At 62.3% G+C, this 115343-nt stretch carries 100 protein-coding genes, 1 tRNA gene and 1 pseudogene (2 of these 102 only partly in view); 49 read left to right on the top strand and 53 right to left on the bottom strand.

The annotated features are described in order from the left end of the window. The 23 genes and pseudogenes from pckA to MAIT1_RS17535 all read right to left on the bottom strand — a co-directional run. Positions 1–1369, bottom strand: the 5' portion of a protein-coding gene (gene pckA, locus MAIT1_RS17645; protein WP_198947926.1) for a phosphoenolpyruvate carboxykinase (ATP). It extends 236 nt beyond the left edge of the window; 1369 of the gene's 1605 nt are visible here — the first part of the coding sequence; the start codon lies at positions 1367–1369; the stop codon falls past the left edge of the window. A gap of 290 nt (positions 1370–1659) precedes the next feature. Continuing rightward, on the bottom strand, positions 1660–1953 hold the full coding sequence (locus tag MAIT1_RS17640) for a transcriptional regulator (protein WP_085444859.1): 294 nt from the start codon (positions 1951–1953) through the stop codon (positions 1660–1662). 8 nt (positions 1954–1961) lie between these two features. Next, positions 1962–3014, bottom strand: coding sequence for a hypothetical protein (locus tag MAIT1_RS17635; protein WP_085444858.1), 1053 nt, complete (start codon positions 3012–3014; stop codon positions 1962–1964). A 39-nt stretch (positions 3015–3053) separates the two neighbouring features. Then, positions 3054–3464 carry a hypothetical protein gene (locus MAIT1_RS17630; protein ID WP_085444857.1) on the bottom strand — a complete coding sequence of 137 codons (411 nt, stop codon included), beginning with the start codon at positions 3462–3464 and terminating at the stop codon, positions 3054–3056. A 760-nt stretch (positions 3465–4224) separates the two neighbouring features. After that, positions 4225–5005 (bottom strand): annotated as a pseudogene (locus MAIT1_RS17625) (IS110 family RNA-guided transposase). A 294-nt stretch (positions 5006–5299) separates the two neighbouring features. After that, entirely contained in the window at positions 5300–6172 is an 873-nt protein-coding gene (locus tag MAIT1_RS17620) for a delta-class carbonic anhydrase (protein ID WP_085444856.1), read from the bottom strand. A 135-nt stretch (positions 6173–6307) separates the two neighbouring features. Then, positions 6308–7498 carry a cofactor-independent phosphoglycerate mutase gene (locus tag MAIT1_RS17615; protein ID WP_085444855.1) on the bottom strand — a complete coding sequence of 397 codons (1191 nt, stop codon included), beginning with the start codon at positions 7496–7498 and terminating at the stop codon, positions 6308–6310. 60 nt (positions 7499–7558) lie between these two features. Then, positions 7559–8542 (bottom strand): malate dehydrogenase, encoded by a 984-nt coding sequence (locus MAIT1_RS17610; RefSeq protein WP_085444854.1) that lies wholly within the window; start codon positions 8540–8542, stop codon positions 7559–7561. 260 nt (positions 8543–8802) lie between these two features. Then, the gene (locus MAIT1_RS17605) at positions 8803–11154 is read right to left on the bottom strand and encodes a FecR family protein (protein ID WP_143814914.1); all 2352 of its coding nucleotides are present in this window, start codon (positions 11152–11154) and stop codon (positions 8803–8805) included. Between the two features lie 154 nt (positions 11155–11308). Next, positions 11309–12826 (bottom strand): O-antigen ligase family protein, encoded by a 1518-nt coding sequence (locus MAIT1_RS17600; protein WP_143814913.1) that lies wholly within the window; start codon positions 12824–12826, stop codon positions 11309–11311. A gap of 12 nt (positions 12827–12838) precedes the next feature. Beyond that, the gene (locus MAIT1_RS17595; RefSeq protein WP_143814912.1) at positions 12839–13525 is read right to left on the bottom strand and encodes a hypothetical protein; all 687 of its coding nucleotides are present in this window, start codon (positions 13523–13525) and stop codon (positions 12839–12841) included. 197 nt (positions 13526–13722) lie between these two features. Further along, a complete protein-coding gene (locus tag MAIT1_RS17590) occupies positions 13723–16320 on the bottom strand; it encodes a polysaccharide biosynthesis tyrosine autokinase (RefSeq protein ID WP_158089597.1) in 2598 nt (865 codons plus the stop codon). A gap of 78 nt (positions 16321–16398) precedes the next feature. After that, positions 16399–16932: a polysaccharide biosynthesis/export family protein gene (locus MAIT1_RS17585; protein WP_158089596.1), complete on the bottom strand. Its 534-nt coding sequence runs from the start codon at positions 16930–16932 to the stop codon at positions 16399–16401. 76 nt (positions 16933–17008) lie between these two features. After that, positions 17009–18166, bottom strand: a complete 1158-nt coding sequence (locus MAIT1_RS17580) for an outer membrane beta-barrel protein (RefSeq protein WP_158089595.1) — start codon at positions 18164–18166, stop codon at positions 17009–17011. Positions 18167–18519: 353 nt separating this feature from the next. Continuing rightward, complete coding sequence (locus MAIT1_RS17575) at positions 18520–20700, bottom strand: SPOR domain-containing protein (protein ID WP_158089594.1); 2181 nt, start codon at positions 20698–20700, stop codon at positions 18520–18522. Positions 20701–20945: 245 nt separating this feature from the next. Continuing rightward, a complete protein-coding gene (locus MAIT1_RS17570) occupies positions 20946–21983 on the bottom strand; it encodes an MraY family glycosyltransferase (protein WP_085444846.1) in 1038 nt (345 codons plus the stop codon). Next, on the bottom strand, positions 21983–22765 hold the full coding sequence (locus MAIT1_RS17565) for a YdcF family protein (RefSeq protein ID WP_085444845.1): 783 nt from the start codon (positions 22763–22765) through the stop codon (positions 21983–21985). The genes MAIT1_RS17570 and MAIT1_RS17565 overlap by 1 nt, the downstream gene beginning before the upstream one ends. Before the next feature lie 21 nt (positions 22766–22786). Then, on the bottom strand, positions 22787–24007 hold the full coding sequence (locus tag MAIT1_RS17560) for a glycosyltransferase family 4 protein (RefSeq protein WP_085444844.1): 1221 nt from the start codon (positions 24005–24007) through the stop codon (positions 22787–22789). A gap of 18 nt (positions 24008–24025) precedes the next feature. After that, positions 24026–25690 carry a heparinase II/III family protein gene (locus tag MAIT1_RS17555; protein WP_085444843.1) on the bottom strand — a complete coding sequence of 555 codons (1665 nt, stop codon included), beginning with the start codon at positions 25688–25690 and terminating at the stop codon, positions 24026–24028. Next, complete coding sequence (asnB, locus tag MAIT1_RS17550; RefSeq protein ID WP_085444842.1) at positions 25690–27609, bottom strand: asparagine synthase (glutamine-hydrolyzing); 1920 nt, start codon at positions 27607–27609, stop codon at positions 25690–25692. The genes MAIT1_RS17555 and asnB overlap by 1 nt, the downstream gene beginning before the upstream one ends. A gap of 21 nt (positions 27610–27630) precedes the next feature. After that, complete coding sequence (locus MAIT1_RS17545) at positions 27631–28800, bottom strand: glycosyltransferase (protein WP_143814911.1); 1170 nt, start codon at positions 28798–28800, stop codon at positions 27631–27633. Positions 28801–28803: 3 nt separating this feature from the next. Continuing rightward, entirely contained in the window at positions 28804–29538 is a 735-nt protein-coding gene (locus MAIT1_RS17540; protein ID WP_085444841.1) for a hypothetical protein, read from the bottom strand. Between the two features lie 160 nt (positions 29539–29698). Then, a complete protein-coding gene (locus tag MAIT1_RS17535) occupies positions 29699–30310 on the bottom strand; it encodes a Tgt2/MlaC family protein (RefSeq protein WP_158089593.1) in 612 nt (203 codons plus the stop codon). 372 nt (positions 30311–30682) lie between these two features. On the opposite strand from MAIT1_RS17535, the gene MAIT1_RS17530 reads away from it, so the two are divergent. The 5 genes from MAIT1_RS17530 (at position 30683) to MAIT1_RS17510 (ending at position 35586) form a co-directional block, all read left to right on the top strand. After that, positions 30683–31414: an MlaA family lipoprotein gene (locus MAIT1_RS17530; protein WP_143814910.1), complete on the top strand. Its 732-nt coding sequence runs from the start codon at positions 30683–30685 to the stop codon at positions 31412–31414. A 15-nt stretch (positions 31415–31429) separates the two neighbouring features. Then, the gene (locus MAIT1_RS17525; protein ID WP_085444838.1) at positions 31430–32173 is read left to right on the top strand and encodes a hypothetical protein; all 744 of its coding nucleotides are present in this window, start codon (positions 31430–31432) and stop codon (positions 32171–32173) included. 180 nt (positions 32174–32353) lie between these two features. Further along, on the top strand, positions 32354–33760 hold the full coding sequence (locus tag MAIT1_RS17520; protein ID WP_085444837.1) for a tetratricopeptide repeat protein: 1407 nt from the start codon (positions 32354–32356) through the stop codon (positions 33758–33760). A gap of 56 nt (positions 33761–33816) precedes the next feature. Next, positions 33817–35019 (top strand): L,D-transpeptidase family protein, encoded by a 1203-nt coding sequence (locus MAIT1_RS17515; RefSeq protein ID WP_158089592.1) that lies wholly within the window; start codon positions 33817–33819, stop codon positions 35017–35019. Between the two features lie 135 nt (positions 35020–35154). After that, a complete protein-coding gene (locus MAIT1_RS17510; protein ID WP_085444835.1) occupies positions 35155–35586 on the top strand; it encodes an NUDIX hydrolase in 432 nt (143 codons plus the stop codon). A gap of 363 nt (positions 35587–35949) precedes the next feature. Here MAIT1_RS17510 and ppdK read toward each other — a convergent pair whose 3' ends face one another. Further along, positions 35950–38613: a pyruvate, phosphate dikinase gene (gene ppdK, locus MAIT1_RS17505; RefSeq protein ID WP_085444834.1), complete on the bottom strand. Its 2664-nt coding sequence runs from the start codon at positions 38611–38613 to the stop codon at positions 35950–35952. Between the two features lie 647 nt (positions 38614–39260). On the opposite strand from ppdK, the gene MAIT1_RS17500 reads away from it, so the two are divergent. Beyond that, the gene (locus tag MAIT1_RS17500) at positions 39261–40613 is read left to right on the top strand and encodes a TrpB-like pyridoxal phosphate-dependent enzyme (RefSeq protein ID WP_085444833.1); all 1353 of its coding nucleotides are present in this window, start codon (positions 39261–39263) and stop codon (positions 40611–40613) included. A gap of 79 nt (positions 40614–40692) precedes the next feature. Here the strand turns inward: MAIT1_RS17500 and nhaA are convergent, their stop codons facing one another. Further along, the gene (gene nhaA, locus MAIT1_RS17495; protein ID WP_085444832.1) at positions 40693–41871 is read right to left on the bottom strand and encodes a Na+/H+ antiporter NhaA; all 1179 of its coding nucleotides are present in this window, start codon (positions 41869–41871) and stop codon (positions 40693–40695) included. A gap of 179 nt (positions 41872–42050) precedes the next feature. Next, on the bottom strand, positions 42051–43169 hold the full coding sequence (locus tag MAIT1_RS17490) for a S1C family serine protease (RefSeq protein WP_085444831.1): 1119 nt from the start codon (positions 43167–43169) through the stop codon (positions 42051–42053). Positions 43170–43321: 152 nt separating this feature from the next. Here MAIT1_RS17490 and MAIT1_RS17485 point away from each other — a divergent pair, with 152 nt between their 5' ends. Next, positions 43322–44233 (top strand): sulfurtransferase, encoded by a 912-nt coding sequence (locus MAIT1_RS17485; protein WP_085444830.1) that lies wholly within the window; start codon positions 43322–43324, stop codon positions 44231–44233. A gap of 310 nt (positions 44234–44543) precedes the next feature. On the opposite strand, the gene MAIT1_RS17480 is transcribed toward MAIT1_RS17485, so the two are convergent. From MAIT1_RS17480 to MAIT1_RS17450, 7 genes are all read right to left on the bottom strand, one after another. Further along, positions 44544–45170 carry a hypothetical protein gene (locus MAIT1_RS17480; protein ID WP_143814909.1) on the bottom strand — a complete coding sequence of 209 codons (627 nt, stop codon included), beginning with the start codon at positions 45168–45170 and terminating at the stop codon, positions 44544–44546. 82 nt (positions 45171–45252) lie between these two features. Then, positions 45253–45609 carry a hypothetical protein gene (locus MAIT1_RS17475; protein WP_143814908.1) on the bottom strand — a complete coding sequence of 119 codons (357 nt, stop codon included), beginning with the start codon at positions 45607–45609 and terminating at the stop codon, positions 45253–45255. Continuing rightward, positions 45606–46253, bottom strand: coding sequence for an RNA polymerase sigma factor (locus MAIT1_RS17470; protein ID WP_158089591.1), 648 nt, complete (start codon positions 46251–46253; stop codon positions 45606–45608). The genes MAIT1_RS17475 and MAIT1_RS17470 overlap by 4 nt, the downstream gene beginning before the upstream one ends. 104 nt (positions 46254–46357) lie before the next feature. Beyond that, the gene (locus MAIT1_RS17465; protein WP_158089590.1) at positions 46358–46858 is read right to left on the bottom strand and encodes an EF-hand domain-containing protein; all 501 of its coding nucleotides are present in this window, start codon (positions 46856–46858) and stop codon (positions 46358–46360) included. A gap of 267 nt (positions 46859–47125) precedes the next feature. Continuing rightward, a complete protein-coding gene (gene serC / locus MAIT1_RS17460) occupies positions 47126–48208 on the bottom strand; it encodes a 3-phosphoserine/phosphohydroxythreonine transaminase (RefSeq protein WP_085444825.1) in 1083 nt (360 codons plus the stop codon). A 299-nt stretch (positions 48209–48507) separates the two neighbouring features. Beyond that, positions 48508–50451: an acetate--CoA ligase gene (gene acs / locus MAIT1_RS17455; RefSeq protein ID WP_085444824.1), complete on the bottom strand. Its 1944-nt coding sequence runs from the start codon at positions 50449–50451 to the stop codon at positions 48508–48510. Positions 50452–50874: 423 nt separating this feature from the next. Continuing rightward, positions 50875–51141 carry a hypothetical protein gene (locus tag MAIT1_RS17450; RefSeq protein ID WP_085444823.1) on the bottom strand — a complete coding sequence of 89 codons (267 nt, stop codon included), beginning with the start codon at positions 51139–51141 and terminating at the stop codon, positions 50875–50877. A gap of 260 nt (positions 51142–51401) precedes the next feature. Here MAIT1_RS17450 and MAIT1_RS17445 point away from each other — a divergent pair, with 260 nt between their 5' ends. Further along, positions 51402–53951, top strand: coding sequence for a DNA internalization-related competence protein ComEC/Rec2 (locus MAIT1_RS17445; RefSeq protein ID WP_158089589.1), 2550 nt, complete (start codon positions 51402–51404; stop codon positions 53949–53951). Here the strand turns inward: MAIT1_RS17445 and MAIT1_RS17440 are convergent. Further along, entirely contained in the window at positions 53905–54489 is a 585-nt protein-coding gene (locus MAIT1_RS17440; protein WP_085444821.1) for a hypothetical protein, read from the bottom strand. The two genes, MAIT1_RS17445 and MAIT1_RS17440, sit on opposite strands and share 47 nt — an antisense overlap. Positions 54490–54719: 230 nt before the next feature. Here MAIT1_RS17440 and queA point away from each other — a divergent pair, with 230 nt between their 5' ends. The 3 genes from queA (at position 54720) to MAIT1_RS17425 (ending at position 58841) form a co-directional block, all read left to right on the top strand. Next, positions 54720–55754 (top strand): tRNA preQ1(34) S-adenosylmethionine ribosyltransferase-isomerase QueA, encoded by a 1035-nt coding sequence (gene queA / locus MAIT1_RS17435; RefSeq protein ID WP_085444820.1) that lies wholly within the window; start codon positions 54720–54722, stop codon positions 55752–55754. Between the two features lie 230 nt (positions 55755–55984). Then, positions 55985–57091 (top strand): tRNA guanosine(34) transglycosylase Tgt, encoded by a 1107-nt coding sequence (gene tgt / locus MAIT1_RS17430; RefSeq protein WP_085444819.1) that lies wholly within the window; start codon positions 55985–55987, stop codon positions 57089–57091. A gap of 178 nt (positions 57092–57269) precedes the next feature. After that, positions 57270–58841, top strand: coding sequence for an HD-GYP domain-containing protein (locus tag MAIT1_RS17425; protein ID WP_085444818.1), 1572 nt, complete (start codon positions 57270–57272; stop codon positions 58839–58841). Positions 58842–58916: 75 nt separating this feature from the next. On the opposite strand, the gene MAIT1_RS17420 is transcribed toward MAIT1_RS17425, so the two are convergent. Then, positions 58917–60092, bottom strand: a complete 1176-nt coding sequence (locus tag MAIT1_RS17420) for a GGDEF domain-containing protein (protein WP_158089588.1) — start codon at positions 60090–60092, stop codon at positions 58917–58919. A gap of 158 nt (positions 60093–60250) precedes the next feature. On the opposite strand from MAIT1_RS17420, the gene MAIT1_RS17415 reads away from it, so the two are divergent. From MAIT1_RS17415 to rimI, 3 genes are read left to right on the top strand one after another with little or no spacing between them, the layout of a single operon-like run. Further along, positions 60251–62263: a DNA repair helicase YoaA gene (locus tag MAIT1_RS17415; protein ID WP_085444816.1), complete on the top strand. Its 2013-nt coding sequence runs from the start codon at positions 60251–60253 to the stop codon at positions 62261–62263. Further along, entirely contained in the window at positions 62260–62997 is a 738-nt protein-coding gene (tsaB, locus tag MAIT1_RS17410; RefSeq protein WP_085444815.1) for a tRNA (adenosine(37)-N6)-threonylcarbamoyltransferase complex dimerization subunit type 1 TsaB, read from the top strand. Before MAIT1_RS17415 ends, tsaB begins: the two co-directional genes overlap by 4 nt. Then, positions 62994–63461 (top strand): ribosomal protein S18-alanine N-acetyltransferase, encoded by a 468-nt coding sequence (rimI, locus tag MAIT1_RS17405; protein ID WP_085444814.1) that lies wholly within the window; start codon positions 62994–62996, stop codon positions 63459–63461. The genes tsaB and rimI overlap by 4 nt, the downstream gene beginning before the upstream one ends. Here the strand turns inward: rimI and MAIT1_RS17400 are convergent. After that, entirely contained in the window at positions 63430–63780 is a 351-nt protein-coding gene (locus MAIT1_RS17400; RefSeq protein ID WP_085444813.1) for a hypothetical protein, read from the bottom strand. The two genes, rimI and MAIT1_RS17400, sit on opposite strands and share 32 nt — an antisense overlap. Before the next feature lie 319 nt (positions 63781–64099). Here MAIT1_RS17400 and MAIT1_RS17395 point away from each other — a divergent pair, with 319 nt between their 5' ends. The 7 genes from MAIT1_RS17395 (at position 64100) to MAIT1_RS17365 (ending at position 69657) form a co-directional block, all read left to right on the top strand. Further along, entirely contained in the window at positions 64100–65908 is a 1809-nt protein-coding gene (locus MAIT1_RS17395; RefSeq protein ID WP_085444812.1) for a tetratricopeptide repeat protein, read from the top strand. Between the two features lie 32 nt (positions 65909–65940). Beyond that, positions 65941–66597 (top strand): HEAT repeat domain-containing protein, encoded by a 657-nt coding sequence (locus MAIT1_RS17390; protein ID WP_085444811.1) that lies wholly within the window; start codon positions 65941–65943, stop codon positions 66595–66597. Between the two features lie 110 nt (positions 66598–66707). Then, on the top strand, positions 66708–67175 hold the full coding sequence (locus tag MAIT1_RS17385) for a CBS domain-containing protein (protein WP_085444810.1): 468 nt from the start codon (positions 66708–66710) through the stop codon (positions 67173–67175). A gap of 27 nt (positions 67176–67202) precedes the next feature. After that, the gene (locus MAIT1_RS17380; protein WP_085444809.1) at positions 67203–67967 is read left to right on the top strand and encodes a nucleoside/nucleotide kinase family protein; all 765 of its coding nucleotides are present in this window, start codon (positions 67203–67205) and stop codon (positions 67965–67967) included. Positions 67968–67980: 13 nt separating this feature from the next. Continuing rightward, on the top strand, positions 67981–68457 hold the full coding sequence (locus MAIT1_RS17375; protein WP_085444808.1) for a CYTH domain-containing protein: 477 nt from the start codon (positions 67981–67983) through the stop codon (positions 68455–68457). 27 nt (positions 68458–68484) lie between these two features. Beyond that, positions 68485–69354 (top strand): symmetrical bis(5'-nucleosyl)-tetraphosphatase, encoded by an 870-nt coding sequence (locus tag MAIT1_RS17370; RefSeq protein ID WP_158089587.1) that lies wholly within the window; start codon positions 68485–68487, stop codon positions 69352–69354. Between the two features lie 57 nt (positions 69355–69411). Continuing rightward, positions 69412–69657: a hypothetical protein gene (locus MAIT1_RS17365; protein WP_085444806.1), complete on the top strand. Its 246-nt coding sequence runs from the start codon at positions 69412–69414 to the stop codon at positions 69655–69657. A gap of 260 nt (positions 69658–69917) precedes the next feature. On the opposite strand, the gene MAIT1_RS17360 is transcribed toward MAIT1_RS17365, so the two are convergent. Then, on the bottom strand, positions 69918–71351 hold the full coding sequence (locus MAIT1_RS17360; RefSeq protein ID WP_158089586.1) for a tetratricopeptide repeat protein: 1434 nt from the start codon (positions 71349–71351) through the stop codon (positions 69918–69920). Between the two features lie 155 nt (positions 71352–71506). After that, the gene (locus tag MAIT1_RS17355; protein ID WP_085444804.1) at positions 71507–72004 is read right to left on the bottom strand and encodes a cyclic nucleotide-binding domain-containing protein; all 498 of its coding nucleotides are present in this window, start codon (positions 72002–72004) and stop codon (positions 71507–71509) included. Positions 72005–72154: 150 nt separating this feature from the next. Here MAIT1_RS17355 and MAIT1_RS17350 point away from each other — a divergent pair, with 150 nt between their 5' ends. From MAIT1_RS17350 to MAIT1_RS17340, 3 genes are read left to right on the top strand one after another with little or no spacing between them, the layout of a single operon-like run. Further along, positions 72155–72592: a 6-pyruvoyl trahydropterin synthase family protein gene (locus tag MAIT1_RS17350; RefSeq protein ID WP_085444803.1), complete on the top strand. Its 438-nt coding sequence runs from the start codon at positions 72155–72157 to the stop codon at positions 72590–72592. A 41-nt stretch (positions 72593–72633) separates the two neighbouring features. Next, positions 72634–73266 carry a 7-carboxy-7-deazaguanine synthase QueE gene (locus tag MAIT1_RS17345; RefSeq protein ID WP_085444802.1) on the top strand — a complete coding sequence of 211 codons (633 nt, stop codon included), beginning with the start codon at positions 72634–72636 and terminating at the stop codon, positions 73264–73266. Further along, a complete protein-coding gene (locus tag MAIT1_RS17340; RefSeq protein ID WP_085444801.1) occupies positions 73263–73895 on the top strand; it encodes a thiamine phosphate synthase in 633 nt (210 codons plus the stop codon). Before MAIT1_RS17345 ends, MAIT1_RS17340 begins: the two co-directional genes overlap by 4 nt. Here the strand turns inward: MAIT1_RS17340 and MAIT1_RS17335 are convergent. The 3 genes from MAIT1_RS17335 to MAIT1_RS17325 form a co-directional block, all read right to left on the bottom strand. Continuing rightward, a complete protein-coding gene (locus MAIT1_RS17335; RefSeq protein ID WP_085444800.1) occupies positions 73864–75990 on the bottom strand; it encodes a lytic transglycosylase domain-containing protein in 2127 nt (708 codons plus the stop codon). The genes MAIT1_RS17340 and MAIT1_RS17335 overlap by 32 nt on opposite strands. A gap of 48 nt (positions 75991–76038) precedes the next feature. After that, entirely contained in the window at positions 76039–76953 is a 915-nt protein-coding gene (gene ftsY / locus MAIT1_RS17330; protein ID WP_085444799.1) for a signal recognition particle-docking protein FtsY, read from the bottom strand. 199 nt (positions 76954–77152) lie between these two features. Next, on the bottom strand, positions 77153–77335 hold the full coding sequence (locus MAIT1_RS17325; protein WP_085444798.1) for a hypothetical protein: 183 nt from the start codon (positions 77333–77335) through the stop codon (positions 77153–77155). A gap of 327 nt (positions 77336–77662) precedes the next feature. On the opposite strand from MAIT1_RS17325, the gene MAIT1_RS17320 reads away from it, so the two are divergent. The 3 genes from MAIT1_RS17320 (at position 77663) to MAIT1_RS17310 (ending at position 81716) form a co-directional block, all read left to right on the top strand. After that, positions 77663–78700 carry a glycosyltransferase gene (locus MAIT1_RS17320; protein ID WP_158089585.1) on the top strand — a complete coding sequence of 346 codons (1038 nt, stop codon included), beginning with the start codon at positions 77663–77665 and terminating at the stop codon, positions 78698–78700. Beyond that, entirely contained in the window at positions 78697–80388 is a 1692-nt protein-coding gene (locus MAIT1_RS17315) for a radical SAM family protein (RefSeq protein WP_085444796.1), read from the top strand. The genes MAIT1_RS17320 and MAIT1_RS17315 overlap by 4 nt, the downstream gene beginning before the upstream one ends. Before the next feature lie 131 nt (positions 80389–80519). Then, positions 80520–81716, top strand: coding sequence for a fused response regulator/phosphatase (locus MAIT1_RS17310; RefSeq protein WP_085444795.1), 1197 nt, complete (start codon positions 80520–80522; stop codon positions 81714–81716). A gap of 24 nt (positions 81717–81740) precedes the next feature. Here the strand turns inward: MAIT1_RS17310 and MAIT1_RS17305 are convergent, their stop codons facing one another. The 4 genes from MAIT1_RS17305 to MAIT1_RS17290 all read right to left on the bottom strand — a co-directional run bounded on the left by MAIT1_RS17305 (position 81741) and on the right by MAIT1_RS17290 (position 87528). Beyond that, complete coding sequence (locus MAIT1_RS17305) at positions 81741–82652, bottom strand: formylglycine-generating enzyme family protein (protein WP_085444794.1); 912 nt, start codon at positions 82650–82652, stop codon at positions 81741–81743. After that, on the bottom strand, positions 82649–84229 hold the full coding sequence (locus MAIT1_RS17300; protein ID WP_085444793.1) for a caspase family protein: 1581 nt from the start codon (positions 84227–84229) through the stop codon (positions 82649–82651). Before MAIT1_RS17300 ends, MAIT1_RS17305 begins: the two co-directional genes overlap by 4 nt. Positions 84230–84396: 167 nt before the next feature. Continuing rightward, positions 84397–85461 (bottom strand): class II fructose-bisphosphate aldolase, encoded by a 1065-nt coding sequence (gene fba / locus MAIT1_RS17295; RefSeq protein WP_085444792.1) that lies wholly within the window; start codon positions 85459–85461, stop codon positions 84397–84399. Positions 85462–85626: 165 nt separating this feature from the next. Continuing rightward, positions 85627–87528, bottom strand: a complete 1902-nt coding sequence (locus tag MAIT1_RS17290) for a hypothetical protein (RefSeq protein WP_085444791.1) — start codon at positions 87526–87528, stop codon at positions 85627–85629. 346 nt (positions 87529–87874) lie between these two features. Between MAIT1_RS17290 and MAIT1_RS17285 the strand changes: the two genes are divergently transcribed. Then, a complete protein-coding gene (locus MAIT1_RS17285; protein ID WP_085444790.1) occupies positions 87875–88279 on the top strand; it encodes a DUF4332 domain-containing protein in 405 nt (134 codons plus the stop codon). 133 nt (positions 88280–88412) lie between these two features. Here the strand turns inward: MAIT1_RS17285 and MAIT1_RS17280 are convergent, their stop codons facing one another. Both MAIT1_RS17280 and MAIT1_RS17275 read right to left on the bottom strand, forming a co-directional pair. Then, positions 88413–88748: a hypothetical protein gene (locus tag MAIT1_RS17280; RefSeq protein ID WP_085444789.1), complete on the bottom strand. Its 336-nt coding sequence runs from the start codon at positions 88746–88748 to the stop codon at positions 88413–88415. A 164-nt stretch (positions 88749–88912) separates the two neighbouring features. Next, a tRNA-Leu gene (locus tag MAIT1_RS17275) sits at positions 88913–88997 on the bottom strand. A gap of 114 nt (positions 88998–89111) precedes the next feature. Between MAIT1_RS17275 and murI the strand changes: the two genes are divergently transcribed. Together murI and MAIT1_RS17265 are read left to right on the top strand one after the other, a co-directional pair. Next, positions 89112–89951, top strand: a complete 840-nt coding sequence (murI, locus tag MAIT1_RS17270) for a glutamate racemase (protein WP_085446204.1) — start codon at positions 89112–89114, stop codon at positions 89949–89951. Between the two features lie 60 nt (positions 89952–90011). Next, complete coding sequence (locus MAIT1_RS17265; RefSeq protein ID WP_085444788.1) at positions 90012–90869, top strand: thioredoxin family protein; 858 nt, start codon at positions 90012–90014, stop codon at positions 90867–90869. A 381-nt stretch (positions 90870–91250) separates the two neighbouring features. On the opposite strand, the gene MAIT1_RS17255 is transcribed toward MAIT1_RS17265, so the two are convergent. Next, entirely contained in the window at positions 91251–92006 is a 756-nt protein-coding gene (locus MAIT1_RS17255; RefSeq protein WP_085446203.1) for a carbonic anhydrase, read from the bottom strand. Between the two features lie 148 nt (positions 92007–92154). Between MAIT1_RS17255 and MAIT1_RS17250 the strand changes: the two genes are divergently transcribed. The 8 genes from MAIT1_RS17250 to bluB all read left to right on the top strand — a co-directional run bounded on the left by MAIT1_RS17250 (position 92155) and on the right by bluB (position 97215). After that, the gene (locus MAIT1_RS17250) at positions 92155–93225 is read left to right on the top strand and encodes a DUF1835 domain-containing protein (RefSeq protein WP_085444786.1); all 1071 of its coding nucleotides are present in this window, start codon (positions 92155–92157) and stop codon (positions 93223–93225) included. A gap of 67 nt (positions 93226–93292) precedes the next feature. Then, positions 93293–94054: a sulfotransferase gene (locus tag MAIT1_RS17245; RefSeq protein WP_085444785.1), complete on the top strand. Its 762-nt coding sequence runs from the start codon at positions 93293–93295 to the stop codon at positions 94052–94054. A 38-nt stretch (positions 94055–94092) separates the two neighbouring features. Then, positions 94093–95088, top strand: a complete 996-nt coding sequence (locus tag MAIT1_RS17240; RefSeq protein WP_085444784.1) for a polysaccharide deacetylase family protein — start codon at positions 94093–94095, stop codon at positions 95086–95088. A 15-nt stretch (positions 95089–95103) separates the two neighbouring features. Next, positions 95104–95400: a hypothetical protein gene (locus MAIT1_RS17235; protein WP_085444783.1), complete on the top strand. Its 297-nt coding sequence runs from the start codon at positions 95104–95106 to the stop codon at positions 95398–95400. A gap of 5 nt (positions 95401–95405) precedes the next feature. After that, on the top strand, positions 95406–95912 hold the full coding sequence (locus tag MAIT1_RS21630; protein ID WP_143814905.1) for a hypothetical protein: 507 nt from the start codon (positions 95406–95408) through the stop codon (positions 95910–95912). 107 nt (positions 95913–96019) lie between these two features. Then, the gene (locus MAIT1_RS21905; protein ID WP_158089584.1) at positions 96020–96175 is read left to right on the top strand and encodes a hypothetical protein; all 156 of its coding nucleotides are present in this window, start codon (positions 96020–96022) and stop codon (positions 96173–96175) included. A gap of 81 nt (positions 96176–96256) precedes the next feature. Continuing rightward, positions 96257–96478: a hypothetical protein gene (locus MAIT1_RS17225; protein ID WP_143814903.1), complete on the top strand. Its 222-nt coding sequence runs from the start codon at positions 96257–96259 to the stop codon at positions 96476–96478. 38 nt (positions 96479–96516) lie between these two features. Beyond that, entirely contained in the window at positions 96517–97215 is a 699-nt protein-coding gene (bluB, locus tag MAIT1_RS17220; RefSeq protein WP_085444780.1) for a 5,6-dimethylbenzimidazole synthase, read from the top strand. Between the two features lie 17 nt (positions 97216–97232). Here the strand turns inward: bluB and MAIT1_RS17215 are convergent, their stop codons facing one another. Continuing rightward, complete coding sequence (locus MAIT1_RS17215) at positions 97233–98351, bottom strand: tetratricopeptide repeat protein (protein WP_085444779.1); 1119 nt, start codon at positions 98349–98351, stop codon at positions 97233–97235. 186 nt (positions 98352–98537) lie between these two features. Between MAIT1_RS17215 and MAIT1_RS17210 the strand changes: the two genes are divergently transcribed. The 8 genes from MAIT1_RS17210 to MAIT1_RS17175 all read left to right on the top strand — a co-directional run bounded on the left by MAIT1_RS17210 (position 98538) and on the right by MAIT1_RS17175 (position 106439). After that, positions 98538–99386 (top strand): ion transporter, encoded by an 849-nt coding sequence (locus MAIT1_RS17210; RefSeq protein ID WP_085446202.1) that lies wholly within the window; start codon positions 98538–98540, stop codon positions 99384–99386. Beyond that, positions 99383–100366, top strand: a complete 984-nt coding sequence (locus MAIT1_RS17205; protein ID WP_085444778.1) for a hypothetical protein — start codon at positions 99383–99385, stop codon at positions 100364–100366. Before MAIT1_RS17210 ends, MAIT1_RS17205 begins: the two co-directional genes overlap by 4 nt. Before the next feature lie 4 nt (positions 100367–100370). After that, entirely contained in the window at positions 100371–101201 is an 831-nt protein-coding gene (locus MAIT1_RS17200) for an NAD-dependent epimerase/dehydratase family protein (protein ID WP_158089583.1), read from the top strand. A 2-nt stretch (positions 101202–101203) separates the two neighbouring features. Further along, positions 101204–101902: a metallophosphoesterase family protein gene (locus MAIT1_RS17195; protein ID WP_085444776.1), complete on the top strand. Its 699-nt coding sequence runs from the start codon at positions 101204–101206 to the stop codon at positions 101900–101902. Continuing rightward, positions 101899–102870 carry an ATP-grasp domain-containing protein gene (locus tag MAIT1_RS17190; protein WP_085444775.1) on the top strand — a complete coding sequence of 324 codons (972 nt, stop codon included), beginning with the start codon at positions 101899–101901 and terminating at the stop codon, positions 102868–102870. Before MAIT1_RS17195 ends, MAIT1_RS17190 begins: the two co-directional genes overlap by 4 nt. 8 nt (positions 102871–102878) lie before the next feature. Next, a complete protein-coding gene (gene pseI, locus MAIT1_RS17185; protein ID WP_085444774.1) occupies positions 102879–103934 on the top strand; it encodes a pseudaminic acid synthase in 1056 nt (351 codons plus the stop codon). Positions 103935–103966: 32 nt separating this feature from the next. Continuing rightward, the gene (locus MAIT1_RS17180; protein ID WP_085444773.1) at positions 103967–105799 is read left to right on the top strand and encodes a bifunctional anthranilate synthase component I family protein/class IV aminotransferase; all 1833 of its coding nucleotides are present in this window, start codon (positions 103967–103969) and stop codon (positions 105797–105799) included. Positions 105800–105974: 175 nt separating this feature from the next. Continuing rightward, complete coding sequence (locus MAIT1_RS17175) at positions 105975–106439, top strand: bacteriohemerythrin (RefSeq protein WP_158089582.1); 465 nt, start codon at positions 105975–105977, stop codon at positions 106437–106439. 99 nt (positions 106440–106538) lie between these two features. Here MAIT1_RS17175 and MAIT1_RS17170 read toward each other — a convergent pair whose 3' ends face one another. Further along, on the bottom strand, positions 106539–108614 hold the full coding sequence (locus MAIT1_RS17170) for an ATP-dependent helicase (protein ID WP_085444771.1): 2076 nt from the start codon (positions 108612–108614) through the stop codon (positions 106539–106541). Then, complete coding sequence (locus MAIT1_RS17165; protein WP_085444770.1) at positions 108611–110362, bottom strand: chloride channel protein; 1752 nt, start codon at positions 110360–110362, stop codon at positions 108611–108613. The genes MAIT1_RS17170 and MAIT1_RS17165 overlap by 4 nt, the downstream gene beginning before the upstream one ends. A gap of 175 nt (positions 110363–110537) precedes the next feature. On the opposite strand from MAIT1_RS17165, the gene MAIT1_RS17160 reads away from it, so the two are divergent. The 3 genes from MAIT1_RS17160 (at position 110538) to MAIT1_RS17150 (ending at position 112278) form a co-directional block, all read left to right on the top strand. Beyond that, a complete protein-coding gene (locus tag MAIT1_RS17160; protein ID WP_143814902.1) occupies positions 110538–110855 on the top strand; it encodes a hypothetical protein in 318 nt (105 codons plus the stop codon). 131 nt (positions 110856–110986) lie between these two features. After that, positions 110987–111292 carry a DUF4242 domain-containing protein gene (locus MAIT1_RS17155; protein ID WP_085444768.1) on the top strand — a complete coding sequence of 102 codons (306 nt, stop codon included), beginning with the start codon at positions 110987–110989 and terminating at the stop codon, positions 111290–111292. A 140-nt stretch (positions 111293–111432) separates the two neighbouring features. Then, on the top strand, positions 111433–112278 hold the full coding sequence (locus tag MAIT1_RS17150; protein WP_085444767.1) for an AAC(3) family N-acetyltransferase: 846 nt from the start codon (positions 111433–111435) through the stop codon (positions 112276–112278). 614 nt (positions 112279–112892) lie between these two features. Here MAIT1_RS17150 and MAIT1_RS17145 read toward each other — a convergent pair. Further along, positions 112893–113636, bottom strand: coding sequence for an HAD family hydrolase (locus MAIT1_RS17145; RefSeq protein WP_085444766.1), 744 nt, complete (start codon positions 113634–113636; stop codon positions 112893–112895). Further along, a protein-coding gene (locus MAIT1_RS17140; RefSeq protein ID WP_085444765.1) for a hypothetical protein crosses the window boundary here: on the bottom strand, positions 113637–115343 show its 3' portion. 402 nt of this gene lie beyond the right edge of the window; only the last 1707 of its 2109 coding nucleotides appear in the window; its start codon lies beyond the right edge, outside the window; the stop codon is at positions 113637–113639.

Below are 115343 nucleotides of genomic sequence, written 5' to 3'. Positions count from 1 at the left end.
GAATGGCGTCGATGATGTGCCGCGTATCGTGAATCGCCACCCGTTTTCCGGTGCCGTTCCAGCCGGTGTTGACCAGATAGGCGTGGGCCCCCACCGCATCCATGCGCTTGACCAGCTCCTGCCCGTAGCGGGTGGGGTGCAGACTCAAAAACGCCGCGCCAAAGCAGGCGGAGAAGGTCGGCGTGGGCTCGGTGACGCCGCACTCGGTGCCCGCCAACTTGGCGGTGAAGCCGGAGAGGAAGTGGTACTGGGTCTGTTCGTGGTCCAATTTGGCCACCGGCGGCAACACCCCAAAGGCGTCGGCGGTGAGGAAGATCACCTTGGTGGCGTGGCCGCCCCGTGACGGCGGCTTGACCACATGGTCGATGTGCTCAATGGGGTACGAGACCCGGGTATTCTGCGTCACCGAGCCATCGCTGAAGTCGATCTTGCCGCGTTCATCCACCGTGACGTTCTCCAACAGCGCGTCGCGCTTGATGGCGTGGTAGATGTCCGGCTCCTCCTCGGGGTCCAGATTGATGGTCTTGGCGTAGCAGCCGCCCTCAAAATTGAACACGCCGGTGTCGTCCCAACCATGCTCGTCGTCACCGATGAGCAGACGGTGGGGGTCGGCGGAGAGGGTGGTCTTGCCGGTGCCCGACAGACCAAAGAAGATCGCCACATCCCCGGCCTCGTTCTTATTGGCCGAGCAGTGCATGGAGGCGATCCCCTTGCGCGGCAGATAGTAGTTCATCATGGAGAAGATGCCCTTCTTCATCTCTCCGCCGTACCAGGTGCCGCCGATGATCTGCATGTGCTCGGTGAGATTGAACGCCGAGAAGTTCTCCGAATTGAGCCCCTTCTCTTGCCACTTCGGGTAGGTGGTTTTGGAGCCGTTCATCACCACGAAGTCCGGCTCGCCGAAGTTGGCCAGCTCCTCGGCGCTGGGACGGATGAACATGTTGGTGACAAAGTGCGCCTGCCACGCCACCTCCATGATGAAGCGCACCTTCAAGCGCGTATCGGGATTGGCCCCGCAGAAGGCGTCCACCACAAACAGCCGCTTGCCGGAGAGCTGCTCCACCACACACTGCTTCATCTCCGCCCAGGTAGCCGGGTCCAACGGTTTGTTATCGGACTTGTTATCCGCCGTCCACCACCAGATGGTGTCCCGCGTGGCGTCATCCAGGACGATGTATTTGTCCTTGGGCGAACGACCGGTGAAGATTCCGGTCATCACATTCATCGCGCCCAGCTCGGTCTCTTGCGCGCGTTCAAAGCCTTCCAACTCCGGTCGGCTCTCTTCAGCAAACAGTTGATCATACGAGGGGTTGCGCACGATTTCCGCAACGCCGGTGATGCCATAGGGTTCCAGGGCCTTGAGATCCATAAGAAGCATCCTGTATCGAAGTCCATCCGATGAGTGGGATCCGTCATGAACGCGACGCGATGGGCGGGACAGGGTATGCACACATCCCCATGCGCTGCGCCAGCGATGTCAAACGCCAACACAGCGCCGTATGAATCGGTATTTTAGAGGCTGCCACACGCCGCTGATGATTCAGCAACGTTATCTTGGCATAAAGCAGTCTTGTGCGTCACCCCTGTATTTGCCAAATCCGGGGATTCTTCGATGGAATTCCCGCCGCCGAGTGGCGGGAGAATAAACGGAGCAGACGGCTAACCCAGGGAGAGGAGCTTCTCCAGCGCCGCCACGTAGTGCTGAAACGCCGTGCGGCCTTTGGCGGTCAAGGCGTACACCGTCTGCCCCTTGGGCCCGACCCCATGACGCTCCGCTTCGACATACTCCGCCTGCAACAGTTTGCGCATATGCGCATCAAGGTTGCCGTCGGTCAGCTCCAGCGCCTTTTTCAACTCGCTGAAACTGGCCCCCTCGCGCCCCGCCAACAGCGCCGCCAGGCGCGTTCGCACCGGCTGGTGCAGCAGAGGATCCAATAGATCGCCGCCCCCCATGGCGCCGCCTACTCCCGCACATCCATGCGCATGCTCGCCTGCAGCCGCAAGCCGGCCTCAGCATCTGCCTGGGCGCGGAATGAGAGCTGCCGCACCCGCAGCGCATACAGGGATTTGCGCCACGGTCCCGCCCCGCTGCGCAACCGCGCGCCCGGCTCGCCACTGACCATCTCCACCCACAGGGGGCGGGTCAATTTCACCTCCGATTCCACGGTCAACGGGCGCTCCAGCGCATCACTGTTGAAGGTCAGCGTCAACGGCAGCGCCGCCCCTGGCGGCAGGGCCAACACCGCAGGCCCCTGGGCCACTGCGCCGCCCGCGCGCCATTGCGCCAAAGGGATCTCCGCGCCAGCGGGAGCCGACGTCGCCCGTAGCAGAGAGACGCTCGCCACGCTCAATGCCGTCATCAGCGCCAACCACCCCCCCATGGCGAGCCAATGGCGCGCCACCGCCTGCGCGCTCTCCAAACGCGGCAGCATCCACGCCGCCAGCGGCAGCCCGACGCCCAATACAATGGCGGTGATCCAGCGCAGCGCCACGTACTCCACCCCACTGGCGAGCATCCCCACCGCGATCACCTGAAACGCCACCCCCAGCGGGATCAACGGCTGGCGCGAAAACAGCCCTTGCACCACCAGCGCCAGCCCCACCAAGAACAGCCACATACTGTAGCTCAGAAAGCCGCCGCCAAAGATGACCATGCCCACGTTCATGGCCACCCCAAGCCCCATCAGATACCACCACACGCGGCGCACGCGCTGATGCACAAAACTGAGCGTACGCTCCTGCAACTGATGCGCGCGGCGCGTCATACGCCAATCCAATCCCGCAGCCAGCGCCAACACGCCGCCCACCAGCCCCAACACCGCCAACGCCCGCATCCACGCTTCGGGAAAGTTCTCATGGGTGATCCACAGATCCCCCACCACACACAACAGGCCCCCCGCCACGCCCCAAATCGTCAGGGTGTGCCCATCCACCCGCACGCTGTGCCGACTCTCATCGAGCATGGCGTGAATGGCGTCCAGTTGACTTTGGGGCGTGATCTGCTGTTCTGACATCATCCGCTCCTCATGGGCTCGCTCAGTCGCCGCCGCCGTTTATTGTGGATTGCGCGCATCCAGTGTCATCACCACCCGTGACGGACGCGTTTCGCCCCATTGCGGCAGCTGCACATCGACCTTGATTGCAATCCCCTCCCCACCTTTTATCCAGCGCTGACGATCATAACTCATCCACTGCCGATAGACCCACAGGTCACGACCCATTTTCGCCACCCCTGTGAGGGTTTGCGGCTGCTGCAGCAGGGTTCCCTGGACGGTGAACGCCATCGGCGCATCCGAGCCTTTGGCAAAGTGCGTCACATACTCCTCTGTCTGCGGCGTCTGTCCATACGCAACCACCGGCAGGCTCTGCAACCGCGCAGCATCCGGCCCCTGGGTCATTCCCGCGCAACCACTCAGCAGCGCCAGCGCCGCCGCTCTGCTCACAACGTAAAAACGGCTTTTCATGATCATCCTCCTGTTTGGATACTTAACTCTGCATTGCAGAGGCCTCTAAAACACAGAGTATTACTCTGAATTGCAGAGTTCAACAAAATACTCACCAAAAAAATCCAAAATCAGGCTTTTCAGAATGGGAAAATAGATGATATCGAGGGCTCCGCCTTCGAGCTCCCAACGTCCACACCATGGGGCGCTGCCCAATCTATTAGATACGGCTTCGCCTGTGGCCGCTGGGGGCGCAGCCCCCAGACGATTCGGCAGGATTGCCGAATCGGACTCGCGCAGCGAGCCCGAAGGGTGAGGGCCATGGATGGCCCGAATCACCCCGCCGCTGACCAGTCGGCGGCCCATAGTTATTGTCGGTTGAAGTCAGAATCGGACAGTTTGAGGATTGGTCATGAAAGATATCGAGGGCTACGCCCTCGAGCTCCCAAAGTCAAAATCCAAACCGTGGGCTCCGCCCATGTATGGTCCGCTCCGCCACGGCAAGAGAAAATGTCCACTGATGTGTGAGGCTTAGTCGCGCCCATGTATCCGGCCTGTTGATGAGGGGCTTGTCGCCCTCTGGCCCTGATGGAATTTGCGCGTGGCCCTCCTCAACACACCCTCGGCCTCAATGGGCCCTTGGGCGAAACAGGTTCTTGACCACGCAGGGCTATGCCGTTTCACGCCATCAATCTCGACTCTCTCTCGCAACCTGGCTGGTGGGATCTCTTTCTCTTTCCTTATCGGCCTGTTTTTCTTTTAGAGTTGTATTGCGCTCTCTCTACACAGCGGCGCTGGCCCCATAGGCCTCCTGCTTCACCAGCATCGCCCACGCGCTGCGCGCCATGCGGTTGGCCAGCGCCACCACTGCTCTATTTGCGCCGCGACGTTCCGACACCGACACTGCCCACTGGCTGCGGCGATACGGCTTGTTTTCACACACGCGCAACGCCGCCCGCGCCCCATGAATCAACAGGGTGCGAAGATAACCGTTTCCCCGCTTGCTGATCCCCGTCAGCCACGCCTTGCCCCCTGTGGAGTTCACTCAAAATCAGCACAATCGCCCGCCGCGCCTGTTTGATGCTCTTGGGAAAGACAATCCCATACTCGGCAAGCAGTCCGCGAATCTGGTTCACCAACGCCGTGCGGTTCTTCACCGCCAGACTGCGCACCCGATGCAACGCTAGAATTTCTTGCTGGGCAACGCTTTTGATCCCCACAAAACGCATATTCGGACGCTGTACCGCTTCACATATCGCCTCAGCGTCCACGCTGTCGTTCTTGTGCCGCTTCACGTAGGGCTTCACATATTGCGGCGCCATCAAACGCACTTCATGCCCATATCCCTGAAATTTCCGCGCCCAGTGATGCGCGCCGCTACTGGCTTCCATCCCCACCAGGCACGGCGGCAGTTGCGCCATGAACTCCAGTAACTTATCTCGTTTCAAGCGCTGTTTCAGAACGCTCTTGCCGCGCGCATCCACGCCATGCAACTGAAACACGCTCTTGCCCAGATCAATCCCCAGTACCCGTACCTGTCCGTTTTCGATATGATTGCTCATGGTCCGCTCCGACTCCGTTTAGATGGAAAAACACACCACCATCTTGGCCCATTGCGAGGCCGTTTGGGTAGCGGAGCGGACCATTCCATTACACCCGCTTAAGGGTCACAGACCCTTAAGAATCCCGCCTCCGGCCAGCCGGAGGCCAATAGTCAGCGCAAGCTCAAACTACGTTACGCAAACATTGGCCGTTTTGTACGATTTTGGGATCGCATGGCAAAATCGATCTCATCAGGCAAAAAAAAGCCCGCCACAAACGTGGCGGGCCCTTTGCGTCGCGGATGGATCCGCTGCTTACATCGGCGACAGCAGCGCCGGATTCATCACCAGATTGCGCACGCCATGAGCGTGATCCTCTTTGTAGATATTGCCCTTGCACCACTCGCCCACACTGTTGATGTCCACCTTGGCCACTTTGGGGCGCACGCTCCAGGAGACCTGGAACGGCGAGCCCTTTTCATTGTAGCCAGGACCCGTGGTGGAGCCCGCGTAATTGACGGGGGTTCCGGTGTCGGCGGGGATGTTCAACGCCTGCTGCAGACCATCCTTCACGCCATGCTTGGTGAGCATGGCGAAGTCCAGACCTTTGCCATCATTGGTCAGTACGTAGACCTGGGCCTCCACGCGCAGTTGCGGGTTTTTGATCGCTTCGTGCAGACAAGCGCCCAGAGTGTGGCCCGGAGTGATCTGCGCGGTGGAGTGCACGTAATGCACTTCAATGGTGTCGCCGGGATAAAGGCTGCCGTGTTCGCTGGGGCAGATTTCATGGGACGCTGGCTTGAGTTCCGCTTCGCTCAGATGCCCGGCGTATTGATAGCCACTCAGATACCCGTGGCCATCGCCATTACCCGCGAACTTGGTGAATTCGCCGCCTTTATGCTCGGCGTTCTTATGAAAATGGATATTGCACAGATTCATCTGTGTGTAAGCAGGCGCTGTGGCGAAGGTCAACGTATTGCTTCCGGCCTTGGCGTCAATATCACGCGGCGCCTGTGGACCAAACCCTTGCCCCTGCGTGCTCTTGGCCAATGCCGCGCGCTGCTGGCTGATGACGCCGTCATCCACCGAACCATGGTCGCCATGATGCCCGCCGCCATGGCTGGAGGCTTGCGCGGAGGCAGCCAGAGCCACCGATGACAACAGAGCCAACACCGACATTTTCTTCATAGTTCTCTCCAGAGTGAATAGAGCAGTGGGTGATCATGTCATGGCCAACGCCAATTGGCGCCCAGGACGTGAACAAAAACGCCCGCACAGCGTGTGCCGTGCGGGCGTATGGAAAACGATCAGCTCATGGGACGCTCATTTTGACAAAAACCGCGCCATCATCCCCATACCGGGGTTGAAGGTGAGACTGCCGCTCTGCAGCAGATGCTCATCGTAAGCTTGGTTGGAATCTGGCGCGATGCCGGTCCCGCACATGGCGAACGGCACCGGGTCCATATTGTGCGTGCGCGTAGCCACCGGCGTGGGGTGGTCGGGCAGACTCACCACCCTGTACTGCCCCATGGCCTCCAGACCGTCGAGCACCGGACCGACCACTTTGGCGTCGAAATCCTCAATTGCCTGAATTTTATAGTCCAGACGTCCGGCATGCCCTGACTCATCAGGCGACTCCACATGCACGAACACCAGATCGTGACGCGCCAAAGCCGCCAGCGCCGCCTGCGCCTTACCCGCATAGTTGGTGTCGATCCAGCCGGTGGCGCCATCCACGTGGATATTCTCAAAGCCGATATTGGCGGCGATGCCGCGCATCAGATCCACAGCGGTGATCATGGCCCCGCTCAAACCATACAGCGAGCGGAAACTCTCCAATTGCGGACGTCGGCCATGGCCCCACAACCAGATGGCGTTGGCGGGCTTCTCTCCACGGCCAATGCGCGCTTGATTGACAGGATGGTCGCGCAGAATCGGCTCCGCCGCCTGCATCAGGGCGCGCACCGCGTCGGCGGCCTCGCCTTTGGGCTGGTAGTCGGCAACCTGCTGATCATGAATATCATGGGGCGGCGTGGCGGAGAGCGCCTCGCTGCCGTGATGCCAGATCAGCGCATGGCGATAGCTGACCCCAGGGTGGAACGTCCACTGCTCAGAGCCCAGTTCCTGTTGCAGCGTGGCGATGATGCTAGCGGCCTCCTCGTTGGTGATGTGACCGGCTGAGAAGTCATCCATCACCGACAGGTCATTGCGCAGAGTCACCAGATTGCAGCGGAACGCCACATCGGTAGGTTGCAAGTCGATGCCCAGCGCCGCCGCCTCCAACGGGCTGCGCCCGGTGTAACCGGTGCGCACGTCATAGCCGAGCACGCCCAGATTGGCCACATCAGAACCTGGCTCAAACCCGTCCGGAGTATTGCGCGACCAGCCGCCCACGCCTTGGGATACGATACGGTCCAGATTGGGGGTGCGCGCGCGCATCAGCGGCGTGGCCCCATCCAATTCCGGCATGGGCCGATCGCTCATGCCGTCGCCTAACAGAATGGCGTATTTCATGGGAGAATCATCCAGGGTCCGACCCGCCGCGCAGCGCGCGGCGGGTGGTCAGAGGAGAGATCACTTCTTGAGCAGCTCTTTCACCACGTCGCGCTCATGGCGCAACTCTTCAAGAACTTTATCAAACTGCGCTTTTACCGGGGCCTCCATGGAGAGCCCCTCCACCACGCTCCAATCCTTATTGCCGGTGGAGCGCAGGGGCATACCGAATATCAGGCCCTCATCCACGCCGTATGCGCCATGTGAGACCACTGCAGAGGAGAACCAGTTCCCTTCCGGAGTGGGGCGTGAAAAGGCGCGCACGTCATCCAAACAGGCGTTGGCGGCGGAAGCGGCGCTGGAGGCGCCGCGCGCTTCAATCACCTTGGCGCCGCGTTTTTGAATGTCCGGCATAAAGCTGTCGGTAAACCACGCCGTGTCAGAGATCACCTGCGGCGCAGGTTTGCCGCCGATTTTGGCGTTGCCGTAGTCCGGCGCCTGATTGGCCGAGTGGTTGCCCCAAATGGTCACGCAGCTAACATCCGCCACCGGCACGCCCGCTTTGCCCGCCAACATGCTCTGAGCGCGATTCTGGTCCAGATGCATCATGGCCGAAAAGCGCTCGGCGGGCACATCGCTATTGGAGGAGGCGATCAGGCAGTTGGTGTTGCAGGGGTTGCCCACCACCTCGATGCGCACATCGTCGGCGGCGCGGTTGAGCGCCTTGCCCTGACCGACAAAGATCGGGCCATTGGCCAGCAGCAGGTCGCTGCGCTCCATGCCGGGCCCCCGCGGACGCGAACCGATCAGCAGCGCCCAGTTGACGCCATCAAACGCCTTCTCCGCATCATCATAGGCGGCCATGCCCGCCAGTGTGGGGAACGCGCAGTCCTCGAGCTCCATCATCACCCCTTCGAGCGCGCCCATGGCTGGCGGAATCTCCAGCATGCTGAGAATCACCGGTTGGTCGGGGCCAAAGATCTCGCCACTGGCCAGACGAAACAGGGCGGCGTAGGCGATATTCCCTGCGGCGCCGGTGACTGCGACGCGAATGGGCTGCGACATAACGTTCTCCTTCAAAGGGTTGAGCAGAATTCACCGCACGCGGTCGCGGCAGCCTCAATCGAGGGCCTCAACCATTCACGCAAGTGATACCGTCGTTTATAAATTCTACCCAATCCCTCTCCCATGGGGAAAGGGTTGCTCTTGTGAATTCACCAAACTGTCAACGCAAGACACTGATTTATCAAGCAGACCGATTCACTGCAAAGCGATCGCGTTAAGCGCTGCGCAAGGCAAGCCCGCCACAGCGCTTAACGCGGGAATCAACTCGCACTGGCATTATCCGGGGTCGGCGTCACAGGATCTGGGAACGTATCCTGCTGATCCTCATTCTGATCTTGGTTCTGATCCTGATTCTGCTGCACTGGAAGCTCATCCACCGCCTGTTCGGCTTCATTGGCGTCGGTGGCGGCCTCAGCCTGCGTGGTTTCAGCCTCTGTGGCGGCGGCGTTGACATCCGCCTCTGCGGCATTGGCGTCCGCTTCCGCGGCGCCCGCCTCCTGCACCGCTTCAGTCACTTCCGTTTGCGCTTGGGCAGCCTGCTGCTGCACCGCCTCAGCCGTGGTATTGGACGCCTGCGCGACCGCTGCGGCCACATCCGCCACTGGCGCGCCTGAAGCCTGTGCGGTTGCCGCCGCGATCGCGCCGGCATTCACGCCCTCGCCAGCACTCTGCGCCACCGTGGCGGCGATCTGAGAAGCCTGCGTCGGCGCCACTTTCGCCACCGCCGCCGCCACTTTCGCCGCTTGCGCGACGCCAGCTTGAGTACTCACCGCCGCCGCCACCGCGGTTGCGTTTGCAGTCCCGGTCGCCTTGGTCACAGCCGCAGCCACTTTGGCGGCTTGGGTCGGATTGCCCTGCGCCACAGCCGCCGCCACGTCGGCAGCGGCTTTCGCCTGGGCGGCTGCGGAATCGCCCCCCTCTTGGGTGGCTTTGGCTGCTGTTGCTTGCGTGGCGATTTTGGCGATCGCAGCGCCAATGGATGCCGCTTGCGCGGGATTGGTCTGAGCCACCGCTACAGCGACATCAGCAGCAGCTTTCGCCTGCTCCGCCGTGGTCGGTTTTTTTTGCGTGGCGACCTGGGTGATCGCCGCGCCAATTTTCGCCGCCTCGGTCGGTTGCTGACGGGCAACGGCGGCAGCCACTTCCGCCGCGCGCTCCGGGGCGGAAGTGGCGGTGGTGGCGCCAATACGCGCCGCCGCCGCCGCCTGCTGCCCAGCAGGCAATGCGTTCACAGCGCTAACAGCAGCGGTGGCCGCAATGGTCGGATCGGCCTTGGCGGCCACAGCAGAGATCTGCGCCGCCGCTTTTGTGGCGTCCGGGGCATTGGTCTCTTGCACCGCCGTGGTGACAATCACGTTGGTGAATTGCGTCGGCGTGGTCGCCGCTACGGTCTGCACCGCTTGAATCGCGTTGGCCACAACCTGCGCAACTTCCGTCTGGTTCGCCGCATTGCGCGCTGTGGCCGCAGTCACCTGACGCGCACTGGTGGTCACTGTCTGCGTGCTCACATTCAATTGCCGCGCAACATGTGTTTGGATCACGGCCGCCGCTTGTGGGAACGCCGCCGCCGCTTGCGCTAGGAACTGGCGCTGCTCGCCCGTCAAAGTCGCCCCTTCCGGCAAGGATAAAAGACCCAACTGCGCCGCCTCCGTCAGCAGATTGACCGCCTCCAGCACCTCCTCCTGACCGGCGGCCTGAGCTTCGCTGATCAGCGGGAACGCCCATGCCTGGGCCACCACGCGGTCAAACAGTTGTCCGGCCAGTTGCGCTACGCGCTCCAGATGATCCAGCAGTCTGGACATCTGCCCCGGCGTTGGCGCAGGGACAAAATCGTCCGTCGGAGAGAGCGGCTGCACAGGGGCTCCGCCTGTGGCGTCCGGCTGCTCAGTCAACTGCAGAGCCAGCGCCTGTCGGTTGGCCTCGGCATCCTCTTTCATCTCCTCGGCGGTCAGCTCCGGCAACGGCGGCAGATCCTCACCCAACTCTTTTTGGATGAATTGAATCGCCTGCGCCCGCACCTCTGTCGGCACGGCTGTCGGCGGCGTCGGTCGACGCCCCGCCACGCCGATGCTGGATTGCCCGCCTTTCACATTGACGCTGGCGCCATCCACACTCATCTGCGCCGAGCCTTGGGGCACATTGACGAAGTTGGGCACGTTCTCGCTGACGACCCCTTCCACCACGCTGCCGCGCACCCCCATGGAAGCCACCGGCGTACGCAGCGTCACGTCCTTCCGTTTGACGGCAAATCCCGAAATATATCGGAATGCGCCGCTCAGCACTTTCATATCTTTTTTCAACCCGCTTTTTTGCGGGCTGAAGGCAAACTGTTTGACGGCGAATTCGCCATCTGGTCCCAGCGTCAGAATTGAGCCGTCACGAAAGCGCAGCACCGCGCGCGACTGACGGCCAGTGATCACCTTCTGGCCAGGGAACAGTTTGTCCCCTTTCGCCGCAGTCTGGATTTGGCCATCTGCAGCGGCGATGCGCACATCCTTCTGGGCAAACGCGATGCGCCCTGCAAATGGCGCCGCGGCGAAAGCGGGATCCGGGCTCCCAACAGAAAGCAGCAGAGTCGCCGCCAGGAATAGGACTGTCAAATCGATGCGCACGGTACTCTCCCCATTTCGCTTCCACGCCAGATAGAGCATGAAGAATGCGAGCTAATGCATCCGGTCCACGCACCATAGCCAGATAGTGCGGCACAATCTCATGCTAGCTGTATGAAGAAGAAATGTTAAGAGAATATCTGACAAAAGCGCCCAGTTAACCTGCCAGCGCCTCTTGCTCGACAGCATTTTTTGGTCTGCTCCGTCGGGATCGACGATGACGTCGGGATTCAGACGGCAACCCGGCCGCACGCAGCCCCAAGCTGATCAGCACACAGAAATAGAGCGTATTGGAGGGAATCTGGAAATTAAAATCCACCAAACCGTGAAAACACAAGGAGAGCATGCCGGTGAGAGAGGCGAACACCACACTGCGCACAAGCTTATCACGACGCGTGATGAAAGCACGGACCATCACCGCAAACACGAACAGGACTGGCGCCGCCAGAAAGATGAATCCCACATAGCCATAGTCCGCGATGAATTCCAAATAATCATTGTGGGCATGATCGTAAAACGCATCAATTTTTGCAGTTCGATAGTACGGGAAAGTGTAGGCGAAGCTGCCGCCGCCGGCCCCGAACAGCGGGTAGTCTTGGATCTTTTTCTCTGCGGCTTCATAGACGTAGACACGCTGCATGTCGCCAACATCCGCATTCACAATGCGCTCTTTAATGGCGCCAACCCCCATTACGCCGCCGAGGATAACGCCCAATACCAGCATTGGCGCCACCAGAACCCGCTCCCGTGATGAGCGATAGCGACGCACAAAAGTCAAAGCGATCATAATGAGAAAAGCCGCGTATAACGCGATGGCGCCGCCGCGCGATTGACTGAGCATCAATCCCAACATCGTCACCACCAACGCCAACAGCAGATAGCCGCGGATGCCGCTCACCCCCTGCAACCAGAGGTCCAAACGCTCTGACCAGGAGTTAGCCGTGACGCCGCGGTTGGGCGACGCGAAAATCATCAACAGCGCAAGCCCAGCAGGAATCGTTAACTCCAACAATCCCGCAAAGTGATTTCGGTTCACAAAAGTGCCGGAAACCGACTCATTGGCCACAACAACGTTTGAAAATTGCATGAACGGCGCACGCCACCATCCAAAGGCGGCGCCAATGCCATATAGCGCGTTGAGCACACCAACAAAGAACAGGAGTTGCAGAGCGAATTGTAGACGCTGGCGGGTATTGAACAGGACATAACTCAACCACATCCCACACCCATAGGCGACGACCTTTAACCATTGGGAGAAGGAGGCAAAAGGCGCTAACGAGAGCGGCTGCGCCGTTTCTCCTTGACCGACATATTGGCGCAACGACGCCCCAGCCTCCGAAAAGAGCTGGAGAGTGAACGCTGAAACATCAACCAATTGGACCAATGGATACAGGCACCAGATAGCGGACAAAGCCAGCACCCAGATTTGCGCAGAGCGCGCACGGGTGGAAGCGTTGGAAAAAACCGCCGGCGCGGAAACGAACGCCACGTGCTGAACACACCAGAGCGCGGCCAAAACAAACAGCAACAATTCTAACAACGACCAAGACCAAGGCCGGTTACTGCCCAGGGGAATCGGCGCCCAAATCAAAGTGGCGGCAAACCCATACAGAATCCACCGCTGCGCTCGCGGCGTTTTCTCTGACTGTGCGGAATCAGTGTTTGACTGCTGCAACGCGCGCGCTCCTCACTTCAAACCAACCGCCCGACCACGCGACGGGGCCACAGTTCGCGCCTGTGACTTTAAGGCGTTTATGGCGCGAATGATCTCAGGACTCTCATTGACCGCAAAGCGCAACTCACTCTCCAGACCATAACGCAACACAGCGAGCACCAGCTTGTTTTGCAAATCTGGCGCAGTGGCCACGCGACCCATCGCGCCACGCAGCAGACGCTTTTGCTCTGCGCTCCACCCCCCCCACATCGGCATGCCCAGCCTCAGGACGCCCAACTGCAGCGTGAGTTCCCAAGGACCGAGGGTCATTGCGCGCTCCAAACTCGCGAACACAGCCTGCGCCGGAGCCAATGCTTTGCGCTGCGCATTGGCCAGATTGATCCAGGCATACGGCCATGTCGGGCGCTTTTTGAGAGCCTGTCGATATTGATCCACCGACAACTGCGCAATCTGCTGGGATTTTGGTTGCGGAAACAGGGCGGCCAGACGCAGATACAGATCGCCCAAGTCTAAATTCAGGTCGGGGTTTTCAGAGTTAAACTGCTGCGCTTTTAGCAGTAGATTGACGCCATGCTCCAGCGTCTCGACGTTTTGTTCGCGCGTCGCGTCTGGGGTCAACTCGCTTTGAATCAGGCTTTCCGCCAACTCCCGGTAGACATCGCTCGCGATATGGCGCGCCGCCACAAACGCCAACGCCAACAGCACAACGCCACACAGCAGCAACAGTAATTTTGAAAGCGGAAAAAGCCTGCCTGCACGTAGCGAAACCATAATCTTCAGCAACCGTTTCAGCTCTCGTCACCAAGTGAAGACAAAACATTGTCACTTGTGCAACACGTGGATGGCGGATGGGGAGTATCGAAAGAGGTCCGCCCGCACAAAACCACTCCCACGCATTAGATATTTTCGCCGTAGCCCTGATCCTGTTTGGCGTAGCTATAGCTGTATCCATAGCCGCCTCGGTAGCCATACCCATAGCCGCCATACCCATAGCCGTACCCATAGCCGTAGCGGTAGCGGTTGGTGTAGTACGACAATCGTTTCATATCCACTGTATTGAGCACACACCCCACCACATTAATGCGATAGTTATGCAGCCGCTTGAGCGCGCCTAATACCGTCGTGCTGTTCGCCTTATTGGCCTTCACCACAAACGCCACAGCATCGGCCTGTTCGCCAAGAACCTGTGAGTCCGTCACGATCAGCGTGGGCGGCGCGTCAATAATGATGCGGTCATATCGGGCGCGGAGTATACGCAACATTTCGCGCCATTTTCGCGAGCCCAGAATTTCACTGGGGAATGGCGGCGTCGGTCCACTCACCAGCACATGCAAACCGCTGCGCGACTCAATAATATAGCGAGACAGCAGTTCGTATTCGGCGTCATCATCCCGTTTGGCCGCTGGCTTGGCTCCATCAGAGGGCGACGGTTTCGCTTCGGATGGCGCCGACGCGGACGCAGCGATACTTTTGCTTTGCCCCAGATCAAAATCCATCAGCGGCTCAATTTTGCCGCCAGCACTGGGGGCGGCCGTCTGCGCGCTGGCGCTCGAAGCGGTTTCGCCATCGCCCACCAAGCCGAAGTCAGACTGCTCAATTTCGTTTAACAGATAGCTGGTCGCGCCTTGATCGGCGCCGGCATCAAAAATCTTGGCCAATCGCGGGCGACGCAGATCCGCTTCAATCAACAGCGTGCGCTCTCCCCCTTGGTTAAACGCCTGAGCGAGATTGATCGCCACCGTCGTTTTGCCCTCTTCCGGCACGGCGGAAGTCACCATGAACACTTTATGCGGCTGGTCGATCCCGGAAAACATCAACGCGGTGCGCAAACTTCTGACGGCTTCCGAATAGTTGGACTTCGGGTGACGTATCTGCATCTCTTCAGGTTCGGCGTTATCGCGTCTCTGCTTGGTCAGCAGCGGCAACATGGCGAACATGGGCGCATGAGTGAGCGCCTCAAGCTCTTCTGGGGTTTTAATGGTGTGGTCCATACCCTCCAGCACCAGAACCAGAATGACGCCCAAAATCAGACCTGCGGCCAAACCTTGTAGAATATAGAGCCGCTTGTTGGGCTTGAAGCTATACAGCGGCACCCGCGCAGGCTCGACGATCCGCGCCCCGGCGGACTGTAAGCCACCGATGACATCGGTTTCCTTAAAGCGCTTGAGGAAAAGGTCGTAGAGCTGGCGATTCGCTTCCACTTCGCGCTCAAGTTTATTCAGGCGGAACGCTTTGCTCTGCAAGTTTTGAATCTGATTCTTCTGCGAGTCGATGTGCTGCTGAATCTGTCTCTCCTGCTCGCGCGCCACATCCAGATCCTGCTTGAGCTTTTCCAATGTGCGGCGAATCTCTGTGGCGATTTTCGTGCGCAATTGGCGCGCCTCTTTTTCCGTGCTGATAATGCGCGGATGTTTCGGCCCATAGCGCTCATTCAACTCCGCCAATGACCGTTCAACCGTACTGAGTTCTTTTTTGAGATCCAGCAACAGCGGGCTATCAGTGAGCGGCAATTCATACGGTCGATTGCGATGCTTGCGCATCAAGCTCACAATATTGTCGTAACGGGATTGGGCTTCCAGCCGCTTGGCGCGCGCGTCAATCAACTGTGCGTTGATGGCGTCCAGCTGCTGCATTCCCATTGTGTTGGTGTTGGACGCCTGTGACAGAATGCCCGAGGCCTTGCGATACGCCTGCAACTCGGCTTCGGATTTCTCCAACGTCTGACGCAGCCCCTCCAGGCGATCGGTCAGCCAGGTCGCGGCGTACTGTGTCATCTCCAGTTTGGATTCCAACTGCTGATCAATGTAGGTTTCGGCGATGGAGCCGGTGATTTTTGCCGCCAATTCGGGCGAACGAGAGACAAAGGAGATGCGAATCAGTTGACTGCGTCCCACCGCCTCCACTTCGATGCCGTCGGTTACGCGTTGCGCCAAGCTCTCATAGGCGGGCGAACCTTTTTTGAAATCCAGGCTGTTTGCCGGGTCACCCTGATCCGCGTCTCCGGGATTGCTGAGCATCGCATACCACTCTTGCGGCAACAGTTCGCGCAGCAATGATGGCTTTGCCGGCTGTTTGAGGCTCGCGTTGTACTCCGGCTCTTGCGTCAATGAGAGACGCCGGATCACCTCATCCACCAGACGCCGAGAGCGCAACAATTCAATCTGGGTCAAAAAGAAGTCGCGTCCGCCCGACTCAACGCCAAAGCCCTCCTCCAGCGATGCAATCACCTTTGGCGTATCAGGCTCGATCATCACCAAGGTGTCGGCTTTATAGAGTTGCGGCAGTGAGTAGGCGTAGATCGCAACAGGGATCAGCACGGCAAAAGTGATGAACAGGATCTGCCATTTGCGCTTGAGGATCGTCAACCAGTAAAAGCTGAAATTGACGCCCTCGCCTTCGGCATCCAACGGCGCCAGCGGCGCAGGTCCCGCTGCGACGGGGGACCCTTGCAGCGGAGCCATGGGCGGCATGGGATTGACGGGGGCGCCCGCCATAGGCGATTCATGGACGTGCCGAGGAGTATGGTCCTCTTTGTTCGTGAAGAGGGGTGAGCCCGTCTTATCCATAGCGTCTTACCAAAACCCTTCGGGAACGGTGAGAATGTCATCGGGGAACACAGGACTATCCAAGGCGATGCGCCGCTGCTGTTGCTCGGGATCGCTGCCGCGAATCACGGTCACGCCGTCTTCATTGGCGCGCTCGGTGAAACCACCCGCCAAAGCCACGGCTTTGCGCACCGTCAAACCCGGTTGATAGGCGAACCCGCCAGAGGAGCTCACTTCGCCATTGATATAGAACATGCGGTAGGTCAGCACGGAGATGCTGACTTTGGGATTTTTCAGGTAACCATCGATCAGCCGGTCATAGATCTTCTTTTCCAACTGCTTGACCGACAGGCCTTGCGCCAAAATTTCGCCAACAAAAGCATAGGAGATTTTGCCATCCGCTTGGATGCGCGCCTTCACGCTCATCTCCGGCTCTTCAGCGACATCGATCTGGATGACGTCGCCAGGACCCAGGTGATAGCCGGTGCGCAGCGTGTCCTGCGCGGCCTCAGCCATGCAAACGGAGATGGCGATCAACTGCAAACCAAGCGCCGCGAACACTCTCAGCGCCCAATTAGCCGTTCTCATCCTGCACCTCGTTGTACTGTGGAAACCTCGAATCACAGAGGGATCTGCGTTACAGCCCGCTACTCAATTTGAGCATATACTCATTGCTGCTGTAGTCGCTAGTGGCGACAGAGGAATTTTTCTGTTTGTAGCTGTAATCGGCAGACAGCGTCAACCAGCGTTTGAAATCATACGATAAGCCGATACCGCTGCTGAGGGTGTCATCCTGTTGACCAGCCATATAATCATCAATGGAATAGCCCACATTGGCTGACAGATTGAGGAAGGAGCGCAGTTTATGGTTGAGAGCCAGATCCCCGGTCGTCGAGATGTAGTAAGAGTCCGTGGCGTCGCCCTCTTCAAAGTCACGCGACAGCGAGAGGCTCAGGTTGGTGCGTTTGCGGGGATTCCACTGCACCTCACCGCTCATCACATACGCATTCTTATCGGCGATTGCCCCGTTGCTGTAGGACTTGCCTTTCCAACCGGCGGTTAAGGAGCCGCTCGTCTGTCCGAAACCCGCCCAGGTCATGCCCGCCATCACGCCATGCTCATCGCCGTCACGGCTGGCGTAAGCGTCATCATAGACATAGCGCCGCCAGGTCCCTTCGGTGACGATGGAGGTCTTGGGCGCCAGCGCGAACATCATGCCCAGGGAGACATCGTTCCAATACTTCCCATAGGTGGATTTATCATCCACGCTGTGCTGGGCGCTGACAATGGTGCGGATGCGGTTCAGCGTATATTGCGCTTTGACAGAGCCACTGTAATGCAGCCACTGCTCAGGGGATTCGCTCACCGACAGGGAGCTGGCCGCTGCAGTGCCGCGACTATCGTGCTTGTAGGCGAGCTGACCATCGACGTCAAACTCCAGACGCTTTGAAGGGGAGAACTTGGCCCCAACCGTCAAGACATGATCATCAAAGTCCTCTTGCTCCTCTTTCAAATGCTTCGTGATGGTGCTGGAGAGGGACGCGGTCATAGTCACTTTTTTCCAGTGCGTCACAGCTTGCAGCACCGGCGTAATCGTAACTTTTTGATCGGAGACTTTGTTGGAGGCTGTCTTATAGACGTTATCGTCATAGGCGTAATTGATCGTCACTTGCGGGCGCAGACGGAAGATCCCCACGGGAATGCCGCGCGGACTTCTTTCGGCCCACAACTCCCCCATGACGCTCCAGATAAGCATCAGCAGGAAGAGCGCCGCACCGGTCTTCGGCAGAAGCATGGCGGGCCTATGTTGAGCGCATTGCGACATTCCGATTCCTGTCAACCCATGACGCTGTTGATACAGACTGGCTGGGCCAATTGCGCCCACACCGTCTGCCCATCTGCTACACAGCATGCCTCATAGCTACTGAGCAACATGATTCCACACCAGAAACTATGCAACTCATGTACCATCAGAAGCACAGGTTTCCAAACTCCCTATTAATTTAAATATGTGTTTGTTTTAAAAGCATTTTATTTATTCACTAACTTCAAAATGATTGACAATTCAAACAGATGTAACGCAGAGCCGCCAGAATACGACTGATCTAGAGGCATACTTTTCCGCCTCTGAATACGCTGACACCGTCACTATCGCTCCACCGGCTCACCGGCGCCGCACCCCTCTTTACGCCCTGAAAAGCTGGCGTCACGAATCTCTGTGCGCGCGACCGCCGTGCGCTCCACCACCTCTTTGGCGGCGCTGCGCGCATCCTGCAGGGCGCGAAATGGCCCCACACAAACGCTGGTCATCTCCCGGCCACGCACGCGCACAGGCGAGTGCATCGCCCGGTAGCCCAGTTTTTCAATCTGTCCAGCCAGGCGCACGGCGTTGTCGTAGTTGGAGAAGAAGCCGACATAAACCGTGTAATCCTGACGCCCAGTTTCGCTAAACAATCCGCTATCCTGAGCATCTTGCTGGTCAGCGCTGGGGGTTTCGATCACTTTAACGGCCTGAGTGGCGACCGGCTGCGTCATATGATTCCCCGTCATACGGGAGGCCTGAGCCCTTGACTCGACCCGACGCGCAGAGCCGCCGCGTTCCCACTGAGCGGTAGCGGCCACGCCGCTAATCTGACGCACGCGGCGCTCGGCGCGTTGCGCCTGCTCCAAATTGTCAAACGGACCGACCATGATCTCATACAGACGACGTCCGCCAGGAGCGCGCGAAGTGCGCTGATAGGCGGTCAATCCCTGCATCACCAGTTTATCCTCCAGCGCGTCGGCGTCCTGCTGATGCAAAAACGCCGCAACATGCACCACCGCCTTGCGCGCAGACGACGCCACTTCCTGGACCGTTGGCGAAGGACTCCGCTCGGTCGTCAGCTTGGCGCTGGACTGATGTTCAATAGGCTCGCTGACGCTGCTGACTGCGCTCTCCGCCATCAAATCGTCACCCAGGGAGGCGGCGGCGACCGCACGCACGCCTGGGATGCGCCGCCACAACTTCAGACGCTCGAACAAGCTCTGCGCCATCGCTTTCGCACGCGGTTTATCCGGGAAAGGCCCCGCCAACACACGGGTGAAGTGACGGCCACTGTCTTCGGCCTCTTGGGTAAAGGCGGTCACCGCCATCTGCTGAACGCGCGACAACACGCGGCGCGCATTCTCCGGATTGGAGAATGAGCCCAGTCCGATCACATAGACGGTTTCGCCACTGCGCATCACCGGCTTGACGCTGCGGGCGCCGACGCGCGGCGCCTCCACAGTGGTTTTCAAATTGGCGGTGTCGGCGATGACTCGCGCCATGCGCTTGGCGTGGTCACGACTCTCAAACGGGCCGGCCGCCACGCGATAGCGGGTTTTGTCACCCTGCTCGTCGCTTTGAATGTGTACCGGAAGCTCCAGCGCCTCGATGCGCGCCAGCAGACGCTCGGCGTTCTCTTTGCGTCCAAAAACACCCAAGGAGACGTAGGACAAACCATCCTTCAGGCGAGTGACTTGCGGGGCGATCTGCTCCTGCTCGGCAACCTCAGCTCGAGCCTGCGCGGCTGCGGCGCGCGCCGCATCCCGTTTGGAGGCCTGCTCCGGCTCGCGCGCAGCTTCTCGCACGGATTCGGCGGCGGGCGGCGGCTCAGGCAGTTGACGCGGCGCAGCCGCTGCGGGGGAGGGTTTGCGTTTGGCCGGTTGTTCAGATTTGGCGCTCAGACGCGCCTCTTGCTCATCCAGCGGCGTCCACCCCTGCTCCATGGCGCGCAGCCAGCGCTCCACGTCGTCATCCAGCAACCCGGTGGAATCGTTCTGGGCCTCCTCCTCACTGGGAGACGCCTCTTGCACCGGCTCTTCGGCGCGCGCTTGGCGAGTCTGCGGCTCTTCCACCGGCGCCAGACGCTCTTGATCACGGGTCATGATGGCGTGGCTGCTCACATGAATGGCGGCGCCGCCGTCGACGCGGTCATACACCTCAAAGTGGAGCCAGCCCTGGGGGAACGCCCCCGCCACCGAGCCCACCACAGTGTAGATATAGTCTTCGCCGCTGGCCTCCACGGGGTCATAGGCCATGGTGGCCACTTTCAGCCGCTTTTCATCCAGGATCTCCACCTCGAATACATGGCTGCCAGGCTTCACCAGCACCGCGTCCATGATGAAGTATCCGGCCACGCCATCGGCGTTGGCGGGCAACACGCTCACCACCGGTCCAGGGCGCACCCCTTCCGATGTCTTTTCAAGGGAGCTGGAGAAATAGGCGTTGGTGATATAGGCGGGTTTGCGCGTGGGCGCGGCATGGGCGGCGTTCAGCCCCAGGAGCGTGAGCGCCCAGGCCAGCAACATCCCTATCATGACTCGGTCCGGCATCCTTCCGGCATTTTGCATGGCTAAGCACCTATATGACTTCGATCCACGCGATCTTCACGTCGCTTGATGTGTGACGGTTTGCCCTCCGCAAGTCGCAAAAAACCGTCGTTACGGATGGGGATAGCGCTGTGTTTGCAAGGATTGTGCAAAGTGTGCGCCGCGATTATGTCAAACCGACAAACAAAACCGGCGCAGAGGAGGAAAGTGCTGGCAAAGCGGCATTAAGCGTCGCCACGCGCGCGCCAAAAGCGCCGCACGCTCAAGAAGTAGACAAAGCAGAGCAGATTGATCGCCACGAAGCGAACCCACTGGGGCACGCCCGAGGCGTCGCCCCAGAAAGCGGCGGCGCCGCCCAACACGGCCAGCGCACTCATGGTCAAAACCGTGGCGTTTACCGACAATCCATTGGCTTGCAGCCAGTGGTGAAAGTGACGTCGATCGGCGCCGAAAGGCTTACTCCCCTCACTCAGACGCCGGAACAGGGAGCTGAACATATCCACCAGCGGAACCAACACCACCCACAACGCCGAGGAAGCCGACATGGCGGCAGGCGTCTGTTGGGTCATATGGATGGTGAGCCAAGCCAGCGCCAGTCCCAACACCATACTGCCCGCATCGCCCATAAAGACCAGCGCGCGGGAACGGCCAAAAATACGCGCATTGTAGAGCCAGAAGCCCACCACTCCGCCCAGCAGCAACGCGATCACGCGCATGTCCTGCGCCTGCCCCGCCGTCATCGCCAAAGCCAGCAGGGTCAACAGAGAGACCAGCGCCAGCGAGCCCGACAGCCCGTCCAAACCATCCACCATGTTCAGGGCGTTGATCACCCCCACCACACAGATGGCGGTAAACAGCCCATGCAGCGGACCCAGCTCGATTAAGCCCACGCCCACCAGATCGCCCAACTGGCGTACGGTGACATCTCCCCACACGATCAACACCGCCGCTGCGCCGATCTGGGTCAAAAAACGCACCCGCACGCTCAGCTCGCGGCGATCGTCCCACACGCCGACGATAAGCAGCGCGCCCATTCCCAGCATCAGCGATTGCACAGCGGGATCGGCGACCAGAGCGGGATCACACAACCAGCCGACGAACACGCCAATATTGAGCGCAAGCCCCCCCACCAACGGGGTGGGAACCGCATGACGTTTGCGCGCGTCGGGGCGATCCATCAACCCCAGGCGCGGCGCAATCCGGCGCAACGCCTCCAGACTCGCCAGCGTCGCCGCCAGGGCGATGAGAAAGTCCATCAACATCAGATCCCTCCTCGCACGGCGCGCCACGCCAAACCGAGCCACTCATGCAGCGCGCGCGAACTGTTGGTCAGCGCCTCGGCATCGGGCAGAAAATCGATCAATAACAGCTCCTGCGTCACATCGTCGCTGAGTAGATCGGCGCTGACGGGAATCACCTGGGTCTGCTGCTTGGCGAATGCCGCCAACGCGCGCGGCATATGCAGCGCCGAAGTCACCAGCAGGGCCCGTTTGACGTCATGATCGCGCATCCACCGCCCACTGTTGATGGCGTTCTCTACCGTGGTGCGACTGCCTGCCTCCACATGAATCGCCGACTCAGGCACGCCCCAGTCGCGCAGGATGTTCGCCATGAACAGCGCCTCGGACTGCTCATGACCACGCCACTGAATCGCGCCGCCAGAGAGCAGGATAACCGGGGCTTTACCCGCCTGGAACAGTCGGTGGGCATGCAACAAGCGCTGCCCAGCGCCGCTCAATTCCGCTTGCAGACGCAAGCCTTGCGGCGGGCGCACAAAGCCGCCCAGCACCACGATCACATCGGCGGCGGGCAGCGACTCGATGGCCATCGGCGGATAGCGGGACTCCAAGACATAGAGCATGCGACTGGAGAGCGCCGGGGTGGAGAGCGCCCACAACGCCGCCCAACTGAGCAGCAGCGCCGTCCCGCCCCAGCGCCGCCCGCGCCTCCAGGGCAAAACCCGTAACAGAGCGCCCAGCGCCATGAGCAGCAGCAGACCACCCAGCGGGTGCACAAATACGATGAGCGTCTTGTACAGCGTCACGCCGCTCTCACCGCGAGTCGCTCAAACCGGCGGCGTTGCGCAGCACATCCAGCATGCGCAACGCCTGACGTTTGCGACTGAATCCCGGCGCCGCCGCAATGGCGGCGTCGGCCAGCGATTGGCGCTTTGCCGAATCTTTGTAGAGCGCGCGCGCCGCATCGGCCAACGCCTGGGGGTTCTGCGGCGGGACCCACACCCCCACCCCGCCTGCAGGGCCAAACGCGCCCCTTCGCCCTGGGGCAGCGCCAATATTTGCGGCAACCCCATGCCCATAGCCTCGAAGATCTTGGAGGGGATCACGGTCTCAAACAGCGGATCATCCTTCAGATGCACCAAAGCCACATCACACAGACTCCACACCGCAGGCATGCGCGCCTTGGGCTGCGGTGGAAGGAACGCAACATGGTTCAACCCCTGTTGCTGCGCCTGCTCCATCAACGCCTGCCGCCGCGCGCCATCGCCCACCAACAGAAAGGTGATGGGCTCGTCAGGCCTCAACAGCGCCGCCGCCGCCAGCACATTGTCCAGGGCGTGGGCCATACCATGTGTGCCCACGTAACCCACCACGAAGCGGTCGCTGGTCCCGGCCTCGGCGGCCAGGGCGGCGTCACGGGGCTGCGGCGCATAGCGATCCAACTCCACGCCATTGATCACCACATCGATTTTGTTCGGATCCACGCCGCGCGCGATCAGCCGTTTGGCGAACGATTCGGTCACCGTGACGATGCGATCGGAGTAGCGATAGAGCAGCGTTTCCAGCCACTCGAATGGACGCAGCATCCAGTCGTGCTTGACCGCCCCCACCACACGGATGGACTCGGGCCACAGATCACGCAACTCCAGCACGAAAGGGACGCGGCGAAGTTTGGCCAGGATCAGACCGAACAGGGCGCAGAAAAATTGCGGCGTGGTGGCGCAGATGACGTCGGGTCGCGGCTGCAACAGTCCGGCGAACAGACCCGCCACGCCAAATGAGATATAATCGAGGGTGCGTTTAAGAAAGCCTGAGTTGGCGGTCACATAGGTCTTGACCCGGCCCACCTGCACGCCGTCCATCTCTTCCAGCCGCCACCAGCGATTGTCGTAACCGGGGAAGATCACCCCCGCCGGAAAGTTGGGCGCGGTGGTGAGCACGCGCACTTCGGCGCCGGCGTCGATCCAGTGGCGCGCATGCTCCGACAGACGCGACGCGGGCGCGTTGGTCTCCGGGGGATAGTTATCGCTGAGAAACAGAATTCGCATGCCGTTATCCCGCGCCGTTCAAGCGTATTGGGATGATTCCCACCCAAACCAAACCCGCGACTCCTGCTCCGCCAGCGTCACACAGAGCCGTTGGGTCGGGCGCACACAACCAAAGTCGGGATGCCACGTCGCGTCTTCAATTGTCGCCGCGCCACGCTCGATCCGCCAACGCCCGACGCCGCCGGGCCAGCGCCAGCGTCCGCCGACGCCGTCATCATCGACCTCCAACGTCACCGCAGGATGCAATAAAAATCGCGCCTGCGCATGGGTATAGGCGCCGATGACGCGATCATGAATGATCACGCTGCCCGCCTCCAGACGCACATAGCGGGCGTGGCGCGGCGAGCCGGATAGGCGCACATAGCCATCGTGCCAGGCGCTGGCCATGGCCTTGCCCTCCTGTTTTATGACGCTGACGTCAAAAACCCGCGCCCTGGCGCCGACGCGAAAACCGCGCCACACCTCAGAGGAGTCGGCGTCGGCCACGCAGACGGTGTTGTGCGCCGCCGTGCCGCGCTGGCGCAGCCGCTCGGCGCTCTCGCCATATTCGCTCACGCCGCAGTCCACCAACAAACGTTGCGCGCCCAGAGAGAGTTCAATGCCCAGCGTTCCGGCATGGGCGTGGCCGGGTTGATGCGCCGGGCCCACCGCGCCCACATCCATAAACAGGCGCGCCGCGCCGATCTGCAATCGCGCATAGCCGGAATCGGCAAAGTGGCGCGCCGCCGCCTCACTGGCTAGTGGCGTCGACACGCCCACCCGATGCGCATAGTCGCACAGGGCGTCATATGTTGGCGGGCCATGCAGGGTGGCGTCCTGCATCTGCATGATCAGTCCATCGCCGTGACGCATGGCCGCTAACCAATCCAGCATGTGCGCCGCCGTTTGCCGCCACATATCCAATGGGGCCGTGACTGGCGCATGGGGCACAACGCGCTCGAACAGTTGAATCAGATCCAGCAGATCGCGCAGGATGACCGCATGGTAGGCCGCCGAACGTTCATTGTGGCCACCATCGGGAAGAATCTGTTCGGCCAGGAGTTGATTCCACAACGCCATCCCCTGCGCCAACCAGCCATCGCCCTCCTCGCCGCCCAATAGCGCCCCAGCGAAGAGCAGCCCGCGCGCGTTGGCCAGCAGATGGTTGCCATCCACGCGCCACTCCAGCGACGCCGCCAGCATGCGCGCCTGAACCGACAACGAAGCGTGCAGCGTCTCCGACAACGGCGCGCCGCCCAGCACCCAGGCGACCACATGGGCCAGCCGCAGGGAGATGGGATAGGGCTCCCAGCCATTGCCAACCCCAGGCGGATTCTCTGCAATCCAACGCGCCAACAGGGCGATTTGCTCGCCTCGCCGCGCAGCGGCGTCAGGCGCAATCAGATCTTCAAAATAGTGCAGATGGTAGAGCCAGAGCTTGGGGATTCGCGCATCATTCCAGACGTCAGGCGAATCGATGCGCCGCGCCACCCCCAGCAGATCCATGCGATCCGGCCCGATCAAGCTCACCGGCGGCGGCGCGCCAGGAGTCCACCCCATGACCAGCGGACGCAAAGAGGGATAGGGGCGCGTCAGATTCGGGCGCGGCGGGCGCAGACGGCGCCACACAGTAAACCAGAGCTGACGCAGCCGCAGATGGCGCGCCGTGCGCCATGTGCGCCCCAGTTGTCGCAGTCGTCCCATCACGCCGTCGCCAGCCACGCGCCCAGCACCCCCAGCATCCAGGCGCGGGACCACTGCCCCGACTGGGGCGAGGAGTCCAAAAAGGCGCGCCACTCATGCTCCACCAGAGTCGGATTGAGCGCGCCGCTGTGTTTGAGCGCATCGATCCACTGCTCGAACGGCGCGCGCAGCGGTCCGCGCATCCAGGCGTCCTGATTGAGAGTAAAACCGCTCTTGGGCAGCCCCAGCAGACGGCGTGGCAGATCCGCCCCCACCGCATCAATGAGCAGAGGCTTATTGCGCCCCTTCTCCGGCCGTCGCCAACGCCCCGGCATGCTGGCGATCACATCCACCAACGGCTGATGCACAAACGGCGTGCGAATCTCCAGACTGTGAGCCATGCTCATCACATCGGCATCGCGCAGCAGGGTGTTGCCCATGTAGTAGCGGCTCTCCACCCGGGAGATCTCGGCGCAGACCTCCTCCAACGGCGCATCGGCCCAGCGCTCGGCAGGCAGCGCTTGCGCATCCAACGTCGACAGCGCCTCGCCCAGGCCAAAAGCGCGCAACTGAGCGTCGGAGAAGAGGCGCCGCGAGCGTAGGGTCAACGCCTGCACATCCAATCCCGCCGCCAACAGTTCGCTCAATTTTTCCCGCCGCGCCGCCTGCTCGGGGTGTGGATAGAGCCGTTTGGCGATGGCGTTGCGCACAGCGGCGGGCAAGTTGCGCAGCAGACCACTCAGCCAGCGCAGTTTGGGCAGCGTGCGGAAACCGGAGTAGCCGCCGAACAGCTCATCGCCGCCCACTCCGGAGAGCGCCGCCTTCATGCCGCGCTCGCGCACCGCCTCGGAGATCAGATAGGTGTTCAGCCCATCCCAACCGGGCTGATCCAGCGCGGTGAAGAAGCCCAAAGCGCGCTGCTCCACGAAAGCGTCGGTCAGCGTGATGGCCTCGAACGGCAGCCCCAGCTCCTCGGCGCAGGCGCGGGCAATGGGCGCTTCATCCCGCTCACCGGCGCTGGCGATACTGATGGTAAAGGCGTGGGTGTTGGGCGCGGCGCGCGCGCACAGCGTGGCCAGCGCCGCGCTATCCAAACCGCTGGAGAGAAACAGCCCCACCGGCGCATCGGCCAGCAAGTGCCCCGCCACGGACGCCTCGAGCGCTTGCGCGGCGGCGGCCACCCCTTGCTCACGATCGCGCCACGCCTGCGCCTTGGGCGATGCCGCATAACGCCAGCGCCGCGCCAGCGCCAGCGCCTCAGCGGGGATCTTGGTCAGATCCAGACGCAGCGCATGGCCCGCCTCCAGCTCGTCTACGCCGGGCACGGCGCACAACGGCTCGGCCACCGCGCCATAAGCCAGAAGAGAGGCCAATGCGCGCGGATCAATCCCGCCGCCTCCCAACCCCGCCGCGCGCAGCGCCCGCGCTTCGGAAGCAAACCCCATGCGCCCCGCCTGCTGCGCCGTGTAGAGCGGTTTGATCCCCAGCGGATCACGCGCCAACAGAAGAGTTTGCGCGCGCAGGTCACACCAGGCGAAGGCGAACATGCCCTGCAGTCGACTCAACGCCGCCTCGCCCCAGCGCGCCAGCGCCCACATCAGGGTTTCGGTGTCGCTGCCGCTGACAAACCGCACCCCTTCGCCATGCAACTGGCGGCGTAATTGAAGGTGGTTATAGATCTCGCCATTGAACACCAGCCAGCCGCGCGGCGGCGCCGCGTTCCGCGCTTCATCGGGGCAGAGCATAGGCTGCAAACCCGCATTGCTCAGGTCCAGCAGCGCCAGCCGTCGATGGCCCAACGCCAGCGCGCCGCCCGCAGGGGTGAGGTCAACCACCCCCTGCCCGTCCGGCCCGCGATGGGCCATGGCATCGATCATGACGCCCACATCGCGCCGCGCCGCCTCCGCCCCGCCGCCGAATATCCCCGCTATGCCGCACATCCGTCGCGCATCCGATCCCGTTCAGTCCAGATGAATCCAAGGCGGTCTTGTCCCGCCATGCTGCGCCCAGGCGTAGGACGCCAGCATGCGCCGGGCGATGCCGTCCCAGCCGAAGTCGCGCTGCATCCAGTCACGTCCGCGCCGCCCCATCTCACGTAACTGCATCGAGGGCGTCGCCAGAGCCTGTTGCAAGGCCGCGGCCACCCCCGCCTCGCCCACCGGCGTCCACCACCCGCAACGCTGCTCCTGCACTGCCGACCACGGCGCGCCTTGCGAGACGATGACTGGCGTTCCCGCCCCCAGCGCTTCGGCCACGGTCATGGCGAAGTTCTCCGAATGGCTAGGAAGGATGTAGAGATCGGCGCGCTGGTACGCAGCGATTTTATCGGCATCGAACAGCGGCGGCGAAAAGCTGACCCGCGCAATCCCCAGTTGCGCCGCCAGAACCTGCAACTGCGCCAGATGGCCGCCATCGTCGGGCCCGCAGATCTCCAGCTCCCAGTCTGAAAATCGATCCTGAACGCCGCGCCACGCGCGCAGTAGATCCGGCAGCCCTTTAATCGGATGGATGCGCCCCAGGAACAGCAGCTTTCTGTGCGCCTGCAGGGCGGAGTGTTGCACATTCTCCAGCAACGACGGGATCTCCACGCCGTTGGGCAGAATCGCCACCGGCGCGGTGAAGCCCATGCGGCGGATATCGGCGCACTCGGCGGCGCTGGTGGCGTGGAACAGCGCCGCCGGGGCGATGGCCGCCCGCTGCGCCAGCCGCCACATCAACTGCTTTTTCATGGGAGAGATGGATAGAGCGCGCTGGCTCAACGTACCCCGAGGCGACACCGCCAACAGACAGCCCGCCCGCGTGGCCGCGCGCCCGGCGTAAACATTGGGCAACATCCACAGACTGTGGTTATGCACCCAATCCAGATCAGCGGCAAAGCGGCGCAGCCCGCGCGCCATAGCGGGAGCGAGCCCCAACCACTCCAGCCACGACGTCAACAGCGGATAACGATGCAATGCGCACCCCACGGCGGGCGCCGGACGCCGCTCCGCCAGCACGTGCAGAGTGGCCTGGGCCCCAGCCTGGGCCTGCGCTTGGCACAGGCGCGGCACGGTATATGACGGACCGCTGGCCTGATCGCCAATGCGCGGCAACACATGCGCCACGCGCAAGGAGATCCCGTCAGCGTCCATCGATCAAGTCAGCCGTTGAGCGATCATCTGCGCGGCCTGTTCCATCTGCAGCCCGCCCTCGCCAGGCCGCACATAGCCCCAGCCCGCCTGCGCCAGATCCAACCCCGCCGCGCCTTCGCACGCGCTCAGGTGGGCGCGGTTATCATCCAGAAACAGACCGCTTTGGGCGCCGCGCGCGGCCATGATCGATTCGATCACCGCGCGTTTATCGCCATGGGCCTGATAGCTGCTGGCGTCGGCGATAGAGGGAACAAGCGGTTGCAGATCATAGGACTCCAGCAGCGCCGCCACACTGGAGCCATCTTTGGTGGTGACGATATGAAACCGCTCCGACGCGGCGTGGATCTGCGCGCGAATCATGGCGACAAAGGGGTAGGCGGGCGTCAGCGCAAGCCACGCGTCCATGTCGCCATCGCGCAACTGCGCGCGCATTTGGAAAAAGCGCTCCGTCAGGCGCGCCTGCGCTTCAGTGTCCAAAGCGTCGCGCGCGGCGCGCAAACGCTGTTCGATCGCCTCCGGCTGCCAGTCGGCGTCCACCTCCTGCGCCAATGGGGCCAGCAAAGCCGCATCCAGCGCGTCATCCACCAAATAGCGCAAACGACAAAAACGTTGCGCCGCCGCGCTTTGCGCCAAGGCGCGCAGCGCCTGCGCCGCCGCCGGATCGTGGGTGCAGGCGCCGCACACGTAGACCTCCCGCGCCGAATCCGCCAACACGCCGTCAAAATCCAGAAAGATCATCCCTTCGCCCCCGCTTGAGGCGTCCCAGCCAACGCCCGTTTCAGCATACCAGTCTGTGACGGCCAGTACAGCCATATAGCGACGCCAAACAGCCATAAAAAAAAGCGGACTCCCTAAGGAGCCCGCTTCTCTCATAGCCCAGACAGAGGCTCGGCACAGTTTATCCAGCAGAGGCCGCGTCGATGGATTTGACCTTCTTGCTCAGCTTCTCAAGGAGAAATTCGGCGTCGCCGCCACGCATCAGGTGAGCGAACTGAGGCTGATAGTTGCCAATCAGACTCACCCCTTCAAACACGATATCAAACACCTTCCAACCTTCGGCGTTCTTGAAGCAGCGGTAGACCACTTTCAAAGTCTGCCCGGCGGCATCCACGCTGCTGTCGAGTTCAATCACATAATCGGAGAGCTTGCGCTCGGCGGCGAACTCCACCCCTTTGCCCTCATAGCCCTCGATTTTGTCCAGATAGGACTCCTCGAGCAAGCGACGGAACAGATGGGTGAAACGCTGCTGCTGCTCAGCGCTGAACTTGGCCCAGGAGGCGCCCAATGCGCCGCGCGACATGGTGGCGAAGTCAAAGTGACTATAGAGCAGTTCTCGCAGCTTCTCGCGACGTACGGCGGTCTTCTCCTGACCGGTGTATTCAGGATTCTTCAGCAGCGCCACGGCGTCACTGATCGCCTTCTGGATGGCGCGGGTGGCCGCTGCGTCACTGGCGTGCGCCGGCGCCGTCAGCGCCAATCCCAACGCCAGAGCGCCCGCCAACAGAAACATCCGACGCCCCATGTGCACGCCAAGACGACAAAAAATTGATGCATTGAGCAACCGTTTCATCTTTGCTAACCCGATTCTGTGCCAAAGCCATGACAATCCAAACAACCCAAACGTACAATTTAGTCAATTCTTACAGACTCGTCCAGGTTTGGCGCCATTGGTATAGAGCCAATAGCCTCAGATTTGCGCTTACCCGGCCCACCTATTGCTCAAGCCGCAACACGTCAGGCGCTTGCGCGAACAATTGCTTTCAATTGAAAAATCGGCCAATATGGGGCAAAATGCGCAGCCGCTTTTAGAATGAAGCGGTCATGTCGAGACGCATTCATCCCAACACTTTGCCGCCCCTGGCGGCTTGCAAGGCGAACACCGATGGCTTCCACCCTGCGCACCCTCCTGTTGGCAATCACCCTGACCTGGGCCCTCAGCGCCCGCCAGGCTCTGGCCACTGAGGCCGACCCCAGCGCCGACCTGTGGGCCTCTGCTGCGCCCGCCCCCACCGTCTCCGATCCGCTGGAGGGGTGGAACCGTCTGATGTTCGGCGTCAACGACACGCTCTATTTCTGGGCCCTCAAACCGATCTCCACCGGCTATGCCGCAGTGCTGCCGCTGGAGCTGCGTCAGGGCGTGCACAATGTGTTCGACAACCTGACCCAACCGGTCTACTTCGTCAACGCGCTGCTACAGGGCAAAGGCTCCCAAGCGCTGACTGAAGCCGCCCGCTTCTGCATCAACTCCACCATCGGCCTACTGGGCTTCATTGACGTGGCCGGCGAAACCTTCGCCATGACCTCCAACCGGGAAGACCTGGGCCAGACCCTGGGCGTGTATGGCGTGGGCGATTCGCCCTATCTGGTGTGGCCCCTGCTGGGCGCCTCCACCTTGCGCGACACCGTCGGTCTGGTGGGAGACGCCTTCCTGCAGCCCATCAACTACGGCGACATCGAAACCTGGACCCGGGTTGGCGCGCGCTCGGTGGAGATCGTCAACGACACCTCGTTGCGCCTGGGCGAGTATGAAGACCTCAAGAGCGCTGCGCTGGATCCCTACCTGTCGCTGCGCGACGGCTACCTGAAGCTGCGCAGCAACCAGATCGCCAACTAAGCTCGCCTCTGGTACATGTCTGTGCGCGCCCGCCTTCTCGCCGCCCTGCTGACGTGCGCTGCTCTTCTACTAAGCGGTTGCCTAAGCAATCAGCTCACTGCCCCGGAGTGGGGTGACGAGAAATCCGCGTTTGAACTCTCCGACATCGCCAAAGGCGACGTCGACATCATGGTGGAGACGCTGCAGCGCGCCCTGTTCAACCACCTGCGCGAGATGACCCAGAAGCTCTACTGGCGCAACCCCCGTGAATGGCGCAAAACCGACGCCGACGGCTGGCAGGAGCGCGTCGACGAACTGTTCGACAACCCCCAAAGCCATCAATGGCGTTTCCAAGAGCTGGATGGCGCAGTGGGCGTCGAAGCGATCCATCTGGCGTTTCGCGAAAGCTACGAAGGCGATCGGGTGTTCGCCTTCGCCGCCGGAATCGGCGGCATGCTGATGGCCTCCTACGAGAACAAAACCGAGTTTTTCCTGTTTGATCTCAACTCCCTGGACCCGCAAAAACTCTACAATAGCGCGCGCAACCTGGAGATCGCCTTCTGGAAGCTGACCCACATGCGTTCTGAGTCGGGCGATCTCTATCTGCTCTCCAATGAGCCCGGCTCCCTTGAGACCAACCAGGATCTGAGCTTTGAGCGCTTGGCCGGAAAAATCATCGTCATTCAAGACCTCCTGGCGCAGATCGTGGCGCAGAAGACCAAACGCGCCATCAAACAGGCGTTACAGTTCATCGCCTCCTCGGTATTTCTGCCGATTTGAGCGCAGAACTTGCGCGCGCAACCCGCATTTGCAACAAGAATCTGACAAAAGCCCATTCGTAGCCTTGCCGCCCCCCAGCGTCACAATGCTATAATCCGCCTTCAATTATTTTGTCGCCTGTCGCGCCGCTGGCGCCACCTGCGCTTCTCATCTCAACGCAAGAGCCTTGATGACTCTGTTATGATGCGTTTTCTTCGCCTTACCCTCCTGATGACGCTGCTTCTGGCCATACCCACACCGGTGCGGGCCGACGCCGCCATGGACGCCATCTATCGACAAGTGGACAGGCAGCAACTGGATGACGCCCTGGGCGCCGTCAACGCTCTGCTCAAATCTCGTCCCAGCGATGTGGAAGCGCGTTTCCTCAAAGGGGTGATCCTCACACGCCAAGGCAACTTCACCGGCGCCATCAAACAGTTCCACGACCTGACCGTGGAGCGTCCTGACCTGCCGGAGCCATATAACAATCTGGCGGTACTGTACGCCAATCAGGGCATGTTCGACCTGGCGCGCGAATCTCTGCTCAAAGCGATCAAAACCCACCCCAGCTACGCCACCGCGCATCAGAACCTGCGCGATATCTACGGCAAGCTGGCCGCGCAAGCCTACAGCCGCGCGTTGAAGATGGAGACGCCGCAGAGCGATAGCGCGAAATTGGCTCTGGTGACCAAACCCAACACTTTGCGAGAGCAAGGCGAGCGCGCGCAGCCGTCGCCGGAGATGCTGGCGCAAAAGGAGGAGATGCGCCGCATCCAAGAGGAGGCGCAAAAGCTCCAGGATGAAGCCAACGCAGCCAAAGAGGCTCTCACCGCCGCGCAAACGCGCATGCGTGAAGAGAGCCGCAAGCGCGCCGAAGCCGAATCCCGTATGGAGGATCTACTGACCCGCGCCACCCAGGCCGAGACTGAATTGGCCAAACAGCAGAAACAACTGGCCAAAGAGACCCTCAAACAGCAACAAGCCGCACAACTGCGCAAGCAGTTGGAGCAGGAGCGCCAAGCTCGACTGGAAGCGGAAGCGCAAGCCCGCGCCGAACAGATCAAACGCGCACAACTGGCCGCCGCCGCTCCGGCGCGCCCGCTTCAGCCGCCTCCTCCTCCGCCTCAAGTTGAAGAGCCTGCCGCCCCAGAGAAACATACCGTGGCGCCGCCCATGACACGGCGAGAGGAAGCACAAGAGACCCAAGCCGCCCCTGTGCGCGTGATGGCTGCCGCCCCCACTCAAGACGCGCCAGCTCACCCCCCCCAGGATGATGAAGCCAGCGCAGCGGTGCACAATTGGGCCAAAGCGTGGGCGCGGAAGGATGTTGAAACCTACCTCAATAGCTACGGTGAGAATTTTCGTCCCAGTCGCGGCCGCAGCCGCGCCACCTGGGAAAAGACGCGCCGCAATCGTCTGAGCAAACCGGGGAAAATCAGCGTTGAGGTCTCTGACCTTGAGATCTCCGACGCGCCCAACGGACGCAAGCGCGCAACCTTTGTGCAGACGTATCGCTCTTATAATTATCGCGATCAGGTGAAAAAACTCCTGCTACTGGAAAAACAGGACGAGCAGTGGAAAATCGTACGCGAACTCTCCGGCGGATGACGCCTGTGTTTCCCAAGCGCGCCACATTCATAACGTCTGCTTGCCGCTTGGCGAACGTGAGCATCCTGTGTGCTTTGATGCTGTTTTGCCTCACCCCCCCAGCACAAGCAGCCTCTTCGGCGCAAGCGGCGATCCGCCCCCACAAGGAGCGCATCTCGGAGTTTGACGCGCTGTTTCAACAGGGGATGGCGGCCATCGCCAACAGCGACTTTACCCGCGCTCTGGCCACATTTGAGGTTCTTACCCGTAAAAAACCCGACTTCCGCGTCGCGCAACTGATCTATGGCGATCTTCTCACCGCCCAGGCGCAGATGCTCAAAGGGTTTGGCAACATTCCCGCCAGCGGGCGCGACCCGGATATCGCCGATCTGCAAGCAGAAGCCTTGGCGCGCCTGCGTCACCTGCAGCATCAGCCGCCTGCGGGCAGCATGCCCGCCGAACTGCTGATGCTCTCTACCCGCAGCGCCCACGCCATTGCCGTGGATCTGACCCAAGCGCGCCTGTATCTGTTTCGCAATCATGACGGGGCGCCGGAGCTGATCGCCAGCTACTACTCTTCGTCCGGCAAGAACGGCGCGGATAAGCGGCGACGCGGCGACAAAAAGACCCCGGTGGGACTCTACTACATCACCGACTATCTCACCGGCGACTCCCTGCCCGACCTCTATGGCGCTGGCGCCTTGCCGCTCAACTACCCCAATGAATGGGATCGCCTCAATAAGCGCACGGGTTATGGGATCTGGCTGCACGGCACCCCGTCTGACACCTATAGCCGCCCTCCCCGCGCCAGCGATGGCTGTGTGGCGCTGACCAATCTCGACTTCCAGGATCTGGAGCGCTTGGCGGGCATCGGCACGCCGGTGGTGCTGAGCCCGCGTCTGAACTGGGTCTCCAAACAGGAGTGGCTGGCGCGGCGTCAGAGTATTCAGACCCAGGTAGAGCAGTGGCGTCGGGACTTGAGCAGCGGCGACATTCAGCGGCTTCTGACCCACTATTCGCGTAAATTCAATAATCAGAGCAATGACTTCAAAAGCTGGAGCAATGTTCTGCGCGGCGATATAAAACAGTGGTCGCGCAAGGCGTTTACGCTGTCTGATCCGAGCATTCTGCACTATCCTGGAAAAGACCCCATGGTGGTGGTCACGTTTACCGAGTCCACTGCTCGCGGCGGTGGCCAGAATTGGCGCTTGCGACGTCAGTACTGGCGCCAGGAAGGTGGCAAAGGGCCATGGCGCATTGTCTACGAGAACATTGGCTAAGGCTCAATTGGCGCTATTCGGTTTGCAAGAGTGTTCATGGCGTGTTGATGTGCAACGATCTCAACGCGCCCTTGGGCTGATGACGCCAACGCCGATAGGGACCGTTCGTCGCCCAGTGGCTGGCAAGGAGGATCCATGCTCTCGCGTCCCACCGTCTCCGCACACGCTCTGATTATGGATCACAGCGCTGGCGAAGAGCGTCTTCTGCTCGGACGTTTGGCCTATCGCGACCACCGTTGGCGCAAATGGGCGCTGCCAGGCGGATTTGTCGATGCCGGCGAAGGGCTGGAGCAAGCGCTGCTACGGGAAGTCAAAGAGGAGATTGGCGTCAGTCTCACAGAATGGCGACAGGTGGACGTTGTCACCTTCCTGGAACAGCGGGCGCCGCACATCGGTTTCGTCTACCTGAGCCGCGCATTCTCCGGCCAGGCGCAATGCCTGACCCGCGAATTGCTGGAGATTGACTGGTTTACCCAGGAGCAGTTTCGCCAACTGGCCCTCAATGGCGACTTGGCCTACAACGAGATGATCACCCAAACCTGCCATCTGGGCTGGCCCGCCCCCTAACTTCATGTCGAATTCAAAATTGGTCATGAGCGGTTCTGGATAGAAAAGATATCGAGGGCTTTGCCCTCGAGCTCCCAAAAAAACAAACCGTGGGCTCCGCCCACACCCGCTTAAGGGGCGCGGCCCCTTAAGAATCCCGCCGCCGACCAGTCGGCGGCCAATAGTCAGCGCAAGCTTTACCTGCGTCACGCAAACATTGGCTGCTCTGTGCCGTTTTTTGCTTGAGCATGACCATATATCGCTTGCTCACTGCGTCCGCACATAAAAAAAGAGAGTCCAAATTGGACTCTCTTTTTTTATGCGTTCCAACCCTATGTGCAGGGGGCGCCTCCTGTGCGGGCGCCCCCTGCCACAGGCAGGAAATCACTTCTTGTTGTTCACCGCAGCCTGAGCCGCCGCCAGACGGGCGATGGGCACACGGTAGGGGGAGCAGGAGACGTAGTCCAGACCCACGGTCTCGAAGAAACCGATGGAGTCGGGATCGCCGCCATGCTCGCCGCACACACCCAGTTTCAGGCCCGGCTTGGTGGAGCGGCCCTTCTCGGCTCCCATGCGCACCAAACCGCCAACGCCGACCTGGTCGATGCTCACGAACGGATCCTTGGGCAGCAGGTTCTTGTCCACGTACTCCTTCAGGAATGGACCGGAATCGTCGCGGGAGATGCCCATGGTGGTTTGGGTCAGGTCGTTGGTGCCGAAGGAGAAGAAGTCAGCTTCCGCAGCGATCTGGTCGGCGGTGACGGCGGCGCGGGGCAGCTCCACCATGGTGCCGATCATGTACTCCAGCTTGACGCCGTTCTCTTGCATCACCTTTTCGCACACTGCGGCGCACTTCTCACGCAGCAGCTTCAACTCGGAGACAACGCCCACCAGCGGGATCATGATCTCGGGGATGATGGTGTAGCCTTCGTTTTTCACTAGATGGCAGGCGGCTTCCATGATGGCTTGGGCCTGCATCTCGTAAACTTCGGGGTAGCTCACGCCCAGGCGGCAGCCGCGATGGCCCAGCATGGGGTTGAACTCTTTGAGGCTCTCGACGCGGGCTTTGACCTTCTCCAGCGGCATGCCGGTGGATTCGGCCACCTCTTGCTGGCCCTCTTCATCGTGGGGGATGAACTCGTGCAGAGGGGGATCCAGCAAGCGGATGGTGACGGGGAAGCCCTTCATCTCGCGGAACAGGCCTTCGAAGTCCTCACGCTGGTAAGGCAGGATCTTGGCGATGGATTTACGACGATCATCGTCGTTCTCGGCCAGGATCATACCGCGCATGTTGATGATGCGCTCGGCGCCGAAGAACATGTGTTCGGTGCGGCACAGACCAATGCCTTGGGCGCCGAAGTTGCGCGCGGTGCGGGCGTCTTCGGGGTTATCGGCGTTGGTGCGCACTTTCATGCGGGCGATCTCTTCAGCCCACTCCATGAAGGTGGCGAAATCGCCGGACAGCTCGGGATCCATGGTGGCCACCTGGCCCTGCATGATCTCACCGGTGGAGCCGTCGATGGTCAGCCAGTCGCCTTCTTTGACCTCCAGGCTGCCGATCTTGCAGCTGTTGCCGCTGATGTGCAGCTCGGAGCAGCCGGAGACGCAGGGGCGACCCATACCGCGCGCCACCACGGCGGCGTGGGAGGTCATGCCGCCGCGGGCGGTGATGATGCCTTGGGCGGAGTGCATGCCGTGGATATCTTCGGGGCTGGTTTCGTCACGCACCAACATGACTTTTTTGCCCTCTTCGGCCCACTTCTCGGCGTCATCGGAGTTGAACACCACCATACCGGTGGCCGCGCCCGGGGAGGCGGGCAGCGCCTTGCCCACCACGGTGCGATCGGCTTTGGGGTCGAGCATGGGGTGCAGCAGTTGGTCGAGGGTGTCGGGAGCGACGCGCATGATGGCGGTCTGCTTGTCGATCATGCCTTCGTTGACCATGTCCACGGCGATCTTCAGCGCGGCCTTGGCGGTGCGCTTGCCGTTACGGGTCTGCAGCAGCCACAGTTTGCCCTGCTGGATGGTGAACTCGATGTCCTGCATGTCGCTGTAATGCTTCTCCAGACGCTGCTGGACGGCATACAGCTCTTTATACAGCTCGGGCAGCTCCTCTTCCATGGCGGCGAGGTCGGAATCCTGACGATTCTTGCCTTCGATGGTCACCTGGTGCGGCGTGCGGATGCCGGCCACCACGTCTTCGCCCTGAGCGTTGACCAAGTATTCGCCGTAGAAGCGATTCTCACCGGTGGAGGGGTCGCGGGTGAAGGCCACGCCGGTGGCGCAATCTTCGCCCATGTTGCCGAACACCATGGACTGCACGTTCACCGCAGTGCCCCACTCTTCGGGGATGTCGTTCAGTTTGCGGTAGACGATGGCGCGGGGGATGTTCCAGGAGTTGAACACCGCGCCGATGGCGCCCCAGAGTTGATCTTCGGGGGATTCGGGGAAGGGCTTGCCGGTCTCTTGCTGCACTTTGGCCTTGAACTGACCAACCAGATCTTTCCAGTCGTCGGCGGACATCTCGGTGTCCATCTTCTTGCCGACTTGCGCCTTCTTGGCGTTGATCATCTCTTCAAAGTGATGGTGAGCCACGCCCAACACCACGTCGGAGTACATGGTGACGAAGCGACGGTAGGAGTCGTAGGCGAAACGGGCGTCGCCGGTGCGGGAGATCATGCCCTCAACGGTGGTGTCGTTGAGGCCCAGGTTGAGCACGGTGTCCATCATACCCGGCATGGAGACGCGGGCGCCGGAGCGCACCGACAGAAGCAGCGGGTTTTCGGCGCTGCCGAAGGTGGCGCCCATGGCCTCTTCCATTTTACCCAGAGCGGTCGCAACCTGCTCCTTGAGCCCGGCGGGATAGCCGCCTTGAGCCAGGTAGAGCCCGCACACTTCGGTGCTGATGGTGAAGCCGGAGGGGACCGGAACGCCCAGGCGGGTCATCTCCGCCAGGTTGGCGCCCTTGCCGCCCAAGAGGTTCTTCATGGAGGCGTCGCCGTCAGCCTGGCCGTTGCCGAAAAAATAGACGAACTTGGTTTGATCCATCGCGTGCTCTTTCCTGCTGGGTGTCAGTGGGTCTGAAAGAGGGAACAAATGACTCTTTGCTATCAATACCTTTCCATCTTGTGACGACGGAGGCGGATAGGGCCTCGTCGTCACAACGCGCCTGAAACTGAGCAGGCGCGCAATAGACTGCATCCCGGGCGTCATTGTCATCCCGCACGGGCAGTATTGCCATCACTGATTCATAAGCCTACCTTGGATAGCACAAAAATTCTCAATATGTAACCTCTAATTTGTGCTTTGGATCACATCTACATGAGTTTTCTGTTCTTTGCGCACAGTCAACTTAAGCACGCTATCCAGCACGCGAAAATTTGCTCCCTTCATCAGCATTTGCTTATTAGGGGGCGCCTTTATCAACGTTTCCTTAAACGATGAGAGTGGCGCTTGGCATAGCGCAGGTCAAGGCGTTTTCTTCCCACCACTCTGGCGCACGAGGCAATCCGAGCCGCCACAAATGGAACAACCTCCTCTATTTTACGGAGGTTGCGTTGGCCATTCATTTTCCGCATGAAATCGTCTACTGTGGTTATAAATTGAAACACGCGCACGCCCCATTTTGCCGCTTGCCTGCACAGGCAAGCGATTGAACTTGTGCGCAATTATTGACAATCACCTATGAGGCAACCATGCAACAGACGAAAATTTTGTTGGAAGAGTCGGAGATGCCCACCCATTGGTATAATGTCGCCGCCGACATGCCCAATCCGCCGGCGCCGCCCTTAGGACCCGATGGCAATCCGGTGACCCCGGACGCCATGAGCGCCATCTTCTGCGAGCCGATCATCCAACAGGAGATGGCCCAGGAGCGCTGGATCGAGATTCCCGATGAGGTGCGCCAGGTGCTGACCATGTGGCGTCCGTCGCCGATGTTTCGCGCGCACCGACTGGAGAAGGCGCTCGGCACCCCGGCGAAGATTTTTTATAAATATGAGGGCGTGAGTCCGGCCGGTTCGCACAAACCCAACTCCGCCGTGCCGCAGGCCTATTATAATAAGATGGCGGGGGTGAAGAAGCTCACCACCGAGACCGGCGCCGGGCAGTGGGGCTCCTCCATCTCCCTGGCCGGGCAGATGTACGGCCTGGACGTGACCGTCTACATGGTCAAGGTCAGCTATCAGCAGAAACCATTCCGCCGCTCCATGATGGAGACCTGGGGGGCCAAGGTCTACGCCAGCCCCACAGACCACACCCAGGCCGGAAAGGCGGCGCTGGCCGCCGACCCCAACAATCCGGGATCGCTAGGTCTGGCCATCTCCGAAGCGGTGGAGGTGGCCGCCAGCAACCCGGACACCTGCTACTCCCTGGGTTCGGTGCTCAACCACGTCTGCCTGCACCAAACCATCATCGGCCAGGAGGCCAAGAAGCAGTTGGCCAAGGTCGACGAATATCCGGATATCGTCATCGGCTGCTGCGGCGGCGGCAGCAACTTCGCAGGCGTCGCCTTTCCGTTCCTGGCCGACAAGGCGGCGGGCAAGGAGGTGCGGCTGGTGGCGGTGGAGCCCGACTCCTGCCCCACCCTCACCCGCGGTCACTACGCCTACGACTTCGGCGACTCGGTGGGAATGACGCCGCTGATGCTGATGTACACCCTGGGCCACGACTTCATGCCCCCCAGCATCCATGCAGGCGGTCTGCGCTATCACGGCGACTCGCCGCTGCTGTCGCAACTGGTCAAGGAGGGCATCGTTGAGGCCCACGGCATCCCGCAGCTCGCCACCTTTGAGGCCGGGGTGCAGTTCGCCCGCGCCGAGGGGATCATTCCGGCGCCGGAGTCGTGCCATGCGGTGGCGCGGGCCATCATTGAAGCCAACGCCTGTAAAGAGAGCGGCGAGGCCAAAACAATCCTGTTCAACCTCTCCGGCCACGGCCACTTCGACATGGCCAGCTACGACAAATTCTTTGCCGGTGAGTTGGAGAACTACGCCTACCCCGAGCAGGCCATCAAGGACGCCTTGAGCCACCTGCCGAAAGTGGGATAACCCCGCCATCAACCAGACGCGCAATAAAAAAGGGGCGGAAGAGATTCCGCCCCTTTTTCCTGTTTTGATTCACAGTCTGTTAACGATGCTTAGGCAGCGTCAAACGCAGCAGAATGAAGCCCAGCAGTCCCGACAGAATCGAGCCGCCCAGAATGCCCAGACGCGCCGGGCCGATATCCGGGGCGCCCGCAGCGCCGCCATGCTCAAACGCCAGCGAACTGATGAACAGACTCATGGTGAAGCCCACCCCGCACAACAGCGACAGGCCATAGAGCTGCGGCCAGCGCATCTCCTCGGGCAGTTTGGCCAGGCCGGTGCGCACCGTCAGCCAGACAAAGCCGAACACGCCAATCTGCTTACCCAAAAACAGCCCCATGGCGATGCCAAACGGCACCGGTGAGAGCAGATCCGTCACTGACATTCCCTGCAGCGAGACCCCGGCGTTGGCGAAGGCGAACAGCGGCAGAATGCCCAGCCCCACCACGTGGTGCAGATCATGCTCCAACTGTTTGAGGGGAGACGGTTCGCCTTCGTCGCCGTGCATGGGGATGGCGAACGCCAGCACCACCCCGGCCAGGGTGGCGTGGACGCCGGATTTGAGCACCGCCACCCACAGCACCACCCCCACCAGTCCGTACCCGGAGACCCCTTTGACCCCCAGACGGTTCATCGCCACCAGCACGCCGATGCCCACCGCCGCCACCTGCAACGAGCCCACCGACAGGTCGCTGGTGTAGAACAGCGCGATGATAATGATCGCCACCAGGTCATCGATGATGGCCAGAGTCAGCAGGAACAGTTTCAGCGCTGGCGGCACGCGGGATCCCAGCAGCGCCAGAATGCCAAGCGCGAAGGCGATGTCGGTGGCGGTGGGGATGGCCCATCCCTGCAGCGCCGCCGCATCGGCGTGATTGATGCCTGCATAGATGGCCGCTGGCATGGCGATGCCGCCAATGGCCCCGGCGATGGGCAGCACCACATTAGCCGGTTGTGACAGCTCTCCCTCCAGGAACTCCCGTTTCAGTTCCAGCCCCACCAACAGGAAGAACACCGCCATCAAGCCGTCGTTGATCCACAACAGCAAGGGTTTGGCGATCTTCAACTCGGCGAACTGCACCGCCACCGGAATGTTGAGAAAATCGTTGTACATGCCGCTCCAGGCGGAGTTCTCCACCCCCATGGCGGCCACAGCGGCCAGGAAGATAAAGATTCCACTGGCGGCGGGATTATGCAGCAGATGCTTGATGGCGGCGTTCATAGACCCTTCCCAAAATGGCGTGTGATTAACCCGACACAGGCGCCCGACAGACCACACGATGCAAACACGCTGTTAGCGTTTTCCCTCACTCGGAGGCAAGACGCCACTCTCAATCTCTTCGGCGCCCAGCGCCAAGTTCCAAAGCATTTTCCTGTGTAAACAACCCGATGGAATCTGAATCATTGGCGCAGCGCCCCCTTCAGGGTGACGCGCGCGCCGTCGCGCAGCACGCTGAGCGCCACCTCCTGCCCAACGCGGCGCTCATCCAGCAGACTTTGCAGCGCCGCCACATCGGGGACCGGTTCGCCATCCAGGGCCACGATCACATCGCCCAGACGCACGCCGCCGCCACGACTGATCTCGGTGGCGCGCAGCCCCAAAGCGTGGGCGGTGGAGCCATTGGCCACATCCAGCACCACCACCCCTTTGACCCCGGACTCGCCTAGAATCTGCTGGCTGATGTCATCATTGGCGCTGATGCCCAGACTGGGGCGTTGATAGCGACCATGAGCGATCAGTTGCGGCACAACGCGATTGACCGTATCCACCGGCACGGAGAACCCGATCCCCGCATAGGCCCCCGAAGGGCTGTAGATGGCGGTGTTGATGCCGATGAGCCGTCCGGCGCTATCGAACAGCGGACCGCCGCTATTGCCGGGATTGATCGCCGCGTCAGTCTGGATCAGGTGGTCGATCACCCCGCCATCTTCATTATCAATACTGCGGTCCAGCGCCGAAATCACCCCGGTGGTGAGGGTGTGGTCCAAGCCGAACGGATTGCCGATGGCGAACACCTTCTGTCCCACCTGCAGATCGTGACTGGTTCCAATGGGAACCGGCGTGGGACGGGTCAAGCCGGTATCGATGCGCAACACCGCCAGATCATGTTCCGGGCTCGCCCCCACCAGCCGCGCCGGAAACGAGCGCTGATTGGAGAGCCGCACCTGCGCCTCGGCGGCTCCCTTGATGACATGATAATTGGTCACCACATGCCCATCTGCGTCCCAGATAAAGCCGCTGCCAGTGCCTTCCGGCACGCGCAGAATATTGCGACTCCAGAAGCTGCGCACATGGCGCACGGTGGTGATATAGACCGTGGCGGGCTTGCCGCGTTTGAAAATTTCGATGGTGGCTTTTTCATCTGCGGCCAGGTCGCCGCGGGGCGTCACCGCGCGAGGGTCGGCGCTGAGGGTCACCAACCAGGATTGGATCTCCGGGCGGAACGCCATTCCCAGCGCCACCACAATCACAACCCAAAACAGCGCCTTGGCGCGATCGGATGGCTGCGAACCCTGCATATCCCCTCCTCCTCGAAGAGCCCTGGCGGAAAACTCACTCCGCCACAGGATGACGGATATTGCAATGAAGTCCAACGGTCATGCTGGTAATAACCGACGCATTTCGATAGATTACTCCCCATATCCGCCCAACTTTTGCAGGAACCGGACTTATGCAACGATACATTCCAACATTTGTCGCAGTTTTGATTTCCATTGTTCTTATCGGATTTTCCCACGCTGCGCGCGCATCCTCGGTGGTGGATGCGCAGTGGTTTGCCGAACACGCGGGCGATGCCGGCGTCGCCCTGTTGGATCTGCGCCCTGCGCAACAGTACCAGCGCGCTCACGTGACCGGATCGTTCAGCGCGCCCTATCAAAAATGGCGTATGGAGCGCAAAGATCTGAGCGGCATGGCCCCCTCGCCCGAGCAGATGGAGAAAATGCTCAGTGCTTTGGGGGTGACTGCCGAGACCCACATTGTGCTGCTCTCCGGCGGCTTCTCCGCCGGTGATTTGGCCTCCGCCACCCGCGCCTTCTGGACGCTGAAATTGATCGGCCACGACAAGGCGTCCATTCTGGATGGAGGGTTATCGGGCCTGCCGCAGCCGCTGCTGCGCAAACTCCTGACCCAAGCTGTTCCCGCCAAACCCAAGCCGACGCAGTATGTGGCCAAAGTGAACAACGACATTCTGGCTACCGATCAGACCATTCTGGACGCCGCCAAGCACCATGTCGGCGTCAATGATGCGCGCAGCGTGGCCGAGTACATTGGCCTCTATGTCACCCCGGAAGAGCGCCCCGGCGCCATCCCCGGCGCCACCAACGTCCCGTATGACTGGATCACCGTCAACGGCGGCGGCAAACTGCGCAGCGCTGAGACCCTGCGCGCAGTGTTCGCGCTGCAAGGGGTGGATCTGAGCAAGCCGCAGATCACCTATTGCCACACCGGCCATCGCGCCTCCCTCAACTGGTTTGTCATGCGCGAACTGCTCGGCGTTGCCGACGTCAAACTGTACGACGCCTCCATGGCCAACTGGGCGCGCAACCCCGAACGCCCCATCAAGGCGCTGATCACCCCCTGAAGGATCTTGATAAACCAGCAATAAAAAAGGCGTTGCGCAATTTTGGCGCAACGCCTTTTTTTTATAGTGAGTCAAAACTAAAACTGCACAGAACGACCAATGTTTGCGTGACGTAGGTGAAGCTCGCGCTGACTATTGGCCGCCGACAGGTCGGCGGCGGGGTCTGGGGGCCGCGCCCCCAGCGGGTGTGGGCGGAGCCCACGGCTTGGATTTTGATCTTGGGAGCTCGAGGGCAAAGCCCTCGATATCTTCCATTTTCAAAATCGCCAATGTCCAATTTTGAATTCGACTGACTATATTCCTCAGCCCCTCAATAGGGCATCATCGGCGGCGGACCACCGGGACCACCGGGACCGCCCGGGCCGCCGGGTCCACGGGGAAATCCTCCCCCTCCCGGCGGTGGACCAAAGTGGCCCAGCGGTGGGCCGCCCATGCCGGGCGGCGGACCATATTTCTCAGCGCGTTCACTTTCGGAGTCCACCTGCTTTTGCACCGTCTCCAGATCCTGTTTGAGCAGGTTCTCCATCTCATGGGGCGGCGGCGGCGGCAATCCTTTGGCGCGGAACAGTTTAATACGCTCATGCACCGCGTCGCGTTTGGCCTTCTGCGCGGCGCTCAGGACGGGATCCATGCGCAGGAAGTACTCCTCCATGGTCTTTTCCATCTCGTTGGCGCAGGCGATGCGCTTGGCGCGAAACGCCTTGTAGAGATCATCAAACACCGGTTTCAGCGCATCCTGCTGCTGCCCGGATAGATCCAACTGGCGGGCAAACAGACTCGCCACATGGTTGCCGCTCTGCGGCGGCGGCGGACGAAACGCCCGGTGCGGCGCGTCATGGGGCAACCACGCCTCCATGCCCAACGCTCCTACGGCGACTCCGCCTAAAAACAGCAATCCTGCTGCTGACCACGCTTTCGCCTCTTCCTTAGTCGGCATGGTCCGCCTCCCTTCTTTGTTCACGCGCTCAATCCCACGCCCCGCCCCACCGAATCAGTGCGGCGTAGGCGGAAGCGAACCGTCAATACAGACCGAGACCCGGTCCCGTCATCTGTTGGGCCAGGGTAATGACCAACTGCTGCTCGACGCTCTGTTCGCGCACCGAGACATACAGCGCCAACGCCGCCGTGGCCGCAGCGCTCATGGCCAGACAGGGCCCAAACACCCGTTCGATGAAGTAGCTCAGAATCGATGGTCGTTTTTCCGCCCCCATCGCCTGCAACGTGCGGATACTGCGCATCACATCCTGCGCAAACATCTCATCGGGCTCAGGCGCCTCGGCGCTGCGCGCACGCACGTCTTGACCGATCATGGTCTCCAGCCGGGCAAACGCCAAAGCGCGTTCCCGCTCCCGTTGTTGTTGCGTCGCCGTCGTCACGGGCGCACCATGCTTGTTTCGCCCCATCCGTCCATCTCCTTGGCGAATATATCCCTTAACTTGTGCCGCGCTCGGTGGGCGCGCACCTTGACCTTTTGTGTCGACCACCCCATCCGCTGGGCGATCTCATCGGCAGTGTATTCCGCTGCGTAGAACAGCTCCAGGACCAGTCGGTCCTCGGCGGAGAGGAAGCTGAACAGTTTTTGCAAAATCTGTCGCGTCTCCGGAGCCCCCGCCATTTTATGAAAACTATCGGTGGCGCGCTCCATCAAGGCGCCATCGAGCCACTCGCTCTCCTCCACATCCAGCGTCGACTGTCGCGCTCCAGTGCGATAGGCGCTGCGCCAATGGTCCGCACAGCGCCGCATGGCGATGGAGGTCAACCATCCGCGAAATGCCGCGGGCTGCTGCAGCTTCTCCAAGCTTTGGAATGCATTAATAAAACACTCATGCGCCAGCTCCGCCACCTCGCCGGGGGGAACGTGCGCGCCAATGACGCGAAACAGGGAGCGCTGATGCCGCTTGACCAGCTCCGAGAAGGCCTCCACATCGCCCGCGCGCACGCGTTCAATCAAGCGCGCATCCGATGCTGCGTCCTCGTTTCCCTCGCCCTCATCCGTAAGCTTGGCGTGAGCCTGCATCATCCCTTTTCCTCTGCGCGGGAGGGCCGCCATGCAGCGCCCTCCCACGCGCCTGACAATCGCCAGCGGCGGGCCCCAGGCGGAAACGTCGCCGCCGACAATGGCCATTAGCCGATCAAATTGCTCAACAGGTCGCTGATCTCGGAATCTTCCGAGTCGCTGCTTTGCAGCATCTGCAGCAGCATCTCCATCTTGCTGGAGGCCTGGCTTTGACTCAAACCCTGACCACCCTGCATGGGCGGCGGGGGCATCATGCCGCCCTCTTCAAAGCGTTGCATGATCTCCGCTTCATGAGCCTCCATCTGCGCCATGATCTCCTCTTGCGAGTGCAGACCATCGCCGTCGGTGTCGATCTCATTGAACATCGACTCATCCAGGCCGCTCTCCTCCAGAGAGATCAGACCGTCGCCGTCGACATCTTTCTCATCAATGAGATTCTGAGACATATACTCCCGCGCTTCGGCGGAGCCCGGCTCAATCCCTTCCGGCAGCGGCGGCGGACCGCCCTGCGGACCTTGTCCGCCACCCGGACCGCGCATGCCTTGGCCGCTCTGGGTGGAGTTCATGCTCATCATGCTCATCATCGAAGTACTGGAACCGATCATCATCGTTTTTCCCCTCAACTCAGGATAGGTAATTTGAGTGGCGCGGCGGCCAACGTTCATGCGTTGCGCTCTTGTCCGCGCCGGATGACTGGCGGGCCGCCTCATGAAGCGTCCCACAGGTTCCGTCGCATTACCCTGTCAGTCGCCCTGACCGGGGGAATGGGTTACGCAGCTCTGACGATTTTTTTCAATAAATTGATATCCACTTGAATGAGCAACAAAAAAGGGGCCGCAAAGCGACCCCTTTTGCAAATCATACACAGCAGTTTCTTAGCCGTGACGCTTCTCAAAGTCCGCCATGAAGTCAACCAGGGCGTCCACTCCCGCCATCTCCATGGCGTTGTAGATGGATGCGCGCATGCCGCCCACCGAGCGATGGCCTTTGAGATTAACCAACCCGGCGGCCTCCGCCTCGGCCAGGAACGGCGCGTTGAGCGCATCATCGGCCAGGGTGAAGGGGATGTTCATGCGCGAACGGCTATCCACCCGCGTGGGGCAGCTATACAGCCCGCTGGCGTCGATGGCGGCATAGAGCTTGTCGGCCTTGGCGATATTGCGCTGCTCCAGCGCCGCCACGCCGCCCTGCGCCTTGACCCACTCCAGCACCAACTTGAGGATGTAGATGGCGTAGGTGGGCGGGGTGTTGAGCATGGAGTCCTTCTCCGCCTGAACGCTGAAATCGAACATTTGCGGCAGATCGGGATTGCGCCCCAACAGTTCCTTGCGCACCACCACCAGGGTGACGCCGCTGGGGCCGAGATTCTTCTGCGCGCCAGCGTAGATCAGACCATAGCGGGAAACGTCCACCGGGCGCGAGAGGATATTGGAGGACATATCCGCCACCAGCGGCGCATCTCCCGCCTCTGGCTGCCAATGATACTCGGCGCCGAAGATGGTGTTGTTGCTGGTGATGTGGCGGTAGGCCGCGCCCGGGGTGGGCGTCCACTCCGACTGAGCAGGGATATAGGAGAAGTTGGCCTCCTCACTGCTGGCGATCACCTGCACATTGGCGAATTTACGCCCTTCGGCGATGGCCTTCTTCGACCACATGCCGGTGTGGACCACATCGATGGTCTGATTGCGATCGGTGACCAGATTCATGGGGATGAAGGCGAACTGGCTGGAGGCACCGCCCTGCATCAGCAGCACGGCGTAGTCGTCGGGCACGCCCATCAACTCGCGAATCAGCGCCATGGCGCTGGCGTGGATGGCGGAAAAGTGCTTGCCGCGATGGGTCATCTCCATCACCGACATGCCGCTATCCTGGTACTCCAGCATCTCCGCCCGGGCCTGCTCCAGCACCGCCAGCGGCAGCGCGGCGGGACCGGCGCTGAAATTAAACACACGCGCCATGATGACTCCCTCATTCATTAAGGATAAAGACCGGGAAGCTTTGAGATATTGGGGCTTCGCCCCAAACCCCATGAGGGCGCCGCCCTCAACCCGCCAGGGCGCCGCCCTGGACCCGCGCGGGCGCCGCCCGCGACCCGCCAGGAGGGAGGCCCTCCTGGACCTCCGTTGCCCGCCTTCGGCGGCCCAAAACCTTGGTCTGCCCGGGCTGGCAGCTTACTCCCCTCCTCCATCCGGCGCAAAAAGAAAAAGAGCCCCCGGGAGGGGGCTCTTTGACATTCATGCACAACTCGCGCTTGCGCTTACTTCTTGAGCACCGGGCAGTGGTCGATCAGATCGGACACCACCGACGGATCGGCCAGGGTGGAGGTATCGCCCAGGGCGTCCACCTCGGAGGCGGCGATCTTGCGCAGAATGCGGCGCATAATCTTGCCCGAACGGGTCTTGGGCAGACCCGGCGCAAACTGGATCACATCCAGCGAAGCGATGGGGCCGATCTCCGAACGCACCAGCTTGTTGAGCTCCTTCTTGAGCTCATCGGTGCCCTCCACGCCGGTCATCAGGGTGACGTAGGCGTAGATGCCCTGACCCTTGATGTCGTGGGGGTAGCCCACCACCGCCGCTTCCGCCACCGCTTCGTGCAGCACCAGGGCCGACTCCACCTCGGCGGTGCCCATGCGGTGACCAGAGACGTTGATGACGTCGTCCACGCGACCGGTGATCCAGTAGTAGCCATCTTCGTCGCGACGGCAGCCATCGCCACAGAAGTAGTAGCCGGGATAGGTGGCGAAGTAGGTGCTGATAAAGCGATCATGGTCGCCATACACCGTGCGCATCATGCTGGGCCAGGGAGTGTCAAAAGCCAAAATCCCCTCGCACGGGCCGTCGATCTCCTTGCCCTCGGTGTCCAGCACCTTGGGGTTGACGCCGAAGAACGGCAGCGTGGCCGAACCGGGCTTGAGCGCGGTGGCGCCGGGCAGCGGGGTGATGAGGATGCCGCCGGTCTCGGTTTGCCACCAGGTGTCGACGATAGGGCAACGCTCTTCGCCGACGATGTGGTAGTACCACTCCCACGCTTCGGGGTTGATGGGCTCGCCCACCGTGCCCAGCAGACGCAGGCTTTTGCGGCTGGTCTTCTCCACCGGGCCGTTGCCCTGACCCATCACCGCGCGGATGGCGGTGGGGGCGGTGTAGAAGATGGTCACCTGGTGCTTGTCGATCACCTGCCAGAAGCGCGACACGTCTGGATAGGAGGGCACGCCCTCGAACATCAGGGTGGTGGCGCCGTTGGTCAGCGGACCGTAGACGATATAGGAGTGGCCGGTGACCCAGCCGACGTCGGCGGTGCACCAGTAGACGTCGCCCTCCTGGTAATCGAAGATGTACTTATGGGTGATGGCGGTGAACAGGTTATAGCCGCCGGTGCTGTGCAGCACGCCCTTGGGTTTGCCGGTGGAGCCGGAGGTGTAGAGGATGAACAGCGGATCCTCGGAATCCATCTCCTCGGGCGGGCAGTCGGCGGATGCGGCGGCGGTGATCTCGTGGTACCACACGTCGCGGCCGTCGACCCAGGGAATCTCCTCGCCCACATGCTTGACGGTGATCACGTTGCGCACGCTGGGGCAGCTGGCCAAGGCCTTGTCCACATTGGCGCGCAACGGCACGCTCTTGCCGCCCCGCTTGCCAAAGTCGGCGGTGATCACCGCGCAGCATTCGGAGTCCTGGATGCGGTCTTTGAGGGCGTCGGGGGAGAAGCCGCCAAACACCACCGAATGGATCGCGCCGATGCGCGCGCAGGCCAGCATGGCCACGGCGGCTTCGGGGATCATCGGCATGTAGATGCAGACCCGCTCGCCCTTCTTGATGCCCAGGTCGCGCATGGCGCTGCCCAGACGGCTCACCTGCTCATGCAGTTCACGATAGGTGATCTTGGCGTCGACGTTGGGGTCGTCGCCTTCGAAGATGATGGCGGTCTGGTCGCCGCGCGTCTCCAGGTGGCGGTCCAGGCAGTTGTAGGAGACGTTGGTCTTGCCCCCCTCGAAGAAGCGGATGTGGCCCTTCTTCAGGTCATAATCCATGACCTTGCCGAACGGTTTGAACCACGTCATGAATTCGTTGGCCTGTTCCGCCCAGAAGCCCTCGGGATCCTCGATGGAGCGCTTGTACATCTCCTTGTATTTGGCTTCGTCGATCAAGGCGCGGGACGCCACTTCGGCGGGTACGGGGTAGACTTTCTCCGTGCTCATAAATCGGGATCTCCCTGGTGATAGGTCGCTCATGGTGACATCTGGGCGCATCGGCCACCGCTGCTGCGGGCGACAAAAACCCATAGCAGGGGCGCTGCGGGCGCATCGGCCCGTTTCGCCGCCGCCAGACCGTCTGACGGAATTCACACAATTCGATCCCCACATTCTAACCGGCGCCAGCCCGGTTGCAAGAGAATCCATTGATTTCTTTATGGGACGCATTCGAGAATCTAGTGAATGAACAGTCTATAATATTGTTTTTTTATGATATTTAATAATTTGCTAATGGACGTAAAAAAGAAGCATATTGCACACTGCATGCATGTCATTCACGAAATTCATAATCAGGACCAAGACAATAAAAAAACGGCGCGAAACGCACCGTTTTGAGGAATTCTGCAAAGGTCGCCGTCAGGCGGCGCATCACTTATGCGTCTGCTGCTTTTTCCACCACAGGATCTTGCCGCAGTTGGGGCACTTTTTCACATGGGAGAGCCAGTAGACCAAGCCCAACACCAGGAACACCGGACCCAAGACCCAGCCAGCCGCCTTAACCGGCCCCAAGGCGGCGTCCTCGGCGATGATATCGCCCATAGTCAGGATGCCGCCCAGAGTCAGACCCAGAATCGCCACTGACGCGATGGGGATCAGAATCGAGCGTTTAAACAGATGTTTTGGGGAGTTGGGCATATTCGGTCCGGCCTTGAAGAGAATGCGTATCGGGCGTTTTCGCAGGGGTCTGAAAACCGTGCGCAGAACGAAGGTTCGCGAGGCGGTTTTGCACGGGCCCAAGCATCCTTGTGATTTATACATCATACTGGACGGTTTGGGGCTCTAGCAAATTTTTTCTCCCCATGTTGCGGAAAGCCCGACTATTCACCAGAATGATATTTATGCAACTCCGGCGTTCGCCAGTACATGATAAAATCGCCAACAAAGGATTATTATCATTGAGTTTTCCGCCTCACCTACTGAAGTGCGCTCGGGCGTTTACGCTGCCCCATGCACCACTATTGGCGGGGCTGATTGCGGGCATTCTCGCCCCGCCGCTGGAAGACAAGCAGAGTTGGGAGTGGCTGCTGGGCGCGCTGGGCGTTCTTGCGCTGGTCATGCTATGGCGCATGACGCGCGCGCAGCGCACGATTCTCCCCGCCCTGCTGCTGGGGGTTGGGCTTGGCGTGATGACGGCGCATCTCCACTCTCAGCCCAATCCACACATCAACGCCTCCGATCGTTTAAACGCCGCTGCGGGGCAAAAGCAGTCGCTCACTGGCGTCGTCGCCGAGCGCGAGACGCGTTTTGACGCCATACGCCTCTATCTGACCGACGTTCGCACCGCCAACAGGCTGCTGATTCCCCAACCTGACCTCCTGCAGCTCACCCTGTATCGCATCCCCTGCGCAGCGCGCCCTGGAGACCTCATCTCCTTTACTGCGCGCATCAAGCCGCCCACCGGCTCCATCAATCCCGGTCTGTTCGACTATGGCCTGTGGCAGCGACAGCGGGGGGTGGTCGCAACCGCCAGCGCCCGCGAGCCTCCCGTCACGCTCACATCCCAGGATCGATTCGCCACCGCGCGCTGGCGGCAATCCCTGAGCGCGCGCATCGCCGCACGGCTGCCGCCTGAGCAGCGCGGCATGGTGGAGGCGCTGCTCACCGGCAAGCGCGGTTGGCTGGATCGCAGCGGCCGCGAGCGTCTGCAAAGCGCCGGAATCTTCCACCTCATGGCCATCTCCGGCCTGCACGTCGGGTTGGTGGCGGGATGGAGCTTCTTTCTGCTGCGCTTTTTCCTCACCCTGATTCCCGGGTGGGCGGCGCGCTTCGACCTCAAACGCCCGACTGCCCTGCTCACCATCCCCCTGGTGCTGCTGTATGGCGAACTGACCGGCTGGAGCCTGCCCACCACCCGCGCGGCGGCGATGGCCGCGATCTTCCTCATCGCCATTGCGCTCAATCGCGCCCATCAGAGTTGGCGCGCCCTGGGCTGGGCGGCGGGACTGCTGCTGCTGTGGCGCCCCGATCAGCTTACCGAGGCCGGTTTCCAGCTCTCGTTTGTGGCGGTGGCGACGCTGCTGGCGGTCTATACGCGCCCCGGACCAGAGGTCAATCCGACGCTGCATCAACAGAGCATCGACTATGTGCGCGACACCCCGCGCTGGCGACGCTGGCTGGACAAGAGCGGCAAGTTTCTGCTGGCCTCAACCCTGGTGGGGCTCACCACCGCGCCGGTGGCGGCGCACCACTTTCATCAACTGGCCCCGTGGGGATTCGCCGTCAACCCCATCGCCATTCCATGGGTGAGCCTCATCACCATGCCGCTGGCCCTGGCGACGTTGGCGTTGCACTCAATCAGCGACGCCTTGGCGAACCTGACGCTCAACGGCATGGCGCTGACGCTGCAACCGCTGGACGCCCTGGCCGGTTGGGTTGCGCGCCTGCCTGGCGGTTGGCTGCGCGTCTCTGGTCCGTCAGCCATAGGGCTGGGATTGGCTCTGGCGGCGCTCTTCGCCGCATTCTGCGCCCACGCCCTGAGCGCGTGGCGCCCCGCCGCGGGTCTGCTCGCCATCACCTGCGCGGCGCTGCTGTGGCCCCACCCCAACCCGACGCCGGGAAGAGTGCAACTGACCCTGCTGGATGTGGGACAGGCGCAATCGGCGCTGCTGCGCGACCCCCATGGCGGCTGGAATGTCATTGATGCGGGCGGCTACCGCTCGCGCTATTTCGACAGCGGCGAAGGGATCATCTCCGCCGCGCTGTGGCGGCAGGGCGCGCGGCGCATCAAGCGGTTGATCATCAGCCACGCCCAGTTTGACCACATGTCCGGCGCCCAGCGCATTCTGCGCAACTTCCCAGTGGGGCAAGTGTGGATGCCCGACGCGCCGCATATCGAGGAGCGGTATCGCGCCGCCATGAAAAAACTGGAAACCCTGGCGCGGGCCAATGGCGCCGCTGTGCGCTATGTGGCGGCGGGATACGGACAACAGGAGGCCAGCGGCATCAGTTGGCGCGTGTTGCATCCGGGACCGAACAATCAATGGCGCGACTCCAACAACGCATCATTGGTGGTGGAGGCGCAGTTCGCTCAGCACAAATTTCTGTTTCCGGGGGATATCGAAGAGGAAGCCGAGCAGGCGATTCTGGCGCGCGGAGAAATTCAACCGGTCACCCTGGCGTTGGCGCCGCACCACGGCAGCCGCTCCTCCAGCACCCAACCCTGGGTGGAGGCGTTAACCCCGCAATTGACGCTGTTTAGCGTCGGGCGGCTCAATCGCTTCCGCTTTCCCGATGCCGGAGTGGTGCGCCGCTGGTCCCAGAGCGGCGCGCGGATTGTGCGCACCGATGAGGCGGGCGGCATCACGCTGATCAGCGATGGCGCGCAGTGGTGTGTGACCACCACGGCACAGTGGCGCCGCGCCTGGCGGCTGGGGTCGCCCGCCGCGCCCGACTTCTGCTCTACAGGCGCAGATGAATCCCCGTCCAGTCCGCTGGCGGCGCGCTGATCAGGCGTGCGCCCAGTTGCGGCAGGGTGAGCAGGCACTCCAGCGCATCGCCGGTGAGCTGCGCCTCAGGGCCAGGCGCGCCGACCACCGTGACGCCATGACCGCAAGCGGCCAGCCCCACCGCCATGCGCAGGGATTCACTGATCAGCGGCGCATCGGCGTCATGGGCGATCTCCAGCAGCAGCGCCTTTTCGCCGACGCTTTGCGCCGATGCGGGCCATTGGCTGGCGGGCGCCGATAGGGTATAAGCGCACTCCCGCAGCATGCGGCCAAAGTTGGCCAGACCGCCGAAGGTGATGTGGGGAAATTGCGCGGGGGCGACATCGGCGCGCAGACGCTCCATACTATAGGCGCACACGGCGTAATCCGGGGCGTTCAGGGCGCGCCACTCGTCACGCAGGGCGGCATGCACGCCGTGATGGGTGAAAAAGAGCCGCCAGACAACGCCGTCGGGAAAACGCTGCGCGGCCTCGGCCAGCAGGGCGTGGGGGGCGACATCGTCGGTAATCGCCACGGCGATTTCGAGAACGCTCGACATAGCATTTCGCCTTTCCAACAAGTCTGAACGATGCCGACGACAAATCCAAAAAGTGCGTGAACGCTCAGAACAAAAATTAACGAGGGTCCAGGGAAATCATTTCCCTGGCGGGTGCAGGGCAGAGCCCTGCCGGGTTGAGGGCAGAGCCCTCATGGGTCCAGGGCAAAGCCCTGGCCGGGTCTGGGCCGGAGGCCCAGCCTCTTTCATCTTAACAATAACAAACTTCACAAATGACCGACCGCCTGGAAGATTACGACTACCCCCTGCCGCCTGAGCGCATCGCCCAGGCGCCCGCCGAGCCGCGCGACGCCTCGCGCCTACTGGTGAGCCTGCCCGATTCCATTGAAGACCGCCGCTTTGGCGATATCAAGGCGTATCTGCGCGCAGGCGATCTGCTGGTGGTCAACGACACCCGCGTCATCCCCGCCCGTTTGATGGGGCGGAAGGCCAGCGGCGGCAAAGTCGAACTGTTTCTGGTCAAGCCGCTGGACAACGCCGGGACCTGGGAGGCGCTGACCAAGACCTCCAAGCCGCTCAAACCGGGAACCGAGATCCACTTCTCCCCCACCTTCCGCGCGATATTCGAAGCGCGCCAGGAGGATGGTTCGGCGCGGGCGCGACTGGTATGCGACGACGCCAGCATCGACGCTGCGGTGGAGCAGCATGGCCAGATGCCGTTGCCGCCCTATATCCAATCCGACGATCCCCAGCGCGACAAGCAGCGCTATCAGACCGTCTACGCCGACCAGCCCGGCGCGGTGGCCGCCCCCACGGCGGGCCTGCACTTCACCCCCGAGCTGCTCTCCGAGCTGTGTGATATGGGGGTCAAGCGCGCCCATGTGACCCTGCATGTGGGCCTCGGCACGTTTCAACCGGTGCGCGAGTCGGACTTGGACAAGCACGTCATGCACGCCGAGTGGTTCTCGGTCACGCCGGAGACCGCCGATCTGATCAATCAGACCCGCGCCGCAGGCGGGCGCATCGTCGCCGTGGGAACCACCTCGGCGCGCACCCTGGAGTCCGCCGCCGATGAGGCGGGCGTGGTCCACCCCGGCAGCGGCGAGACCCGCCTCTTCATCCGTCCCGGTTATCGCTTTCGCGCGGTGGACCTCCTGATCACCAATTTCCATCTGCCCAAATCCACCCTGCTGATGCTGGTGTCGGCGTTGATTGGCAAACAGCGGCTGGATCGCGATTACGTCCATGCTATGACCGAGCAGTACCGGTTCTACTCTTATGGCGACGCCATGCTGGCTGTGCCGTGAGTAGACGGGGCATCTGCTGTATTATTTGGAAGATTTAAGATATTGGGGCTTCGCCCCAAACCCCATGAGGGCTCCGCCCTCAACCCGGCAGGGCGCCGCCCTGCACCCGCTGGGGCCGCAGGCCCCAGACCCCGCCGCCGACCAGTCGGCGGCCAATAGTCAGCGCTAGCTCCCATTCCGTCACGCAAACACTGGACGCCTTCTCTCAGGCCATTAGAGCGAAACACGTTATGTCCCGATTCTCCGCCGATCTGACCCAACCCTTTCGTTTCGAGCTGCTCGGAACCGCGCCCAACGGCGCGCGCCGCGGCCGCCTGCACACCCCGCGCGGAACCATCGAAACCCCCGCCTTCATGCCCGTCGGCACCGCCGGCACCGTGAAAGCCATGACCCCCGAAGAGGTCAAAGCCACCGGCGCGCAGATCCTGCTGGGCAACACCTACCATCTGTTCCTGCGCCCCGGCCACGAACGCATCAAACGGTTGGGCGGATTGCATCGCTTTATGAACTGGAGCGGCCCCATCCTCACCGACTCCGGCGGATTCCAGGTCTGGAGCCTGGGCGAGCTGCGCAAAATCACCGAGGAGGGGGTGTCGTTCCGCTCTCACATCGACGGCTCCAAACGCTTCATCGGCCCCGAAGAGTCCATCGCCATTCAAGAGGCCCTGGGCGCGGACATCATGATGCAGTTCGACGAGTGCCCGCCCTACCCCGCCGAACGCGACTACGCAGCGAAATCCATGGAGCTATCTCTGCGCTGGGGCAAACGCTGCCTGGAGGCCAAGACCAAGGAGCAGCCAGGCCGCGCCCTGTTCGCCATCGTGCAGGGCGGGATGTATCCCGATCTGAAGAAGGAGTCCGCTGAGCGCTCCATCGAGATGGGCTTCGACGGCTACGCCCTGGGCGGACTGTCGGTGGGCGAACCCAAGGAGGTGATGCGCGAAGTGTTGAGCTACGCCCCCAGTTATCTGCCCGCCGACAAACCACGCTACCTCATGGGGGTGGGCAAGCCGGAGGATCTGCGCCACGCGGTGGCCAGCGGCATCGACATGTTCGACTGCGTCATCCCCACCCGCAACGCCCGCAACGGTCAGCTCTTCACCCGTAATGGTCCCATGAACATCAAACGCGCCGAGTTCGCTGAAGATGATCGCCCCGTAGATGGACAGTGCCGCTGCGACGCCTGCCAGAACTACAGCCGCGCCTATCTGCACCACCTGTTCCGCGCCAACGAGATCCTCGGCCATCGGCTGATGACCAATCACAATCTCACCTACTTCCAGGACGTCATGGCGGAGATGCGCGCGCAGATTGAAACAGAGATGACGGGCGGATAATTTTTTGCATCCAACAAGTGACAGACATTCCGAAAACGGCGTATTCTTTTGCAGGGAGTTCGCGCATTCATTCGAATTCAGGTCAGCCGATTCATTGGAAATCAGCATGAAAATCCGGCCCCGCGCGACGTCGAGCCCGCCCTAAGCGGCGACGCCTCCCCACAACGGGGATAGACGCATGGCGGAACAAGAGAAATCCACCAACTACAGTTATGACCTGAATGCCGACGGCGCCGATCAAGCGCTGATCGGCATGGTGCTCAAAGAGGGCGTCTACCGCCCCGGCGAAGATCAACACTTTGTCCCCTCGGGCTCCCCCATCACCCTGCAACTGCTCCAGCGCCTGCGACAGGAGAAAGGGGTGGAGCGCGTCGAAGCGTGGTCGCCCCAGGAGCAGGCGCTCTCGGAATCCATGTCGCGCACGCAGAAGTTGATGACGCAGGCCCGCGAACGCAGCATGGGCATTGTGCAGCACGAATTGAACATGCGCGGAACCGACATCGACCACCCCGAGGCGGTGCGCAGCGCCATCCGCACCCTCAAATCCCGCGCCGCCTTCACCTTCCTCAACGAACTGTTGGGCGATCTGGACAGCATGGTGGCGCGCATCCTCAAAGATCTCAACGTGGAGACCATTGAGGGCATCAAGCGTCTGCGCAACCACCACGAAAGCACCGGCAATCACAGTATTGAAACCGGCCTGCGCGGCATGGCCATCGCCCGCAGCATGGGCGAGACTGACGCCATCGTGCATCAAGTGGGATTGGCCGGTTTTGTTCACGACCTGGGCAAACTGTTCATTCCGCTCTCTATCCTGGACAAACAGGGTCCCCTCACCAACGACGAATTCGCCCATATGAAGCACCATGCGGCCCTCGGCGCGGAGTTCCTGGCCGAGCAGGGGCGCATCAGCAAGCCCTTCTCCTTCGCCGCAGGCAGCCACCATGAGACCTTCACCCTACAGGGCGGCTACGGGATTCTCACCACCGACGCCGAGCGCACCGACATCACCCTGCGCGGCGATGACCGGCAATTGGCGTGGCGCATCAGCAACTATCTGGCCATCAGCGATGTGTGGACCGCGCTGGGCGAGCCGCGCGCCTATCATAAGGTGGGTAAGTTCGAGGTGGAGATTCTGCTCATCATCGTCGACATGATGAAGCAGGGCAAATTCCATCCGCAGCTGTTCAAAGAGGGGTTCTATGCGCTCTTCCATCAGCGCCCCGAAGCCCAGAACATGCTGCACACGGGCACCCACTTCCCGCTCTTCTCCTTCCCGCGACCGCTGCAGGAGGAGTTGAAGCAGCGTTTCAACCTGCCGCCGTTGGAGTGGAAACTCTCCGTCGAAGAGCTGGAGCGTTTGGGGCTGACCAAAAAGGTGGTGCGCAGCGGGCTGGACGAAGAGCTGTTGCAGCGCCACCGGGGCGTCACCCTGCATGAGTTGCGCGCACGGCGCATCTTCGGCGTGCCCGACGATCTGGAGCGGGAGGGGATCAAGCCCAAACGGGTGGATTATCGTATCGCCTTCCTTAAGGACGAGGGCGATTTCCGCGTACAGGCGATGCTGCTGAAAATCGACGACACCCCGCTGGGATTGAAGGCGCGCATCGCCAGCAAACAGGGCGTCAGTCTGGACGCCATCCAAGCCTATCTGTTCCAGAAAGTGGGGCTGTTCGAACTGGACTTGGCCCCCTACCTCCAGTGCCCGGACGACGATTTTCTCAAGCAAGTCGCCACCGGTTTCCGCTAACCCCTTCCCACACAAAACAAAACAGGGGACGCGATCCGCGCCCCCTGCCCGTTTTCATAAGCCGATCAGATCCGATCAAATCAGGTCTGAAGCGAACACCTCGCCATTGCAAGAGACCGCCCGCGCCTTGCCGCTGTTCTTGGCCTCGTACATGCGCTGGTCCGCCAACTCGACGAGAGACTCCCAATCCTCCGCCCCATCGACCTTGCGCTCCGCCAGGCCAATGCTGGCGGTGAGCATCGACTGCCCATCGGGACGCAGCCCCAGCCACCCCTCGGTGATGCGCTCGAGCACGGCGCGCACGCCACGGATATCGGCGTTGGGCAGCAGCAGCAGAAACTCCTCACCGCCCCAACGCACGATCATATCCCCCTGCCGGATATACCCTTTCAGAGCCTCCACCGCCTGCTTGAGGGCCTCGTCTCCCGCCTCGTGGCCGTAGGTGTCGTTGATGCTCTTGAAGTTATCCAGATCCACAAAGCCGATGGCAAGCGACCGGTCGTGGGATTCAGCAATGTGGTAGTACAGATCCAACAGATCCTGCCCCGAACGGCGCGAGAACGCTTTGGTCAGCGGGTCATAGCTCACCCGATCCACCAGCGCGAACATGTAAAACAGCTGCACCACACCGGCCATGACAAATACGCCCAGCAGCAGCACGAAGATCCAGATTGAGGCCAGCGTCGACTCCCACGCATAGTCGCCATTGAACAACACGCCCAAGGCGAACAGCGGGGCCAGAATAATCGCATAGAGCACCGACTCAATCAGCGTCAGCGGGAACAGGCAGAGGCCGGAAATCACCACAAACGGCAACATCTTATAGAGCTGCGCCAGCACCAGATCAGGCCCGGAAAAGGGCACGCCGGCGAGAAAATAGGCGGCGGCCAGATAGAGCGCCGTGGGCGCCATCAGCATCAATCCCAAGCGCGCCTGCGCCCGCGCCAAATTCTTGCGCGAAGCGGCGTCCGGCCACGCCAGATAGACGAACAGCCCCACCCCACAGGCGCGCAGCAAAGCCATGATGGTGGCCCCGGGCTCCGGCAACAACAGCATATCCACCGGGATCCACAACAGCGTCAGCAGCGCAAAGCTGGCCGAGGCGATGCGCACCCGGGTGCTGATGATGGCGGCGCGATGATGATTGAAATAGAGCGTATGCCGATTGGGCGCCAGCAGCAGCCAGAAGTGCTCTGGGCTCAGGTGCATGCGCAGCATCCACCGCTCTAGAAATTGCACAAGCTGATTCACGCGGGCCATCCTTCCAGTCGTAAGCGTCTAGCCATGACGGCCAACGCACAATATCGCGAATAGTTCATGATACCCAATCCCCTGCGTAAATGAAATCATAGGCGAGCCCGGGCGCGGCAGACATTGTCATCCCCGCCCGCCTGGGCGATGATGCGACCATGTCTGACGCCCTGGAATCCCGCATCGACGAACTGTTTGGCCCCGACGGCCCGCTGGCCCGCGCCCACCCCGGCTATGAGCCGCGCGCCGCCCAGGCGCGCATGGGGCTGCGCGTGGCTCAGGCGTGCGCCGATGACGGCCTGCTGTTACTGGAGGCGGGCACTGGCACCGGCAAGACCATCGGCTATCTGCTGCCGCTGCTGGCCGAAGGGCTCAAAGTGGTGGTCTCCACCGCCACCAAGGCGCTGCAGGATCAGATTTTTGAGAAGGATATTCCGCTGCTGCGCCGCGCCCTGCAGCGCCCCTTCTCCGCCGCCACCCTCAAAGGGCGCGCCAACTACCTGTGCCTGCATCGCTATCGCCAGTTCAATCAGGCCCCCTACCCCATGAACGCCGAAGAGCGCATGATGATGCGCGCGGTGGAGGGGTGGGCCGCCGAAACCCTCACCGGCGACCGCGACGAGCTGTATGACCTGCCCGAACGCAACCGCATCTGGAGCGAAATCAGCATCCAGGGCGATAACTGTCTGGGCGGACAATGTCCCGACTACATGGATTGCTACCTGATCCAAGCCCGCGCCCGCGCCCGTGAGGCGGAGTTGGTGGTGGTCAACCACCATCTGTTCTTCGCCGATCTGGCGGTCAAGGAGGGCGGTTTTGGCGAGATTCTGCCCAACTACCGCATTGTAGTGTTCGATGAGGCGCATCAGATCCCCGAGGTGGTGACGCGCTTCTTTGGCCTGGAGGTGAGCAACTACAAGCTGCGCGAATTGGCCCGCGACGCCCGCCGCGAATTCGAAGAGGTGGGCATGGACGACCCCGAGCCGCTGATGGCGCTGGGCGGACTGGAGGACGCCGCCGCGCAACTGCGCAGCGCCTTCCCGCAGGAGAATCATCGCGCCGCGCTCGGCGCCGCCGATCTGGAGCGCGAACCGGGCCGCGCCCTCATCGCCACGGAAAACGCGCTCTCCATCTTTCTCGACCGGCTGGAGCCGCACCGCCCGCGCAGCGCTGGCATCGCCGCCTGCGGACGCCGCGCCGAGGCGCTCATCACCGCCGCCGGGGTGATCCGCACCCTGGACGACCCAACCCGCGTCTACTGGTTCGAAACCCGCGGCAAAGGGGTGTTCCTGCAAGCCTCGCCCATCCATGTGGGCGACACCCTGCGCGGGACGCTCTACCCCAAAGTGCGCAGCGCGGTGTTCGCCTCGGCCACCCTCACCACCGCCGAGGGCGAGAGCGGTTTCGACTACTTTCTCAATCAATTGGGATTGGACCCGGAGATCACGGTGCGCGAGAACCTGCCGCCGGTATTTGACTTCGCCAATCAGTCCCTGCTCTATCTGCCGCGCCGTCTGCCCGAGCCCACCGCGCCGCAATTCCCACAACTGGCCCTGCGCGAGCTGCGCGAACTGATCCTAGCCAGTCGGGGCCGCGCCCTGTGCCTGTTCACCAGCTATCGCATGCTGGAGATGGCGCGCGAGGCGCTGGAGGGCAATATTCCCTATCGTCTGATGACCCAGGGCGATGCGCCCAAACGGGCGCTGCTGGAGGCGTTCGCCGCCGACCCCCACTCAGTGCTGCTGGGCACCGGAACCTTCTGGGAGGGGGTGGACGTGCCCGGTGAGGCGCTGTCGCTGGTGGTGATCGACCGCCTGCCTTTCGCCTCTCCCGGCGATCCGCTCACCGCCGCGCGCAATCGCCACATCGAGTCCCAGGGCGGCAACGCCTTTGCCCAGCTCTCCATCCCCCAGGCGATCCTCACCCTCAAGCAGGGCATTGGCCGCCTGCTGCGCAGCACCAAGGATCGCGGCGTGATGGCGATTCTGGACACCCGCATCACCCGCAAAGGCTACGGCAAACGCTTTATCAAGGGACTGCCGCCCGCGCGCATCGTGCAGGATTTCAGCGATGTGGCGGAGTTCTTTGACGCCGAATTCGCCGCCCAGGCCGCCGTCCAACCCAGTGTGGACCAGCCTGCGCCCGACCCCGCTGCGGAGCCCGTTCCATGAGCTCAAACGACCCCAAACAACTGATTCTCCACACCGCCACCCCGCAGGGGTGCGTGGCGGTGATGGCGGGCCAGCAACTCATCGCCAGCCGGGTGTTCGACGAGCGCGGCGCCCATGTGACCAACCTGCCCGACGCCGTCGTAGCGCTGTGCGGCGAAGCGGGCTGGACACTGCGCGATCTGGATTGGGTCACCTGCACCATCGGCCCCGGCGCGTTTGCCGGCGCACGCATCGCCCTGGCCTACGCCAAAGGGCTGCAAACGGCGTGGCAGACGCCCATCGTCCCCTGCGACACCCTGCGCGCATTGGCCATGAGCGCAGTGGAAGCGCCCTCCGGCGTCATTGCGGCATTGATGGATGCGCGTCGCGGCGAGCTGTTCGGCGCGCTATATGACTTCGGCGTAGAACCATCGAGCGACGCCGCGCCGCGCGAACTGCTGCCCCCCTGCCTGCTCACGCCTGACGCCATGCAGGCGGCCATCGCCCAAGCGGCGCCCCACGACACCGAGATTCTGCTCACCGGCGATGGCGCTCCGCTGCTGCCCGCCCCACTCGACTCCTGGACGCAAAACGATACGGCCCGTGGGCAAGTGGACCCGGCGGCGCTGGGGCGTCTGGGCGCAGCGCTGTTCTCCCAGGGCGGCGGCGGCACAGACCCGGGATTGGAGCCGCTCTACATCCGTCGCTCCGAGGCCGAGGAGAATCGACTCAAAGCGCTGACTGAGGCGTCGTGAACGCGCCGGAGCTGGCTATTCGTCCGATGTCAGTTGATGACGCTGAAAGTCTGGCGCGGCTCGACTACGCGGTCTCCAAACGCCCCTGGACCGCCGCCATGTTCATTGATGAGCTCAATCAGGGCGCGGCGGCGCTGGTGCTGACCGACGCCGACGAGAGGCTCTGCGGCTTTGGCGTGGCGCGACCGCTGTTCGACGAATGGCATGTGATGAGCGTGGGGGTGGCCCCGCAGCTGCGCCGTCAGGGCTGGGGCGCGCGTTTGATGGCTGAATTGATCGAAATTGCGCGCTCTCAGGAGGGCGCGGCCATGCTGCTGGAGGTGCGCGACGCCAACCATGCGGCCCGCGCGCTGTATGAGAAGCTCGGGTTTGCCGTCATCGGCGTGCGCAAGGGGTACTACCCGGACAAGCACAATCCCGAAGACGCCATCGTCATGCGCCTGGATCTGGAGCTTTCAAGCTGAACCGCTCCAGCTTATCGGCCATATCCAACGGCAGCGTCTCCACAAAGGTGAAGGCCTCGTCGATGTGTAAACTGGCGAATTGCGCTTCAATCTTTTCGTCACGCGGCCGCAGCAGACGGATTCGATTATCGGTGAACTCGCGCAGCATCATCAACACAGCGATAGCGGTGCTGTTAAGATGGGAGCACGCCAGCTCCACATAGTAGAGCCGCCCGCGATGATTCACCCCGCGCAACTGATTCACGCCGTCATAGCTGCGCATATCCTCATTGTCGATGAGGGCGTAGAAGGTTTGTGAATCCAGCTGCGTGATGATCATACCCAGCCTCTTGGCGAAATGGGATGCGCAGTGGGACAACGCGCCCCAGACCTTCCTGATTTCCTGGCACAGGGAAGACACTACCCCAGAAGCGACCTCACAGCATGGATTTTCTGCTCAAGGCTACGCATAATAACTTGAGTTTAAGACTATTTTCCCTACTTGAGCCTGGGAGCCTCACATGCGCCCCACACGTCTAATACTCGCCATACTGCTTCTATTTTCGTTGCACCCTGCGCACGGTGCGGAAAAAGCCCCCACTGCGGCGGCCCTCACGGTTGCGGAACAGCCTCCAGCCACGCCTGAAGGACTGTCGCGATTGAACCGTTTGGCCTACACCCGCGGGCTACCGAGAGATCGCTTCCGCCAGTGGGCATTTACCCTGGAAACCGATTTTACCCAGCCCAAGTGGCCCATCCCGCTACTCAATACGCTGGGCTATCTGCTCAAACGCCACGACGAAACGCGGCACAATCAGATCATGGCGGCCAAGTCCGCGCCCATTGCATTGTGGCTGCTGGCCCACAACGCCACGGAGTCCGCCCTTAACGACAGCATCTATTACGCCTCGGCAAGCCTACGCTATTTGGCTCATCTGGAGCGCTCTTACGCAGACCATCCTCAGGGCAAAGCTTTTGCGGAAATCCACACAGCATTCCGCCAACAGCGTCATGCTGAAGGGTTCACACGCCTCAAACAACTCATCGCCCATCCCATTGATGACCGCGCGCGGGACCTGTCGGCGCCCGCAGCCGCCTATGTCGCCGCCAACTGGTCCATGGCGTTGGGCGTGTGGGAAGCCGCCGTGGAGACCGCTTCCAGCGGTGAGCGAGCCTGCCATATCGAGCAACACGGCAACGTCTGCCTCTATTTGCGCGATATCCGTTTGCGCGCGCTGACTCGTCTCGGCCACTGGAATGAGATCCACCCACAGATCGCCGAACTCGTGACAGAACTGCACCAACGCAACACTGGCGCCTCTGACCGTATTCGCGCCACCAGTCTGTCGCGCTTAATCGCTGATCGCCATGTGCTCAACGCCCAGTGGGAGCAAGCTTACGCCGCCATGGCGACAACTGTGGCCAAACTCCAGGAGAGCCCGGACGAGCACGATGGATCGCTGCTTTATCTGCTCATGGAGACGGCGCTCATTCCTCTGCTGGACCCAGACGGCGACTTGGATAAGGCGCGTACGCTCTTGGCGCAGGCGCAATCGGAAATGCTCAAACTGGAAAAACCCGACCCCATCCACGAAGTCCGTAATTTAATGCTCTTTGGTCGTTTGGAAACTCAGCGTGAAGCGCCTCAATCCGCCATCAAATTTTTCCAAGCCGCACTGGCCCAGTCAAGAAAGAGTCTGAGCCAGGACAAGGCGATCAACGCTTGGATCCGTGTGTATCTCTCTGTGGCGCAAATTGACGCTGGCGACCATCTGGGCGCCCTGCAATCTCTCAACGCCGCTCGCTCGCAGTTTCAGCGCATCTACGCCAAAGACAGCCCAGCGGAAGCCTGGATAGTGACCATCATGGCCATGGCGCACCAGGAGCAGGGCCGCACAGAAGAGGCCGTCGCAGACGCCCTCCGTGCCGTGGAGATTTTTGACAAGGCTCTGTACAAGAATCATCCTTTTAGCGCGCTGCCTCTCACCCTGTTGGCGGATTTGACCATGAACCAGCCGCGCGTCAACTTGGCGTACGTAGAGCGCGCGCTGGCGGCGCAGAATGAGAAAGGGACCCCGGAAGATGATTTGGAGCGACTCTATCTGCAACGCCAACGCGCCATGGATTTTTTCCTGTTACGAAATTTACCCGCTGCGATGACGCAGATCGATCAGGCGCTTACCGTCATTGAGAAAGCGCAACTTGGTCTGTTTCATCGCGCGATGTTTCGCTTTAGCCGCGCGCTTATCCTCTTCGCACAGGAGGAAAAAACAGCGGCTCTACACATGGTGAAACAGTCTCTTGTCGACATCATCTCTGAGCGTCCTGGCTACCCTGACTTACCCCAATTCATAAATGTTTATCTGGACATGCTGGGCAGCGCTGGTCACGATGAGGCGGAGCGCCTCAAGGAGGAGGAGGCCCTGCTGGACGCCATCCGCGCGCAGCGGGCGGAAAACGCCTCATAGCCGATCACCCCCGTTTCGCCAAGGAGCCGAATTTGACGCATCCCGCCCCACCCGACGCCCTGCTTATCACCACCCCCGGCTGCCCCCACTGCGGCGCGGTCAAAACAGCGCTCGATGCGCTGCTTGAGAGCGGCCAGCTCGCCAGCCTCGTCGTGCGCGACGCCGTGGACGCCCCCGAGCTGCTGGCGCGCTATCAGATCAAAGCCGCCCCCTGGATCCAGTTGGGCGAGTTCATTTTCGCCGGTGAGATGCCCGCCGCGCAGTGGCGCGAATGGACGCAAACCCACGCCAACCCCAAGGGCCGCGCCATCTATCTGGAGCATCTGTTCACCTCTGGCCAGCGCGCCCTGGCCGAGCAACTGTGCCGCGAAAATCCCGCCATGCTGCTGGCGCTGGGCGACCTGCTGGCCGATGAAGAGGTGGACGTCAACGGGCGCCTGGGCATCATGGTGGTGCTTGAGGAGTTGCGTGGAACCGATCTGGCGCAGCCATTGGCCAGCGCACTGCTGCCCCTGGTCAGCCACCCCTCGCCGCGCATTCGCGGCGACGCCGCCACCGCGCTGGGCCTCACCGGCTCGCCCATCGCCCTGCCGCCGCTGCTGGCGCTGGCGGGCGACGCCGATGCGCAGGTGCGCGAAGTGGCCGCCGACGCCCTTGAGGAGTTGCGCGAGACGCTGAGCGAAGCGTAACTTCTTTGATGAAGTTGGGAATTTCTCCCCCAGGGTTGTGCTCGAAGCAACAATAGACTGTTCGCAAACCGGCGCGCTGCGCCTCACCCCGGCCTTTTCAGGAGACCGCCATGCTCGTCAAAGAGGTGATGACCACCGAGATGATCACCGCCAAGCCCTATGATCAGACGCGCTCTGTGGCCGCCGCCATCTGCACGCGCAAGATCAGCGGCGTGCCGGTGGTGGATGATGAGGGGCGTCTGGTGGGGCTGGTGTCGGAGAAGGATATTCTCAACTGCCTGCTGCCCAGCTACTCGGACTTTCTCGCCGACCCAGTGCGCTGCAAGGACTTCGAGAGCATGGAGCTGGCCTACCACGACGTGCTCACCCGCGATGTGAGCGAGCTGATGACCTCGCGCCTCTACACCGTGGGGCCGGAGGATCCCATCATGCTGGCCGCCTCGCGCATGGCCCTGCATGGCTTCCGTCGCATCCCGGTGGTGGACCCGGAGAATCGCCTCATCGGCATCGTCAGCCTGGGCGACGTGCACAAAGCGATCTTCCAGCGTGAGCTGGGCATGCCGCAAAACGAAGCCTAAGCGCCGGATGAACAGGGAGGCATCGCCATGGGTCGTCTGATTCTCCTCTCCGGCCCCTCCTGCGTGGGCAAGGGGCCGTTGATGACGGCGCTGCGTCAGTATGAGCCGGATCTTGCCGGACGGCTGCGTCAGGTGGTGATCTACAACCAGCGCGCCCCCCGCCCCGGCGAGCGGGACGGCGTGCACTACCACTTTCGTCCCCGCGCGCGCATTGCGGAGATCGGCCAACAGGCCGAACATCTGCTGTTCGAAGCGCGCGGCGATCTGCAGTGTCTGGCCTTCGCCGATATAGACCGCGCCATGCAAGAGGGCCATGACGCCTTTCTGGAGGCCAATCCGGAGATGGTCGCCCAGCTTGACGAACAGGGCGTGCTGGCCCGCCATGAGACCCTCAGCGTGTTCCTTTCGCCGCTGAATCGAGCGGAGATTGAGCAGGCCCGCGCCGCTGGGCTGGATCTGGATCGCCTGGTCGCCGATGTGCAGCGGCGCAAACTGCTCAAGCGCACCACGCGGTTTAAAACGCGCCTGGGGCTGCCGGACCTGGAGGATATTGAACGGCGCTGCACCCGCGCCTGCCGGGAGATGCGGCTGGCGTGGCGCTTTGATTGGGTGATCCCCTGCCACGATGGCGAGGAGCACGATAACTGGGACGCATTTCCCTTGCTGCTGGGCGATGCGGCGCGAGCGCTAAACTGCTACGCTACGTTGTTGCGCAGCCAAACTTGCGCCTGGGCAGAACGCTGGCCACAGGAGTTGATTCCCGCGCAGGGGGACGCGGCGTTGCAGAGATGAAGGATTGACAACAATGGCAATCGAAATCGAACGCAAATTTCTCGTCACCGGCGACGGCTGGCGCGGACAGGGAACCACCACGCGCTTTCGCCAGGGCTTTCTCTCCACCGACAAGGATCGGGTGGTGCGCGTGCGCATAGCTGGAGAAAAGGGCACGTTGGCCATCAAGGGGCGCAATCGCGGCGCCGCGCGTCCCGAGTTTGAATATGAGATTCCCCTCAGCGACGCCCAGAGCCTGCTGGACACCCTGTGCATGCCGCCGATTTTGGAGAAGAACCGCACGGTGATTCCCCAAGGCGAAGTGTTTTGGGAGGTGGACGAGTTCTTCGGCGACAACCAGGGGCTCATCGTCGCTGAAGTGGAGTTGCCCCATGAGGATCACCCGGTGGATCTGCCCGACTGGGTGGGCCAAGAGGTGACCCATGACCGGCGCTACGCCAACTCCAATCTGGTCAACTACCCCTATAGCAAATGGAACCAGAGCGAGTAGTTTCCTCGCCGCATCGGAGTTGACACCTTGGCCCACTACGCCATTGGCGACGTGCATGGTTGCCTACCGGAGTTACAACGCCTGCTTGAGGCGCTCAATTTTGACCCCGCCGCCGACCGCCTGTGGTTCGTCGGCGACCTGATCAATCGCGGTCCCGACTCGCTGGGCGTGCTGCGTCTGGTCAAGGGGCTGGGCGACGCCGCCGTCACCGTACTGGGCAACCATGAGGCGCGCCTGCTGGCGGCGTACTACGCGCCGCCGGAGAGCAAGCTCTATCAGCGCCATGGCGACTACTTCAACGCCGACGACGGCGCCGAACTCCTGACCTGGATCCGCTCCTGGCCGCTGCTGGTGGAAGCCCCTGAGTTGGGCTGGGCCATGACCCACGCCGGACTGCCCAGCGACTGGTCCCTGGCCACCGCGCGCTATTGGTCGCGCCGGGTGGAGGACGCCCTGCGCGACGCTCCCAGCGCCGAAGTGATGTTGAGCAACTTCCCGCGCAGCCTGCCGCAACGCCTGCCCGAGGCCGACGCCCCCCCTTGGGAGCCGCTGCGCTTCGCCCTTATCGCCCTGACCCACATCCGCGTCTGCAACCCTGAAGGAACGCTGCTGTGGCCCAAAGAGGCCGCCGAGATGGGGCTGGAAGACCCCTATGGCGTACCGCCGCTGGATTTCCCCTATCAGCCCTGGCATGGATTTCGCGATCGATACCAGCGTGATGCGGGCGAACCACGCATCGTCTACGGCCACTGGGCCGCCGCTGGCCTCACAGTCACGCCCCACACGGTGGGGCTGGACAGCGGCTGCGTCTATGGCGGCGCCCTCAGCGCCATCCGCTTGGACGATCCGCAGGCGCCCATCACCGCTGTGCCGAGCAGCGGCTATTTTTCACGATAACGGCCTGCGCACCGCATCCTGCGCGGGTCGAGACCCTTTGAGCGCAAGGAACAGAGCATGTCCAGCAGCCGGAGCATCCCCTTGATGAACACCAACTCCCTGATCACCATCGTCGGCGCCGTCATTGCGGCGTTGCTGGCGTTGGGCTTTTTGTGGTCGCTGTTCAAGACGCTGTTCTTCTTCAGCGCCCTGGCCCTGATGGGCTATCTCTACTGGCGCTGGAAGCAGGGCGAAGGCCCGGCGCAAGCGTTGGAAGGGCTGGCGAACATGGCGCGGGAGATGTTCAACCGCCGTCGCGGATGACTCTTTGGCGCCGCCTTTACGATCCGTTTCTCATGCGAATGCGAAATTGGACAGTGGCGATTTTGGCGATGGAAGATATCGAGGGCTTTGCCCTCGAGCTCCCAACGACCAAACCGTGGGGCGCCGCCCCACACCCCGCTGGGGTCGCAGACCCCAGACCCCGCCTCCGGCCAGCCGGAGGCCAATAGTCAGCGCGAGCTTTACCTGCGTCACGCAAACATTTGTCGTTCTCTGTATGAACAAAGAGGAGGGCTCCGCCGTCAACCCACCAACCGGCAGAGGGCTTGCGCTACCTGTTCGACAACACCCGCCCAATTTCCCGGATGCGGCTGCCGGAACAGGCGTACAGAGGGGTACCACGGCGAATCCTCTCGCTCCCACATCCAGCGCCACTCCGGCGGCGCATGCAGCAGCCCCCAGGTGGGTTTATTCAACGCGCCGCCCAGATGCAGCGCGGCGGTGTCCACGCTGATCAACAGATCCAGACTCTCCACCACAGCCGCCGTGGCGGCAAAGTCCTCCAGTTCAGCCTCACGGTTGATCAGGGTCGGCGTGGTGGCGATGGCGCGCTTCTCGCGCGCAGCCAGATCCTTGACCAGGGCGTGAAAACGCACCCCGGGCACAGACAGTAGCGGTTCCAACGCCGTAATCTCCAACGAACGATTATGGTCGTTACTATGCGCTGCGCTGCCGCGCCACACCAGCCCCACATTGAGCGCATCCGGCGCCATCGCCTCAGACTGAGCCGCTCCGCGCCACTCCGGCAGTACGGGCAAATAGCCCACCTCGCCGGGCAGATCAGTCTCACCCAGCCCCAGCACGCCGGGCAGATCCATCATCGCCACTTGGAAATCATATGCAGGCGGCAGCCCGACCAGACCAATACACTGGTCCACCCACGGCAGCGCATTGAACAGGCGATGCAGCGCTGGTTCAATGGCGACGATGACCCGCGCGCCCTGCGCTTTGACCAATCGGGCGAAACGGATGTACTGGATGGCGTCGCCGAAGCCCTGCTCGTTCTGAATCAGCAGCGTGCGCCCGTACAACGGCTCACCACGCCAGGCCGGACCGCCAAAGCGCAGCGGTTTGACGCGCCCGGCGGCAAAGCGCGTTGCATATTGGGCAAAGCCGGTGCGCAGGTCGCCCATCTCAAACGCTAACATGGCGCGGTTGTACAGCGCATTGGCGTCATGGGGGGCGCGTGCGAGCAGTTCAGCGTAGAGCGTCTGCGCCTCATCCAGACGCCCCCGCTTACGCAGCACAATGCCCAGATTGTTGCTGGCGGCCAATTGACCGGGTTCACGGGCCAGCACCTCGCGCAGAGTCGCTTCCGCCTCCGCCAACCGATTCACCGCCGCCAACGCCATGGCCAGATTGTTGCGGATATCCGACCGCGCGGCATCCAAGGCCAGCGCCTGTTCATAGGCTGCAATGGCCGTCTCCCACTGCCCACTCTCTTCCCGGGCAATACCCAGGTTGAACAGCTTCTCGGCGTTGGGGGCGAGTTGTACGGCGCGCTCAAGCAGCGGCAACCCCCGTTTGGGATCGCCCTGCTCCAGATGTAGCACCGCGAGCAGTTGCAGAATATCCGGCTGATCCGGGCCCAATCGGGCCGCCTCCTGCGCCTTGGCCAGCGCCTCCACGCCGCGCCCCTGGGCGCGCAGTTGCGCCGCCTCCTGAACCAGCGCCATTAATTGCGAGGCGCCGCGTTTGTTAGCGCGGGAGGCGTGGGGGTGTTTTTTCGATTTTCGCGGCATAGTCAGATAGACCGGGGAACGGATCGACAGCGCTTCGACAAATGGAGACAGGTCAGCGTCAGGAGCGAAGGAGCGCCACAGAAGAGAATTTAGATAAAATCCTTCATATTGTCGCGCTGCTGCTTGGCGATTTCAGTAACCGCCATCAATTCGGTAAGATTATCGGTGCGGCGCGCCAGCAGAATCGCCAGACGCATCATGATCAGATGGCCAGTGTGGGTGTCCTGAGCGCACAACTGCTTGAGGCGGCGACCATTGACCTGGATGAAGACGGTGTTGGACTTGCTGAACAGCTCGGCGGTGGGGCTGCGATCCATCAACCAGCCGATCTCGCCATAGACCTGGCTCTGAATGGCGTCGATATCCACCTGCCCCACCTGCAGCGGCGGCAACACGATTTTCACCACCGACACCTCGCCATTGAGCAGCAGATAGAGATCGCGCTCAAACGCGCTGTCGGCGGCGCTGAGTATCCGCTCTCCCGGCGAATAGGTGCGCAACTGACTGAAGCCCGCAATGCGCTCCAGCGCTTGCGGGCGCACGTCCTTAAGCAGATTGATGCGACCCAGATCCTCAATGGTGACCATATTGCCAGTCCGTTGTTGCGGTGATCTCCCTCTATTTTTCGTATCCACATAGTGTGCCATGTTCAGGCCAATGTAACAACCAATGGATTGTCTCGGCTCCATCCTGCGCAAGGGCATTGACGCGCCGCGCCGGATGATTATGATAGCGCCATGAAGATCACCAAACAGTTCCGCTTCGAAGCGGCCCACCGCCTGCCCTACCATGATGGGCGCTGCCGCCGTGAGCATGGCCACTCCTACCTGCTGGAGCTGACCTTTGAAGGCCCCGTGCGCGCGGTGGATCCCAATGACCCGCAATCGGGCTTTGTGGTGGACTTTGGCCGCATCAAGCAGATTGTGCAGCCGGAACTGATCGACCGCTACCTGGACCATCACGATCTGAACCAGACCGTGCCGGAGATTCCCTATACCTCCGCGGAGCATCTGGCGGCGTGGATCGTCGGCTGGTGCATGCGCCATGTGGATGGCCAACCGGGCATCGGCGCGGCGCGGGTGCACAGCGCGCGATTGTGGGAGACCATCAGCGCCCTGGCGGAGGCGGACCGTAACGACGCTATCGCCTTGGGTTACGCGCCGCCCACTCCTTAATCCTCTGTTTCCGACGCGCTGCACACAGCGCACGCAAGCTCATGCCCTCTGCCGCCCCCCGCACATACGCCATTTGCGACCTGTTCCACTCCCTGCAGGGCGAAGGCGCCTGGAGCGGACGCGCCATGGTGTTCGTGCGCTTCTCCGGCTGCCCCCTCGCCTGCCCCTGGTGCGACGAACCCAAACATCGCGATCCGGCGCTGGCCGAGCAGGTCACAGTGGAGGAGCTCAGCCAACGCATTCAGGCGCTGGCCCCGCTCTGCCGCAACCTCCTGCTCACCGGCGGCGAACCCCTGGCGGTGGCCAATCTGCAGACGTTCATCGATCACTTCAAACAGGCCGGATATTGGATCGCCATGGAGAGCAGCGGCGTCGGCGGCCCGGTCCCGGAGGGGCTCGACTGGCTCACGCTGTCGCCCAAAACAGCCCTCGATGAAGAGCTGCTGATGCGCGCCAACGAGCTGAAATTCATTGGCGGGACCGACATGAGCGACGCCCAGTGGTCGCGCATCGAGGCGCTGGGCGCGCAGCATCCGCTGGTGTGGTTGCAACCGCGCGCCATCGGTGACAAACCCGACCCGGCGGCGGCGCGCGCCTGCATCCAGCGCATTCAATCCAGTTCCGGCAACGTGCGCCTGTCGATTCAGAGCCACAAATATCTGGGCATTCAATGAGCCGCGCCGAGCTGCGTACTCCCCGCCTATTGCTCATATCCAACGCACAAGCGTGCCCCCATCCTCAACGCTGGATGGTTGCGGCGGCGCGCGGCGGCGCGCGGCACTTCCTGTTGCGGGAGAAAGAGCTTAGCGCAGAGCAGCGCCAGAGGTTAGCCGAAGAGTTGATGAGGTTGCTTGCGCCATTAGGGGCGCATCTGCTGCTGCATGGGGATGTGGCGCTGGCTGCGCGCATCGGCGCGGCGGGGGTTCATCTGGCGGAATCTGAAGATGTTGCGCAAGCGCGCGCCGCATTGGGCGCTGAGGCGCTCATTGGACGCTCTGCGCATCACCTGGATAGCGCCAACGCCGCGCTGCACGCGGGGGCCAACTACGTCACCCTGTCGCCGCTGTTCGCCACCCGGAGCCATCCCGGCGCGCCCGCGCTGGGCGCCGAACGCTTTGCGCAGTTGCGCCAGCAGATCGCCGGTCCGGTATTGGCCTTGGGCGGCGTCACCCCCGACAACGCCGCCGAGGCGCTACGCGCCGGGGCCGATGGGGTGGCGGTGATTCGCGGCGTGTGCGCCCAGGAGGATCCCCAGCACGCCGCACAGCGACTTATTGCACGGCTCGACGCCGCGGCTCGATAACCCGGGTCAACCGCGGCTGGGCGCGCACTCTGGCAATGCTAGCCGGAGGCAGGATATCGCCCAGGCCCGGTTTGCCCGGTTCGATCAACCCCTCCACGCTGGCCTGTCCGTACATCTGCAACCGATACAGCGCCGCGCCCAGGGTCACCCGCTTCACATAGTGGCGGGTCTCCTTGAACGGGATCTCCTCGATGAAGGTGATGGGATCGAGGCTGTCGCGCACCCGCCGCCACTTGTTGGCGCGGTGCGGCCCGGCGTTATAGGAGATCAACGCCAGCACCATGTCGCCGTCCCACTTCTCCAGCATGCGCTTCAGATAGGATTGCCCCAGCGCCAGATTGTACGCAGGCAGACTCAGGCGATAGGGGGTGGCGGCGGGCATGCCCAGCAGTTTGGCTTCGTGACGCGCGGTGGGGGGGATCAACTGCAATAACCCTTTGGCCTTGGCCGAGGACTGCACGCGGTGGAAAAACAGGCTCTCCTGACGGGCCACGCCCCACACCAGCGCCGGATCCAGCCGCCAGCCATCCTGCGGCTCCCACTCCGGTTGCGGATAGAGACCGCTCCAGATGCGTACGCCGTCGTTGTGACGCAATTTGGCGGCCATCTTCAGGGCGTGGTTGGGATCGGCGTAGAGCTGCGCCAGACAGATCTGATCCCGTTTGGAGAGCTTGAGCCGCTCGGCCATGGCGCGGATTTCCGGCCCATTGTAGTAGCTGCGCCCCACCTCTTTGAGCAGACGCAGTCGCGCCACCCCCGCATCGAAACCCGGCGCGCCGTGGGGCAATGCGTTGCAGGGCAATTTGGCCTCCGGCAACGGCTTCAGACCGCCCTGCAGCCGCTCACGGGCCAGCAAGCCATAGAAGGTATCGGGATTCTCCGCCGCCTTTTTCCACCACAGCTCCGGCTTGAGCCCCGACTCCTGAATCAGCCGCGCCGCCCAAAATGCGCCCTGACTCTTGCGCTGCGGACTGGGGGCGTTGTCGGCCATCTGCGCAAACGCCTCCAACGCTTCAGGCGCATGGCCGCTGCGATAGGCGCTCCAGCCCGCCAACCACGCGCTATCCTCCAGCTTGCCGCCGTAGATGCGCACATTGTCCCGCAGCGCCTGATAGGCCGCCTCGTGATCCCGATCCAGCGACGCCAGCCCCTTGCCGATGCTATAGCGCAGCCGCTTTTTCGCCGACGCCGTCAGGTAAGCGCCCTCCTTGCCATTAAGCATCTCCAGCGCGCGATGGCGCTGCTTGTAGCGGCGCAAACCATCCAGCCGCGCCTCCCACAGATCGGAATCGTGTTGCAGCGCCTGCGGCAATTTGGCCAACAACTTGTCAAACTCGCCGCCGCGCGCCAGACGCCCCGCCAGCATCGCCGCGTAGTACGTCTGACGCTCTTTGGTCAGATGAGGCAGAACGGCGGCCAGCCCTTTTTCCCGCCCCCGCATGGCCAGACCTTTGGCGCGCGCGCGGTAGTCCGCCTGCTTGAGGAACTTGGGGTAGGCTTTCTCCAGTTTTCGCGACAGATCCACCGGCAGGAGGTCGCCCGCCCGGTAACGTTCGCGCCAGAAGCTCTTGGCCTGCTCATGACGCCCGCCCGCCAGCAGCGCGCCCAGATAGCGCGTGTGCATCTTCAGCGAACGCGGCTTACGCTGGGAGAACCACGACAACACCCGTGCAGTAGAGCCGTAAGCGGCGACGTGATAGTCCATCAGCCAGCGCACGCGATAGGCGTGGGGGTGGTCCGGCCACTGTTTGAGGAAGGCGCGCAGCTCGGAGAATTTAGCTGCGTAATTGGGATGAAAGAACAGTTCCAGGGTGAGATAGGAGCGCAGCAGATCATTCTCCGGCCACTGACTGCGATTGAGCACCGGCTTGATGGCCGCGCCGCGCTCCAATTGATCGAACAGGCGTTGATAACGCTCCACCACGTCAGCCACGGGCTTGGGGGCGGGTATGGCGCGTTTGGCGCTATCGGCGTGCTTGACGCCGATGCCCGAGAGCATCACCACAATCAGTGTCGCCAGCGAGACAAGCGCACGCCGCCGTCGCCCCAAACGAGGAGCCGTCGTTGCACTGCGTGATGAGATGCCGGTATCCATGGCGTTCCCTATTCTGGCCAACCGCGCCCAGCGCGGGACTCTATCACATTAAGCGGCGGCGCTATCAAACAGCGCATCAGCGAACTCCGCCGCATCGAACGGGCGCAGATCATCCACCCCCTCGCCCACGCCCACGTAGCGCACCGGCAAACCGAAGCGCTCGCTCAACCCCACCACCACGCCGCCCTTGGCGGTGCCGTCCAACTTGGTGATGGCCAATCCGGTCAAGGTCATGGCGTCGTGGAAGGTCTGCACCTGACTGATGGCGTTCTGCCCGGTGGTGGCGTCCAACACCAGCCACACGTCGTGGGGCGCCGATGCATCCAATTTGCCCAACACCCGGCGGATCTTCTTGAGCTCCTCCATCAGATTGGACTTGGTGTGCAGACGTCCAGCGGTATCGGCAATGAGCACATCCACTCCCCGCGCCCGCGCCGATTCATAGGCGTCATGGATCACCGAAGCCGAATCGGCGTCCTGTCCCTGTGCGATCACCGGCGCATCCACCCGCTCTCCCCACAATTTGAGCTGCTCTACCGCCGCCGCGCGGAAGGTGTCCCCCGCCGCCAGCATCACCGAGCGCCCCTGCTGCTTGTGGTAGGCCGCCAGCTTGCCGATGGTGGTGGTCTTGCCCACGCCGTTGACGCCAACGATGAGGATCACGTGGGGCCCCGGCGCGGTCAGCTCGCGCGGACTCTGGCAACTCTGCAGATGGTCGCGAATCACCGCTTTGAGGGCGTCGCGCACCTGGTCGCCATCTTCGGCTTTTTTGCTGCGTTCGCGGGTCTGCTGGATGATCGCCTGGGCGGTCTCCACGCCAAAATCCGCCATGATGAGCAGATCCTCCAACTCCTCATACGTTTCCGCATCCACGCGGGAGCCGGTGAGTAGAGCGTCAACCTGCTTTGACAGTTGCTCGCGGGTTTTGGACAGACCCGACTTCAGTCGCTTGAAAAAAGACATGGCGTATTCACGATCGGCAAGAGAGACGGGAGGCTTGAGAGAATCGCACTCCGGGCGGCGAATATTTCTGTGCGCACGGATTATCCAACGCCCGCCGCCAAAGAGCAAATGCAATCGACGCGCCACGGCGTGGGCCGGGCGCGTCGAAGGATTAGGCGTCGAAAATCGCTGCGCAAAAAAGTGACCCGGCGAAGTCCTGTTAGCGCGGGCAATCCTGCTGCATCTGTTCGGCCAGGGTTTCGATATCGTTCCAGAAGTACTCTTCGCCCCGGTAGCCTTGAATGCGCAGCATCTCTTTGCCCTGGCTGGACTGCACAATAAAGGTGGGGGTAAAGCGAATCTGCGCGTTGAGATCCTTGAACGCGGCGGGGGGGGTGATCATGATCCACCTCCACCATGGGCAACAGCGCGCCGACCTCGGTTTTGGGATAGATCACGCCGACCTCTTTCTCCCAGCGCTGGCACCAGCCGCACCCTTCGGCGCCGACGTAGATCAGCTTACCAACGGGTTTCACGGGACTTTGTTCAGCCTGCGCAGCGCCGACATTGAGCATGAAGGAGACGGCGAGCAGCAGAAAGGGGATGGTTCGCGCGAGCATGGCGCTTCTCTCCTGAGGGTGGACCAGCGTGGATCGAGTGCGGAATGGAGCCGACGTGCGCGCAGAGGCCATTGGCGCCGCCGTTCATTTCCGTATATCATAGTTTGCTTATGAATGACAAGCCTGCGGCCATCCTGGACGTCATCATCCCCACCCGCAATGAAGCGGCGCGTCTGCCCGCTCTCGTGGCGCAACTGCGCGCCCAACGCGGAGCAGTCCTGCGCATTGTGGCGTGTGACGGCGGCTCCGAGGATGAGACCATCCCCCTTGCGGAACGTTTTGCCGATGCGGTAGTCGTTTCCGCGCCCGGGCGCGGCGCACAGATGAATGCGGGAGCAGATGCCGCGCAAACAGCATGGCTGCTGTTTCTCCACGCCGACTCCGGCCTGACCCAGCCGACTCTGCTGGCCGATGCGCTCACGGCGCTGCGTCAGCGATGCAAAAAATTGGGCCATGATCGCGTGGCGGGACACTTCCCATTGCGCTTCACCGACGCTTGCCCTGACATATTGAATGCGCTGCGCTTTCATGAACTCAAAAGCGCCCTCAATCGCCTCGGCTGCATCAATGGCGATCAGGGTCTGCTCATTTCACGGCGTTTTTTTTCTGAACTGGGCGGCTTCGACGACACTCTAGGCTACTTGGAGGATCAAAAGCTGGCTGCACGCATATTTGCCCAGGGCCAGTGGATGACCCTGCCCGGCGCGTTGGAGACCTCGGCGCGCCGCTTTGAACAAGAGAGCGTCGGCCCACGCCGGGCGCTCAATGCATTGATCATGACCGCGCACCACACCGGTCTGGAGAGTTTCTTTCCCCGCGCCGCAGACGCCTACCGGGAGCAGAGCCGCGCGGAGCGCCTCAATTTGACGCCGTTTGTTTCGCACTTTTTGAATGCTGTTGGCGATGCGGGAGTCAGCATAGGGATCCGCCGTTGGGGCCGAGTTGGCCGCTATCTGGCCGCTAACCTGTGGCAGCTGGCCCTATTGGCGCAACAGCGCACTGGCAAGCCGTGGCTGGCCCGGTTTGATCGCTGGCTGGCGCCGGGTCTGGATTCCACTATGGTGGGTTGGCTGTTGACGCCCCTGGCCTGGGGCGCTTTGCATGCGCTGCGCTTCGGCGGCGCCATTGGGGAGCGATATCGTTCATGAATGCGCCGCAACCTCTGACTGAGGCGTATATACACGCCAAGCGCAGCGCCTTCAAGCTGGCGGTCAACCGCGCCACGCGCAGCGCCGCCGCGCGCGCCGAGGACGAGCCTGCATTCGCCGCCCACGCCCCTCTGCAAGCCTATCGTCACGCTTGGCATTGGCTACGCGAGAATGTGCACCCGCGCTATTTTGACGACGTGCTGGCCGCCTCCGCCAATCCCTCTTTCGCCACCCTGGCCGAACTCCTGGCCAATACAGAGTCCGGCGACGCCTTCGCCGCCGCCTATCTGGATTATGGCCTGTCTCTTCCCACAGAGGATGGATTGAATCAGACCATGCGCGCGCTGTTGGCGCAGCATCAGAATGACCGCCAAGCCGCGTTGCACGCCCATGCGGAGCTGTGGCGGGATAGCGGCCACTATGTCGTGCCTGTGCGCGAAAGCGTGCGCGCCGAACAGATGCGGCAAAAGGCGCTGGACGCCGAGCTCCTCGGTCCGCTGGACCAGGAGCGGCTGGCTCTCATCGACGCCCTGCCCGATCCGCCCAACCCGCCGCCGGTCCGTTTCGACAAGGTGGGGATCATCCCCCGCATGAGCTGCCCGCAGAGCTGCCCCCACTGCCTGTTCATCCATCGCTCACCGGTGCGCGCCAGCGATAAGCAGGCGCGCGAAGTTCTCAAACAGGCGCAGCGCATCAGCGGGCAGATGCTCTTTAGCGGCGGTGACTTGACCGACGATCTGCCGCTGTTTTATCACGCTGTGGAGAGCCTCAATAATGTCGCGCGCTTCGCCATTCTGCTCAATGGCGAGTTCGCCATTGAGACCGACAATGCGCGGCGCGTTCTCACCGCTATGCAGTCGGCGCTTAACAAGCGTTCGCGCAAGGCCAAACCAGCGCGCATCGCTCTGCAGATCAGCTTTGATGATTTTCATCAGGAGATCCAGGCCAACCATCGTGGAGAGCTGCGCGAACGCATCCCGGTGGCCGCTATCGCCAATATCATCGAGGCCTGGTTGCCAACGTCTGATATTGAACTAAGCCTGCAACACAAACAGACCAGCGCCAACTTCGATCCACGCACGCTGTTTTCGCAGGGCGCTCTGGGTCGTTTGACCGCCCAACTGGCTGCCCGCGGCTACAGCGTGGCGGTGGACGCCCTGTCCCACTCCCCACGGGAGAAGCAGCTGCCGCAGGATGCGGCAAAAGCGGCGCGCCCCGTCAGTTACGCCACGTTTCATTTGCAAAAGTTTCCCCACAAGCTGATCCATCTCATGAGCAGCGTCATCGACGCCTATGGCCGCGCCGCCACCCTGGACCCCAGCGCATACATCAATGAGAAATCTCTGCTGAATGCTTGGCTGAATGGCGCGCAGCCGCCCATGGACCCTTTTGATCGTGATCCGATGCTGTGGCTGGATGGACGAGTAACCCTCTTTTCGGCCACGCATATCTGCCTGGGCAACGCGCAGACCGAGGGCTGGGAGCGGGTCTGGTCGCGCTGGCGCAAAGACCCTCTGGCGCAGGCCTTGGCGCAGATGGACCGGACCCTCATTGAACGCTTTGCCGCTCTTTGGCCAGACAAATTGGCTCAACTGCGTAGACAGGCAACGAGTCCGCACTACCTGTTATATGCCGTCACAGAATCATCAGAATCAAGGCTTAAGCTTACAAAATCATTGATTGAATAGCTGTTAACACCTTATTATCCCAGCGACAGATATTTTTGACCAAGGCTTTTCCCTGCACCCCAAAGACTATTCGCGCTTTATTATTTCGACTTAAGCACACCACAGCCCCCTGTTAAACTGATGAGGGCATTATGTCTGACACAGACACCATGGTCGCCACCGCCATGAAATCGGAAATTGACACTCCCCACACACGCCACGCCATTCTGATCGTCGATGACGATCCCGATCTGCGCGTGCTCACACGCCGATTTTTGAAAAAACACGGCTATACTTCTGTGGAAGCCGAAGATGGCGACGCCGCCCTCAGCCTGCTACAGACCCTCTACGATGATCATGAACCGCTGCCGGATCTGGTGCTCATGGATGCGCGCATGCCCGGCATGGATGGCTTTGAGGCGTGCCGACGCATCCGCCAAACCGAATGGGGCGACCGCCTGCCGCTGCTTATGGTCACCGGCATGGATGATCGCCAATCCGTGGATGAGGCGTTTGAGGCGGGCGCGTCGGACTATCTGACCAAGCCGATTCACTGGGACCTGCTGCGCCAGCGCATCCGCAAGGAGATCTATGCGCGCGAGACCAATGACGCCCTGGCGCTGGCCAAGGCCAAATTGGATCAGGAGCGCTACTTTGTGGAGGATATCCTCACCCGCATGCGCGAGAAGGCGCCGCTCAACGATCGTAAGTTGCGCGTCCTTTTCGAACCTGTGGATATCTCATCAGGGGATATGGTGCTTTCGGGCATGACCCCGGAGGGGGCGCACTACGCCATGCTGGGCGACGTCACCGGTCACGGCCTGCCCGCCGCGCTGATCGGGCCTTTGGTCTCCGATATCTTCTACAGCATGACCAACAAGGGATTCGCGCCGGAGACCATCATTCGCGAGATGCACAGACAGATGCGCGCAAAATTGCCCACTGGCCTCTATATGGCGGGCTGCTGGGCCTCGCTCAACCCCCGTCGCGACCATCTGTTCGTGTGGATGGGCGGCATGCCCAGCGGCATGATCGTTCGCAACGGCGAATTGCTACAGCACTTGGAAACCAACTCATCCCCGCTGGGCATTCTGCCCAACGAGCTGTTTGACACCAGCGGCGTCACCATTCCGGTGGAGCCCAGCGACCACATCGTCTTCCACACCGACGGCATTATCGAAACCACCGACCCCGAGGGCGAACTGTTGGGCCAGGAGCGCGCCGATCAACTGATTCTGCAGACCCTGCGCAGCAACCACCCGCTCATCGCCATCAAGCAGTTCCTCGATCGCTTCCATGGCGATGCCGGACAGAGCGACGACATCACCTTGATGGACCTGATCGTCTAAGCGCAGCAAGCATGGCGTGGGCGATCAAAAAGGCAGGTCGCCCACGCCCAACACCTTCTTCTCCACCCGATTATCCAACACCGCCGCCAGACGCAGACCGATAGCGGGCGAACGCACGGAGAAGCGCTCAAAACCGCGATTGGCGCAGCGCGTCTGTTTGGCCGGGCTGTCGAAGGCGCCGCCGCGAATGGCGCGATACGGAGTCAACCCCTGCGCCACCGGGCTGGAGCCGCCCAGTTTGGCGTAGGCCATGGCGTCATAGGCGTCGCGGGTCCACTCCCACACCGAGCCGCTCATATCCACAAACCCCAGACGATTGGGGTGCAGACTGCCCACCCGCTGCGTGCGTCCGCCGCTGTTGCCCGCATACCAGGCGAACTGTTCCGGGCTGCTGCCCCCTGCATAGCGGATATTCTGCCCGCCATTGCGGCAGGCGAACTCCCACTCCGCTTCACTGGGCAGACGGAACGTCAACACCCCTTTGTAGTGGGCGTTGAGCTGCTTGAGCATCAACTCCACATCATCCCACGCCACCCGCTCCACCGGGTAGTCCTCGCCCAAGCGGTTGGCCGCCGGGTTGTGGCGCATCACCGACAGCCACTGCCCCTGGGTCATTTCGCTCTGCGCCAGCCATACCCCATCCACGCACACCGATCGCACCGCGCCTTCATCGGCGTCGCGGCTCTCGATGCGCGGCGGCGAGCCCATGGGGAAGCAACCGCCCGGCAGCCAGATCATGCGCATGCCGGTCATGGGCTCCACAAAGCTCCGCCCCGGCTGCACCTGACGCAGCGGTTCAATCTGTTTGGAGCCGGTCTCGATGGGAGCCCACTCATTGACCAGAAACGCCTGCGCGCTGCTACTCCACAACGCCGCGCACAGCAGCCCAAAGCGGGGCAGCCAGCGCCGCCAGGATTGGTGATTGCGCACGCTCATCGCTCCCCTCCGCTCTTGGTTAGACGCAACGGCGTCAGGTTCGACGCGCCGGGCTGCATGCTCAGATCGTGTTTTGCGATGGCCTGTTTGGCGTAGGCGAACGCCTCATCCAACTGCGTCCAGCCATCGGCCTCGCGACCGGCCGCGCCGTCGCCCGCGCCCAACATCCCTTTGGCCAGGAAGTAGCTGAGCGCGCTCTGACGACCCGGCACATAGTCCGCAGCCGATCCGCCATCAGCGGCGGCCCAGATCCACGGTTTCGTGCTGCTGAACAGCGGCCCGCTGGAGGCGTCTTCGCTGGCGGCCACACACGGCGCCTGGCCGGAGAAGCAGGCGTCCACCACCACCAGCACATCGCGATTGACCAGTTTTTCCAACAAATCGTTGAAGTTGTTCAGGGAGAGCCCGGTGCGGGAGAAGTCGCCGCTACTCGGCGCATCCACCAGCAGCGCCAAGGTTTGTGACTGCCCCATGGCCACCGTGCGCGCGCCGTGGCCGGAGAAGTAGAAGATCAGTTGCGCATTGGGATTGAGCCGCCCCTGCTCCAGCAACCACATCATATCCTGCGCCACCACCCCTTGGGTGGCCTCGGCGTCGGTGCGCAGACGCAGATGGGCGTCATCGCCCAGCAACACCCCGCGTTTGCTCAGCAGGTCGGCGAATAGTTTGGCGTCGCGAGCGCCGTAAGGACGCCCCGGCAACTCTTTGTAGCGCGACACCCCCACCACCACCGCATAGGCGTCCTGGCGCTTCTCCCAAACGTTCAGTCCCGGCAAAGCGGCAATGAACTCGTCAAGGATCTCGCGACGATCATCCACATTGCCGCGCTTGGCCCACGCCTCGTGGGGCATGGGAATGGCGAAGGGCGCCTCGGCGTCGGGGTTGACCATGGCGCGCGCCAACATATCCTTGGCGACAATGAACGCCTCCTCTTTGGGATACTCTTTCACCAGCAGGTTCACCGTCCGCCGCAGCGCATCGTACTCATCGCCGCGACGGAAACGCCGCCACAGATTCTCCACTACGTACTCGGTGGCTTCGCGCTTCCATTTGGCCGCGCGCAGCCCCTCGAGTTTGGCCCGCACCAACCAGTCATACGCCTCCAGATAGCGCCCCATGCGAAACAGACTGTAGATTTTGGTGTGGGCCAGAGGGATATCGCCGGGGAAGCGCGCCAACGCTTTGAAAGCGGTGATATGGGCGCTCTCATCCTCGCCCAGCTCAAAGTAGGTCCAGGCCAGATTGGCCACGCTGGGACGGTGCTCTGGGTGGGCGCTGCTGCTCAGTTTCCACAGATCCCGCGCCCGCTCGATGTTGCCGCTGGAGAAGTTGGCCAAGCCGGTGTTGTAGGTGATGGCCAGATCATCCGGGCACAGTTTGTAGGCGCGCTCCAGCGCCTCCAGCCCCGGTTCGGGCTTGAGGTCGTATAGCTGCAACCCCTTGAGCGCCAACTCCCGCGCCACCGGACAGGGGTTCTCATTGATCGCGTGCGCCGACTGAGGCGTCAACATCCCCACCCCCGCCAACGCCGCCAGCGCTGCAGCGCTGCGTCGAATCCACAATCCACGCCATCTCATGGAAGAGCCCAATCCTTGTGCGTTCAATAGTTTAAACAGAAAAAACCCGCCCTGGCGCAGGGCCGGGGCGGGTTCGCTTCCACTCCCCGGCGCGCAGTGCGCCGGGAATGACAGTGCAAGTTCTGCTCCAGAAACGTCATAACTGTTTCCAGAGTTGTCGATTTTTCTTACTTCACCTTGGCGTCCAGCTCGCCGGCGGCGTAGCGGGTCGCCATTTTGGGCAGCGGGATGGACTTGATCTTGGAGGCCTGACCAGCGCAACCGAAACGCTCAAAGCGCTCGATGCAGACCTTCTTCATCTCCGCCATGGCGGGTTTCAGATAGTCGCGGGGGTCAAATTTGCCCGGCTGTTCGGCAAACACCTTGCGGATGGCGCCGGTGATGGCCATGCGGTTGTCGGTGTCGATGTTGACCTTGCGCACGCCGTGCTTGATGGCGGTCTCCACCTCTTCCAAAGGCACGCCATAGGTCTGGGGCATCTCGCCGCCGTACTTGTTGATCACGTCCTGCAGATTCTGCGGCACCGCCGAGGAGCCGTGCATCACCAGGTGCACGTTGGGCAGACGCTCGTGAATCTCTTTGACCCGGCTGATGGCGAGGATGTCGCCGGTGGGCTTGCGGGTGAACTTGTAGGCGCCGTGGGAGGTGCCGATGGCGATGGCCAGGGCGTCCACGCCGGTTTTGGAGACGAAGTCGGCGGCCTGATCGGGGTCGGTCAGCAGCGACTCCATATCCAGCTTGCCTTCAAAGCCGTGACCATCCTCTTTTTCGCCTTCGCCGGTCTCCAGGGAGCCCAGGCAACCCAGCTCACCCTCCACGGAGACGCCCACCATATGGGCCATCTCCACCACCTTGCGGGTGGTTTCGACGTTGTACTCATAAGTGGAGGGGGTTTTGCCGTCTTCGCTCAGCGAGCCGTCCATCATCACCGAGGAGAAGCCGAAGGAGATGGCGGACATACAGGTGGCCGGGGAGTTGCCGTGGTCCTGGTGCATACACACCGGGATGTCCGGGTACATCTCAATGGCGGCCTTGATGAGATAGGAGAGGACGGTGTCGTTGGCGTATTTGCGCGCCCCACGGCTGGCCTGCATGATCACCGGCGAGTCGGTCTCGGCGGCGGCTTCCATAATCGCCAGCATCTGCTCCATGTTGTTGATGTTGAACGCGGGCATGCCATAACCGTTCTCGGCGGCGTGGTCCAACAGTTGACGCATGGATACCTGAGCCATAAATACTCTCCTCAAAAACGCGTGTCGGGTTCGTCATGCAGGCGCGACGCGGTCGCCCGCCTGCGTAAAGATTCCATAATGCGCCCATCGTCCCGGCGGGACAAGCGATTCATGCAACTGTCATGAAAACGTCGAGCGGCGCGCAAACTCCCCACTGCAAAACAGTTATTTCGGCAACTCGTAGAGGCGCAGATCGCACAGCCGGTCGCTCTCGGGCAGATTCACCCGCCAACGGGCGTTGAGCAGCAGCGCGCCGATGCCGTATTCACGACGCAGGGCGCGCCACTCCGCTTCAGATTTGTTGGCCCAACAGGCGGGCAGCGCCGCCACCAGTTCGGCGCCGGTGATATTGGGATCGGGCGCGCAGGCGATCTGCGCATTGAGCTTGCGGCTGGAGAGCAGGGAGTCCAGCGAATAGGGGTGGCCGCCGAAGGGAGGGCCCATGATGCAGCGCCGCGACAGATAGAGCGCGCTGTTGTTGAAGTGGGTATTTTCAAACGCCTGCGGCCCCACCATCAACAGCCCATCGCCGTCAACGATGCGCTCCTGATAGAAGCGTTTCCAGTCGTCGCAGTGGCGCGGGGTGTGGCGATGACGCTCGCTGAAGTAGAGGGGATCGACGATCTGACGCAGATCCACAGCGTGATAAAGGGCGCGGCCACCCCACACCAGCAGCATCACCCCGACAAAGATCTCCGGCATGCGTCCCCGCCAGCTGTCACGCTCCGCCAACACGCCGCCGCCCCGCCGCCACAGCGCGGCGATCAGCAGCGCCAGCAGGATCGTGGTCACGGCGACGAATGAGCCGTTGGCCAGGGCGCGCTCGGAGAAGGTGGGGCAGTCGGGGCACGGCAGCAGCGGCAGCCGCCGCTTGTAGAACGCCGAGCCCAGGTCGATCACCGTCAGCAATCCCAGCGCCCACAGCGCCAGACGCAGCCGCTCCACCACCGCCAAACGGATGATCCAGCCGATGAGCAACAGGTGAACCAGCAGCGCATCCAGGTTCATCCAGCGGCTGGTGAGCAGCACATCCAGCGGACGCGGAACCCACTCAGTGGCGAACTCCAGCGCCAACCGGATGGCCATGGCGACAGCCATGAGGCCAAATACCGCCTGCAACAGGCGCGCGCCGCCCCCAAGAAGCGCCCCGCTACGCCGACGCCACAGAGTACCCGCCAGCAGCAGCAGCAGGATCTCGCTGGTGAAGAACTGCACGCTCTCCAACGCCACATTTGCCTGCTCGCCAATCAGGCGATTGTGATTTTTGCGTCCATCATCACGCATAAAGCGCTGCCACGCCTCCTCCACCTGGGCCGGGTCCATCTGCGGCTGTTCGGTCTTGATGAAATTGAGATGGATGGCGCCAATGACCAGGAACAGCGCCACGCCGCTGATAAACGGGATCAGCAGCGCGCGTTTGAATGGATTGGTCTTGGTGAGCAGAAACCACACCCCGGTCATCAGCCAAAGGGCGATGGCCCAGGAGGCGTGCACCGCCGGGAACAGCCCCACCAGAAACAGCGCCAGGCGCGTGCGCCCGGCAATGAGCAGCGTGAGGATCATCAGCGTCCCATGCATGCCGACGATGCCGAAGATGGAGCGATCCAGAGGGAAGTCGATGCGGTAGTAGTGATCGCCCACCAGACGCAGATCGGTGAGAACCAGGGGGATCAGCAGCGCCAACAGCGGCGCGCGCAGCAGCAGCAGCGCCGCCGTCGCCACCGAGGCGTAGGCCAACGCAGCGAAGCCCGCCGAGAAGATCAGATTGACCGTCCAGTCGGACAGCCCCAGGTGAATCAGCGCCGCCGCGCTCTGATTCATCAGCGAGAAGGAGTTGACCTCGTAGATATACTCCGGCAGCCACGTCGGGCAGCCGGTGACGCCGGCGATCAACTGGCCGTCGATGACGTTGTTGAGCCACTGGGGATTGAGCAGCCCCTGGATCAACCCCAGCAGCGCCGCCAGCCAAGCGGTGCGCGCAAACGCGCCGTTGACCGCCTCGGCGCTGGGCAGAGGGGCAAACAGCGAGCGCAGGTCGATGGATCGCAATTCCGCCAGTGAACGCATAACCTCTCCCGGTTGCAGCTTAACAGAGTTCAATACAACCAGTCAGCGTAGCGACCGGCGGCGGTTGGCGAACAGACGCCCCTGATGCAGGCGTTTTCATCGCCTACGGCGCACTGAGGGGATTGTATCGAAACGTTTTCCATTGCGCACGCCTCGCAATTTCCCTTGCCCTGGCTTGAAATTCATTGCCGCAAGATTTTCTCATTCCCTATAATTCCCCTCATCAAAACGGGGTGGGAGGAGATCCCCTGCGTAGCCGCTTCAGAAGAGCGCGCCATCTTGTTTTGAGGGAGGACGGATCCTGATTCAGTTGCATTTCCTACCAAAATATAAGTGGAGATCAGGCATGACCAAGCTGGTGGAGATTGAAGGAATCGGCGAAACCTATTCCAGCAAGCTGGAAGAGGTCGGCATCAAGACCATTGAGCAATTGCTGGAAGCGGGGGCTTCGGCCAAAGGGCGTCGCACGCTGGAGGCCGACAGCGGCATCAGCGGCAAATTGATCCTACGTTGGTGTAATATGGCCGACCTGTTCCGCATCAAGGGGGTGGGCGAAGAGTACTCCGACCTGCTTGAGGCCGCTGGCGTGGACACCGTGCCGGAGCTGGCGCAGCGCAATGCCGAGAATCTGCATAAGAAGATGTTGGAAGTGAATGAGACCAAGAAACTGGTGCGCAATCCCCCTGCGGCTTCGCAGGTGGCCAACTGGGTGGCCCAAGCCAAGGAGCTGCCGCGGGTGATGACCTACTAAGCGGCTCGCTGCGCCATAGGCCGCCATCCCAGTGAGAAACAAAAACCCCCGTTGAGTAATCAACGGGGGTTTTTGTTTCTGCGCGCCATGCAGTGGCGCGACGCCAACTCACTTTCGTCCTGACGGGGCAAAGTCAGTCGCGTGGGACATTGCCGGAGTCGGAGGCGTACTCAATGGCGAAATCCCGAATGTGCGGCATCAGTTTGATCTTGAACTGATCGCTATACAGAAACTTTTTCAGACTCGGGTGTTTGGCGCCGAACTCCGCGATGAAACCGTAGCCATCGTTGTCGAACAGTCTCTTCCACTCATCCCGGGTATGCATGGAGGCGAATTTTGTCCCATTGTATCCCGTTTTCGGCTTGAAAATTTTCAAATAGTACTTGCCGCCTTTGGCCGGGTCGGCAAAGGCGTTGGGGGCGGCGCCGAGCAGACTCAGCGCCATAAGAACGAGTGCAATTTTTTTCATGATATCACCTCTTCGTCAGGACGTCCGCCCAGCGTGTCCGCTGAGGATGGACGGCAGGGGCTCTTAACCATGCGCGCTGTCACAACCGCTGGGGTTGAACGCGCACGCCACCCTGCTTAGGTGAAAGAAAAGAGCAAGAGGTTGCCGGAAGAATCAACAAGGAATGGTGCGGATGGCCGGACTCGAACCGGCACGGCTCACGCCACTGCCCCCTCAAGACAGCGTGTCTACCAATTCCACCACATCCGCGCAGTAGAAAAGCGAACAGCTTGTATACCGTAATCACCCAAGGGTTGGCAACATTTTTTGCGCCGCGCGCGCATCGGCTTTCCAAATTGCACGGTTACCGCTAACCTGTGCGCCATGATCATCGACCCGCCACTCGCCCGCTCCCCCGCCGCCCCCGACACCCGCCCCATCGGCGTATTCGACTCCGGCGTGGGCGGCCTGACCGTGCTGCGCGCCCTGGCGGCGCGTTTCCCGCACGAATCGTTCCTGTATTTGGGTGATACCGCGCGGGTGCCCTATGGCACAAAATCGGCGCGCACGGTGGAGCGCTACACCATTCAGGTGGCCAGCGTGCTGGAGGCCCATGAGGTCAAGGCGCTGGTGGTGGCGTGCAACACCGCCTCGGCGCTGGGACTGGCGGCGCTGCGCGCCCATACCGCCCTGCCCGCCCTGGGGGTGATCCAACCCGGCTGCCGCGCCGCCCTCTCCGCCACCCGCAGCGGACGCATCGGCGTGATCGGCACCCGCACCACCATCGCCAGCGGCGCCTACCGCCACAGCCTGTTCCTGATGCAGCCCAAAGTGACCGTGGCCGACGCCCCCTGCCCGCTGTTCGTGCCCCTGGCCGAAGAGGGCTGGACCGACCACCCCGCCTCCCATCTGATTATCGAAGAGAGTCTAGCGCCGCTAAAGCAACATGATATCGACGCGCTGATTCTGGGCTGCACCCACTATCCAGTGCTTAAACAGGCCATTGGCAAAGTGATGGGACCGGAGATTGCGCTGGTGGACTCCGCCCATGCCGTGGCCGATGATCTGGCGGATCTGATGCCCGAGGTGGTGCGCCCCACATTCGAGGACGCCCAGCAGCAGTTGCGCTATCTGGTCACTGACGAGGCCGACCGCTTTACCGAAGTGGCGCGGCGCTTTCTGCACGGTTTTCCCATTGAACGCGCGGAGATGGTGGATCTCTAATAGTCTAAAACTTGTACAAAAGATCGCCACGTTCACATTCTGACCGATGAGGATCGCCCCATGGCTGCTTCACAGTGGGTCATCGATGTCGATGAAACCAATTTTGTCACCGAGGTGCTGCACCGCTCGCAAAGTCTGCCGGTGCTGGTGGACTTCTGGGCGCCCTGGTGCCAGCCCTGTCGCACCCTCAGTCCGATATTGGAAAAGATCGCCGAAGATATGAATGGCCGCTTCCTGTTGGCCAAGATCGACTCCGACCAGAACCAATCCCTGGCGCAACAGTTCCAGGTGCGCGGCATTCCCGCCGTCAAGCTGGTCATCGACGGCCAGGTTGTCGACGAGTTCACCGGCGCCCTGCCCGAGTCGCGCATTCGCGAGTTCCTCGACAAAGCCATCCCCTCCGAAGCGGACAAAATGAGTTCGCACGCGGCGCTTTTGGCCCAACATGGGCGTATGGATGAGGCGCTGAATCTCTTTCAGGCGGCGCTGGAGGCCCAACCGGACCACGCCCCCAGCATCTGCGGCGCAGCGCGGATTCTACTGGAAAACAGCCAGCACGAAGCCGCCAAAGCGGTGCTGGGACAACTCTGCCCCTCCCAGGCTGAGAGCCCGGAAGCCAAGGCGATTCACGCCAAGTTGGCGTTTGCCGATGCGGGCGGCGACCTGCACAGCCTGCGCGCGCAGGTGGACGCCAACCCCGACGACCTGACCGCGCGCCTGACCCTGGGGCAGGCGTTGGTGGCCAGCGACGCCTTCGCCGAGGGAATGGATCAGTTCCTGGAGATTCTCAAGCGTGACCGCGCCTTTGAGGATGACGCCGGACGCAAGCAGTTGATCCAGACATTCGAGATGCTGGGCCACACCCACCCGCTCACCATCGAATATCGCGGCAAACTCAGCGCACACCTGTTCTCTTGAGCTATAATGTGTCGAATGTAGAATTGGATATTGGCGATTTTGAAAATGGAAGATATCGAGGGCTTTGCCCTCGAGCTCCCAAAAGCCAAACCGTGGGGCGCCGCCCCTCGCCCCGCTGGGGGCGCAGCCCCCAGACGATTCGGCAAGATTGCCGAATCTGACTCGCGTAAGCGAGCCCGAAGGGTGAGGGCCATGGATGGCCCGAATCACCCCGCCGCCGACCAGTCGGCGGCCAATAGTCAGCGCAAGCTCACCCTGCATCACGCAAACATTGGTCGTTCCGTGCCATTCTGGTTTTGATTTATGCGCATGCAAATCAAAAAAACGCCGCTCCGAGCAACTCGAGGCGGCGTTTTTTTATTCAGACAGCGTGAAACAGAATCAGCGCATCACGCGGCGGGCGTTGAGCGGCTGAATCGGGCGATTGTTGGGACCGCCCATCAGATTGACGAACTGATCCACCTGCTTGCTGGAGAGGGTCAACGGCTCCTTCATCATCAACCAGCGCACCCCCTCGCTGCACGGCGGCGTGGTCAGCGACCCGCTAAAGCGGTAGTAGTCGCGCGAAGCGGGCAGCAGCAGATTGGGATCCACCGCCTCCACCGTGGCTTTTTCGCCCGACTCCGGCAGTTTGGCCCAGATCTTCGCCAACTCGGCGTTCTCCGCGCCCAGACGGAACATCACCCCCACCACCGCCAACTCGCCCTTGGGGCCTACATGGACAAAGTGCGCTTCAAGCGGATAGGAGACGCCATCGAACTGGTTTTCGCTGGGGCTGTGGAAGTGGAACTGACGCAGCTCAAAGCGCATATTGTCCACCGCCAACTCCGAACCCGCCGAGAGATTGGCCTGGATGGTGTGGCCGTTGTTGATCACCTCCTTGGCGGTGGCGCCATAGTTAAAGATCAACGGTTGCTGCAGCGCCTCCACGGTCTCGCTGATGTTCACCGGCGACTGATTCACGCCTTTGGAACAAGCAATGAACGCATCACTGAGCGCGCCCCAGTTTTTCGGCCCTTCATCGCCGGAGTAGCCCCAGTGGGGCGCCCCGCCATGGGCTTTGTCCGAAGCCATCGCCGCGCCCGCTGCGCCCATCGCCATGGTCGCCAACGCCGCCACCGCCAGTCGCTTGATCATGCTCATCCCCCTCAACATGGTGTAGAGTATCGACAAAACGTTCATTGATCGCTTGCTGTTATCTAACCACACTTTACGCGCGTTTGGCCATTTGAACTTCTACACAACGTCCGATTTTTTGATTGGGTCGCGCGCCTGGAATAATTCCATGAAAACTTTGTACATAACCAACGGCGATTCGGTCTCGCTCGCGCTGCGAGAGTTGGGCGTCCCCGCACAAGACGCCCTGCCCTGGCGCGACGCGCTGCACATCGGGCCGATTCCGCCGCCGCTGCCGGAGCCGCGAATGGATGACATGGCGCTGGATGCGACGCGGGCGGCATTCTTGGCCGACGCCTTCTCCCAAGCCGACGCCCCTACGGCGCAACAGATTCACGATGACATGGCGGCGCGACGCCAGAAGTTGGCGGATTTGAAGGATTATGACCGCATCGTGCTGCTGTTTGAGCACGATCTCTACGATCAACTGCAACTGCTGCAGATTCTCGAGCGTTTGGGGCGCCGGGAGGATGTGGCGCAGCGCTGCGCATTGGCGTGCATCGATCGTTTTGACGGAATCGAGCCATTTTGGGGGCTGGGACAGCTCAACCCAACACAACTGGCCGAAGTGATGGAAACCGCACAGCCTGTGACCGAAGAGCCATTCGACGTGGCGCGACGGGTGTGGCGCGCCATTCGGCAACCGGACCCCAAGGCGCTGGCGCGGGCGCTCAAGTGGGACACTGAGGCGCTGCCGTTTCTGCATGCGGCGCTGCTGCGTTTCTGTCAGGAGTTCCCCTGGCAGAGCGACGGACTGACCCTCACCCAGCGCCGACTGCTGGAGGCGGTGGCGAATCCGCCCGCCGAGCCGCGCCTCTCCCGCCCCATGGAGCCGGAGCGTTACGCGCGCTTTGTGCAAGCCGTGGACAGCTTCCCGCGCATCTTCAACGCCTATATGTACAGTGAACCCGCGCCGTTCTGGGGCGATTTAGGCGTCAAAGGGGTGCTGGATGATCTCACCTGTCTGCCCGAACCCCTGCTGGCCTGCACACAACAGGATGCAGAAAACCCCATGGGGCTGGAAACCCGCTACGCCCTCACCCCGCGCGGCGCGGCGTTCATGACGGGAGAACTCACCGGGCGCGCGGTGGCGCAGCAGGTGATGGATCGCGGCGGCGTGCGCATCAGCCCGGAGAACCCGTGGTTCTGGGATGATGAGAAGCAAACCTTTTGTGTGTGATTCGATCCGCTCTTCGCAGCGAGTCGAACGGCAACGCATGCAGCCTTGAAGCCAGACAGAGAGACAGATGCCTCCAAGACGCTTTCACGCCTATTGCGTCGGGCTGCCGCGCAGCGGCACCCACTCCATTCACGCCCTGTTCCGTGAGCAGTTCCGCACAGGCCATGAGGCGGACCCGGCACGCACCCTGCCTGACCTCATCGCCTGGCGCGATGGCGCGCTCACCGACGCCAACATGCAGCGGATCCTGATTGAGCGAGACCAACGCCTGGCGCTGGAGATGGAGGCGAGCCACCCCCTGCACTGGGCGGCGCCGATGCTGGCCCAAGCGTTCCCCGAAGCGCGCTTTGTGCTCACCATCCGCGATCCGCGCCCGTGGCTGGAATCGGAGCTGAATCAGAACCTCATCACTGCGCGCACCGGCTCGTTGTGGGAGCAGTTGGAGGCGCGCCGCTATGCGCCCTACCCCGACGCCTTCACGCAACACGATCAACTCCTGTCGCGCCTGCCCAATGTGCGTCCCATCACGGCGTACCTCAGCTATTGGCGCGAGCATATTGAAACCGTGCTCAACGCCGTCCCCACTGAACGCCTGTTACTGCTGCGCACCGAGCGCATCGGCGTCAGCCTGGAACGGCTAGCGACGTTTCTTAATATCGACACGGCGCAACTCAACGCCAACCGGAGCCACGCCGCGCGCGGCAAACATGCGCTGCCGCTGGCCAGCGTAGTCCCGGAAGAGTTCATCCAGGATTGCATTGCGCAGATCTGCCAACCATTGCTAACACAACTGCAACAACGCCTGGACGCAGGCCACGCATCACACTAGATTGGTCCCACTCCAACGCCCTGTGAGGAAGGCCCGCCGTGCTTCGCAATCTGCTGCGCGCGATCTATCGCTCCAAACCGGTGCAGAGCATCCGCCTGCCCAAGCCTCTGCTGCATTGGCTGCTGGCCGACGCCACCCTGGTGCTCATCTACCATGAGATCAGCGACGCCCCCAGCCCGTTTCACGCCCGCCACGACCTCAACCACGCCCCTGACGTGTTCGCCACGCAACTGCAGGCGTTGCACGAGGCGGGATTCTACTTCTGCTCCCTGCGCGACATGCAGCGCGGCGACTATCGCCGCCCGGCGGTGTTCGTCACCTTCGACGACGGCGCTCCAGGATTCTTCGACAACGCCATCCCCATCCTGCGGCGCCACGGCGCCCACGCCATCAACTTCCTCAACGCCAGCATTCAAGATGGCGCGGTGTTTCACTCGGCGCTCACCAGTTGGTTGTGCGCCAACCGTCCCGACTTTATCGCCCATCTGGCCGCCGCCTATGGCCCCGATTGGGACGCGACCAAACAGAGTCTGCCGTTTCTGTTCGCCACCCCGGAGTTGACCCAAGCCTACCTCGATGCCCACGACCGCGCCGCCATTGAGCGCAGCGTGCGCGCCGACTATGGGCCGGGCGGAGCGTGGGAGCAGATCCAGCGCCATCAGGAGCTGTCGATCATCCACTACGGCAATCACACCTACACTCACGCCAACGCCGCTGCGGTCTCCCCCGAGTTCCTGGCGCAAGACGTAGCGCGCAACCAGGAGCGGCTCGACGCCCTGCCGCAAGGCACGCGCTGGTTCAGCTATCCGTATGGCCAACCGGCGCTTTGCTACAACGAAGCGACTCATACCGTCATACGCAATTGTGGCCAGGAGCGCCTGTTCGAATCCAGCGGACGGATTCATACCGGCCCGGTTGATGGACTCATCCACCGTTTCGCCACGCCTACGCTGCCGCAGAGTGAGAGCGGCTTTCTGTTGTGGTTGGCGATCAAAATGGCGGCACAGCGCTGGCGCTCCCGGCGCGCCGACTAACCAGTGAGGTTGACGATGAACCTGACAAACCTGCACACAACACAACGAACCCTTATCTTTTCCTTCGGACTGCTCGCCTTGGCGCTGATCTGTACGCCCGCAGCGCGCGCCGACGACGCCAAGAGCATCGGCGCCATTGTCGAGAACGTGTGGCGCATGCTGATTCCCGGCGATGATGACGAGAAAGCCAAAAACACGCTCCCGGGCCATGAGAAGACGCCTCCCGGTTTAACCAGAACGCCGCCCGGCCACACCAAAACGCCCCCAGGTCATACGCGCATACCGCCCGGACAGGCGAAAAAACTGGACTAGAGCGCATGCAGGCGCTCACGCACATTGACGACGGTTCATACAACAGGAGACGCAGCATGCCAAATCAACGCCGAAAACAGTTTCCCCTGCTCGGCGCGCTGTCGCTGTGCGCTGCGTTTATCCTGAGCCCGCCGACGCCCAGTCAGGCGCAGAGCCGCCAGGAGATGATGGAGGCGTGGCGCAACATGACGCCGGAGCAGCGTCAGGCGTATCGCCAGCAGCGCATGACCCTGGGCCAGGGTCAGACGGGTCAACAAGGCATGGGTCAAGGCCAGATGGGACAACAGGGCCAGATGCCTCCGCCGCCGCCGCAGAACGGCATGAATCAGGGCCAGATGGGGCGGATGGGGCAACAGGGCCAGATGCCGCCCCGCCTCCGCGTTGCCTGGGCCAGGGGCAATCCGGGCAGCAAGGCATGGGGCAGCAAGGCATGGCCCCTTTCAATTGCGGTGGCCAAGGCCAAATGGGACAACAGGGCCAGATGCCTCCGCCGCCGCCGCAGAACGGCATGAATCAGGGCCAGATGGGGCGGATGGGGCAACAGGGCCAGATGCCGCCCCCGCCTCCGCGTTGCCTGGGCCAGGGGCAATCCGGGCAGCAAGGCATGGGGCAGCAAGGCATGGCCCCTTCCAATTGCGGCGGCCAAGGCCAGATGGGGCACCAAGGAATGATGCCGCCGCCGCAGAACGGCATGAATCAGGGCCAGATGGGGCGGATGGGGCAACAGGGCCAGATGCCGCCCCCGCCGCCTGATATGCAGCAGAGCAATCAATAACGCCTTCGCCCAGACGCCTTAGTGGGCGCGGCCCAGTATCCGGCGCACGCTGATGACGACGCGCAGGAGACCTGGCGCGCCATGAGCCCACAAGAGCGTCAAGCGTTGCGGCAACAACGCCGCGCCCGACGCGACGCCAACCGCGACGAGCGCAAACAGCTGCGCCAGGAGAATCGGCAAGGGCGCCAGGAGCTGCGACAATCCCAGCGCCAAGCGCGACAGGCGTTGCATGAAGAGCAGAGTGATGAGAGAAAGGCCCTGCGCGACGCGCAGCGGGAAAAGCGTCGCGCTCTGCGCCAATAGTTTCATCGATATCAGAGAATTCAAGGAGTCCATCGGCTATGGATGAGCCCACTTTTGACGCCGTCGCGCGCGAAGCGATCTATGAGGTCATCGCCGCCCGCCGCGATATTCGTCACTTTCTGCCCGACCAGAGGGTAGAGCCCGCCACCCTGGCGCGCATTCTCACCGCCGCGCACCAGGCCCCCTCCGTGGGGCTGATGCAGCCGTGGCGCTTTATCCGCATCTGCAACCCGGCAACGCGCGCGCAACTCGCCGAGGCGGTGGAGACCGAGCGCCTGCGCACCGCTGAAGCGTTGAGCGAAAGGCAGACCGAATTTCTGCGCCTGAAGATTGAAGGGATTCGCGAATGCGCTGAACTGCTGGCGCTGATCATGGCGCCGGATGACGGCACTGTGCTGGGGCGTCGCACCATGCCGCGGGAGATGGCCATCGCCTCGTGCGCCTGCGCCGCGCAGAACCTGTGGCTGGCGGCGCGGGCGGAGAATCTGGGGCTGGGCTGGGTATCGTTTTTTGACCCCGACTATGTCACCCAGTTATTGGGCTGCCCGCCTGGGGCGTTTCCGCTGGGAATCTTCTGTTTGGGTCCGGTGCGGGAGTTCCCCGCCAAACCGCTGCTGGAGATGGTGGACTGGCGTCATGGCGAAGCATTGGAAGCGCTGCTCTACACCGATGCCTATGGACACGGCGCTCGCGGCGAAGAGGTCGCCTTGGCGCAAGACCACAAACGCGCCTATTGAGCGCCCCGCCCCAAGAATCAGGGGGGCGCCGTTTTGGCGTTATCGGCTTGCGCGCCGCTCTGACGCAGCAACTGATCGTAGTAGCGTTTGGCGTCGGGGTGGCCATTATCCGTTGCTCGGCGCAACCAATAGAGGGTCTGCTCCGGATCCTTGGGCGCGCCTTTGCCGGTGTTGTACATGGAAGCCAACGCCAATTGCGCATCGGCGTAGTTCTGCTTGGCCGACTTCTCCAGCCAGCGGAAAGCCGCTTTGCGATCGGCGCGCACGCCGCGCCCCATATAGAGCATGCGCCCCAGGGCGAACTGCGCGGGGGCGTAATTCTGCATCGCCGATTGGCGCAACCACCCCACCGCTTCGCGTGTATTGCGCGGCGCGCCGATGGCTCCGCTGATGTGCAACAACCCCAGGGCATATTGCGCTTTGGCGTTCTCGCCCACCGCCGCGCGCCGCAGCAGCGCCATGCCGCGGGTGTGATACCCCTCCCCCAACGCGCCATCCAGGAAGATTTCGCTTAATGCATACTGCGCGGCGGCATGGCTGGCGTCGGCGGCGCGCTCCAACACATCCTTGGCTTCAGGAAAACGGCGCTGCGCCGCCAGAGCGCGGCCCAACTGGAAGAGGATGCGCGGCTCCTTAGGAGCCGTTTCCAGCGCCTGTCGGCACGCCTGTTCCGCCGCCGCAGCGTCGAACTCATCATCCACCACCCCTTCGGCGGCGCGGGTGGGATCATAGGGCGAAGCGGCCAGACGGTCGCACGCCTGCACCGGGTCGCCTTCAATGCGCTCGGCCGCCACGGAGCCCTCGGCGGCGGGCCGGGATTCACGCGCTGCGGAATGCGCCACGCCGGGCGTGGGCGCATCAGAGGAGAGAGATGGCGTGTCAGGTTCGGCGGGCGCAGCAGATTGCGGACGACACTTCAGCACCATCGCCCCGCCTGGACCCGGTTCATAGTAGGGCGAGGCGCAATCGCTCGGCACGCGCTCAGGGAAAGTCGGCGCCGCGCGAGGCGCCGCAGTTGATTGCATCGGCGCAGGGGGCGTCACGCTCCCCTGCAACGGATCATCCGGCGTCACGGCGCGCATCAGCAGCAGCACCGCCACAGCCAAACCCACAGCCAACGCAACCCCTCTGTTCATACCCGCATCCACCTCTGCGGCCCGCGCCGCGCAACGGTTTCAACTCGTCTCCCGCTCGCCAGCATAGCAGCCCTGCGCACGCTGCGCCATCCGCCCCCTTTTCCCATCCCCCATGGCAAGGCTAGAATGACGCGGCGCAACATGCGCCTAACCTTGCGTTTCTTCACCCATTGGAATCTGCGCGCCATGATCAGACAACGCTTGCTCGAGTGGGTGGAGAACCCACGATTCCAGAACGCCATCATCGGCGTCATTCTACTCAACGCCGCCGTATTGGGCATCCAGACCGATAAGACGCTCTCGAACCAGACCATGACGTTGCTCGACCGCATCGACTCGGTGTGTCTGGCCATCTTCATCTTTGAGATGGTGATCAAGATCGGCGCTTATGGCGTGCGCGGGTTTGCCCGCAGCGGCTGGAACATCTTCGACTTTTTAATCATCGCCATCGCCGTGCTGCCGACCCAGGGCGGCCTGTCGATTCTGCGCGCGCTGCGCATCTTCCGCGCCGCGCGCCTGATCTCGGTGCTGCCCTCCATGCGGCGGGTGGTCAACGGCATGCTGCTGGCCCTGCCCGGCGTCGCCTCGGTGGCGGGCCTGCTGCTCATCGTCTTCTACATCGGCGGGGTGATCTCCGTCTCCCTGTTCGGCGAAGCGTTTCCGCAGTGGTTTGGCGATTTGAGTTCAGCCATGTACACCCTGTTCCAGGTGATGACGCTGGAGAGCTGGTCCATGGGCATTGTGCGCCCCGTGATGGAAGTGCACCCCTACTCCTGGATCTTCTTCATCCCCTTCATCATGGCCACCACCTTTACCGTGCTCAACCTGTTCATCGGCATCATCGTCGACGCCATGGCCACCACCAAGGAGCAGGAGGTGGAGCAGCAGACCGGCCACAAGCCGGAGCATATTAGCGAGATGATCTTCTCTCTGGGGCCGCGTCTGGAGCGCATTGAAGCGCGGTTGGCGCAGATGCAAGCGCAACAGGAGCAGTCGTCCCCCACCGCCGCGCAGAGCGACAAGGCGCCGCAGTGACGGCGCGCGTCACCGCGCAATTTGTGGTCGGCTGCGGCGCCAATGACGGTCTGGGCCATCTGCGGCGCTGCCTGGTGTTGGCCGACGCCCTGCGCGCCCAGGGCGCGCTGTGCTGTTTTCATCTGGATGAGGCCAACTGTCGCGAAATGGCCGCCCAGCGCGGTCACGAGGTCTCCACCTGCCTCACCGACATCACCGCGCCGCCCGCCGCCGACCTGCTGATCGGCGACGCCAAATGGATCGATTGGGGCATCAGCGAAGCGTGGGCCCGGAGCGGGCGATTCGCCGCGCGTCTGATCATCGACGATATGGGCAACCGCCCGGTCACCGCCGACCTGCTGCTGAACCATAATATCTATGGCGCGGCGGTGGATTACGCCCACTACCGGGCGCCGGAGATCCTGAGCGGACCGCGCCACAGCCTGATCGACGCGCAGTGGTTGGCGCTGCGGGAAACGCCCCGCGCGCAGCCACGCGCCCTGATCAGCTTCGGCGCCACCGACGACGGATCCAAAGGCGCAGCGGTGGCCAAGCTGCTGCTGGCGCGCGCGCCGGATCTACGGCTGGATCTGATCATCGCCCCGGTGGCGCGCCCCGCGCCCGCCGTGCAGCAGCAACTTGAGGACATGACGCGGGATTGGCCCCATCGCCTCACCGTGTGGCGCGGCGCGGACATGCGCCAGCGCATGGCCGACGCCACCCTCTACGTGGGCGCGGCCGGCGTCACCGCGCTGGAAGCCACGGCGGCGGGTTTGAATCTGGTGTTGTGCGGCCATGGCGACGACCAGGACATCAACATCGCCGCCTTCAGCCAACTGGGCGTTTCCGCAGACACCGGCTTCGACCCCGAGCGCATGGCCGCCGCCACGCAGCGCGCCATGACGGCGCCGCAACCGCCCGCCCTGGCCCATGCATTGGATGGCCTCGGCCCCCAACGCGTGGCGGCGCGCCTCATGCAACTCTGTGATGATCGGGAGTGATTCGATGACCATTCTGCTGACCGGCGCCGGTGGATTTCTCGGCGCCGCCCTGTGGCGCCTGCTGCAACGCGAGCGCCCCGATGACCGGTTAATCGCCTTGACCCGCCGTCCGGTGGAGGGCGCCTACATCTGCGATATCGCCGACCCGCCGGAGCTGCTGCGCACCCTCGATGAACTCACCCCGCAGGTCATCATCAATCTGGCCGCCATCGCCGATTTCGGCGCGGGCGCGTTGGCGCGGCAGTACCCGGTCAACACTCTGGCCCCGGGCTTGATGGCGCAGTGGTGCGCCGCCCATGACGCCTATCTGTTGCAAGCCTCCGGCACGCTGGTGCACGGCTTCGGGCAGACTGAATTTGGCCCGCAAACGCCCATAGCGCCGGATACCGACTACGGCCAATCCAAATGGCTGGCCGAAGAGTTGATTCGCGCTTCCGGCGCCCGCGCCGGGATTGTGCGCATCGGCGGCATCTACGGCGCCGCCGGACCGGATCATCTGGGCTTGAATCGCGCCATTCGCGGCGCGCTGGCGGGCCAGCCGCCCACCCTCCACGGCCCAGGGCAGGCCAAACGCAACTATCTGCACGTGGACGATTGCGCGCGCATGCTGCTCTGGTGCCTCGACAACCAGCCCATGCAGACGCTATGGGCGGGCGGGGCCGAGATCCTGACCCTGGAGCAGACGCTGCAGCGGCTCTGCGACGCCCTGCTGCCGAACGCTGAGCCCATCCGTGAACAGGGCGACGAAGCGCGCGATCAGGTGGTGCACACCAGCCCGCAGCTGCCGCCGGGGCGCACCATGCTGGAGGCGCTGCGCGCCGAGCGGGACGCCTGAGAATGCGCATCGCCCTGCTGGCGGACATCCACGGCAACGGCCCGGCGCTGCGCGCGGTTCTGCAGGCGGCGCGCGACGCCGGGGCCAAACAGGTTCTGGCGGCGGGGGATCTGTGCGGGTATTACTACGATACCGCCGATGTGCTCGAGCAGCTGGATCAGTGGACCTGGTTTGGCGTGCAGGGCAACCATGAAGGGATGCTGCAGGCGCTCAGAGACGGCGCCGAGGCCGAACCGATCCGACGCAAATACGGCTCGGCGCTGAATTTGGCGCTGCGTGATCTGCCCGCCGCAACCCTGGATCGGTTGCGCGCCCTGCCGCACCCGCTCTGGCATGCGGTGGACGGAAAGCGTATTCTGATCTGCCATGGCGCTCCCGATGCGCGGGATCGCTACATCTACCCGGACGCCGACGAGCAGAAGCGCGCGGCGTTGTGGGATAGCGAGGCGGACCTGACCCTGTTCGGCCACACCCACTACCCGGTCCTCTGGCGCGTCGGCCAGCGCTGGATCGTCAATCCGGGCTCGGTGGGTCAGCCCCGCGACCGTCAGCCGGGCGCCTGCTGGGCGCTGTATGACGCCGCCGACCACAGCGTTACGCTGCGTCGTGAACCATATGACCCACAACCGCTGCTGGACGCCTGCGCCGCCCGCGACCCGGACGTCCCCTACTTGCGCGAGGTTTTAATCCGCACATCATGAGCCGCTCCCCCCGCTCCATTCTGGTTACCGGCGCCAATGGCGACATCAGCGACGCCATTGGCCGCATCATCGCCGAGCGCTGGCCCGAGTGCGCCCTGCACGGCGCCGACGCCTCCGGCCCCTGGCCTGGCCTGGGTCTGTTTGCGCAGATGCACCCTTTGCCGTTGGCGCGCGACGCCGCGTTTCTGCCTGCGCTGCAAACGCTGCAGGCCCAACATGGGTTTGATCTGATCATCCCCGTGCCGGAGCCGGAGTTGGCGCGCCTGGCCGAACCAGCCGCGCAGGAGTCTGGCCTGCCGCTGCTGATGAATGCGCCGCAGACCATCACCATGGGCTGCGACAAATTCGCCACCGCTCAATGGCTGCAGAGCCATGATATCCCCGCCCCGGCCACCCATCTGCTGGAGTTGGCCAATCCTCAGCATCTGCCGCTATTCGTCAAACCGCGCTTCGGCTATGGTTCGCGCGACCTGGCGCTGATTGAGACCACCGAGGCGCTGCTGGCGATCCAACAGACCCAGCGCGTTCCCAGTGTGGCGCAGGCGTGGATCCCGGATAGCGATGGCGAGTTCACCTGCGCCCTGCTCAAGGTCGGCGAGCACACCCGCCGCATCACCCTCAAGCGCTGGCTCCAAGGCGGACTGACCGGACGCGCCGAAGTGGTCGATGATCCGGCCATCAACGCCTATCTGGACAAGATCCTCGCCGCCCTGCCCGACCGCAACGCCGTCAACGTGCAGTTGCGCATCGCAGACGGCCAACCGTTGGCGTTCGAGATCAATCCGCGCTTCTCCAGCACCGCCATGATGCGCCACCGTTTGGGCTTTGCCGATGTGGCGTGGATGATCGACTACGCCCTCAATCAGACGCCGCCGCCCGTCTACACGCCGCAGCCCGGGGCACGGGTGTTCCGCCTATCGCGCGAGGTGACCGCGCCACCCCTTTCCGCCGCCACGACCAACCCCTGAGGAGCGCCATGTCCGCCCCCGCCATCTCCATTGCCGGACGCGCCATCGGCGCCGACCATCCGCCCTACGTCATCGCCGAACTCTCCGGCAATCACAACGGCTCGCTGGAACGCGCCCTTACCCTGCTGCGCGCCTGCGCCGAAGCGGGGGCCGATGCGGTCAAACTGCAGACCTACACCGCCGACACCATGACCATCGATTTCGATGGCCCCGGCTTCGTGCAGGAGGGCGGGCTGTGGGATGGCCGCACCCTGTATGACCTATATGAGGAGGCGCACACCCCCTGGGCGTGGCACGCCACTTTGTTTAACGAGGCCAAACGGCTCGGCGTGGCGCTATTCTCCTCGCCGTTCGACCCCACGGCGGTGGAGTTTCTTGAGCAGCTGGATGCCCCGGCCTACAAAATCGCCTCGTTTGAGGTGCTGGACCTGCCCTTGATCCGCTGCTGCGCCGCCACCGGCAAGCCGATGATCATCTCCACCGGCATGGCCTCCCCAGAAGAGATTCAGGAGGCGCTGGACGCCGCCCGCGCCGCCGGTTGTGAGCAAATCATCCTGCTGCACTGCGTCTCCGCCTACCCGGCCCCGCCGGAGTCGATGCACTTGACCACCATCCCTGACCTGGCTGCGCGCTATGAGACGGTGGTGGGACTCTCGGACCACACCCTGGGCAATGCGGCGGCGGTCGCCTCGGTGGCGCTGGGGGCGCGGGTGATTGAGAAGCACGTCTGCCTGAGCCGCGCCGAAGGCGGCGTGGACAGCGCCTTCTCCCTGGAGCCTGAGGAGCTGCGTCAATTGGTGAGCGACGCGCGCACCGCCCATGCGGCGCTGGGAACGCCGCAGCGGGGAACCAAGAGCGCCGAAAAGGGCAATCTGGCCTATCGTCGCAGCCTCTACGTGGTGGCCGATGTGGCCGCTGGCGAGCCGCTCACGCCGCAGAACATTCGCGCCATTCGCCCCGGCTACGGTTTGCCGCCCAAACATCTGGACACCGCGTTGGGTAAATTGGCCAAACGCGACCTGAAACGGGGCGAGCCGCTGGCGTTGGAGATGTTTGCGGAGTGACGGCTCTGCTCTGATGGGGGATTGCGCACCGTATGCCCGCCACCCGCCACGCTTCTAAGACGCGGCTCCAGCCCCCTATCGCGCTGGATCCGGCGCGACTGCGCGCGCCTGGCGTCGCGCTGATCGACTTTGCCGAGTTTGGCGCGCCGCTGTGGTTCGCCGACCCCACCACGCAACGGGTCGCCTGGCGCGCAGAGGAGATCGCCCCGCTGTTCCTGTGGGCCGAAGCCTGCGCCCATGCCGGGCAGTGGGTGGTGGGCAAGGTGGATTATGACGCCGCCGGAGCGTTCGGTCTGCCCACGGTCGAATCGCGCCGCGCCGCTCCACTGGCGTGGTTCGCCGCCTACTCCCAGCCGCCGCGCGCAGCGCACTTTCCACCCGCGACGCCTCTTGATCCGGCCCCTTGCGCCGTCGCTGACATCTCCCCGCAACGCTACGCCGCCGATATCGCCGCCATTCTGGCGTGGATTGACGCCGGTGACTGTTACCAAATCAATCACACCATCGCCGCTCGGGTGGACAATGCGCCGGACTTGGCGCATCTGTTCCTGACCCGCCAGGCGCTGCATCGCCTCCCCTTCGCGGCCTGGCTGGCCACGCCGTATGAGCGCATCGCCAGCTTTTCGCCGGAGCTGTTCCTGCGCCGCGCGGGCGACGCCGTCACCACTGCGCCCATCAAAGGCACCCGCCCACGCCATGTCGATGTGGCGCGCGACGCCGCTCTGTGCGCCGAGTTGCGCGCCTCGCCCAAAGAGCAGGCCGAGCATGTGATGATCGTGGATATGGCGCGCAACGACCTGGGCCGCGTGTGCGTCACCGGCTCCATCCATGCGCCGCGCCTGATGGCCCCGCGCAGTTACGCCACTGTGCATCATCTGGAGACGGCGGTGCGCGGAAGCGTGCGATCCGGCATGGGATTGGTCGACCTGTTCGCCGCGCTATTCCCCGCCGCCAGCATCACCGGCGCGCCCAAACAGCGCGCCATGGAGATCATCCGCCATCGCGAGCAGCGGGCGCGCGGCGTCTATACCGGCGCCATCGGCGTGATCCAGCCCGGCGGCGATTGCGTGTTCAACGTCGCCATTCGCACCGTGCAGCAGATTGGCGATGATCCGCCCATGGTGGGATTGGGCGGCGGCATAGTAGCCGACTCCAACGCCGACGCCGAGTGGCGCGAAATTGAAACCAAGGGCGCATTTTTGGCCAATGACCCGGTGGGCGGAACGGACGAGCCCTTTGGCTTGATCGAGACCATGCGCGTGAAGGCCGATGGCGCCATTCCCTGGCTGGAGGATCATCTGGCGCGGCTGGAGAGTTCGGCGCGCGCGCTGGGCATACCGTGTGATGGCGAATCGGCGCGGAGCAAATTGGAACAAGCCGCCCGTGAAACAAGCGACCCCTGCGTATTGCGGCTTTTACTGACTCAGGCCGGAGAGATGCGCCTGACCACGCGGGATCTCCCCTCGCCGCCCACAGAGCCGCTACGCCTGATGGTTTGTCCTTATCGCGTCGACGGGGATGACCCGCTGTTGCGTCACAAAAGCACTCGCCGAGCGCTGTTCAACCAGGCGTTGGTCGACGCCCGCGCAGCGGGCTTTGACGATGCCTTAATCTGCAATCACGCAGGCTACGCCACGGAAACCGCTATCCGGGCCATTGCAGTGAAATTGGATGGGCATTGGTGGGTTCCGCCGCTCTCCGATGGTCTACTCGACAGTCTGTGGCGCCGCCAAGCCATTGATCGCCTCAACGCGCGAACGCGCTCCATCACCTGTGATGAACTGCGCTGTGCGCAGACGATTCAGGTGGGCAACGCCCTACAGCAGAGTCAATCCGCTATTTTGAACGAAAGTTGTTCAAAATAGCGGATTGGGCAACAACCGCCATCGTCCGCTCCCTCCCTTTTACCCTGCGCCGCAAATCCTGCAAAAAAGCCTCTTACATAAACCGTGTTAAGCCTGCTATATTCGAAACTTATCATTTATCACGTTCACGCCCGCCCTTCAGGGGTCGGCGTCAGAGACAATTGAGGCCGCCCGAGTGTCTAAATATCCGATTCGCCTGACCGGCAATGAACAGATTGATGACGACCACCGCGAGCTTTGGGAGCTGTTCCAGAGCATCAAAGCCGCGCCCAAGGATCAGGAACGCGTCCTTGAGTCCATGCGTCTGCTGTCAGATGGCTGGGTCGAGCATTTCAAACGCGAAGAGGCGGTGATGGCGCAGGCGGGCTACCCGGGCTTGGAGGCGCATAAAACGCTGCACCGCCAATACCACGAGCGCATACTGGAGTTTCAGAAGAACCTGGAACAGCGCAAAGAGATGGCCCAGAGCGAGTGGGAGCGGATGCTGGCGGAAGCCAAGTTGGAAGCGGGCCTGGAGGTGGTCACGGAGTGCAGCACATGCATCAAAGTGGCGGCGTTTTTGACCCAATGGTTCCTGCAACACACCAATTTTGAAGATCAGAAGTACGTCGCTTACCTCAAATCCGCCAGCGGCGCGTAGAGCCTTGGGGCGTAAACTGCGCGACAATCGAAACCCTGAATGGGATCAACGTCTGCATCGATCAAAGAGATCAACTCGTAAGGTCTCTGTGTTTGCGCATTAGCGCAAACGAAAACGCGGGCTCCCGCCGCCGCCGCCAAACGGACGCGATCCGCCGGAGGGCAGGCCGATGCTCCCCGAGGCGCCGAACTTGACCGAGAATTTGGGCCCGCGATCCTCCAGCACCTCGGCGGGCAGCTCACGCAGAAAGCGCGACGGCATGGGGAATGTGGGCTCGCTGTACATCCAGCGTTTGCGCGCGTGGGTCAGATAGAGCCGCTCGCGGGCGCGGGTGATGCCCACGTAGGCCAGACGGCGCTCCTCCTCCAGCCCTTCGGCGCCCTCGTTCACCGCCAGGGAGTGGGGCAGCGTCTCCTCCTCCATCCCCACCAGGAACACATAGGGGAACTCCAGCCCCTTGGCCGCGTGCAGAGTGGAGATCACCACCCGGTTGGGGCTGGGCTCGCCAGACTCATGCATGTCGGTGACCAGGGCGGTCTCCTCCAAAAACATGGTTAAACTCTCCGAGCGCACCAGCACCCCGCGCAGTTCGGCCAGGTTGTCCATCTTCTCATCGCGCTTCTCATGGCCATCCAGAGAGGCCACGTAGCCGCTGCGGTCCAGCAGGTGGGCCAACGCCATGGCCGGGCTCTCCAACTGGCAGATCTGCCGCGCCTCGTCGATGAGCATGACGAAATCCTTGAGCGCGGTTTTGGCCTTGCCGCTGATGCCGCCAGCCGCCACCAGACGCCGGGTCGCCTCCAGCAGCGGCACGCTCTCCTGCATGGCCACGGCGCGGATTTTGGCCATGGCCACCTGCCCCACCCCGCGCTTGGGCACATTGACCACACGCTCGAAGGCGACGTCATCGCGAGCCGAGTGCACCAGACGCAGATAGGCCAGCGCATCGCGGATTTCGGCGCGATCCATAAAGCGCAGTCCGCCCACCACCTGATAGGGGATGCCCTGACGCATCAACCCCTCTTCGATGGCGCGGGTCTGACGCGAAGCGCGCACCAGCACCGCCGCGCGACTGAAGTCGCCCAACGGGCACAGCGCGCCGATCTCGCTGGCCACAAAGCGCGCCTCATCTTCGCTGCTTTCGGCGGTGAACAGGTCGATCTTGCGACCATCATCATCCTCGGTCCAGAGGCTCTTCTCCATGCGCCCCTGGTTGTGTTTGATCAACTCGCTGGCCGCGCGCAGGATATTGCCGGTGGAGCGATAGTTCTGCTCTAAGCGAATCACCGTCACATCGGGGAAATCATCCTTGAAGTGCAGGATGTTATCCAGCCGCGCGCCGCGCCAGCTGTAGATGGACTGGTCGTCATCGCCCACCACGCAGAGGTTCTTGTGCAGGTCGGCCAGTTGCGCCGCCCAGCGGTACTGCACCGCGTTGGTGTCCTGATACTCGTCCACCAGCAGATGGCCAAAACGATGTTGCCAGTGGGCCAGCAGATCGGGGTGACGCCGCCACAGCTCCAGACAGTTGAGCAGCAGGTCGCCGAAGTCCATGGCGTTGGCCCGCATCAGACTCTCCTGGTAGCTCTGATAGAAAGAGTGCACGCGGGTTTTGTCACCGGGATTGAGGAACTCCCGTTCGTTGACTTCGTCCAGCCTGTCCGGGGTGATGCCGTCATCCTTCCAGCGCGAGATGTGGTTGATCAGGCGCTTGGGGGTCCAGTACTTGTGATCGAAGCTGGACTCGTCGCAGATGCGCTTGGCCAGCCGCTCCTGGTCAGCGGTGTCGAGAATGGTGAAGTCGGGGTCGTAGCCCAGATACTTGCCCTGCTGGCGCAGCATGCGCGCGCCCATGCCGTGGAAGGTGCCAATCCAGAAGCGGTGCGCCACGCCCGACGGCGCGTCCAGCCCCAGCAGCTCCAACACCCGTTCGCGCATCTCGCGCGCCGCCTTGTTGGTGAAGGTGACCGCCAGGATGGTCTCCGGCGAGGCCGCGCCGGAGAGGATCAGATAGGCCAAACGACGGGTCAGCACGCGGGTCTTGCCGGAGCCTGCCCCCGCCAACACCATCACCGGCCCGGCGCCGTGGGTCACCGCCTGCAGTTGCGGCGGGTTGAGATTGGATAGAATCGGCGAATCGCCGACGTGATCCAGGGGCAGATGGGAGTTACTCATCGGGAACGCGCCTCCTCTTCCACTTCACGATCCAGCAGGGCGCGATTGTAGGCTTTGATCACGTCGTTATTGGTCACCACCCCCAGCACCTCGCCGGAGCCGTTGGCGGCCACCACCGGCAGCTGCTCGATATTGCCCGAGCCCATCAGGCGGAAGGCGTCGTAGAGGTTGTCGTCGGGGGTGACGGTAATCAGCTCGCGGGTGGCGATGTCGCGCACCAGCACCAGATCCTCCACCCCCTCTTCGAAGGCCACGCCGCGGATATCCTGGAACGACACGATGCCCTTCAAGGAGCCGTCATCGTTGGTGACCAGAAAGTTCTCCTCCTGCGACTGATGGATCTTCGCCTTGAGTTTGCGAATGGAGAGGGAGTCGGGAATCTGCTCATAACTGCGCCGCATGATGGAGCCCACCTTGATGTGCCGCAGCAGCCCCGATTCCCGCCCCGACCACAGGTCGATGTTGTGTCGCCGCAACGCCTTGGTGTAGACCGAGTCGCGATAGACCTGATTGATCAGCAGCGTGGCCACCATGGAGGCCACCATCAGCGCCAGCATGATGCGGTAGTCGTTGGTCAGCTCGAACAGAATCAGAATCGCCGAGATGGGCGCGCCCAGCACGGCGGCGGCCATGGCCCCCATGCCCACCAGGGTGTAGGCCCCCGGGCTGGCCGAGAGCGCCGGGAACAGCGCATGGGCGTAGGTGCCGAATGCTCCGCCCACCATGGCGCCGAGGAACAGGCTGGGGGTGAACACCCCGCCGGAGAAGCCGGAGCCCAGCGTGATGGAGGTGGCGATGATCTTGATGATCACCAACAGCGCCATAATCCAACCGGCCATCTGCTCCAGCAGGGCGTTGTTCATGGTGTCGTAGCCGACCCCCATCACCTGCGGGAACACCAGCGCCATGGCGCCCAGCAGAAACCCGCCCATGGCCGGTTTCATCCAGCGCGGAACCGGAATTTTGGCCCACAGATCCTCCGACTTGAACAGCGTGTGCATGAACAGGATGCCGGTGATGCCGCACACCAGCCCCAGGCCGATATAGGCGGGGATCTCCCACGCCGACACCAGCGTGTAGTGCGGCACGATAAACGCGGGGAAGTCGCCCAGGTGCAGGCGCGCGATCACCGTGGCGATCACCGAGGAGAGCACGATGGGAGAGAAGGTGGCCAGGCCGTAGTCGGCCAAAATCACCTCCAGGGCGAACATCACCCCGGCGATGGGGGCGTTAAACGACGCCGCAATGCCCGCCGCCGCGCCACATCCCACCATGGTGCGCATGTGTTTGGTGGACATCTGCAGCTTGGAGCCGAGCCAGGAGGAGATGGTGGCGCCCACGTGCACCACGGGCCCTTCCCGGCCCACCGAACCGCCCGAACCGATGGAGAGCGAACAGGCGAGCATTTTGCCAATCCCGTCGCGCATCTTCATTTTGCCGCCGTGCAGCGCCACCGAGCTCATCACCTCCGGCACCCCGTGGCCGCGAGAGCCGGGGAAAAGGAAGTGCACCATGGGCCCGACGATGGCCCCGCCGGCCACCGGCGCCAGCAGAACATGCCACCATTCCAGTCCTTTGACGATATCCACCACGTTTTCCGAACCGCTGCCTAGAAAGAAGAACTGGAACAGTTCAATCAGGGTGCGGAACAGGATGGCGCCATACCCCACCAGAATGCCGATGGCGATGGCGATGGCAGACAAAATGATGTGTTCGTTGACGCCGAGGCGATGAATGGATGCGCGCATGTCTTTCGCTTAAGGCTTCTCGGCTGACCGCCGATAAGGGGATATAAGTGGGGAAGCATAATCCCCCTGGCGACCGCCCTCAATGGGTTTTGGCCTGCGCATGCGGGTTTTGCCCGCGGGGTTTCCTCCCGCACCGGCGGCGGACTGCGTGAATCATAACAAAGGGAGCCACATCATGCAGATTCAACCTCTCGCCAATACCGCCTCCGCGCAGCAAACGGCGGAGTCGACCCCGCGTTCCGGCGGCGTGGAAGAGATCGCCATCCAGCAAGATGCGCTGACCCTCTCCCGCGCCGCCCGCGCTGCGGCGGCCCAAGCGATGCCCATCATCTCCGAGACCGATATGAAGATGCAGATGGACCACATCTTCATGGAGGAGGTGTTCCAGCGTGATCTGGAGACGGTGAACCGCTGGGATCTGGTGGGGCGTCCGGATTTGGAGGCGGCCAAAACCTATAGTGAAAACGGCGGCGCGCTGAATATTGCGGCGTAATTTTCGCCAATCGGAGCGCATGCCCCTAATACGGTTATTTTACCAGCGTTCTGTGATTTGCGTCACAGAGGCCGCCGCCATCACTGCGCTAGGCTGTTCCCATCGTTGATTTCAACCTTGGGAGATTGGCCATGCAGACCATGAAGTTCTTCATCGACACCCACGACGCCAAACAGGGGACCTTCCCCGTGGGGCTGACCCCGGAGCAGTTCAAAGGCTTCTTTGAGAAATACCTGCAAGCCTGCGAAATCGAGGGCGTCATCGTGCTCAAAACCCATTTGGCCTACGCCGATGACCGCGCCTTCTGCTTCACCATGGCGCCTGACGCCGAGGCCGTGCGCCGCGCCCATGAGCGGGTGGGATTGCCCTTCGATAGCATCAGCGAAGTGCAGACCGCCACCCCAGGCGACACCTTCTTCCAACCGCAAACCGCCTAACCGCCTCAAATCAAGCGGGTCGCCGAGGGTTGTCGGCGGCCCCCTTCAACCATCCGCCAAGCCCGGCAATACATTGCAATTCAACCTGTCGCCGACCATAGTGGAGAGCCCTGACAGACTCCAGAATCCGGCTTCGATCCATGAAAAAAACCAACGCCCAGACCCTTGCCGCCCACCTCACTGACGATCTGGGTATTCAACCCAGCGACACCATTTTCCTGTTTTCCGGGGTTTGGGGATTGGGCAAATTGGAAAATGGGCTGGATGACATCACCGACGCCTTTCGCCTGGCGATTCCTCAGGGACTGCTACTGATCCCCACCTTCTCCTACACCTGGTGCAGCGGCGAGACCTGGGATCCGGCCATCACACCCTGCCCCGACATGGGGGTCTACGCCGACCACGCCTGGCGCGGCGCGGACTTTGTGCGTACCGACAACCCCAACTTCTCGGTGACGGCGCTGCGCACGGCGCACAACGCCGCGTTGATCGATACGCTGTTCCAGGTGGATGACGACTGCTTCGGAGAACACTCCATCTTCGGCAATCTGGTGCGGCATTCGCGCACAAATCCACGCACCTTTGTTCTGTTGCTGGGCGGCGCGTTCAAGGACTGCCTGTTCCGCTGCACCTTCATCCACTACGCCCAGCAGCGCCTCAAAGTCCCCAACCGCTTTATCAAACCCTTCCCCGACCCCGCAGGCTCGGGGCGGGTGGTGACGCAGTTGGTGCGCATGAACACCGCCGAAGAGTATGTGCAGACCCACGGCCAGCAGCCGCCCGCCGACATGCCCTTCCCCGCCTATGAGGATTTCGGCCCCTACGGCCCCTCGCTGGAGAAGGCGGGCGCATTGATTCGCGCGCCGTTCCGTTTTTATGAATCGCGCATGGCGCCGGTGGCGGAGTCGGTGGATATCTTCGAAGCGGAGTGGCGCGCCGACCCCAGCTACTGCATGGCCAAGCCGACGCCGGAGGCGACTGAGTAAGATTCTCAGTCGAAGGCAAAATTGGTGATTTGGGTGATGAATGGTTTCGAGGGCGGAGCCCTCGAGCTCCGCAAAACCACACCGTAGGCGCTGCCCAGGATTGCACGCCATTGGCCGCTGGGGTCGCGGAACGCAGACCCCGCCGCCGACCAGCCGGCGGCCCAGAGTCAGCGCAAGCTCACGCTGTATCACGCAAACATTGGCCGTTCTGTGCAGGTTTGGATTTGCACGCTTAAGATCAGGGAGGCGTACTATAGTCGCTAGCATTCAAAAGTGCACATATGGGCGCTGAAAGATATCGAGGGCTGCGCCCTCGAGCTCCCAAGATCAAAATCCAAACAGTGGGCGCTGCCCACGCCCGCTTAAGGGTCACAGACCCTATGACGATTTGGCAGGATTGCCAAATCGGACTCGCGCAGCGAGCCCGCAGGGTGAGGGCTATGGATGGCCCGAATCAATCCCGCCAAATTTCCGTTGGAAATTTGTCCCATAGTCAGCGCAAGACCAACCAGTGTCACACAAACATTGAGCGCTTTGGATTTGTGACATTCTGGATTCAAGCGGCTATAGGAGCAATAACACAAATATTCGTATACTGTATATTTATGTTATTTCTAGAACTTTACTGAGATAAATTTTCGCATCTCGCCGAAGTGGGTGAAGGTCCCGTCCGCAGCCTGCTCACCCTGCCCTTCGCTCACCCCTGTGTGGAGCTTCTGCCAACAGGGGATGCCCAGCGCGCGGGCGCCCTGGATATCATTGACGGCGTTATCCCCCACCATCCACACCTCGCCCGCCTGCAGCCCCAGCTTCTCCAGCGCCAGTTGGAACGGCGCCAGGTCGGGCTTGTCGGCGCCCGCCTCTTCCGACGTCACCACATAGTCGAAGTGGTCGGCCAGGTCAAAATAGACGATTTTGCGGAATTGAATCTCGGCGGTCAGATCGGTGACGATGGCGGTGTGGATGCTCAACGCGCGCAGATCCTCCAACAGGGCGCGCGCATCCGGGAACAACGTGCTGGCCCCAAGGAACGTGCGCCAGTAGGTCTGGTTGAGATCCAGGGTGTGCAGCAGTTGGGTCTTCAGCCCGAGCCGCTCGATCATGCGCTGAAAATAGAGCAGGCGGCTATGTGACGCCGCCACATGGCCCAAGCGCGCCTTCACCTCCTTGCGCGCGGCGCGATAGGCGTCGTCGAAGGCGTCGCCATCCACCCCCAACAGCGCCTGCGCCTTCTCCCGCGCCGCCGCGGAAGCCGCCGCATGGGCCGGGGCGTAGTCGTACAGAGTGTTGTCGGTGTCGAAGATCACCGCCGCCGGTTTGCGCGCAAACGCCTCGGGATTGCGAATATTCAGAGCCATTTACCGTCTCTCCGCCAGCGCTTGAGCAGCGTGCAACAGCACAATCAGTTGCATCACCCCCGCCATCCCCGCCTGCCAGTTGGGCCACAGGGAGAGCATCTCCTCCATATGCGGGGCGAGCATTTTGGCCGCCAACGCCAAGTCCTCGGACTCCACGTCGCCCTCCACGCGCATCTCCACCGCCGCGCCATCCTCCACCACCGCCACATCGATGTAAAGCCCGCAAATGGCGATCAAGATTCGCGCCAAGTCCTCATGATAGAGAGTGTCGCGCAGCAGCGCGCGCAGCTTCAGCGGCAGCTTTTTGCGTCGCCCGCTCCCCTGCGGCGCGCTCTGTTCCGGCAGGCGCACATCTTCCGGCCGCGCCGCCTGCAGGGTGAACACCAATTGCGCATGGGCCATCTGCGGCCGCACGTATTGCGCCGCATCGGGCTCGCGCCGGGCGATATCCGCCAGCGTCTCCTCCAACCCCTTGCCGCGCTGGGTCACATCCCGGCGAATTTTGAAATATCTGCGCAAATCCGCATCCATATCGAGAAATATGCGCACATCGCAACGCTGGCGCAGCGCCGGGGTATACAGCGCATGAAGCCCGCTGGCGATGATCACATCATTATCCGCCACCGGTTGCGGCGCGGTGAATCGCCCGCTGGCGTGGTCGTAGTGGCGGCAACGGATGGGCTGACCATCAAGCAGCTTGAGTACATCGCCGCAGAACGCCATCAGATTGTTGGCGCGGGGATTGAGGTGGGTCAGCGCCTTCCACATGGGGGCGTAGCGATCCCACAAGTGGTAGTCGTCGCCGGAGACATTGACCACCGAAGCCTCGCCGAACAGCCCGCCGATGGCGTGGGCCAGACTATCCTTGCCACTGCCCGAATCCCCGGCGATGCCCAGCAGCAGCGGTTGGCGGCTGAGGCGGAAGTAGTCGTTGCCGGTGATGCCCACGCGGTACATCTGCCAACAGAGCAGCAGCGCCGAGGCGGTCAGGCCGGTCTGCAACAGCGAGAGCCAGCGCTCCGGCAACGCCGCGCGCAGGGTGACGTCGGTGTGGCTCAGATCCCATCCCAACAGCGCCAGATTGGCCCCGGGACTGGTCGCCGGAGCCAGCAGCAGAAACAGCAGCGAGAAGCCGCCCACCAGAATCATGCCGGTGAGCCCGGCGCGCAATTGGTGAATCACCAGAAACGGCAGCGTCCAGTAGTACCAGCCGACTGAAGCGGGGGTGAGCACCAGCAACACCATGAAGCCGCCGCCGATGGCCGCCGCCAGCAGGTCGAAATTGAATCGCCCTAAACGCCATACCGCATACAGAATGGCCAGATAGGCCAGCGGCGCCCAATAGAGATAGATCCCCTCGCCCATGGACAGCCGCATCTGATAGAGCTTGGCCATCTCACGATTGGCCAGCATCATCACCTGGGTCCCTTCGGTGAACAGCCACGGCAGTTGCAGCAGCCCGAAGGCGTAGACGAAGTAGCGGATGAAACTGTGGGCGATGGGGCGCAGCCGCTTGTTCTTCCACAGATAGATAGCGATGAAGGGGGCGGCGGCCAGCATGCTGAGTTTGGCGGCGGCGGCCAGTCCAAGCCAGCCGCCGGAGCGGCCCAGGCGCAGGCGATTGAGGGTGATCAGGCAGGCGGTGAGCAGGAACACCGGCACGATGTCGGTCTGGCCGTACCAGTAGCCCACGTAGAGGGTGATGGG

The organism is Magnetofaba australis IT-1, from assembly GCF_002109495.1.
GTDB classification, from domain to species: Bacteria; Pseudomonadota; Magnetococcia; order Magnetococcales; family Magnetococcaceae; genus Magnetofaba; species Magnetofaba australis.
The sequence above is the reverse complement of the archived record's forward strand: the minus strand, read 5'-3'. Positions and strand labels throughout refer to the sequence as shown.

Excerpts from the sequence above, each read along its gene's own strand:
- MAIT1_RS17640 (WP_085444859.1), bottom strand. The coding sequence starts at position 1,953 with ATGGGGGGCGGCGATCTATTGGATCCTCTGCTGCACCAGCCGGTGCGA.
- MAIT1_RS17635 (WP_085444858.1), bottom strand. The coding sequence starts at position 3,014 with ATGTCAGAACAGCAGATCACGCCCCAAAGTCAACTGGACGCCATTCAC.
- MAIT1_RS17630 (WP_085444857.1), bottom strand. The coding sequence starts at position 3,464 with ATGAAAAGCCGTTTTTACGTTGTGAGCAGAGCGGCGGCGCTGGCGCTG.
- MAIT1_RS17620 (WP_085444856.1), bottom strand. The coding sequence starts at position 6,172 with ATGAAGAAAATGTCGGTGTTGGCTCTGTTGTCATCGGTGGCTCTGGCT.
- MAIT1_RS17615 (WP_085444855.1), bottom strand. The coding sequence starts at position 7,498 with ATGAAATACGCCATTCTGTTAGGCGACGGCATGAGCGATCGGCCCATG.
- MAIT1_RS17610 (WP_085444854.1), bottom strand. The coding sequence starts at position 8,542 with ATGTCGCAGCCCATTCGCGTCGCAGTCACCGGCGCCGCAGGGAATATC.
- MAIT1_RS17590 (WP_158089597.1), bottom strand. The coding sequence starts at position 16,320 with ATGGCGGGCGCCCCCGTCAATCCCATGCCGCCCATGGCTCCGCTGCAA.
- MAIT1_RS17580 (WP_158089595.1), bottom strand. The coding sequence starts at position 18,166 with ATGCTTCTGCCGAAGACCGGTGCGGCGCTCTTCCTGCTGATGCTTATC.
- MAIT1_RS17575 (WP_158089594.1), bottom strand. The coding sequence starts at position 20,700 with ATGTTGCTGGCCTGGGCGCTCACGCTCCTGGGGCTGAACGCCGCCCAT.
- MAIT1_RS17570 (WP_085444846.1), bottom strand. The coding sequence starts at position 21,983 with ATGTTGATGGACTTTCTCATCGCCCTGGCGGCGACGCTGGCGAGTCTG.
- MAIT1_RS17560 (WP_085444844.1), bottom strand. The coding sequence starts at position 24,007 with ATGCGAATTCTGTTTCTCAGCGATAACTATCCCCCGGAGACCAACGCG.
- MAIT1_RS17555 (WP_085444843.1), bottom strand. The coding sequence starts at position 25,690 with ATGGGACGACTGCGACAACTGGGGCGCACATGGCGCACGGCGCGCCAT.
- asnB (WP_085444842.1), bottom strand. The coding sequence starts at position 27,609 with ATGTGCGGCATAGCGGGGATATTCGGCGGCGGGGCGGAGGCGGCGCGG.
- MAIT1_RS17545 (WP_143814911.1), bottom strand. The coding sequence starts at position 28,800 with ATGGACGCTGACGGGATCTCCTTGCGCGTGGCGCATGTGTTGCCGCGC.
- MAIT1_RS17540 (WP_085444841.1), bottom strand. The coding sequence starts at position 29,538 with ATGATCTTTCTGGATTTTGACGGCGTGTTGGCGGATTCGGCGCGGGAG.
- MAIT1_RS17535 (WP_158089593.1), bottom strand. The coding sequence starts at position 30,310 with ATGTTTCTGTTGGCGGGCGCTCTGGCGTTGGGATTGGCGCTGACGGCG.
- MAIT1_RS17530 (WP_143814910.1), top strand. The coding sequence starts at position 30,683 with ATGGCTTCCACCCTGCGCACCCTCCTGTTGGCAATCACCCTGACCTGG.
- MAIT1_RS17525 (WP_085444838.1), top strand. The coding sequence starts at position 31,430 with ATGTCTGTGCGCGCCCGCCTTCTCGCCGCCCTGCTGACGTGCGCTGCT.
- MAIT1_RS17520 (WP_085444837.1), top strand. The coding sequence starts at position 32,354 with ATGATGCGTTTTCTTCGCCTTACCCTCCTGATGACGCTGCTTCTGGCC.
- MAIT1_RS17510 (WP_085444835.1), top strand. The coding sequence starts at position 35,155 with ATGCTCTCGCGTCCCACCGTCTCCGCACACGCTCTGATTATGGATCAC.
- ppdK (WP_085444834.1), bottom strand. The coding sequence starts at position 38,613 with ATGGATCAAACCAAGTTCGTCTATTTTTTCGGCAACGGCCAGGCTGAC.
- MAIT1_RS17500 (WP_085444833.1), top strand. The coding sequence starts at position 39,261 with ATGCAACAGACGAAAATTTTGTTGGAAGAGTCGGAGATGCCCACCCAT.
- nhaA (WP_085444832.1), bottom strand. The coding sequence starts at position 41,871 with ATGAACGCCGCCATCAAGCATCTGCTGCATAATCCCGCCGCCAGTGGA.
- MAIT1_RS17490 (WP_085444831.1), bottom strand. The coding sequence starts at position 43,169 with ATGCAGGGTTCGCAGCCATCCGATCGCGCCAAGGCGCTGTTTTGGGTT.
- MAIT1_RS17485 (WP_085444830.1), top strand. The coding sequence starts at position 43,322 with ATGCAACGATACATTCCAACATTTGTCGCAGTTTTGATTTCCATTGTT.
- MAIT1_RS17480 (WP_143814909.1), bottom strand. The coding sequence starts at position 45,170 with ATGCCGACTAAGGAAGAGGCGAAAGCGTGGTCAGCAGCAGGATTGCTG.
- MAIT1_RS17470 (WP_158089591.1), bottom strand. The coding sequence starts at position 46,253 with ATGATGCAGGCTCACGCCAAGCTTACGGATGAGGGCGAGGGAAACGAG.
- MAIT1_RS17465 (WP_158089590.1), bottom strand. The coding sequence starts at position 46,858 with ATGATGATCGGTTCCAGTACTTCGATGATGAGCATGATGAGCATGAAC.
- serC (WP_085444825.1), bottom strand. The coding sequence starts at position 48,208 with ATGGCGCGTGTGTTTAATTTCAGCGCCGGTCCCGCCGCGCTGCCGCTG.
- acs (WP_085444824.1), bottom strand. The coding sequence starts at position 50,451 with ATGAGCACGGAGAAAGTCTACCCCGTACCCGCCGAAGTGGCGTCCCGC.
- MAIT1_RS17450 (WP_085444823.1), bottom strand. The coding sequence starts at position 51,141 with ATGCCCAACTCCCCAAAACATCTGTTTAAACGCTCGATTCTGATCCCC.
- MAIT1_RS17440 (WP_085444821.1), bottom strand. The coding sequence starts at position 54,489 with ATGTCGAGCGTTCTCGAAATCGCCGTGGCGATTACCGACGATGTCGCC.
- queA (WP_085444820.1), top strand. The coding sequence starts at position 54,720 with ATGACCGACCGCCTGGAAGATTACGACTACCCCCTGCCGCCTGAGCGC.
- tgt (WP_085444819.1), top strand. The coding sequence starts at position 55,985 with ATGTCCCGATTCTCCGCCGATCTGACCCAACCCTTTCGTTTCGAGCTG.
- MAIT1_RS17425 (WP_085444818.1), top strand. The coding sequence starts at position 57,270 with ATGGCGGAACAAGAGAAATCCACCAACTACAGTTATGACCTGAATGCC.
- MAIT1_RS17415 (WP_085444816.1), top strand. The coding sequence starts at position 60,251 with ATGTCTGACGCCCTGGAATCCCGCATCGACGAACTGTTTGGCCCCGAC.
- tsaB (WP_085444815.1), top strand. The coding sequence starts at position 62,260 with ATGAGCTCAAACGACCCCAAACAACTGATTCTCCACACCGCCACCCCG.
- MAIT1_RS17400 (WP_085444813.1), bottom strand. The coding sequence starts at position 63,780 with ATGATCATCACGCAGCTGGATTCACAAACCTTCTACGCCCTCATCGAC.
- MAIT1_RS17385 (WP_085444810.1), top strand. The coding sequence starts at position 66,708 with ATGCTCGTCAAAGAGGTGATGACCACCGAGATGATCACCGCCAAGCCC.
- MAIT1_RS17380 (WP_085444809.1), top strand. The coding sequence starts at position 67,203 with ATGGGTCGTCTGATTCTCCTCTCCGGCCCCTCCTGCGTGGGCAAGGGG.
- MAIT1_RS17375 (WP_085444808.1), top strand. The coding sequence starts at position 67,981 with ATGGCAATCGAAATCGAACGCAAATTTCTCGTCACCGGCGACGGCTGG.
- MAIT1_RS17365 (WP_085444806.1), top strand. The coding sequence starts at position 69,412 with ATGTCCAGCAGCCGGAGCATCCCCTTGATGAACACCAACTCCCTGATC.
- MAIT1_RS17360 (WP_158089586.1), bottom strand. The coding sequence starts at position 71,351 with ATGGCGCTGGTTCAGGAGGCGGCGCAACTGCGCGCCCAGGGGCGCGGC.
- MAIT1_RS17355 (WP_085444804.1), bottom strand. The coding sequence starts at position 72,004 with ATGGTCACCATTGAGGATCTGGGTCGCATCAATCTGCTTAAGGACGTG.
- MAIT1_RS17350 (WP_085444803.1), top strand. The coding sequence starts at position 72,155 with ATGAAGATCACCAAACAGTTCCGCTTCGAAGCGGCCCACCGCCTGCCC.
- MAIT1_RS17345 (WP_085444802.1), top strand. The coding sequence starts at position 72,634 with ATGCCCTCTGCCGCCCCCCGCACATACGCCATTTGCGACCTGTTCCAC.
- MAIT1_RS17340 (WP_085444801.1), top strand. The coding sequence starts at position 73,263 with ATGAGCCGCGCCGAGCTGCGTACTCCCCGCCTATTGCTCATATCCAAC.
- MAIT1_RS17335 (WP_085444800.1), bottom strand. The coding sequence starts at position 75,990 with ATGGATACCGGCATCTCATCACGCAGTGCAACGACGGCTCCTCGTTTG.
- ftsY (WP_085444799.1), bottom strand. The coding sequence starts at position 76,953 with ATGTCTTTTTTCAAGCGACTGAAGTCGGGTCTGTCCAAAACCCGCGAG.
- MAIT1_RS17325 (WP_085444798.1), bottom strand. The coding sequence starts at position 77,335 with ATGATCACCCCCCCCGCCGCGTTCAAGGATCTCAACGCGCAGATTCGC.
- MAIT1_RS17320 (WP_158089585.1), top strand. The coding sequence starts at position 77,663 with ATGAATGACAAGCCTGCGGCCATCCTGGACGTCATCATCCCCACCCGC.
- MAIT1_RS17315 (WP_085444796.1), top strand. The coding sequence starts at position 78,697 with ATGAATGCGCCGCAACCTCTGACTGAGGCGTATATACACGCCAAGCGC.
- MAIT1_RS17310 (WP_085444795.1), top strand. The coding sequence starts at position 80,520 with ATGTCTGACACAGACACCATGGTCGCCACCGCCATGAAATCGGAAATT.
- MAIT1_RS17305 (WP_085444794.1), bottom strand. The coding sequence starts at position 82,652 with ATGAGCGTGCGCAATCACCAATCCTGGCGGCGCTGGCTGCCCCGCTTT.
- MAIT1_RS17300 (WP_085444793.1), bottom strand. The coding sequence starts at position 84,229 with ATGAGATGGCGTGGATTGTGGATTCGACGCAGCGCTGCAGCGCTGGCG.
- fba (WP_085444792.1), bottom strand. The coding sequence starts at position 85,461 with ATGGCTCAGGTATCCATGCGTCAACTGTTGGACCACGCCGCCGAGAAC.
- MAIT1_RS17290 (WP_085444791.1), bottom strand. The coding sequence starts at position 87,528 with ATGCGTTCACTGGCGGAATTGCGATCCATCGACCTGCGCTCGCTGTTT.
- MAIT1_RS17285 (WP_085444790.1), top strand. The coding sequence starts at position 87,875 with ATGACCAAGCTGGTGGAGATTGAAGGAATCGGCGAAACCTATTCCAGC.
- MAIT1_RS17280 (WP_085444789.1), bottom strand. The coding sequence starts at position 88,748 with ATGAAAAAAATTGCACTCGTTCTTATGGCGCTGAGTCTGCTCGGCGCC.
- murI (WP_085446204.1), top strand. The coding sequence starts at position 89,112 with ATGATCATCGACCCGCCACTCGCCCGCTCCCCCGCCGCCCCCGACACC.
- MAIT1_RS17265 (WP_085444788.1), top strand. The coding sequence starts at position 90,012 with ATGGCTGCTTCACAGTGGGTCATCGATGTCGATGAAACCAATTTTGTC.
- MAIT1_RS17255 (WP_085446203.1), bottom strand. The coding sequence starts at position 92,006 with ATGATCAAGCGACTGGCGGTGGCGGCGTTGGCGACCATGGCGATGGGC.
- MAIT1_RS17250 (WP_085444786.1), top strand. The coding sequence starts at position 92,155 with ATGAAAACTTTGTACATAACCAACGGCGATTCGGTCTCGCTCGCGCTG.
- MAIT1_RS17245 (WP_085444785.1), top strand. The coding sequence starts at position 93,293 with ATGCCTCCAAGACGCTTTCACGCCTATTGCGTCGGGCTGCCGCGCAGC.
- MAIT1_RS17235 (WP_085444783.1), top strand. The coding sequence starts at position 95,104 with ATGAACCTGACAAACCTGCACACAACACAACGAACCCTTATCTTTTCC.
- MAIT1_RS21630 (WP_143814905.1), top strand. The coding sequence starts at position 95,406 with ATGCAGGCGCTCACGCACATTGACGACGGTTCATACAACAGGAGACGC.
- MAIT1_RS21905 (WP_158089584.1), top strand. The coding sequence starts at position 96,020 with ATGGCCCCTTCCAATTGCGGCGGCCAAGGCCAGATGGGGCACCAAGGA.
- MAIT1_RS17225 (WP_143814903.1), top strand. The coding sequence starts at position 96,257 with ATGAGCCCACAAGAGCGTCAAGCGTTGCGGCAACAACGCCGCGCCCGA.
- bluB (WP_085444780.1), top strand. The coding sequence starts at position 96,517 with ATGGATGAGCCCACTTTTGACGCCGTCGCGCGCGAAGCGATCTATGAG.
- MAIT1_RS17215 (WP_085444779.1), bottom strand. The coding sequence starts at position 98,351 with ATGAACAGAGGGGTTGCGTTGGCTGTGGGTTTGGCTGTGGCGGTGCTG.
- MAIT1_RS17210 (WP_085446202.1), top strand. The coding sequence starts at position 98,538 with ATGATCAGACAACGCTTGCTCGAGTGGGTGGAGAACCCACGATTCCAG.
- MAIT1_RS17200 (WP_158089583.1), top strand. The coding sequence starts at position 100,371 with ATGACCATTCTGCTGACCGGCGCCGGTGGATTTCTCGGCGCCGCCCTG.
- MAIT1_RS17195 (WP_085444776.1), top strand. The coding sequence starts at position 101,204 with ATGCGCATCGCCCTGCTGGCGGACATCCACGGCAACGGCCCGGCGCTG.
- MAIT1_RS17190 (WP_085444775.1), top strand. The coding sequence starts at position 101,899 with ATGAGCCGCTCCCCCCGCTCCATTCTGGTTACCGGCGCCAATGGCGAC.
- pseI (WP_085444774.1), top strand. The coding sequence starts at position 102,879 with ATGTCCGCCCCCGCCATCTCCATTGCCGGACGCGCCATCGGCGCCGAC.
- MAIT1_RS17180 (WP_085444773.1), top strand. The coding sequence starts at position 103,967 with ATGCCCGCCACCCGCCACGCTTCTAAGACGCGGCTCCAGCCCCCTATC.
- MAIT1_RS17170 (WP_085444771.1), bottom strand. The coding sequence starts at position 108,614 with ATGAGTAACTCCCATCTGCCCCTGGATCACGTCGGCGATTCGCCGATT.
- MAIT1_RS17165 (WP_085444770.1), bottom strand. The coding sequence starts at position 110,362 with ATGCGCGCATCCATTCATCGCCTCGGCGTCAACGAACACATCATTTTG.
- MAIT1_RS17160 (WP_143814902.1), top strand. The coding sequence starts at position 110,538 with ATGCAGATTCAACCTCTCGCCAATACCGCCTCCGCGCAGCAAACGGCG.
- MAIT1_RS17155 (WP_085444768.1), top strand. The coding sequence starts at position 110,987 with ATGCAGACCATGAAGTTCTTCATCGACACCCACGACGCCAAACAGGGG.
- MAIT1_RS17150 (WP_085444767.1), top strand. The coding sequence starts at position 111,433 with ATGAAAAAAACCAACGCCCAGACCCTTGCCGCCCACCTCACTGACGAT.
- MAIT1_RS17145 (WP_085444766.1), bottom strand. The coding sequence starts at position 113,636 with ATGGCTCTGAATATTCGCAATCCCGAGGCGTTTGCGCGCAAACCGGCG.